The following is a 115,343-nucleotide window of genomic DNA, read 5'->3' as shown; positions in this document are numbered from 1 at the left end:
TTACAATGTGGATAGAGTAGCTGTAGTGGAGGGAAGAAGCGGATTTCCAGTCTACGCTTCGGCCTACGCCCTGCTGGGGCGGGTACTGTTCGCTCCGAAATAAATAGCGGGAGCGCTTCAAAAGTAGAGTTTCGAGGCTGTATTCGCATGAAAACTGATTCAACTGATTCAATCGAGTGTAATTGTCACGAAGTGCAAACACCTGTAAAACACTGGAGGAATTGTGCGAAGAGTGACGAACTAGATTACAGAAATGTTAAGCATTGTAAAGAAAAATCTTTCAAAAAAATATATTTTATTGTAAAATTAAGGAAAAAAGTAGGGGTTGATTCTTTATGGGGGGCTGCAAGGGACAATGCACTGGTCGCTGCGGTCAGAAATTGAAAGACACCGTAGAGAGTGCGGCTATACCTTGAGTAAATTAGGTGAATTAACAGGCATCAACCATGGGAGTTTAAGCGAAATCTTGAACGGAAATCCACCGCGGGCTATGACCATTGGTCAATTGGATGCGCTAGCGGCGGTGTTTGGTCGCGAGCCAGGTTGGTTGTACGAATTGTATACGGAAGAATGCATAACAGAGGGGCGAATATCGCGCCCTCGGTTGATACCTTATTTAGTTCGATGCGCGGAGGTTGGGCGGAAAGATTGCATAGAAGAGGTTGTTCCTAAATTGTTGGACAACCCTAAAAATATTTCGACTCTCTTTTTAGTGGCGGAACAGCTATATGAAAGTGGGAAACAAAAAGAGTCCGTACCTTTTTATCAGGCTGTCGTTGATAGCGAGAAGGATGGACATTCTGACCAATTCGTAATGAGTCAGTATCGATTGTTTCGGGCTGCACTCGGGACCAATTCTGAAGAAAATGGGGAGGCAGTTATTCGGTTTGCTCCCTATCGGAATAGGCTTCCTGAGAACTATCAGTTGGATGCTTTATTTCAATTAGCGCGGGTTTGTTTCGCTTTACAGAAATGGAAGAAATCAGAGCAGTATGCTGATGAGTTGCGGTTTCTTGCAGAAACGATTTATATACATGAGTTGGATAGGGTGAAAAGAAACAAAAAGAGTGAACTGCCTGAGACAGAAAGGCCTCTTGTGTATTACTACGCTATGGGTCATTTATACAAAGGCGGAACATTGGAAATGCAAGGAATGTATGAGCAAGCCAAGCCGTATGTACAAGTTTATGCTGATTTAGGATGGTTTGAACTACTGGATGAAGCGGGATACCAAGAGGTAGAGCGATTCCGGGTTTGGGCTAAGGCTAATTTATACACATTAGAGGTATTGGCTGGCAATTCCACCATCATTGAGGAGTATACCGACTATCTTGAAAGTCTTCCCTCAAATGAAATACTTCCTGGTTTAATTTCTATTATAAAGTCAGCTAATATTTATAATTTTTGTGTGGATGAGATATTAGAGCGCTTTTCAATGCACATCGCCAATTTTGATCAATTTACCGACGCAATTCGTTTGGACAGGCATCTCCGATTTCGATATCAGACAGCCATCTATGAATTCGGTAAAGGGCGACCACAGAAAGGGATTGAAGAAACGATATGCTGTCTTTCTTTAGCCAGTTTGATAAATCGCTTTGAAGATGCTCTTAAATGCGTAGCGTTATTTGAAGAGTACCGGCAACATGCTTCTCCAACACAAGTGGAGCGATATCAAAAGATTGTAACGGGCAGAAAAAAGGAGAACCTTCTTTCTAAAAAGAATTAGATAGTAATACCTGTAACCTTGTTATATGCTGTTTTTCGGCAGATTTATACAAAATCAAGGAGGTTACATCTATGAAAAGTTTCTTTCTAACACTGCTTATGTTTCTAGTTTTATTTACTGGTTCTCCATTCACGGAGAAGCCCAATCATATCAGTGTAATTATGTATGAGCATGGATCAGAAGGTTAAAGAATTGACACTGAAGGAATAGGTAATTAAATAGAATGTAGACCGAAAAACATCCCATCGGAGGGATGTTTTTTTCTATTCAATTTTTCTTAGTCGGTTAATTTCTGCACATCCCTGTATAGTAATTATATGTAATAAATTGTAAAAGAGAGGGGGCGTTGGATATTACTGCTATCGCAAATATTTTAGATAGGGATGTTTCATTTCACCCTGGAAACTCCCCCAAAAGAGGCGCAGCATCAGCCCCTAAAAGTAAGTGTACAATCCGGGGTATGGTAAAGGAAATCGGTTGCCACTTAGAGTTGGATAATAGAATCGAACAGCTACGACGGGAAATGATGGAGTTGGCGGGAAAGTACGGTCTCTCACATGATAAAGTTTTGGCTGTAAGCCAACAATTGGATAAATATATTGTCATTGCACAAAATAGACTAAAAACAGAAAAGTAAGTCCTTCGCACACCTCAAGGCCTCCAAAACCCTCCATTAAACTATTATCTATCTAGGTAATTGCCAACTGTTGACATATTTAAATCGTAGTTTCGAACTGGATTACGAATTGATAGGAAGGCCAAATGGTATATATTAAAAAAATAGTAAACTGGAGGACGGGTCCAAGGGATGATTCTTTATGGGGGGCTGCAAGGGACAATGCATCGGTCGCTGCGGTCAGAAATTGAAAAATGCCGGAGAAAGCACGGTTATACATTAAGCAAGCTAAGTGAATTAACGGGAATTAACCCTGGTAGCTTGAGTGAGATTCTTAATGGAAATCCGCCGCGGGCTATGACCATAGGGCAATTAGATGCGTTCACCAAGGTATTTGGATGCGAGCAGGGTTGGTTATATGAATTATACCCGGAAGAATGTTTGTCAGAGCAGAGAATTTCGCGCCCACGATTAATACCGTATTTGGTTCGATGCGTGGAGGTTGGGAGAAAGGATTGCATAGAGACTGTTGTTTCCATATTGTTAGAGAATCCGAAAAACATCTTGATTCTGTTTGCCCTTGCAGAACAGCTATATGAGAAAGGGCAACTGAAAGAGTCAGTGCCCTTTTATGAATATGTCATTGAGAATGAGAAAGATAGCTATTCTGACCACTTTGTAATGAGTCAGTATCGGTTATTTCGTTCTGTACTTGGGACAAATGCAGAAGAAAATTGGGAGAATGTGATTCGGTTTTCTCCGTATCGAAATAGGCTTCCAGAGAACTACCAACTCGATGCTTTATTCCAATTAGCACGGGTCTGTTTTGCTTTGCAAAAGTGGAACAAATCAGGAGAGTACGGTGACGAGTTACGGCTTCTTGCAGAAACTGTTCACATGCATGAATTGGACAGGTTGAAAAGAAACAAAAAAGGGGAACCCCTGAAACCGGAGCGCCCTCTTGTCTATTATTACGGAATGGGACATTTATATAAAGGTGCAGCACTGGAAATGCAAGGACTGTATGAAGAGGCGAAGCAATATGTGCGAGTTTACGCTGATTTAGGATGGTTTGAATTACTTGATGAAGACGGACGTAAAGAGGTAGAGAGATTCAAGGTATGGGCAAAGGCGAACTCCTATACATTGGAGGTATTATCTGGGAATACAGACGTCTTAGAAGAGTATGTAGACTATCTTGAAAGTCTGCCCACCAATGAATTACTTGCTGGTATGATTTCTATTATGAAATCAGCAAATACCTACCATTTTTGTGTAGATGAGATATTGGATCGCTTTTCTTCGCAAATTGCTAGTTTCGATCAATTTACAGAAGCAATAGGATTAGATCGACACCTCCAGTTTCGGTATCAGACAGCCATTTATGAGTTTGGTAAGGGGCGGATCGAGAGAGGGATTGAAGAAAGTATATATTACCTTTCTCTAGCGGATTTGATGAATCGACATGATGAGGCTCTTACATAAATAGCATTGTTTGGATGGTTAGGGAATTTGAATAGGCAAATAGGTAACCAAAACGAGTTAGGTGGCTAGCATCCTGTTAGGTCATTGTAAATATGCCGTAGATTGATGAAACATCCTCTGCCAGGATGTTTTTTTATTCTATTTTTTGCAGTTGGTAAAAACCTGCATATCAATTTATGGTTAATTATGTAATAAATCTCAAAATGAAGGAGGCGGGAGATGAAGATATTCCATGAATAATAGAAATCTAAGAACATCTCTAAAAAGAGAAGCCACAGGTGCCACTAAAACCAAGCGTATAATCCGGTGGTAAAGGAAGGAGGGTGAGTCTTATAGCAGCAATTGCATTTAAAAAGGGCGTTCCACCCCTTCGCCAGGTTAAAGGAACGCCCGCAGGAGGAGCAGTTACAGCTCCTATAAGTAAATGTATCATGCTACCTCTAGATCGAGAAGGAGTAACCTATCACGATATTGAGCATTTGAAAAAAATTGTGGAACAATTGCGAGAACAATTGGTGCAATTGTATTTAGAGAAGAATGATTTCTTGGATGATGAAGTCGTGGAATTAAGTCAGCAATTGGATCAGTACATTCTGGTCATTCAATCAAAAAATGATGAATCGATGAATGAGTGAATACACAGAGAAACACTGATCTACAATGATTTAACGATGCTCAGAATGGATTTAGCTTAGGTAAAAGGTTAATAAAACCGTGCAGAAATAGAAAAATGGTATATAAGAAAAATATTAAGAGGGGGTAGGTTATAAGCATATGGTATTGTTTACCTACTGTTTAATGGAAAAAGTAAGGATAAATGAATCGTTTTACTGGATTTATCTTTATATATTTGGAAAATAATTCTATTATACTGTCGTTTCTACCAAAAAATAGAAAAGTGAGATGGGTTTTTTGATTTTTACTAAAAAAATTAAAAACTATTTGTTAGCTACCTTGGTTCTGGGCGTATCTATCACATCATTGTCTACATTTAACACCGTATTGGCAAAAAAAGAGGTCACCAGTATCGAGGATTTGGAAAATTACGCCGTAGAGGAAAATGTAAACATTATGTTGTATGATGAAAACGGGAAAATTGAAAACGAGTTCCATGCTGATGGACTTGAAGTAACCTATGAGTATAAGAATGGCAAAATGAAATCTTCCAAGGACAACAAAGGCAAGAAACAGATATACATTGCTAACGACGATTTTGTTGAAGTTGTTGAGTACGAGGATGACAAAGAAGTTTACAGACGCGGTCTCTCATTTAAACAATATAAATTTCCCGATATTACACCAGAAGAAAGAAAGAAAGAAAGAAAGAAATTGGATCAAGAAAAAATTCAACAAACGAAAGAGTTGGATGGGTCCTTAAGCCCACTTAGCACGACTAGTTATGAAAATTATTACGTAAACGGTGTTTTAATGAATGATATTGCCGTTTCTAGACCGAATTCCTCCACCGATTATTTTACTTACGCTTACTCAATGAGTGAAAGTGAAATTCAACAATTTTTTGAGACTAAAAACTCTATTTTGAAATCTGCCGTACAAATCTGGAAAAAGGATTCGAGTGGTAATGTTTATAACACAGGTAGAACAATTGTCCCTTCGAAAGCAATTGCCACAGCAGCTACAACCCATTTTATGAATCCAAAAGTAATCATTGCCGCTTTGCAAAAAGAGTCTAGTTTGGTTAGTGCCGCACCCGGTACCGTGAGCCACTCATCCCGTCGCTTCTATTACGCTATGGGATATGGTGCAACAGACAGTGGTGATATCAACGGCACAAGCGGCTTTGATGTTCAAATCGACAAAGGTACAAAACTGTTCAAAGACCTTTGGGCGCAAGCACCTGTTACTCAACCCGCCCTGTTTAGTGGTATCAATTATAACAAAACTGTTACTTCAAACGGTGTAACCTACAAAAACTACATCTGGACAAAGAACTGGGGAACTTGGGCGTTGTACAAATATACACCTCATGCTTTGGACATTAATCTGCTCCCAACAATCGGTGGAGGTAACTATTTGTTCTATCAAATATTTAAGGGATATTGGGGAACAGATTGGACATAACAAGATTGGGAAGCAACCTTCATTAAAGAGTGAAGGTTGCTTCCGCACATAGAGGAGGGTAAGATATGATTCATGCTCGATATATAACCTTATTTTTTGGGGTGATCTCTTTTTTTGTGTTGATCATGGGGTGCTCCGAACGTACTGGTACCCCGGTGAGCGAAACAAATTTGAAATCTATTTTTCCAAAAGAACAACTAAAAGAAATATGGGTACAACTCTATCGTGAAGACTCGATAAAAGCTCAACCAGAACTAATTGCTGAGTACTTCGAAGATCCAGACTTAAACAAAATCCTGAATTGGATACATGAAGGGGTAATAAGCGACTTTGAAGGAACCATTGCTTCCCTGTCTATATTGCAGTTTGAATATGGAACGAAGGAAGGTGCGGCAGAGGCCAAATATATAATGTACGCCGCAACCAAAGAGGGGGGGTACTACATCAAACCATTCAACATAACTCCTCATTTTAATCTTGATTCCTACAAACAAGAAGATGGAGACAAATTAATATCCTTATTGGGCAAAACAGAGTGGTACAAAGTTGAAAGAGCGCCCTTTTGATTTATAAATCTTGAATAAAAGTATTTAAGGAAAGTGCTCATTAATTCGTGATCATGTTGGCTATAACAAATCAGTTTATACTACCAGTGTAATGGCAAAAGCAGAATAATAAGGCGATCAAGGTAATCAGACTGAAAGGTTTTTAGAATGATTTAAGAAAGAAATGTTTTTATGTTCCCCTTTTATTTTAAGCAAGAAATAGGGTGTCTTATTTGCCACCTAACGTTCTTTGGTGGAATTGTACGGTACTTCAACCATACCTTAGTCTTTAAACTCCGTTAAAATCTGAGACACGTGCATAGCATCCACCAATGTCGCAAGACGGCATCGAGCAAACAAGCTATATGGGCATGGATCTTGTCCATTGCTTCTGTGGTGAACACGGGATGCTCGCTGCCTACCAGGGCCAACTGGTGCTCAATATAGTCTCTTGTTTCCTGAACTTCTAATCCACTCAAGTGAAAACGGACGTTCATCCGTTGCGTTATGGTAACGATCTGCCGGACGCTGTTTGAAACTGTTATGCACTTTTTGATTGTAAGCGACTTCCAACCATGCAGTAAAAAAACCGGTTCAAATCCTACAAGGTCTGAATTTTTCCCTGTTCGATAAGGTCTTAGGCTTCTGGAACAAAACTCTGGTCAACAAAAGTACCAAGGCGAGCACAAATGCGTGCAAAATGGATGGAGGAATAGATTGCTCCATTGTCGACATAAATCATTTGAGGATCGCTTTCTTTAAGCAGTCTTCTAATCTTGGGACACGCTCTTCAAGGTAAAACTGCCCATGTACGATGTAGCGAGAATAGTCGTCGATTGACACGACGAAGTATGCCATCTTTTTCTTACCTGTTTTTTCGGACTTCGGCAAATAGAGCGTATGCTGGACATCGCCTTGCCAACAAGCTCCTAATGAATGCCGAACCAAAGACTGTTGGAATGACTGGAAAACCTGAGGAAATCAAAAAAACCTTAGGAGAACCCTCTAGAGAGTTTATGGATGACTCAGGTGATCATACGTTTATATTGGAATATGAAAACAATGGAAACCTACTAAGATTTACGTTTGATTCAAAAGAAAGTCCAGTAAAGTATGTTACCCTTCGAGTCCAATAAGCTAGACTATCTGGCTTATTGGGGCCTGAATTCTTAAAAATTAGCCCATAAAAAAGAGACGGTTCTCCCGCCTCTTCTTTTACTTGTGTAACCCAGTTAACTCTGTTTTTTTACCATTCCGTTTCCGTTTTGTGTTCAATGACTGGCAATACTTTTGGTTCAATAGCTTTCATCATTTCTTTCAGTGAATTCTCGGTGATCGCTATTCCATCATTTTGAAGTTGTCCTCTAGCCTGTGTTTCTGCGATCACATCGGTCACTTGTTGTTTTGAGACATTTTTAGATGCTGCAATTTCCACAACAGTTTTACCTTTTGCTAATTCTTGTTTTAATTCTGTCGGGCTGATTTTTAGTAAAGCAAACAGTTTTTCATCGTTTAAAAAGTTATCAGCTCTATAATCAGGCTTACCATTTATAGAGAATAGGCCCTCTACTTTAATGTTTGAAGGTGTATCAGAAGGTGTATCAGCTGTAGGAATACCTACGATCTTAGTAAGACTAATAGTATTGTCCTGAACAAAAACCTGGAAGACCGGTTGATCGAACATCTCATTGGTGTAATTCAACATCCATGTTTTTTGATTTGGATTCTCCATTTGCTCGATAGCAACCTGGTACGTTTCGACGTTGCCATACATTTTATCAATAAGATCATTTACCTTCGCCTTGATTTGCTGATCGGTTAACGTAATGAGTGACTCCTCCTTCGGCTCCCAATTCTCTTGAATCACGTGTTCAATCTCATCCGTACTACCGTTTGTATGGAGGGTAATCTTTTTGCCGGTTCCTCCTTTTTCCTGTAGTACGATGCTTGTTTGCTTCACGTTGATTACATTTTTCCCTTTGGATACATCACCTTGAACGTTGCTTGCATCGATAATCTCAAACGATTTTGTTTCAGGATATGCGAGATACAGCTTCTCAAGCGTTGATTTGCCAACCTCATCCACCTTGACTTGTTCAGCAGTCATGGGTGTTCTTGGAGGCGTGTCAATCGCGGCAGAAGCCGCAAATGCTGCAGCTGGAATCAAAATCGCAGTAGCAACCATTCCACCAATTAATCGTTTTTTCATAATTACTTCGCTCCTTTTTTGTTGTAAATATTGTGAATCGGATTGTTCTATTTGTTTTCAGAATAAGCAGCTTACACACTATATTGCCTCTTTACTGGAAAAAGGTTCGGTTCATATCTTATTTTTTTCTATCATGAGCAGGGCCCATCCAGCCAAACGCGGATTTACAATGATAAGCGGTGTAAACGGTTTTCGGTGTCAGTGGTTCTTTAGTATTATTTATTACACTGGTAAAATATGTAATCACATACAGATAAACAGTTTAATTGATTGGGAGGTAAGAGCATGAAAAAGTCTGCTAAAGCTGCAATTCTACTACTTGGGGCTATTGTGCTTACTGGCGGTATTTGGACTTCCAACACTTACGCTTCGGTTAATGAGGAAAATGAAGGAAAAGAAATGGTTCAAATCTATTTGGAAGCTCTTGAGAACGGTGACACTCCAACTATGGTTCAATACACAATTGATGAGCGTTTTGATAATGATAAAGACAAACAGAAAGTGTACGAAAGATTTGGTACTCAAAAGATGGATATAGATATGGATTCCGTATCGGTAGAAAAGATTGAAGATGAAAAAATGAGTGTTACGTTTCATTATTCGAACGAACATGTTTCGGAAAATATAACTCTTCCAGTTGTTAAAGAAAATAATCAATGGAAAGTAGTAATTGAAAATAGAAGATAGTACAACAGCAATCTCTGAACGAGTTTTCGAAGCCGATTGGCCTGAATAAAAACACGTGGGAGGTAACTGTATGAAAAAAAGAAATGTAATTCTTTCTGGTCTTTTTTTAGTCGGCGTTGTCTTCGTAGGTAGTAGTTTATACGCGAGTGAAGACATAGAATCGTATATAAAAGGTAATCACATGAAGGCAATTCATGCTATGGGAATCGAAGTGAAAGATCAAAAATTGGAAAATATGGCTACTATAACTGATGCGAACGGCAAGAAATGGGTGTTCAATGAATTTACAAAAAGTACGAACCTCATAGAAACAATGAGAGAAAAATATGAAGAGGATGTAGCTGGTCCGTTTATTAGCGTTCAGGACGAAATTATGCAAGAGTACGCTAAACCTGGCGATTCCATTCCGACTATTCTGTTGGATGAGACATTAAAAGAAGGCTATTTCGCGTTCATTAGAGAAGATGGGGAAGCCTTATCCTTCAAAATCAAGTATGACAATGGGTCATGGGAATACGAGTTGGAAAAATAATATCGAAGTTGTTTCTAGTTAGCCATGTAGCTCTACTACTGATTTATCATTATGGTTGAAAGGGGAGCACTAACGATTAACATTAAACATTTTAAATCTACGAAAAAAATAGCACTAGCTACTATTGGTTTTATAACAATTGCAGGACTTGCTGTTTACTATATAAATGACATAAAAAAACAGAGTTTTCTTTATTCCAGTGATACAGATTATAGAATAGTTTCTGGTGAAGCAATGTTTACTGAGACATTCACTGACGTGAAGGGTCTCGCTGAAAATGCAGATATCATTGCCGAAGCTGAAGTTATTTCTCAAAAAAATAACCCTAATTATGAAAGACTAGATGTATATACAGTCTCTGAATTAAGATTAACGAAAGTCTATAAAGGTGAAGTAGAGATAGATGATACAGTATCTGTACTGGAAACTGGAGGGGAATTCGATGAAAAAGAGGTGACCAAATATTTCTCAGGAAAGCCAGGATTTGAATTGAATGATGATCTTGGTGATCCTGGAATAATAACGGTAGGGCTTGCAGGAAGTATTCCTATGAAAGAAGGAAATACATATTTTGTTTTCTTAACAGAAGATGACGATGACGTCTATAACATAGTAGGGTCCGTTCAAGGAAAGATTAAAATTAATAGCGAGAACACTTTGGTTTCACAAGTTTCTCCAGAGACAATAGATCAGCATGGTGATCTTTATTTCCTCCAGGAAAGTTATCAAGGGCAGAATATTTCTGAACTTAGAAACGAAGTTGAACAACTCATTGCCTTCTCTCCCAATTAGCTCGCCATAGGTTCTCTCAACCGCAAGATCATTACGAAGTAGATAGAAAAAGGAGATCACGGATAATTACAAAGGAAACCGGGAGCCTTGTGCTCCCTATTTTTGTTGTAATGGCATAGAGGAGCATATTTTTTGTTCAGAGGACGGGTTTTTCCATGTTTCATATTTTTTCGCCTAAGTAACGTGAACCAAACTCCGCGTTCTCGTGAATATACAGTAGAGAAAAAAGAGGGGAGGGAACGCTGTGGATGAGTGGGAGTTGATTGCCAAATGCCAAGAGAACGAGCCTGAGGCCTTTGAACAATTGGTCAAGCCCTATCTGGCGATGGCATATCGGACAGCGTACTTGATCATTCATGACAAGCATCTGGCGCAGGACGCCGTTCAGGAAGGGCTCATCGAAGCGTATCAGCACATAGATCGACTCGATCAAAAACGGGGAATGGCCTTTCGCAATTGGCTGTACCGGATCATTACGTTTCGGGCTTTGAATCTGGTACGCAAGCAGAAGCCTGTGGTGGAATACGAAGAGATGATCCCGGAAGAAGCGATGACGCCGTTGGACAACGTGATCCAGCGAGAGGAGCAGCGGCAAATATGGCAGGCGATTCGCAGCATGAAGGCGGAGCATCGCGCGGTCATTATTCTTTACTATTACGAGGGCTTCAGCGTGTCGGAGATCGCCAAAATTACGGGTTCCTTTGAGGGGACGGTCAAATCACGGATGCACAAGGCCAGGAAGCTGATCGCACAACAATTGGACAAGGGTTGCATTTCATCTGATTTTTTGCGGGAAGGGGCAATGACTCATGACTAACGAGGAGAGGCAAATCCAAGAGACGCTTAGGAAAGTAGCGGGAACTGTCGAGATACCGAGTTTTCAAATGCCATGCCAGAATAACGCGGTGCAGGTGAGAAGGCGGCCATTTTACCGTAGCAAAAAATGGACATCCATCGGCATCGCTTCCGCTGTCGTACTCGGGCTGCTCGGAACCATGCAAGTGTCCCAAACGTTTGCGGCCTATGTCAAATCGATTTTTGCTCAAGAAGGGTTCGATGAAGGAGTGCAACAGGCGGCGAGACAAGGCTTCTCCGAAACATCGAATCTTTCTGTTACCGATCAGGGGATTACCTTGGAGGTAAAGGAAATCATTGCTGATCCGGCGCAGGTAGTAGTAGCTTTAATGATAAAACAGTCGGATGACAAGCCGTTGCTCCCTACATATCTGTCAGCGACAAACGCAGAATCCAATAGCGTTGAATTGGTGGATGCCAAAGGGGAGGTCATGACTGACAAGTGGGGAACTACCTTTGAAGAAAATGTGGGATTCGTCCGGTTTATCCTCGGGGAAAAAGCACAAGAGCCCCTTCCGAAAACGTTGTCGATACATTTTGATGAAATCGGTGATAGAAAAGGAAACTGGAAGCTGCAAGTTCCGATCACGATGGCAAAAACAACGGCCGCAACGACTGTGCTGCCTGTCAATCAAACGCAAGTGACGAAGCATGGATTGAAGATGACCCTGCACCAGATCGTCAACACGCCAACGGCAACCCGAATTGAGCTGGAGACACAATGGACAGACGCGGCCAAAAAACAATTGGAACAAGAAGCAAAACAGCTATCCGGAAAGACGACGAACCCCGATTATGCTCCATTTCTTCCGTATCAGCAATATAGGCTGGGATATTACTTCGAGGGAGCAGATGGCAGCAAGGGAAAGGAAAGAATCATATATAATTCGTATTCCATTGATCGCTATGGGCATTTTTGTTGGATCAATGACGACGATCCGTTGCCAAAAGGCAAAGCAGCGACACTGGTCATAAATAGCCTCCATAAGGCAATCCCGTATGATATGAGTGTCACCTTCCATCCGGAGGAATTGAACAAGAAGCCAGTGATCCAACAAGTGGGAGAAGATATCTTTGCGTTAAAAAGTATCAAATTAGTAAAAGATGAAGATTCGGGAAAACGGGAAATGGAAATGGAGATCGATGTACTTTCCAAAGATATTACGAGAATTTATTTGCCTTGGTGGGTACTTCAAGATGGGCAGGGGACAACCTACCGGGCTAAAATGGGTCATCAATCCAAGGGACCCGTTGATCAGTCAGGACGCGAGCGAGCAACGTACAAAATTCGGCTGGAGGACAGCGGTCATTGGGAAGGAGGGGAAATAACCAAGCTCCCGGAGAAGCTTACCCTACGACTAGATGCTGTTCAGAAAAAATATCCGCTAGAGTGGAGAATTCCAGTTACCAATCAATAAAGAAGAAAACCGCCCGGGTACAAGGGCGGTTTTTTCTACGTTATTTCGCGACCAACTGCGGCTCTTTCTGCCCAAGTCGGATCGTGGCTTCGCTCGGAATCCACATGCCTGTGTTCTCGTCACGTCCTTGCAGGACTACCGTCGGGTTTGCTTTGCCCATCTGTTCGGCACCTTTGGCAATTTGCTGCCCAATTTTGCCGCCCTTGACGCGGTTCACGACGAGCACGAGTTTTACGCTGTCGAGTTCAGTCATCATCTCGAAATCACCGTTGCTATCGCCCGCGATTAATATAGGGCCATGACCATACTTTTTCACCAATACATTCTGGATCACTTCCGTTTTGCCGTGGGCTACCGTGATCGGGTAGTCAGGCTGGTACACATTCGTGATCCGTCCGTTTTCTGTTTTCAGACGCATACCGATGATGTTCTCCGCTGGGAGATTGTAGCCATATTTCGGGAGAGTGGCGAAGACACGAACGACATCCTCCAAGGAGGCACTCACGACATATACGTCGATGCCATTGGCACGCAGCGTGTTCATCAGGTTTGCTACTTCGGAAGTGAGGCGCAGGCCTGTTGTATGAGAGGCTTTCACCACGCCTGCTTTGCCTGCCAACGATTTCGGGCTCGTCCAGGTTACTTTTTCAATCGCCATGCCCAGGCCCAGATCATTGGATGCTTCCGCCAACTGTTGAACTTCTTCCACTGTCATGTTCGTGAATAGGTAGAGGATCCACGGATAGCCAATCGAGGTGCTGTGTGTATCGTTGATCGCTTCGTACAAGAAAAACAGCTTGGCTTTGAAATCTGCGAATTGCTCTGTTGCTGTCACTTCCTCCAGCGACTTCGTTCCTTTAAGACCTTGATAATTTTGATATAAGTACGTGTAGTCTGCTACGAGATCAGTCGCGATGGCATCAAGTGTGACAGGCTTGCCGTCGACATTTTTATACGAATCGGAAAACGGTCCTTCTGGTACATTCGTGCGGATAACCTTCCCGAATTCTTCTGGTGTGAGCTTGTAAGCCAAATGGTTGATCTGATAGACAAGCAGCGCTTCCTCTGTGTCATGCATGATGCTCGTATTGTCCCAGTCAAAAACGGCATACGGTTTCTTTTTGGCATTGTAGGAGGCACTCTTGATGCCGTTTTTCTCAATCAATTCGTGGACGGCTTGATAAGTCGCAGGTGCCCATTTCCCCTTGTCGAGCATCTGCACGTTGGTGTCCTTGGCCAATGCTGGCATCTGCATCGCGAGTAGAGCGACGATCATCAGCATGGTCAGCCACCACGTTTTGGGTTGTGTTTTTCTGTGTGACATGTTGTCATCCCCTTCTTCTTTTTCTAGATCCCCCAAATGAAAACGTTATCATTTTTTCAAAAGAAAAAGGCCTTCCCCACGCCTATTGATAAAGCGCGGGTAGAAGACCTCATTGTCTTAAGCGTTTTCATTTGTATTCTAATCATACTAAATTTAACAGCAAAAGCAAGAAGATTCCGATAAACATAATAAGGGCAGGACTAACGAACCAATCTAGCGAAGACAGAAGAGTTGGCAAGAAAAAAGTGGATATAATCTAACCATAAGATAGATGAAAAGGAATGATTCTGACATGACGTTGATAGCATCCAGCAAAGCCATTTTGATGAATTGCCTTGCATTACAAGCGAATGAGACGTTTTTAGTGGTAGCCGACGAGCGGAAGCGGGACATCGGTGAGGCGATCTGGGAAGCCGGTAAACAGCTCGGGGCAGAAGCGATGCTGATGGTCATGAAGGAGCGGGAAAAGTCCGGTCAAGAGCCGCCTGCGGCTGTTGCAGCGGCGATGAAGAGCGCAGATGTGGTGGTATGTGTGACCCAGCACTCTTTGACGCATACAAAAGCACGCAAAGAAGCAGCAGCAAATGGTACGAGATTGGCTACCATGCCAGCTATTACGGAAGACATGTTCCTTGCGGGAGCGATTTCCGCTGACTATACACAAGTAAAGGCACTCACCGAGCGCGTGACCGAGATGCTGACGCGGGCAAGTACCGTGCGAATCGAAAAAGGTGGCAAGTCACTGACGTTTTCCATCGCAGATCGCAATGGGGTGCCGAGTACTGGCATGTACGTCAATCCTGGAGAATCGGGCAATTTGCCTTCTGGAGAAGCGTATATCGCTCCACTGGAAGGGACAGCGGAGGGACAAATCCTCGTCGATGGCTCTATCGCGGGTATCGGAAAAATTGATTCGCCCCTGCTACTGACTGTCCAAAATGGTCGGATCACAGAGGCAGAAGGAACATCGGCTGAACGCCTCCTGCAAATGCTTGGAGACCAGGATGGGCGAATGCTGGGTGAATTCGGAATCGGAACGAATGATAAGGCGCGTATTACGGGAGTTGTGCTGGAGGACGAGAAGGTGTACGGAACGATTCACGTAGCCTTTGGTAGCAACAATACGTTTGGCGGGACGATTGTCGCGGGGGTACATATTGATTTGGTTGTCAAAGAGCCGGATGTGTATTTGGACGACAAATGTATCATGAAGAACGGAAAACTATTGGCAACATAGGATAAACTAGATGGATAGGAAGGATGAATCCCGATAGCAAATGTTGTAATATGGGAGGAATCCTAGAGCTGGATGTGGTGTGATGGCGTTGTCCGAAAAGATAATTGCGATAGTAACAATAGGTAACCTGATTTTGGGTGCCGTTCTTATTTTCATGGAGAGGCGAAACATTGCGGCAACCTGGGCCTGGTTGATGGTTTTGCTGTTTTTGCCGGGTATTGGGTTTATTGTTTACCTGATTTTTGGACATAAGCTAAGCAAGAAAAAGCTGTATCGGCTCAAGGAAGGGGAGTTTTCCCATTTTCGAGCTGCGGTTGATAGACAAAAGCAGTTGCTTGCCCATGGTGAACTACAAGTGAACGACCCGGAAATGGAGAAACACCGCGACATGATTTTCATGAACGTGGTAAGTGATGGCGCGTATTATACGCAGGATAATACCATTCAGGTTTTTAAGGAAGGCCATAGTCTGTTCGAGCTCATGTTCAAACAGATGGAGGAAGCACGGGAGCATATACATTTGCTCTACTACATTTTGAATGACGATGATTTAGGGAAACAGCTCATTCAACTGTTGACGAAGAAGGCACAGGAGGGCGTCGAGGTTCGATTGCTCTACGACGCGGTAGGTTCCTCTGGTGTCTCATCCCGATTTTTGCGCCCATTGGTAGAAGCGGGGGGAGAAGTCGCCTCCTTTTTCCCGGCGAAGATTCCATTCCTAAACTTTCGGGTCAACTTCAGGAATCATCGCAAGCTGACGATTATTGATGGCAAGATCGGCTACATCGGAGGCTTCAACATCGGGGATGAATACTTGGGCAAGGATAAAAAGCTGGGGTATTGGCGTGACACCCATTTGCTGATTGAGGGAAGAGCGGTGTACATGCTGCAAGCACGCTTTTTCCTGGACTGGAATTTGTCTGCACCGAAAAGAATGCATGAGTCAATTGCGTATTTTCCGGAGCTTGATGAGGCTGTAGGAACGATTGGCGTTCAGATCGTATCGAGCGGGCCAAACTCGGAAAAAGAGCAAATCAAGCATGCCTTTTTGAAGATGATTTACAAGGCACGGAAGAAGATTTACTTGCAGACGCCTTATTTCGTTCCAGATGAAAGTATGCTGACCGCACTGAAAATGGCGGCAATGTCCGGGGTAGATGTGCGGGTAATGGTCCCGGGAAGGCCAGATCATTTGTTGGTATTCTGGGCGACTCACTCTTATCTCGGCGATTTGTTAAAGAGCGGTGTGCGCTGCTTCCTTTACGAAAAAGGCTTCATGCACGCCAAAGCCATCGTGGTCGATACCCAGTTGTCGTCTGTGGGAACGGCCAATGTCGATATTCGCAGCTTCAAGCTGAATTTCGAGACGAATGCATTTATGTACGATTCGAAGATGGCAAAGGAGCTGGAGGAACTGTTCGTCTCCGATCTGGCTGATTGCCGGGAAATGACATTGGGAGAGTATGTGAACCGACCACTGCGCTTGCGCTTGCTGGAATCGTTGGCGCGGCTGTTGTCTCCGCTTTTATAATAGCTGGACTGGAAAGCAAGAGAGGACCTGTTAGCCTATGTGAACAAACACGGGCTGGCAGGTCCTTTCTGTTTACCTTTTATGCGGTTCCGAATGTAACAATTTTAAAGGTATCGACGAACCAATAAAGCTGGTGAGAAGAAAAAGCACAGAGCTCGTAGACCTTGACAGCGCCCACCCAGTCGGAACTTCCAAAAGGGGAACCGCTTGTCGAACACTTCTTCCATGAGAAACTTCCGCCCGTAGGGTGGCTTTGGCTCGACGGTCCCCTTTTTGAAGTGGAGACGGACAGTCAACCCTCCCTTGCGGGCGTGTCAGAGTCGAAGAGAACTGTGCTTTTTCTTCTCCTCCCCTATGTTGACTCAAACCAGAATGCCCTATCTTATTATTTCTTGGCTCCAGTCAAATCCTGCACAGCCTCATCCAGCTGCTTTTCAATCAGAATGGGGTCGTAGCCAAGCCATCTATCCACATTGACTACATAAACCTGATTCTTTTTGACAGCGGGCAAGTTCTTCCACAGACTGCTTTGCTCGATTTCTTTCAAATACTGAGCGGCATCCTCTCCTGGGAACAACATCAGGAAAATATGGTCGGCTGCATATTCCGGTAGAAGCTCCATGGACACGTCTTTTGACCAGAACAGCGGGTCTTTATCGATCTCGCTCTTAATGAGTGACGGTGGAGTTAACTGAAGATCGTTGTATAAAACATGGCCCATGTTGCGAGCACCGTACATTTTGATCGTTTTCGCACGGACGTTTAATGCTGCAACGGTCTCGTCCTTCCCGACCTTGGCATGGACCAGCTTACGCGCTTCTTCCACCTTTGCTTTGTACTTCTGCTCCCAAGCCTTTCCTTCTTCCTCGCGACCTAGCGCTTCCGCTACCTTTTGTACATGCCCGTAGACATCATGTTGATCGAAGGCGATCGCCACGACAGGCGCAATTTTTGTCAGGTTTTCATATACCTGTTGCTCGACTTCGGTACCCGTGAGGATCAAGTCAGGCTGCAACTCGAGGATTTTCTCCAGATTATAGGCATCATAATCTCCCACGACTTCGATTCCACTAACCAGTGGCTCCATGTCTGGACCTTCCATATGTCCCTTCACTGCACCGATTGGCTTCACCCCAAGGGCAAGCATGGGGCCCAAATATTGCAAGGCTACGACGCGCTGAGCTTTCACAGGAATGGTGGCTTCGCCCTTTGCGTGCTTCAGGACACGAGTCTCGCTGCTTTTATTTTCTTGTACAGGTGCCGATGGATTGGGGCTGGCTGTCTGGCCGCATGCCGTGAGCAAGAACAAGGAAAGAATCATCAATCCGGGCAACCAAGCTCGTATGCGTAATCGTTTCATCGTATATCCTCCATGAATGAAAATGATTCTCATTAACAAGGTTCATCTTACCTTGAACGCACTCTTTTCATCCATGGAGAATGTTCCGTTTTTCTTTGGACAATGTGGTGGTGGTGTTTGGCATGGGTCAAAATTTGGACGGCCTCTTCCAGCTGGATGTCGAGGGAGAGGGGATCATACGAGAACCAAATCGGGTTGAGAATGACCACTTGTCCTTTTTGTACAGCAGGAATTCGTTGCCAGACATCCTGTTTCATCAACTCCAGGAAGTGTGCCCGTGAGCGATCATCATCAAAAATATGAACGAACAGCCAATCTGCTGCGTACTGGCTTAATTGATCCTCGTTGATGGGGGTCGCCCAGAAATTGGGGTTGCGTGTTAACTCTTCTTGAATCATTTTGGGTGGTGTCAGCTTCAAGGATTTGTACAGCACATGCCCGATATTTCTGGCGCCGTATGCCAATAGGCTCTGTGGACGCACATTGAGGATCAAGAATGTTTCTTTCTTCTGAATATGAGCATCGATGCATCGCTTCGCCTTCAAAACCTTCTGTTCATGCTGTTTGAGCCACATGTGTGCCTGGTCTTTCAGGCCAAGCACATCGGCTAGCATATTCAAATGACCAAATACATCATGATCCAGCCATGGAAGGGCAAGAGTAGGTGCAACCTTGGAGAAGGCAGCGCTATCTCCCGTCGATTCGGTCAAAATAAACGTCGGTTGCAATGATTTGACCAAGTCTGGTGTGTTTTCGGGCAGGCTGACAATCTCATCTGCCTCTTTCATCCGTAATTGCTCGCGTAAATAAGTGACCTGCTCTTCCGGAGCCCCAATCGGTCTGATTCCAAGTGCCAATAAATACTCGGCATAGTGGAAGGTGACGGGTGCCATTTGCTTCTGATTCATGCGGACAAAGACAGTCGGGGACACGCCGACCTGCTGCTTAAAGCGTCTGCTGAAGTAAAACTCATCGGCATACCCGACCAGACGTGCTACCTCGCGCAATCGCTTATTCGATTCTCGCAGAAGTGTCTTTGCATGCTCCATCCGACAGCTCGTCAAATATTCGATCGGGCTTTTTCCAACCTTTTTCTTGAAGACCTCGGTATAATACCGCGGGGTAAGGCCAGCTCGATTTGCTAAATCATCTAAGGTGATTGGCTCCGCGTAATTCGTATGCATGTAAGAAATCGTTTGATCGACAATGCTTGACGTTTCTACGGTAGCCTGCCGTTCTGCATGGCTCCAAATCAGATGCAGCAATTGTTGAAAGCGAATTTGATTTTGAAAAGCTTCCAACGGATCATTGGCTTGTCGATGGGCATACAGCGTGAGGGCAAGCTCCGTACTGTTATCTACCTGGTGAAATACACACGAGCTGTGGTCGAGATGCCAGGAAAGACTCGGGCTGTATGCGTTGGTGACCTGATCTTGCTGTTGCAGAGCATCAAAATAAAATACGAGGAAACGGAGTGGATCATCCGTATCAGCGCTTATTTGTCTCGCAGATTCTCGCGAAAGAACCAGCGCACTTCCATCAAGTAGAGTGGCTTGACCCGACTCGTTCAGCATCCGACCCGATCCTTTTGTCACGATGAGCACAGCATGGGTTGATTCGCCGGAAAACGTCCATGCTTCTGTCGGTGACAAGGTGACCTGCTGTATGTCTTGAAGTAGAAACAAAGGAGTGGGCGGTAGCACGTTTTTTCCTATCATGATACCAATTCGAAGGACTCGGTTACGACGATGCATCCCTTGACAGATTGGACCATCGGACAGTTTTTGCTCGCGGCTTCAATGGCTTTTTGTACTTTTTCTTCTTTCATATTTTCACCCGTAATGATGAAGTGGAGGTGAATTTTTTCAACGCGATTTGCCTCTGCCTCATTCCGCTGAACATCTGCTGTTACTTTCATATCCGTGCACGGCATTCTCATCTTGTCCAACACTTTTCGCAGAACACCGCCACTGCAAACAGCGATGGAAGAGACCAAGAGCTGGTAGGGGCGAAATCCATACTGTTCATCACCCGATACGTGCAGCTCACCGTAGGACAGTTGAGTGACAAAGCCATTTTCTTTCGCTTGAAATTCCATGGGTAACCCTCCCTTGAAATGGTTTTTCTTCATTATAAGGAAAAAGGCACCCGTGCGACAGTCATCTATCGGTACGGGAACCTTTTCTCTTTTGCTATTCCTTTACTGCTTTCCCATTTTGCAAGAGAGACTGGATGCAACGAGGGAGCATGTCTTTTAACGTATCGAATGCATAGTCGATATCCAGACGCTCTGTCCATTGATGGGCGTCACGTCCGACTGGACCGAGGTTCATGACAGGTACATCAAAAGCTTCGAGCTCTTGAAGCGGAATGGAGTAGCCGTTGTCCCACAAAGGCATGTTTGCTACCAATGGCTTCATGGATGCTGCCGGATATTGGAGTCCGACGTAGCTTAAGTCAGAGATTCCGCCAAAGTAATTTTGTTTCACCAAATTGACCTGGTGCTGATCTCTCGCGTATGCTTTCATCTCTTCCATCGTTTGTTGGATCAGAGGATGATTGCGCGAGCTGACTGCCGGGTAAAACGGTGGAGCGAAGAACAAAATCATCATCGGCGACAGTTCTTTGCACAGAATCGCTAATTGATCCACCAGCTCAATCGTGGTGTCGCGGTCGTCCTTGTCGCCACGGTTGGCGATCACATCTGCTTCCAGCTGGCGTAGCTTTTCTTCCCCGTACGTTTTCTTCGCGTAGGCATACAGTTCTTCGTAAGTCATGACGGAAATGGACAGATCACGCGGGCTAAACGGCGCAAAATTGGCAAACTGGCTCGCGTGCTTGAGGTAGTTTTGCTTCATGCGCTCTGCGACATTTCTTGCCGATTCCAGCAGCGGCTCTACGACATCCTCCATCTGCTTTTCCAGCAGGAACAGGTTGAACAGCGTCACGGCACGGTGCGGAATTTGCACAGAGTACTCTTTTTTCAGATCCTTTTGAATCAGGTTTGTCGGCGGAGGAGATGCTTCCCCCTCAACGACCTCGCAAAAGGATGTGTTCAGCTCGAGCTCACATGTCAGTTGAGAGGCCATGTAATTGCCGTTTAACCCAGCAAAAGGCTCGCCGACATGTGTTTCTTTGCCGTAGCAGAGGAAGCCAGGCAGCACTTTTCCGATGGAGCCTGTGTACAAGTACGTATTCGTATCCCCTGGATAGCGGGTAAACATCGGCTCGGAGTTGAGCACGGTGGTGTAGCTCAGGTCGAACTCTTCGGCGATTTTCAAAAGCGCGGGGACTGCTGCCCGCATCCCGACAGAATTCATTTCTTCGTCAGGGACTGTCAGAAGCAAAATGTTGCCGTCGAACTCCCCAGCAATCGCTTGCTCAATCATCGACATGTGTAGTGTCAGTCCGCACTTCATATCCATGGTGCCACGGCCAAACAGCCAGTTGCCGGTGCGAATATCCTGTTGAACGTCTGCTGGCATATCCGCTTGGTTTTGCTGGAACAGAGGAGTGAGGGTCTTCGGATCAAAAGCATGCTTCATCCAGGCACCGTAATCCTCGACGTCGACAACATCAAAATGGCTGACGAGAATGACGGTGTCCCGTACGCCCTCTTTTTTGACCAAAGCAGTGACAAAATGGCGCCCATCTTCAGTCGGATTCGCCCGTACATGATCAGGATTGGTTTGATAATAAGGCAGGGTACGAAGCTGATCGACGACGTAGCCAGGCAAGTCCTTCTCGGCAGATGATCCTGTAATGCTTGGGATGCTTACCAAATTGCACAAGAGATCAACGAGCTGCTCTTTTGTTTGCCATTTTTGCATAAAAAACGCCTCCGTTTTCCGTATAGTGAAAACTGTTTCCGGTTAGTGGGCAAAAAAATTAAGGTAAGGCACCGATCTTGTGGGAAATTTCTTTGGCGCTTTGTTGGGCTTGTTCAATGAGTGAGGACAAGAGCTGCTCGTTGATCCGGTAGCTCGGCACGCCAATACTCAAAGCGCCTACGACCTTTTGGTTGACACCGAAGATAGGAGCGGCAATGGATGCGGTGCCTTCGGTTTTCTCACCGTAGCTGACTGCGTAGCCGTTTTGTCTGATTTCAGGCAATCGTTCTAACAGCTCGCGACGTTTTTGTGCATCCGGGATTAACCCGGTCAAGATTTGCTCTGCTTCGGTCGGATTCATGCTGGCGAGAATCGTTTTGTTTGCCGCACCGATGTGTAGCGGAATACACTCGCCCAGATTATCCATGCTTCTGACAGACATAGGACCTTCCACTCGTTCGAGTACGATGGCATGAGAGCCCTGTGGAATGTTCAGATAGACTGTTTCTCGTACATCTGCTGCCAATCGCTTCATGACAGTTCGGGCGACAGCGCGCATATCCATTTTGTCCAGGATGCGCAGCCCGATTTCCATCCACGTATAGCCGACCTTGTACTGCTTACTCTCGGGAAGCTGGAGGATGAGGCCATGCTTGATGAGGCTGCTGATTAAACGGTGTACCGTGCTCAGCGGCAGGTCCGTTTGTTCAGCAATTTCCGAGATGGACCAATGCTGCTTGTTTGGATCTGATACCAGGACAGAGATGATGCTCATCGCCCGGTCTATCGATTGTACCAACGTGGGTTACCTCCTGGCTTTGTTGCATAGTGACCGCTCGTTGAAAGTCACGCCAGCTTAATATGACCTCAATCTATCAGAATTTTTCAACCGAATCAATATCATTTAAACTAGATAAAAATCCGTTGACAAAAAATTTGAAACTATTTTACATTAAGAATGTAATTTTGTATTGCAGAAGTGATTCCACAATGCGGAATATTTCTGGGTGATTGCTCAGAGGAGAATGAATACTGTTAGACAAAAGCAAGATTCGAAAACAGAAGGGAGATCTATCATTATGAAATTTTCACGTGCGATTGTAAGAAAACCGGGAAAGAGTTATGTAAATGGTTTGACGACTTCTGATTTGGGTACACCTGATTTTGAACTTGCTCTTAAACAGCATGCCGCTTATGTAGAAGCGCTGAAACAGACAGGTCTGGATGTAACCGTTCTGGAAGCGGACGAGCGTTTCCCGGATTCTACGTTTGTGGAAGATACAGCTGTTCTCACGGAAAAGTGCGCCGTCATCACCAATCCTGGTGCAGAAAGCCGCAATGGTGAAATTGAGGATATGAAATTGGTGCTTCCTCGTTTTTATGACACCATTGAGTATATTCAAGCCCCTGGCTTCCTCGATGGTGGAGACGTCATGCAGGTAGACAACCATTTCTATGTGGGTCTGTCTACACGCACCAATGAAGAAGGGGCCACCCAGTTCCGCGAGATTCTCTCCAAATACGGATATGAAGTCACTATTGTACCGTTGAAAGAGTTTTTCCACCTGAAAACAGGAATCGCTTACCTTGGCAATGACTTGCTGGTTCTGGCTGGGGAATTCATTGATTCTGAAGTATTTAGCAAGTACAAGCATCTGGTCGTGGAAAAAGAAGTCGAGTACTCTGCGAACTGCATCCATATCAACGACTATGTCATTATTCCAAAAGGCTTTGAGAGCACGAAAAAGCAAATCACTGACGCTGGCTACCATGTGATTGAGCTGGATATGTCTGAATTCCAGAAACAAGACGGAGGATTGAGCTGCCTGTCCCTGCGTTTCTAGCGCAGGCAGTTCTCTCTTCGTTTATAGACTCCTGATAGACCTCTTACAAAGCAGGTGAAAGAGAGGAATCATATGAACACTGGGAATGAAAGAGACACACAGCTACAACGATCCATGAAAAGTCGCCACTTGTTTATGCTGTCGTTAGGTGGTGTCATCGGGACAGGGCTCTTCCTCAACGCTGGCTTCACGATTAATCAGGCTGGACCTGGCGGAGCGCTCGTTGCCTATATCGTCGGCGGGATTTTGCTGTACCTGGTCATGACGTGTCTGGGAGAGCTTTCTGTAAAAATGCCAGTAACAGGCTCTTTCCAAGCCTACGCGAGTCAGTATATTGGTCCGGCGAGCGGGTTTACACTAGGATGGATGTATTGGCTAGGGTCAGCTACAACGGCCGGGGTAGAGTTCACTGCCGCGGGCATGGTCATGCAACGGTGGTTCCCGGATACACCGATCTGGATTTGGTGCGCGCTCTTTATCGTTCTGCTCTTTGCCTTCAATGCGCTGACGACAAAGGGGTTTGCGGAAACGGAGTACTGGTTTGCCGGAATTAAAGTATTGGCTGTACTTATGTTTATTATTGTCGGACTAGGTGCCATATTCGGTATTGTCAGTATGGAAGGAAGACCCGCTCCGTTTCTCTCCAACTTCTCGGCAGATGGGGGACTATTCCCGTTTGGCATCGCGATCGTCTTTGTGACGATGATGAACGTCGTATTCTCTTATCAAGGCTCTGAATTGATCGGAATTGCAGCCGGGGAAGCAGAAAACCCGCAAAAGACCATTCCGCGGGCGATCCGCAACATTGTGTTTCGCATTCTCGTGTTCTATGTGGCGTCGGTCACGATCTTGTCCGCCCTCTTTCCCTCAAGCGAGCTGGGGCTCTTGGAAAGTCCGTTTGTGACGGTATTTGATGCAGTGGGGATTCCTTTTGCAGCGGATATCATGAACTTCGTCATCTTGACGGCTCTGTTGTCTGTCGGCAACTCATGCTTGTACGCAGCCACTCGCTTGTTGTGGTCCCTTTCCCATAGCAATATGGCCCATCCTGTTTTTGGAAAGTTGACCAAGCGTAAAGTGCCTTTGAACGCACTCTTGGCGACGCTGGCGTTTTCACTTTTGTCCCTGTTAACCAGCGTGGTTGCAGCGGATACGGTATACGTGCTGCTCATGTCTGTATCTGGTATTGCGGTCACTTTCACGTGGATGGGGATTGCTCTCTCTCAATTTAATTTCCGCCGTCAATACTTGCGTGAGGGTGGAAAAATAGAAGATTTGCAGTTCGTAGCACCGTTTTACCCGGTGATGCCGCTCCTGTGTCTGGCTCTTTGTACATTCATTCTTATCTTCCCGGCGTTTGACCCGACACAGCGAATTGGACTCTTCTACGGAATTGGTGCGTTGGTGCTGTTCTATACCTTCTATTATGTGCGGTATGGACGCAAAAAGGCGCATAAACCGAATTTCCCAACGCAAGGATAAGTTGTCCTGCTCGATAGAAAAATGCCCCTGCCATGAATGATCTGGTCGGGGGCATTTTTGTGGCGTAAGGATGGTCTTCAGGAGATGCCGAACAACTCGGCTAAATACGAATTCACAAACAAGCCGTCAGGGTCGAACTCAGAGCGAATGGCGAGGAAATCGGGCAAGCGAGGATAGACCTGATGAAGCCTCTCGGTGGTCATACTGTGCATTTTCCCCCAGTGTGGACGTCCGCCATATCGGGCGAAAATCTCCTCCATCCGGGCAAAGTACGCTTCGTAAGGCATTCCCTTGTACATGTGGACGGCAATGAAGGCACTATCACGCTCATAGGCGGGACTGAGCCAGATGTCGTCCTTTTTGACATACCGGCATTCCAGCGGAAAATGAACGGCGAAGCGTTCCTGCTCAATCGCCTGACGCAGCTCCCGTATGGCTTCGCCCATATGCTCGGCAGGAAAGCAGTATTCCATTTCATAAAAACGAACAAGCCGAGGGGTGGCAAAAAGCTGATGGCTGTAGCCGCTCTCATGGACAGAGGGAACGCTTTGAGCGGACAGCCTGCTGACGCTTTTGGTGAGAGAAGGGCGTAATCGGCAGCTCTCCGACAAGAGCCAAAACAGCCCGTTTTCCACCACCATTTTTTTCAAATAGCTCCATCGTTGATTGCCGCTGGGGGGATCGTTGGTCTCGTTCATGAATTTCACTTGAACGGTGTCCGAATACGGAAAGATAAAAAATTCGAAATGTCGATGCTCGGTTTTAAACGTTTCCAGAGAAGACAAGCACTCCTCTACCTGCATGCGACGGCTTTGGTAGCGCAGGCGATAGGCTGGGAGGACACGCAGCTTGACACGTACGATGATGCCCAAAAGACCAAGCGAGACTTGCATGGCTTTGAACAGGTCCGGTTGGGCCTGCTCGGATACTTCCAAAACCTCCCCGGCTGCGGTCACGACTGTCAGTCCGACGACTTGCGTGGAGATGCTGCCAAAATGAACGCCAGTGCCATGCGTTCCGGTGCTGACAGCCCCTGCAATGGACTGGGCGTTAATGTCTCCGAGGTTTTCTTGAGAGTAGCCTGCTTGATGCAGAAGTTGTCCGAGTGTCTTGAGCTTGGTGCCTGCCCAGACTTCAACGGTATCAGAGGCAGGGTCTACACTGACGATTCCTTGGAGATGATCCAAGGATAGCAAGCAGTCTTCTGTCTGGACGAGACGAGTGAAGGAATGACCGGAGCCGACGACTCGAATCCGTGTACCTGCCTTCTTGCAAGCAAGGACAAGCTGCACGACCTCATCTACGGACTTTGGCATCGCGATTTGTTTCGGCTGGCTTTGTACATTTCCTGTCCAATTGGTCCAGTGATTCGCGTGCTTCTTTACAGTGAGCATAATCCATCCCCCCGATAGGTGGTCACTTCCTCGATGATTTTCCCGCCAGAGATGCAATACAGCCGGGTAAAACGTTCGCAGAGCTCTCCTGCTTTGGCATGGCGAAAAAAGATCGGGTCTCCCAGCTCTAGCGTTTCCATGCCTTGATAGTGGATGGGTGTCTGTACTTCACCTGCTCCTTCGTTGGGGAACAGCTTTGCTCCCACTGGCAAGTAAGGCTTGGGGAGTCTGTCACGCCCAGCAGAACCAGATGCGATGTAACCCCCACCGGCACATGTGTAGATCTGCGCTGTGGGCTTGCGGATAATCTCCAGGGCAAATCCTGCGGCAGGATGAAACCGAAAATCCTGAAAGTAGTCAAAGAGCCCTGGCGAAAAAAATCCGGAGCCTGCTGTAACCTCTGTAACGGCGTCTTCCTTCCCGGTCAAGTGCAAGCTGCCCGTTCCTCCACCGTTTACGAAGCGGAGAGAGATGCCTAGCTCGCGAATGGCATGCACCAGTGTGGCACGTCGAGCAGCCACTTCTTTCACGGAATATTGCTTGAGGAGACGAATGATGCTGTTTTTCAGGAATTGACGAGGGTATCGATCACCCACGCCAGCAATTTGAGCTTCGTACCCCATGACACCATCTAGGTAGAGATGATCGGAGGAAGCAACGCGCTTGACAAGGGAGAGGGACGCCTCGAGAGAGCGAAGTGGCGAGCGCCAGACGCCGAAATGCAGCCCCAACACATCAGACGACATGTCGATATCGAGACAGACAGGCAGCTTGGTTCCGGTTTCCTGGGCGATTTGTTCGAGCTGTTCGACATGAGGGAGAGAGTCGATCATTAAAGTAATGGAGCGTCCGTTCTTAATTTCAGAGGCGATTGACAAAAGCCAGCTTTTTTCCCAGAGCGGATAGCCAAGCAGCAGGTCATCGAAGCCTGCCTCGCACAGGTGAAGCACCTCAGGAGCGGAATAGCACATGAGACCACGAAAGCAATCGTTCACCTGCAATACACGTTTGAGAATGGCAACGCTTCGGATCGACTTGCTCGCGATTCGAACGGGTTTTCCATTGCTTTGCAAACTGATTTGCTCCGCATTTTCCTCTAGCAGATCTAGGTCGACGAAAGCGAACGGCTTGGGAACACCAGCAAAGGCAGACTGATAATAGCGATAATCCCGCATGTACAGGCCTCATCCTTTTTTGCACGCGATTTGAATGAAATAATAAATCGTAAATATTTCTTAAAATTCCATCTATTCTATTCGTTTATATTTGATTCCTTCCTGACAAATGAGGGGCATGAACAGAAATAACGATTGTTCGTTTTTAAATGTTCGTGTTTTGTTGTGTTTACGGATTGTAAAGGCATGTTTGTGATAAAATTAACTTTAAAAGACGAATAAATGGGCTGTTTTCGGTTGACTTGATTCACCTTATAAGCTACTATACATATTGTTGTGAAGAACAACACAGGCTTGACGAATGAAATAGTTATTTGTATTCGTATATCCTCAGAAATATGGTTTGAGGGTCTCTACAGGGAACCGTAAATTCCCGGCTACGAATAGGGCAGTTTTGGTATACCCTATTCGTCGGCCGGGAATTTTTTCATTTTTTCGGGGAGGGAACGACATGAATAAGTATGATGTGATCGTTGTAGGAGCAGGACCCGCAGGAATTTTTACGTGCTACGAGATCATGCGAAAAGCACCGAATGCCAAGGTGCTGTTGATTGATAAAGGGCACGACATTTATAGCAGACGCTGTCCGATCTTGGAAGAAAAGATCAAGCTCTGCCCGCCGCCAGCAGGAAAAAAAGATTTCGCAGGCTGTTTGCCGGCCTGTTCGATTACCAGTGGTTTTGGTGGAGCAGGCGCCTATAGCGATGGCAAATTTAACATCACCACCGAATTTGGCGGTTGGATGACAGACTATCTCAGCCCTTCCACTGTACTTGGGCTGATCAAATACGTAGATGAAATCAATTTGGAGCATGGGGCTACTCAATCGATTACGGACCCGACCACAGAGACGATCAAGAGCATCGAGCAGCGCGGCTATGCAGCAGGTCTCAAGCTGTTGCGAGCACAGGTGCGTCACTTGGGAACCGAGCAAAACCTGGAGATTCTCCAGTCGATCTTCGAGCATTTGAAGAAGCATATCGACATGATGTTCAAGACAGAGGTTGAGGACATCATCACGGTGAAAGAAGCAGACGGACATCAGGTAAAGGGTGTAATTTTGAAAAACGGACAAAAGTATGAAGCTGATTACGTGGTAATCGGACCAGGACGCGATGGCTCCGCGTGGTTGACGGATATCCTGAAAAAGCGCCGCCTGAAAATGTACAACAATCAAGTCGACGTAGGCGTACGTGTGGAGACATCCGATGTCGTTATGCGCGAAATCAATGAGCACTTGTACGAAGGGAAATTCATTTTCAACACATCTGTCGGAACGCGTGTACGGACGTTCTGCAGCAATCCTTCCGGTCACGTGGTCGTGGAAAACCACAGCGGCGTTATGGCGGCAAACGGGCACTCTTACAAAGACCCAGCGCTTGGCTCGATGAATACGAACTTTGCGCTCTTGGTATCTCATACGTTTACAGAGCCGTTTGACAAGCCGAATGAATATGCGAGAGAAATTTGCAAGCGGGCAAATGATCTGTCAAACGGTGGGGTCATCGTGCAAAAGTACGGCGATATTTTGCGCGGTCGCCGTTCTACAGAGTCGCGTATTAAGGAAGGCTTCCTGGAGCCTACTCTGAAGGAAGCGGTACCGGGTGACTTGGGACTCGTGTTGCCTTACAACACGATGAAAAGCTTGATCGAGATGGTGGAAGCACTGGACAAGGTAACACCGGGAATCGCTTCTGAACACACGTTGTTTTATGGAGTGGAAGCGAAATTTTACTCGGCTCGTCCGAAACTGACTGAGGAATTCGAAACAGAAATCAAGGGATTGTTCTGTGGCGGGGATGGTGCCGGAATTACGCGCGGTCTGGCACAGGCCGGAGCTGCTGGGGTTTGGATGGCTCGCAATATTACGAAACGCATGCAATAACGAATACGCTCATAACCAATAGGCTTCTTGCTGGGCACGCTTGTGCTTGGTGGGGAGCCTTTTTTTATGACAGAACAACATCAGGGAAGTGGTGGTCCAGATGTCACGAGGAATTAGGCAGAAGCGTATTGTATAGAAGGGCCAATAATCAAACCACGACCTTTATTGGCATGGAGGTATCTATGTTTTTTTGTGATGATGACGATACCGCTGTAATAGCACTTTGGATTATTTCGCTTGGCTTTGTCATCCTCGCCATTGATAAAACAACCAAACTAAGTCAAAAGCCTGCCTGCAACAACGACAAAATGATACAGCCCCTCATCCAATTAAACAAGCAAATCAATGGGAAAAACAAAAATGGCAATGACAGTGATGACGATATGCAGTTCAAACGAATTGAACAGCAAATTGCTCAATTGCGGGATAGTGTTCAAGATATAAAGAAGAATTTACAGGAGAATCAACCCACAAACGGAGGGAAAAAGGATGATCGAAAAAAATCTAGCGAATGAGTTGGTAGCGGTAGGGGGGTGGATCGCAGTGATTGGCACTTTCATAGCTGCCATAGGCTCGACTGGACAGGTGGAACCGGAGCAGCCTGCTTCTACAGACAACCAAGCAAATGACAAAGAAGCAAATGATTTGAAGAAACAAGTACTGCAACAGAAAAAACAATTGCAAAAGCAACAGATACAGCTTGATCTGATTCAATTGGAACAAGAGCTCAACACCCTCATCCATAGCACAAGGAAAAATGGCTAACAAAAAATGACTTCACCAAACTACTTTTGGGCGAAGTCATTTTTTATTTGTTACAACGGCTGTAAATTATCGTTCATTTTCTTCAAAACGCGGTTAAAGATAGCGAGCTCTGCTTCGTCAACGCCGCGGAGTGCCAGCTCTTCTTGCACTTTTGCAGCCTCCAGCCATTCCGGGAACCGTTCGATTGCTTGCGGAGACAAGGACACATAGCGCTCACGCTTGTCATCACCCTCTGAGCGAATGATCCAGCCCATCTCTTCCAAACGGGTGAGTGTCCGGGTAATCGTCGGCGCTTCAACATTCAGGTAGTTGCTCAATTGAACCTGAGTAAGCGATTCACGATAATGCAAGCAAAGAATAATACCCCATTGCGAGCTGTATAATCCCATGGGAGCCATAGTCCCATTTAGTGATTTGCTGAATATTCTTGCTGTTTGGCTAATTCGATGACCATAATATTGCATGAATATATACCTCCAGGAAAGCTGGTCCGATATATCGTACACTTATTGCTTAAGTAAATATGTACAATAACATACTAGCAGTTCTGGACATATAAGTAAACGTTTATTCGATGGCGAAATTATGGATTTTCTGACACAAATAGAATCAGGTGAGTGTCATGGAAGAAGACACTCACCTAGGTGAAAAATACGGTGATACAGTGCACTAATCTGCGGACAAAATGCTCAGTGGTCCTTTTTCATTGATAATTGGCTCCAGTTCATAGACCGAAATGGGGAACATGGGGAAACCGACGTAGTAGGGCGTAATTTCGTACAACTGGAAGTAGATGACCAGTGCTTTGTCGGCGACGTAATAATCTTGATCGGGCTTAATCGAAGTAAAGCCATTGAGTGTGGGGATGTTTCTTTCTTTGATTTGACGCTTGATGTTTTCGGAAATCACCTTGACGTAATCGCTTCCTGGCTTGAATAATTCACGCAGCGTATACAGCTTGCCTGTTTGGATATCTGCGGTGATCGACCCGAGGAAGGTCATGCCGTGAGCCATTTGGGGTGTGTAGGCGTAGTTGCTCAACACGACGCTGAAAATACCGCGTTCGTTTGTCTTGATTTCGTAGCTTCCTTGCATTTCTGTATTTCCCGGTACCTGGACCCGTTGTTGCTCATGAATTAAGCCTTGAACCGTTTGATAAATCGCCCGGTTGATATCTTTTTCCGCTTGCAGGTTGGCTAGGCCTGCCAATTGGGGATAGTAAATCGTGGTGTTCGGACGGCTAATCGTCCGTGTCAGCACAGTAGCTGGCAATTGATTGAGTTCCACTTTTTTCCGTTTGCCTCCTGTACGTGTGAGTTGTGTAATAGCCTATTCGAAATTGTTTTTGGCTGTTCTCACTTTTTTCACAAATTTGGCAAAGGTTTGGCTATATAATGGGGAAAGAATCCGATACATAAGTAATAAGGAAAAGGGGGGCAATTATGATTCAATTGATTCGCAATACCTTGACTGACAAAGAAGGTTTTATGATTTTCATCCTATGGAATCATTTGTGGATGGCGGGACTCATTGCCTACCAAGTGGATGTGAACTTCTGGAAAGTGACGTCCTTGGGATTGCTGGTCACTTTAATTGTTTCGCCGTATTATTTCATTCGCAAAGATAGTCTTGTGATTCGTTACCTGGTGGCAATTGGACTCATGTTTTATGCGATTTCATTCGATCACTTTACCGATTACCAGGAGATCACCTTCCTCGCTTTTATCGTCATGGGCTTTTTAGCAGCGTATTTGGATTGGAAGCTGGTCGTAACAGCGGGAATTACCCAAATCATTGTCACGGTTATCGGGTTCTACACAGGAACCTACCAGATCTTCGATGGTGATTTTTCGGAGATCAATTTGCTTATGCGTATTGTCACGATTCTCATGATGATGGGAGCCGTAACGTATCTGTGTCTCGCCGGACAAGCCTCCCTGCAAAAAGCGCACGATGCAAGGCAGGAAGCGGAAGAGAAAGAGCGCCGTCTGGGAGAAATGCTTTTGAACATCCAGCAAATGACGGAGCAGCTGGATCGTACCAGCGATCATGTACATGAGCATGCGGAAGGTACGAAGCGCAATACAGATGAAATGATGGTAGCCTTTAAGGAAGTCGCCGTCGGTATGGAATCGCAGGCGAATTCTACGGTGAAGATCGAAGAAGAGGTTCAATCCATCGATCAGGAAATCGAGGCAGTCACATCGCAGACCAACGCAATGAAAACAGAATCGCAACAAAACAACCGTCGTCTGACAGAAAGCGTTCAGATGATGAACGAGCTGTCCTCACAGATGGAGCAAATTGTGCAGGCAGTCAATGTAGCAGCCTCTACGATTCACCAGCTCAATCGACAGGCGAATCGCGTAGAGGAAATTGTCGGCGCTATTAATCAGATCGCGACACAAACGAATCTGTTGGCACTGAATGCGGCGATTGAATCGGCGCGTGCAGGTGAGCATGGACGGGGATTTGCTGTTGTTGCGGATGAGGTACGCAAGCTGGCAGAACAAAGCGCGACAGCCACACAGGAAATTACCGACATTCTCAAGTCACTCCACCAGGAAAGTGAGAATGCGGTGCAACATATGAGCAGTGGGGAAGTGTCTGTTGCAAAAGGCCAAGAGCTGGCCGTAAAAACAGTGGCCTCCATTGAAGCAGTGCGTGCCGGGATGATGGCCTTCCTAGAAGCAGCTGATCAGGTAAGCTCCAGCATGGACCGGGTAAAAGTGCGTTCCGGCGAAGTTGCCATCGAGATGTCGACCATTACGGCCGTAACCGAGGAATCGGTAGCCAACTTAGAAGAGCTGTTTGCGACAGCAGAAAACCAGCATCAAAAAGTGCGTGAGATTACGGAAGAGCTGGGTGAGCTGAATACGTTGTCGCATCGCCTCCAGCAAACCTTTCACGTAAATTAGTGGTTGCGCTTCTCGCCAATTTCTCGGTGCTGAAAAGACGACTTTTTAAACTTTTATTTACTTGTAGAAGTGTTTGGAATTGAGAAAAAAGAATTGCATTTTCGAACCGTTCTGCTAGAATGAATTCCATTGTAACTAAATATATTCACCTACCTTATCAAGAGCGGCGGAGGGACTGGCCCGATGATGCCCGGCAACCACTGATCATGTCTTATGCATGAACAGAAAGGTGCCAATTCCTGCAAAACCTGTACCATGGTTTTGACAGATGAGGAAGAGAACGGCTTCGTACGCAAACTCTTCCTCCGGGGAGAGTTTTTTTGTTGTATTTGTTAAAGATGAGGAGGAATATACGAACAATAAATAAATTTTATAAGGGAATATTCGTAAATAGTATTGAAAAAATGGGTAAAAAGCCGTACATTACCTAATAGGATAAAGAAAAACGTAAAGTTCGGATAGGGAGAGATACATCATGAAGAAGTTATTGCTGGCATTAACGACATTCGCAGTATTGGCAACAGGGTGCTCGACTGGCACAAGCGCACCGGCAGATCAGCCAGGAGGACAAGCAGCAGGACAAGAGGGCGCGGCCAAAAAGCGAATTGCCTTGATTTTGCCTGAGAAAATCGGTGTGAATCCATTCTTCCAACAAATGGACGAGGGTGCAAAGAAAGCCGCACAAGAGCTGGGCGCAGAAGTAAAAACGATCGAATCTACAGACCATGGAGCGATTGAAGAAAATCTGCGTGTGGCTGTTGCAGAAAATTATGATTTGATCATCACTTCTTCTTTTACATCAGAGGATGCATTGAAAAAAGTAGCTACCGAAAATCCTGACCGTAATTTTGCGATTATTGATACGGTAGTGGATTTGCCAAACGTTCGCAGTGTTACCTTCCGCGAGCAGGAAGCGGCTTACCTGGTGGGAGCAGCAGCAGGCTTGGCAACGAAAACGAACAAAGTGGGTATGGTTGTCGCACTTGATATTCCGCAGTTGAAAAAATGGACGGTTGGCTTCGGAGAGGGCTTGAAAGCGACAAATCCAAAAGCAGAGCTGATGGTCAACTATGTAGGAAGCTTCACTGACCCGGCAAAAGCGAAGGAATTGGCTTTGCTCCAAGCTTCCAAAGGCGCTGATTTCATTAACGGTGCAGCAGCAGTAGGCGATCTCGGCGTTTTCGAAGCAGCGAAGGAAAAAGGCTTCTTCACAGCAGGGCAGGACGTTGACCGTACCACGATTGACCCAGAGCATATTGTTCTGTCCCAATTGAAAGGAACTGACGCGGCAGCTTATGAAACCGTGAAGACCTTTGTAGAAGGAACGTTCAAACCAGGTGTTGTGGCATACGGCTTGAAGGAAAAAGGTGTTGGTGTAACCTATGTCACGCACGAAAGCAAGACGCCGCTGAACGCTTTTATTGGACAAGAAGTGGTGGATAAAGTGAAAGCGATCAGCGATGAGATTGTAGCGGGCACTCGCAAAGTACCAGACCAGTTTTAAAAAGGTTCTCGGTGCTGAATGTTTATTTATAGCTTGTGCACAGTGATGGATGTGACCGACTACGGCTGTGTAGTCGGTCTTCCATTTTCATAAAAGGACGTACAGAAATGAGGGAGTGGGAATGACCGATCGCTTGGAAATGAGGGGCATGACCAAGAAGTACGGAGATTTTACCGCCAACGACAAGGTGTCGTTCTCACTGGCAGCAGGAGAGGTCCATGCGATTGTCGGGGAAAATGGAGCGGGCAAAACGACACTGATGCGGATGCTGTACGGGATGGAGCAGCCGACGTCAGGAGAGATCGTGTTAAACGGCAAGCCAGTTGTTTTTCGCGGACCAGAGGACGCGATTCGAAATGGAATCGGGATGGTTCACCAGCACTTTATGCTCTTCGGAGAATTCAGTGTGACTGAAAATATCGTGATCGGATATGAGCCGAAGAAAGCAGGCTTTTTCAAAAGAAAGGACGCAGAGGACAAGGTGCGGGCGCTGAGTGAGCAGTATCGCATTCCAATTCATCCGCAGGCTATGGTAGCGAATTGCTCGATCGGGGAACAGCAACGGGTCGAAATTCTGAAGGTCCTGTATCAGGGAGCGGATATTATTGTGTTGGACGAGCCGACTGCTGTCCTTACTCCGCTGGAGGTACGCGACCTGCTGCAAACGATTCGAAACTTGGCAAAGAGCGGCAAGAGCGTCATTTTGATTACACATAAGTTGCAGGAAGTCATGGAGGTAGCCGATCGTATTACGGTACTGCGCGGGGGCAAAGTGACGGGAACGGTTTCGCGGAATGAGACAAATGCGGATGATTTGGCAAGATTGATGGTCGGACGAGAATTGCAGGAGCTAGCTGAACGAGTTCCTCTGGATAAAGGCCCCTTGTTGCAGGTGGAGAATCTTGCGGTTCGAGAAAAGCAGACCCTGCTCGATCAAGTCAGCTTTACCGTACACCACGGGGAAATCGTAGGAATCGCAGGTGTTTCCGGGAATGGACAATCCGAGCTGCTACAAGCGATCAGTGGTTTGCGAGCGGCACAGGAGGGTACGGTGCGGTTAGGTGGCAAGGACGTGACGAACAAATCAGTAGCCACCATTCGGGATGCCGGCTTGGCGCATATTCCGGAGGATCGCTACCTGTGGGGAACGGCCAAACTCTCAAGCGTCGAGGAAAATGCGTTGATGGGCTATCAGCGAAAGCCTGGTTACAACCGCCGTGGCGTCGTTTTGCGGGAGAAATTCCGCCAAGTCGTAAAAGGCTGGGTTGATCAGTTTGCTATCAAAACAGGCTCCCGACAATTGCAGGAGCTGGCAGGGAATCTGTCAGGTGGAAATTTGCAAAAGCTGATTGTAGCAAGGGAGCTGGGACATGAAACCCCGTTTTTGATTGCGGCTGAGCCTACGCGAGGGGTGGATATCGGTGCCATGGAGTACATCCATCAGGCGCTGATCGAAAAGCGCAATCAGGGAGACGGGATCCTGCTCGTCTCCTCCGAGTTGTCCGAAATTCTCGCCTTGTCTGACAGAATTTTGGTCATGTATAAAGGGCGAATCGCTGGAGAGCTGTCACGCCTAGAGGCAACCGAAGAAAAAATCAGCGTGATCATGGCGGGAGGAAGCATTCATGGCAGCAATCAAAGAGCTATCTAAGTCATTGGTTCAGCCGTTCTTGGCTGTCGTCATCGGTTTGTTGACCGGGGCACTGGTTATTGCTGCCGTTGGCGAATCGATCTTGGGAACCTACCAGGAAATGTGGAAAGGGGCCTTTGGCAGTTTTTATTTCTTAACGTCTACCTTAGCGAGAGCCACACCTATCATGCTGATTGCCTTGGGTCTTTCCCTCGCATTTCGGGCAGGGGTATTCAACCTGGGGGCGGAAGGGCAAATGGTGCTTGGTGCCGTCAGTGCTGCGTTAGTCACGATCTATTTGCCAGCGCCGGGAATGATCAAAATTGTGGCGGGTATTTTCGCAGGAATGGCGGTCGGCGGGTTCTGGGCGTTGTTGCCGGGCTTTATGGAAGCACGCTTCCGCATTCCGTTGCTCATCTCTACGTTGCTCTTCAACTATATTGCCGTATTGTTTGCGAGCTATCTCGTGACAGAGCCATTCCGGGATCGCTCGGGTTCTGCGGCACTGGCACAGACCGTCATGCTGGAGAAAAGCGCTTGGCTTCCGAAGCTGTTTGCGGGAATGAGCGTGCATGCAGGGGTTTTGTTTGCGATTGTTGCAGCGCTCTTGTTATTCTGGGTCCTTCGTTTTACGCCTTTTGGCTATGAAGTGAAGATGCTGGGTCAAAACTCGCTGTTTGCTCAATACGGAGGAATTAATCGGATTCGGGTGATGCTGACCGGGATGTTTGCCAGTGGTGGATTGGCTGGCTTGGCGGGAACCGTCGAGGTAATGGGGGCGCACTATCGCTTTGTGGACGGGGCGCTGACTGTACCGGGCTTCGCCTGGACGGGCCTGATGGCAGCTCTGCTTGCGAACTCGCACCCGCTTGGCATCATTGTGACTTCGATCCTGCTTGCTGCTTTTCAGACAGGAGCCATGGGTGTAGAGCGCAATACGGATGTGCCGCTGGAGCTGGCAAGTGTTATACAAGCCGTATTGATATTGTTCATCTCCGCCAAGTTCAGCTATGACTGGTGGAAAAAGCGGAAGGCAAAAGGAGGGGAATCGCATGGAGCTCTTTGATTGGTCCCTCCTCAGTTCTACCATTCGGATGGTCACGCCGATCTTGTTGGCAGCTTTGGGTGGAGCGCTCTGCGCACGTGTTGGAATTTTTAATGTGGGCTTGGAGGGATTGGTACTGGTAGGTGCCTTTTCCGCGATTGTCGGCAATCATTTTACCGGGAACCTCTTTCTGGCCGTTTTGATAGCAGCGCTGGTCAGCATCGTCTTTTCACTCTTATTCGCGTACATGACGATCAAGCTTAGGGCGAATGAAATCGTCGTCGGTGTGGCGATTAATTTTCTCGCGCTAGGGTTGACGACATTTGCATTGCGGGCGATCTTCGGTGTCAAAGGGGCGTTTTACGATAAGGATATGGCTGGCTTGCCAACCGTCGAGATTCCTTTTATTCACGATATTCCAGTCATTGAAGGCATTGTCTCTGGCCATTCGCCACTCGTGTATTTTGCCTTTTTGGCTGCCATTCTGCTGTATGTGTTCTTTTATCGGACGGTTACGGGCTTCCGCGTCCTCGCAGTTGGTCTGAACCCCGTTGCGGCACGTAGTCTCGGTCTGAAAGTGACGGGGCTTCAGGTGCTGGCGATTGTGATGAGTGGCGCTTTGTGCGGAATTGCAGGGGCGCAGCTTTCACTGGGGCAAGTCACGATGTTTACAGAAGGCATGACGGCTGGACGGGGCTTTATCGCATTGGTAGCGATGATGATGGGGCAGTCGCATCCACTCGGTATTTTGGCTTCGAGCCTTTTGTTCGGGTTGATGGATGCCCTTAGTATTCGTTTGCAGGGCTTTTCGCTTCCGACGCAATTTACGGCCATGCTGCCATACGTGCTGACGATTGCGGCGATGTTCTTTTTGAAGAACAAGAGTCAGATCGGCAGCGACAATCAGCAGAGCACCCGTTAAAAACAGACCATATAGACAGCGGAGACAGGGGGAAATGCGATATGAACAAGGCAGATCGGATCAAAAGGATGAAAGTACCCGACCCAGTGGAACCGGGACTCGCCAGACGCCTTCCGCCGGGACAAATCCTGACAGAGCGTTTTCCCATTTTGCATGAGGGAGACGTGCCAGTGTATGACATGAACGAATGGACGCTGCGTGTTTTTGGTGAGGTAGACCGGGAAGTGACGCTCTCCTACGACGAGATCATGGCGATGCCGCAGGTGACAGTGACGAGCGACATTCACTGCGTGACGCGCTGGTCCCGTTTTGACAATGCGTTTACAGGCGTGCGTTTTCGTGATTTTCTACAGGCGATTGGCGTGACTCCGCAGGCGAGCTTCGTCATGCTGCACGGTGATCACGACTATACCGCCAATGTGCCGCTCGTTGATCTGGAGCGTGATGATGTGCTGCTGGCTCACTCCTTTGACGGAGAACGACTGACGGACAAGCACGGTTGGCCGCTTCGCCTGGTTGTTCCTCATCTGTATTTCTGGAAAAGTGTGAAGTGGATCAGGGGAATTGAATTTATGACGGAAAACAAGCCCGGCTTCTGGGAGCAAAATGGTTTTCACTTGATCGCAAACCCGTTCCGCGAAGAGCGGTTCTCCGGTGAAGCGTTGCCGATACCAGAGGATGAGTGGGAGAAAAAGGAGTTCGATTAAGATGTTGACGAATCTAAAGGTAGATCCAGAACAACTGCCCAAACGCGTCATCGTGTGCGGTGATCCAAAACGTGCGGCCTTGATTGCATCGAAACTCGACGATCAGCGTCAAATCGGGGAAAACCGCGAGTATCACAGCTATGCGGGTACGTGGAAAGGCGTAGAGGTAGCGGTAGTGAGCCATGGGGTAGGCGCACCAGGAGCAGCCGTATGCTTCGAGGAGCTGGCGAAGGGCGGCGTTCAGGTCATCATTCGTGTAGGAACTGCCGGGTCATACCAAAAGGAAATTGAGACAGGCAGCCTCGTCATCAGCTCCGCAGCGGTTCGCCAAGACGGCTTGACCAGTCAGTTGGTTCCGGCGGGCTTCCCGGCTGTTGCCAATCGCCATGTCGTGGACGCGCTCGTAAAAGCAGCGGGAGCAAATGCAGCAGAATTGAAGGTATTCGAAGGAATCACGCTGACACTCGATGTCTTTTACAGTGGGGTGTTGGAATTCCCGCACAAGCTATACCAAAAAGCTGGCGTTTTGGCAGTCGAAATGGAAAACACCGCCCTGTTCGTGATTGCGGCACTTCGCGGAATGAAGGCAGGCTCTATTTTGGCGATCGACGGGTATGCCGATGCAGACCTGCTCGAATCGTATAATCCGCACACCGATGTAATGGCAAAAGCCATTGAAGCAGAAGCGTTGATCGCATTGGATGCAGTCATTGCCGTTTCCCAGTAACAATAGGTAAGCCCAGGACGATTACGGGTCCTGGGCTTTTTTGTATTTTTAAAAGGCATTGATGAACCAACAAAGCTGGCGAGAAGAAAAAGCACAGAGCTCGTAGACTGAACTACTACCCGTTAGATGGACACTTTGAAAAAAGTGACCGTCTAACGGTTTTTTGTGTTTTAATCATCATTAACGAGAAATGAGTGGGGATATGTTAGATGAGTAAAAACAGAATAAGTTTTACGGAACATGAGATACATATGTTAGAAAAAAATCAAAATGTACTTCGAGTAACAGGGAAAAACATCACGTATTCTCCTATGTTCAAATTTACCGCTGTACAGGCATATCGAGAGGGACAAACGCCGATTGAGATATTTCTTCAGGCAGGTTTCCCCTTAGAAATAATGGGTCGTCATACACCAAAAAAATGCTTACATCGATGGAGAAAAGTATGTACGACTTTTGGTGAAGCTGGATTAATTGAGGAGCGCAGAGGCAAGGGGAGCACCGGTAGAAAGTCAGAGGGAGAATTATCAGCAAAAGAAAAACTGAGACGTGCTGAAGCACGAATTAGGCTTCTGGAAGCAGAGAACGAACTTTTAAAAAAGCTAGAAGCGCTCGAAAGACAAACCAATAAGACGTTATCGTCTCCCGAGCGCTTTCAGCTTATTAGCATAGTTCTTCGTAAACATGGCTTGAAGCGTGTAACCCGTTATCTATGCCAGATTGCTGAAGTGAGCTCAAGTGGCTATTATCGCTGGTGTAGTGCTGAGGAACAGCGACAAATTCGAGAAGAAGCCGACGAACGAGACTTCCTGCTCATCAAGGAGCATTTCGAAACTCGAAAAGGGAGAGCAGGAGTGCTGGTCATTAAAATGAGATTGGAGCGAATGAACGGTGTCGTGATGAATCATAAAAAGATTCGTCGTCTTATGCAAAAGTTTAAGCTAGTCACTCTTATTCGGAAAGCGAATCCGTATCGAAAAATGGCCAAGGCTACTCAGGAACACCGCACATGCCCAAACCTACTTAAACGTCAGTTTGATCAAGGTATACCCGAGAAGGTTCTACTTACTGACATTACTTATTTGCGCTATGGTACTGGTCAATGGGCATATTTGTCTTGCGTAAAAGATGGGGCGACCAAACAGATTTTGGCACACTATCTGTCTTCGACATTGGAGTTATCACTAGTGAAACGGACACTAGACTTATTAATCAAACGATTGGACGGTAACGTCCATCCTGATGCTATTTTTCATTCGGATCAAGGAATGCACTACACTCATCTTACAACGAGGCGCCTTATTGCTGAGGCTGGTTTTAAACAGTCGATGTCTCGCAAAGGTAACTGCTGGGACAACGCTTCAATGGAATCGTTCTTCGGTCATATGAAAGACGAACTCGAATATAAGGACTGTGTTTCACTTCAAGAGTTGCGTCAACGCGTCAACGAATATGTAACCTATTACAATTCAGAGCGTTATCAGTGGACATTAAAAAAGATGACTCCTGATGAAACCAGAAATCATCTCATTGCTGCTTAATTTGCAACAGGCTCTTTTTAAATACTGTCTATTTCTAGGGGAGTAGTTCAGACCTTGACATCGCCAACCCAGTCGGAACTTCAAAAAGGGGACCACGCTTGTCGAACACTTCTTCCTTGAAAAGCTTCCGCCCGTAGGGTGGCTTTGGCTCGACGGTCCCCTTTTTGAAGTGTAGACGGCCAGTGAATCCCCCTTGCGGGCGTGTCAGAGTCGAAGAGAACTGTGCTTTTTCTTCTCCTCCCCTATGTTGACTCAAACCAAAGTGATCATTCCTCATTAAAACGATCCAGCATCGAGATCGTATCAATCAGATGATTGTTAAAAATTTGTCTGGCCACGCTCAACAGCTCAATAATCATCGGATCACGCAGCGAGTAGGTGACTTTGTTTCCGTCCTTCGTTCCGTACACGATATTGTTGTTCCGCAAAATGGCCAGCTGTTGGGAAACAGCGGAGCCTTCACTCCCGATGAGAGTCTGAAGCTCGTTTACATTCTTATCTCCTTCCGCCAGCAGCTCCAAAATCCGAATCCGCAGGGGATGACCCAACGCCTTGAAAAAATTCGCTTTAAATTGCTGTAGTTCCAAATTCAATGATAGGTTCCTCCGATCGTAACATCATGTGGAAGTTTCAGTAGGGGCGGACAGGCGCGCGCATTCGCGGAAGGCAAAATGCTTGCATCCGAGGCACTTCCCCGTGTCTAGTAAACTGAGAGCATACGCTATCGCGTCTCCAGTATGAGTAAAAAAGTGAGCTTCGCTTACGAGGTCATATAGCCCCGTACGCTGCAAGATTTTCTTAGGGCCAGATTGGATTCCGGAAATAAGGACTGTTGTGCCTTGGTCCATACATTGTTTCACAATCCGGGACAAATTCGCTTCCCCAGTCATGTCCATCAGGGGGACTTTCCCCATCCGTAGCAGTAATACCTTTGGTTGTCGCTGAAGGGTTTGCGTGAGGGAGCTTTCAAACAAGTCGGCATCCCCGAAAAAAAGTGGGCCCTCAATTGTGTAGATGCTGATTTGCGGGCAATCATGCTCCTCGGTAACCATGTGCGGCATGACTTTGTCGTGGTTGGACGAGGGATCAGGCAGTACCTGAGCTACCCGCAAGCTATCGCGCGTTCGTTTGACAAACAACAGGATAGATAGTACCAATCCCACTTCAATAGCAACGGTTAAATTGGTGAAAACGGTCAAAAGGAAGGTGAGCACCAGTACAAGAGAATCGCTCGTCTTCACTTTGACGATGTGGGCAAATTCCTTGCGCTCACTCATATTCCAGGCAACCAGCATCAAGATCGGCGCCATACTCGCCAACGGAATATGCGAGGCGTAAGGGGCGAACAGCACGAGGATGAGCAATACGACCAGACCATGAATGATGCCAGACATGGGGGAGGTTGCCCCAGTTCGAATGTTGGTGGCTGTTCTCGCAATCGCGCCAGTAGCAGGAATTCCCCCAAATAACGGGGTCACGATATTGGCAATTCCTTGGCCGATTAATTCCCGGTTGCTGTTGTGGCGACTGCGTGTCATCCCATCGGCGACGACGGCAGATAATAAAGACTCTATCGCTCCTAGTATAGCAATGATCAGGGCTGGACTCAGTAACTTTTGGACACGTTCCCAAGTGATTTCAGGAAAATGAAAGCCGGGTAATGTACTCGGTATCTCTCCAAAGGTGGAGCCAATTGTCGCTACCTTTCCTTCCAAAAAGAGGACAGAAACGACACTGGAGACTACGAGTCCAACAAGAGAGGCTGGTATACTTCGGAAGAATCGGGGAGTCACCAAAATAAGGGCGAGACTCAAAATAGCGATGGCTACGCTGTATAGATTAATCGTGTTCAGATGAAGAATGATTTCCCCCATGTTGGACAGAAAATCTTCATGTCTTTGCAACTGCTCCAGGCCGAGAAAGTTGGCAATTTGACCGGAGAAGATGATAACGGCAATCCCCGAAGTAAATCCGATGATGACGGGGCGCGGAATGAATTTGATCAGTCCTCCCAGCCGTAGACCCCCCATGAGAACAAGGAGAATCCCTGCCATGAATCCAGCGAGGAGCAAGTCTGCATAACCGTATTGCATGACGATTGCAAATAATATCGGGATAAAAGCACCAGTAGGTCCACCGATTTGATAGCGGGAACCGCCAAATAGAGAAATCAAAATCCCGGCGATAATGGTCGTGTAAATTCCGTACTCAGGCTTTACTCCGGAGGCGATAGCAAATGCCATCCCCAATGGTATCGCGATAATACCGACGATTACCCCTGATACACAGTCTTTTCGAAAGGAAACGAGATTGTAGCCTTCGAATCTTGGTGCCCACTTCATGATTGCAACCCTTCTTTTCGTATTTTCGAATATTTGATTATTTGAATATAGATGGATCATACATCCGCTCTTCCATTCCGTCAATTCCATCCTTACATGAACTTTTCCGTTTATTAACATTCCCTTCAAGATTCCTTAACGCTCGTACAGTACCATTCAAAGTAACAAGTGAACACATCCCTTCGGTTGGAGCCATGGAGAAACCCCCGACAGCCTTTCCAAGCACTTTCATCGAGAGTTCTTTGGCATTGTCATGTCGCAGGGTTTTTTGTCTTGGGCATAAGGAGGCGTAACGAGTGAACCGGGAACAGTTTCGTGCAAGACTGGCAAAGTACAAGCTAATCGCTTCTGTAAAAGAAGCGAAGCACCTGGAAAAAGCGGCAGAGGCAAATTTGAGTGCTGCGGTACTCTCGATTGGCAACATTGGTGTGATTAAAGGCTACGTGGATTATTTTAAGGCGAAAAATATCCCAGTATTTCTTCATTTGGAGCGGATTGGCGGAATCAGTCATGACCGGGAAGGCATTGCATTTCTGGGGCATTACGTCAAGCCAGACGGGATCGTCACTACGCGCAACACCCTGGTCAAGCTGGCGAAAAAGCAAGGCCTGCTGACGATTCAGCGCTTGTTTTTGGTCGATAGCGACTCGATTAAATCAGGCCTAACCTCCCTGCAAGATACACAGCCTGACGCTGTTGAGCTGATGCCTGGTTTGCTGCCGGAGTTTATCGAAGAATTTCGAAGTGTGATCGATACCCCGATCATTTCTGGCGGGCTAATTCGCAAGCGGGAACAGATGGAGGAAGTATTAAAGCATGGGGCGACAGCTGTTTCAGTCGGAAGTCCCCTGCTGTGGAAGGAGTGTAAGAACCTTGATTCAAGCGTTGTTATTTGATTTGGACGGGACTTTGCTGGACAGTCGGGATGCGGTCGTGGATGCCGTTGCTTTTACGGCTGAGCAGTACGCACCGGGACATTTTAGCAGGGATGAGCTTATCGCCCGTTTTGGAGAATCATTTGATGATTTTTTGGCGGCAGTTGCTACAGCAGCAGGCGTTCCTGACAAAAAGGAAGTGCTGCAGAGATACTTCGCCTATGTACGGGAGCATCATGAAGAACACGTCAAACTGTTTCCGTTTGTTCGCGAAGGGTTGGAAAAGCTAAAGGCGGCGGGCTTTGCGATGGCGATCGTCACGAACAAGCAACGGGAGTTTACATTGGCTGGTCTGGAGATGGCGGGGATTGAGCATCTGTTTGAGGCAATCGTCACCGTCGATGATGTATCACGAGGCAAGCCGTCGGCTGAGCCTGTACAAAAAGCGCTGGGAGCGCTAAGCAAACGTCCCGAGCAAGCCATGATGATCGGTGATAGTCGCTATGATGTACTGGCTGCGGTAGGAGCGGGTGTGCAATCTGTCGTGCTGGAGTGGTACGGACAAGAGAAATGGCCCTACGCTTCTCCGGATTACCGCTACGCCGATTTTGAGACATTTGTTATGGAAATGCTGGCCGCAAAAGCACAAGGAGGGAAATGAAAACAGATGGCACGTGTGGTGTTGGAGCAGGTAACGAAAGCCTTTCAGAATCAAAGCGTGGTCAAAGGATTGGATTTGGTCATTCCAGACGGCTCCTTTACGGTTCTGGTAGGTCCGTCCGGCTGTGGGAAATCAACCACACTCAGGATGATCGCTGGCTTGGAAACAGTGACGGACGGCAAAATCATAATCGGTGATCAAACGGTGAACCAATTGCCACCTGGCAAGCGTGATATTGCGATGGTTTTTCAAAATTACGCCCTCTACCCCACGATGAATGTGTACGACAATATCGCCTATGGATTGAGAAACCGAGGAACGTCGAAAAAGGAATGTCAGGTGCTGGTAGAGGAGATCGCGGAAATCGTCGGGCTATCCGATTATCTCAAGCGCAAGCCATCTCAGCTCTCCGGAGGTCAAAGGCAACGTGTCGCACTCGCGCGGGCCATGGTGAAAAAGCCAAAGGTCTTCCTGATGGACGAACCCCTCTCCAATCTCGATGCGAAGCTGCGAAATCAGATGCGTGTGGAGTTGACGAGCCTGCACAAGCAGCTCGGCAGCACCTTCATCTACGTGACACATGATCAGGTAGAGGCGATGACTATGGGCGATCAGATCGTCGTCATGAATGACGGACACATTATGCAAGTAGCGAGCCCGATGGATTTGTATCAGGAGCCGGAAAATCTGTTTGTTGCCCAATTTATCGGTTCTCCGCCGATGAACATTGTTTCTGCGGAGGGCAAGAGTGAACACGTATGGGGATTCCGCCCGGAAAAAGCAGTGCTGTTGCCTGCTGCTGTCCCAGCCATCACGAGCGAAGAGATGTGGAACACACGCGGTCAGGTCGTATCCAGGGAAATTCTCGGCTCAGACACGCTCCTTCACGTGGAGACGGAAAAAGGCAGGGTCATCGTCAAAGCGGACTCGGAGGTAGCGATGCAGGTCGGCTCCTCGGTCACGGTTACTGTACCGTGGGAATACATCTATGTGTTTGAAAAAGGGAGCGGAAAACGAGTGGGTCGCATGAGTGGACGAGTGCCTGTATCGACACGCGCAGGAGGGGATAGCTGATGCGAAAAGCGGCAACTGTACAGGAGTTGCCGGGTGTAAGCCAGTCGAAAAAAGAAGTGCGTTCACAGGCATTTGCATGGTCTGACCTCGCATCCCGGCTGCGTCCGTACTTGTATCTGGCACCCGCATTGATTTGCTTTGCCCTGTTCTTCTTTTACCCGATTGGCTCGATCATTTATTTGAGCTTTCAGGACTGGTCATTGATCAATCTGGAGCAAATGGAATGGGTAGGCTTGCAAAACTATCAGGACTTGATGAAGGACGGAGATTTTCATCAAGTATTGGGAAATACCGCGGTCTTTACCATTGCGACAGTGGGGGTCGGCTTGACGCTATCTTTCTTGCTTGCCCTATGGCTGAACAAAAAGGCAAAGGTGTACGGCATTATTCAGGCGACTGTTTTCAGTCCTCACATCATTTCGCTGGTATCCGTCTCGATGCTGTGGATGTGGCTGATGGACCCGCAGTTTGGCCTCTTGAACGCAGGACTGGAAGCGGTCGGACTGCCTGCGTATACATGGCTGACTGATCCGAAAAGCTCCTTGCTGTCACTGATTATCGTCAGCATTTGGAAAGGTGTCGGCTATAACACGCTCATTTTCATTGCAGGCTTGCAAAGCATTCCGGGCGATATATACGAGGCAGCAGCGCTCGATCAATCGCCGTGGTGGCGGACGCTGAGACGGATTACGATACCGATGCTGTCACCGACGATTTTCTTTTTGCTCATTATCAATACGATCTCATCCTTCCAAGCGTTCGACACGATTGCCATTATGACACAGGGTGGTCCAATCAATAGTACGAACATGCTTGTCTACTACATTTACGAGCAAGGAATGGACTTCTACAATGGCGGGATTGCTTCGGCCGCCTCTGTCATTTTGCTGATACTGGTAGGGATTTTAACAGCTTTGCATTTCCTGGTGATGTCCAAGCGCGTGCATTATCGCTGATGAACTCATGAGAAAGGAGGAGGAGCATGTATCGAGTGGTTTTGGCTTCACGCAAGACCGTGGAATGGATTGGGCTTTTGGTTGTGGCTTTCCTGTTTGTGTTCCCGTTTCTGTGGATGGCATCGACGGCTTTCAAAACGATGCCGGAGGTCCGGCAATTTCCCCCGACGCTTTTGCCTGAGACGTGGGAGTGGAGCAACTTCGCTCAAGCGTGGGAATCAGGTCCGTTCCTTATGTTTACGTGGAACAGCATTCTGGTTGCAGTAGGGATTTTGATCCTGCAATTTTTGACGGCGGTGCCTGCGGCTTACGCTTTTGCACGCTACAAGTTTCCCGGTCGCAATCTGTTGTTTGGTCTTGTCTTGATTGTTTTGATGATTCCGGGACAAGTCATCTTTTTGCCGATCTACGTGCAATTGAGCGGCTGGGGACTCGTCAACACGCTGTGGTCGCTGATCCTGCCGTACGCAGCCAGTGCTTTCGGAATCTTCCTGCTCAGGCAAGCATTCATGCAGGTGCCCGATGAAGTGATCGAGGCAGCACGTCTGGATAACGCGTCCGAATGGAAAATCATGTGGACGATCATGGTGCCGATGGCGAAGCCAGTGCTGGTCACTTTCGGACTATTCAGCTTTATTTACCACTGGAACGACTATTTCTGGCCGCTGATTATGACCAACAGCGACGAGGTGCGCACCTTGCCGATCGGAATATCCAGCTTGCACATGTCCGACGGCGGAACCTTGTGGAACGTCATGATGGCGGGCAACATGATTCTCATTCTACCGATTCTCGTGATTTTCTTCGTGGCACAACGGCATATTATCAAAGCGTTCATCTATCAATCCAAATAATAAAAGAGAGCTCTTAGGGAGGAAATCAAAACATGTTTTCATTGAAAAAGACTGGAACGATTCTATGTGCATTGACTATCGGTTTGTCAGGAGTATTGGCTGGATGCGGATCATCTAGTAAAGAACAGTCTGCTAGTACAGGTAGCACTTCTCAGCCTGCAGCGTCTACAGCATCCAGTGGCCCTGTCCAAATTGATTTCTGGTATGCGTTGGGTGGCGTTCGTGGGAAAACCATCGAGGATATGGTCAAAAAATTCAATGAAACACATAAAGATATTATCGTCAAGCCAGCCTACCAAGGGGCGTATCAAGAGAACCACTCCAAAGTACTGGCATCTGTAGCAGCGGGCAACAATCCGGATGTCACGATGGTCGAGATCGCTTCGATCGCGGCATTTGCGGATGCAAAGGTTTTGGAAGATTTGACACCTTACTCCCAAGGGGATGAAAAGAAGTACATTCCAGGTCTCATGAAAAACTCTTATTGGAATGACAAACTGTACGCAGTACCATTTAACCGCTCCACTCCACTGCTGTACATCAACCGCGATATGTTAAAAGAAGCAGGACTTGATTCGAACGGTCCGAAAACATGGGATGAGTTGGTCAGCTTCTCGCAAAAGCTGAGCAAAAAAGAAGGAGACAAAATTACCCGGTACGGCTTCTCGACACCTGTTGATATCTGGTTCTACGAAGCGCTTGTTTTCCAAGGCGGGGGCAACATTCTGAGTGAGAACGGCAAAGAGCTGACGATCAACAACGAAGCAGGAAAAGCACCACTTGAGCTCTGGTCCAAAATGGTGAAGGAAGGCATCATGAAAAACCCTCCAGGAGAAAATTACAATGCGTGGGATGTAGCGGAGCAAGACTTCTTGAATCAAAAAGTAGGCATGATTTTTACATCGACAGGCTCCTTGACGGAATTGAAGAAAAATGCCAAATTTGACATGGGTGCAGCCTTCCTTCCGGCCAATAAAAACTTTGGTACGCCAACGGGCGGTGCGAATCTTGTGATGCTGGCGAAGTCGACCGATGCAGAGAAAAAAGCAGCGTGGGAGTTCATGAAGTGGATGACCGATACTGAGCAGACAGTTCCGTGGTCAATTGCTTCCGGTTATATGCCTGTCACGACAGAAGCAATTGATTCGGCTGAAATGAAGGCATTCTATGAAAAAGATCCAAACTTCAAGGTCGCGGTAGATCAGCTCCAATACGGCTATCCTCGTCCAATGGCTCCAGGCTACAAAGAATTGCAGGATGTGATTCAAAAAGAACTGCAGCGTGCGATGCTTGGTCAAGCGACTGTAGATGAAGCGATGCAGACGGCGACGGAAAAAGGCAGCAAGCTTTTGAAAAAATAATAGAAACAAAATGATAGAGGAGCTGGCGAAATGAACATTTGTATGGCACATCGCGGGTGGTCAGGCAAAGCCCCGGAGAATACAATGACAGCGATTCGACTGGCTTTGGCAGAGCCAGCTATCAAAGCAATGGAAATTGATGTTCAATTGACGCGTGACGGTGTTCCGGTGCTGATTCATGACTTTACGCTGGAGCGCACGACCAATGGCCGCGGTCTGGTCATGGATCATACCTTGGCAGAGCTGCGTGAGCTGGATGCAGGGAGCTGGTTTGGCGACAAGTTTGCGGGCGAGCGAATCCCTACACTAGAGGAAGTGCTGATTGCAGTAAAAGGTCGCTGCATGTTAAATATCGAGTTGAAAGCAACAAGTGACATGTACCCGGGTATCGCGGAAAAGGTGCTCGCGCTTGTAGAAAAGCATGGAATGAAGCAAGAGGTGTGCCTGACTTCATTTGACCACGATTTGATTCGTCACGTTCGCACGCTCGATCAAGAAGTGCAGACAGGCCTGATTGTATATGGTCGCCCTGTACTCATGCTGGAACAGATGGAGGCAGCAGGTGCTACGATCCTCTCCATGGGTTATCCGTTCCTGAATAGAGAGCTAGCAGTAGCTGCTATTGAAAAAGGTTTCAAAGTCATCGCGTGGACGCTGGATGATCCGAAGCATATCCGCGAAGTTATTTCGTGGCATCCTCAGGTTCAAATTTGCACGAACCATCCTGACCGGATGTGGGAGTTTGTGTAAGCACAAGCAGGAAAGAGCCGCCGAGCAATTTGCAAGGCGGCATTCTTTTTTGTTGTTGGACTAAATTTTGAATTTGCTTACATGAGATTGCAGTTCTTCGGCTATTCTTGCCAAAGAAGTAGATGATGAACTGACTTCTTCCATAGCTGCCAGCTGTTCTTCTGTGGCGGCCGATACGCTTTGTGTTCCGTCAGCAGAATTCTCCGCTACTTCTTCAATGACACTAACCAACTCTACCACCTGTTTGGTGCCAAAAGACATTTGCTCAGAATAAGCCTTTACTTCTTGAATTTGGCTTGCCACCTGCGTGACAGCATCTTGGATCTGTTCGAAGGACTTGCCTGCATTGTTAACGACCGTAAGTCCAGTGGCGACCTCTTTGGTGCCTTGTTCCATCGAAAGGACAGCCTGGTTTGATTCGAGCTGAATCGTCGTAATCAACAGTTTAATCTGTTGAGCGGATTCCGCGGACTGCTCAGCCAATTTACGCACTTCGTCTGCTACAACGGCGAAACCGCGCCCCTGTTCACCAGCTCTCGCCGCTTCAATCGCTGCGTTTAGCGCTAACAGATTTGTTTGTTCAGCTATGGCGGTGATGACTTGAACGATTTGTCCGATTTCCTGCGAGCTGTTTCCTAATCGTTTGACGATATCGGCAATGTTGCCAACAGTGTTCTCGATCGATTGCATCTGGCTGATAACGACTTGAAGGGCCTGATTGCCTTCCACTGCAATTTGGGAAGCGCCCAAAGCTGATTCGGCAGCTTGCTGTGCATTCGTGGCAACCTGCTGAGCTCCTGTCGATACGCCTTGAATTGCGGTGACACTTTCCTCTACACTCTTCACTTGTTTTTCCGCACCGTAAGCTACTTCCTGAATCGTTATGGCGATTTGCTCGGTAGCCTTGCTCGTATGGTCAGCGTTGACCGACAATTCCTCTGCGGAAGAAGCAAGATCTGAAGCTGTATCATTCACTTGTTGAATAATCGTTCGCAGGTTGAGCACCATTGTGTTTACTGATTGGGATAACTGTCCAACCTCATCCTTGGTTCGAATTTGCAAGGGTTGTACAGTCAGTTCACCCTCGGAAATGCGGTTAGCCACGGAGGCAACTGCCGCAATAGGGCGTGAGATTTGCCGGGAAACAGCGTAGGCGATTGCGGTCACGACAGCAACTACAACGATGACAATGATCCTGACCATGGTGGTAACGGATGAAACCGCAGACGTTATAGATTCAACAGGGATATGCAGATATAAACCAAAGTTGGTCTTGGGAATGGGGGAGTAGGTGACAACGTATTCCTTGCCATTGTCCGAGTAGCTGTATGAGCCCTTTTCTGTTTTTCCTGATTGAAGGATTTCCATTAATGGCTGCGGCAGAGCGGATTCCGCAAGCGGTTTTCCGATCAGATCCTGGGTAGGGTGGTACTGAATTTGGTTCTTGTTATCAACGAGAATTGGATAACCATCGTTGCCTACTTTCAAATCTTTGAGAAAGGTAGCTGTGAAGTCATCTACATTGACGAGCCCGGTCAAGACACCAAGCTTCTCGTTGTTTTTCCCTTTTACAGGGGAAGCGACGATGATAGAGCGATTGCCGGTTGTCTTCGCAATAAGAACATCGGAGAAGCTGGGCTTGTCCTGCATACCGTCTTTGAAGAATTGGCGCTCGCCAAGATTGATTCCAACGCTTTTGGGGAACGTATCAGCCGTTACTTTTCCATCGCTTGCGATAAACGTATTTCCGTCATACAGCTTCATTTCCTCGGTAAACTTGCGAATAAATTCATTTTTTGCTGCTGCATCATCGGATTGAATATCCGAGGTGCGGGCTAAAATTTGAATTTCTGTCATACGCCGGTCCAGATATTGATCCATCGCTATGGCTGTACTGGAAGTAAGGTCAACATAGGATGATTTTTGTTTATCAATCAGAATGGATGAAAAGCTGTTCGTGATAAACAAAGAAACGGCAGTAAGTGGAATGACAGCCACGATGAGAAACCAAAAAATCATTTTGTTCCTGAGTTTGTTGAACAAAAACATAGGTTTGTCCACTCCTAATCCGTGAATGCGAAATAGAAACAGTCAGACTGCTGAGTCATCTCAGCAGTCTGACAAAATATTAATAGCCCATTGCTGCGCCTTCACCGCGAGGGTCAGCACCGCCAAATTTTACATTGGTTTGCGGATCAATCAGGATTGCGCCAGACTGTCCCATCGCATCGGTATAGGCTGCTTCCAGCTTTTCGACTGGATGCCCACGTTTAATGAGCTCGTCCAGGACTTCTTGAGGGATGCGGCTTTCCACCTTGAGATTGTTGGAAGCAGATCCCCAGTTGCGTCCATGCAGCCATCTTGGCGCTTCGATTGCGTCTTGCACGCTGAAGCCAAAGTCGACGATGCGTGTGACGAGAGCGGCTTGCGTTTGTGGCTGTCCTTCTCCCCCTTGTGTTCCGTAAAGAAGATAAGGCTTGTCCCCTTTAAAGAGCATAGCTGGGTTAATGGTGTGGAAGGTGCGTTTTCCTGGTTCCAAGTGATTGATGTGTTTGGAATCCAGAGAGAAATAGCTTCCGCGGTTTTGCAAAAGGACACCCGTATCTTTCGCTACGATGCCGGAACCCCAGTCAAAGTAGTGACTCTGAATGATGGACACGGCATTTCCATCTTTGTCGACGATCCCGAACCAGGTTGTATCGCCTTTTGGATCAAGCGGTTCTACAGATTTGGCTGCTTGCTTCATATCAATGCGCGCTGCTAAATCTTTCCCGTGCTGCTTGGACAACAGCTCATCCACAGGGATATCCGCAAAGGCAGGGTCAGTCAGCCATTTGTCGCGGTCAGCAAAAGCCTGTTTGGTAGCTTCCACAATCGTGTGGTAGTAATCGGGTGTTCCTTCACCCATGCTTTTGAGGTCAAAGTTGTTCAAAACATTAAGAATAGAGAGTGATGCCATGCCTTGGGAGTTAGGCGGAACGTTATACGCTTTGTAACCGCGGTAGTCTACCGTAATGGGATCTGCCCAAGTGGAGGTATGCTTCTCAAAATCTTTCAACGTGAGCAATCCGCCGTTGGCTTTCATGTCTGCTACGATTTTTTTAGCAACTTCTCCTTTATAAAAACCGTCAGCGCCTTTTTTCGCAATGATTCGCAAAGTATTGGCAAGATCCTTTTGTTTGAGAATTTCGCCTGCTGCATAAGGATCGCCGTTGGGCTTCAGGAATGTTTTGCGGAAGCCATCAAAACGTTGAAGATTCTTCAAGTCATTGTCAGTTGGATCTGTCGCATATTTTGTCCAATATACTTGATTGGGGGAGACGGGATATCCGTTCTCGGCGTAGCCAATGGCAGGCTCCAGCAGTCTGTTCCATTGAAGCTTATTATTGCCCATGCTTTTATGGGCGTAGTTGTACGCTTCCCACCAGCCGGAGACGACACCAGGGACAGTGTTTGCTGATTCATAACCGCGGGACGGGATTTTTTCGTAGCCTTTACCTTTGTAATAGTCGATGGTTGCCTTTTCGCCTGCGCGACCACTGCCGTTCAGCGCCTTCAGCTCTTTTGTTTTGGCATTGTAGATAAGCCAGAAGTTATCTCCGCCAATGGTTGTGTAATGAGGATAGACAACAGCTAAGGTGGAAGCGGCTGTAATAGCAGCATCTACTGCATTTCCACCGTCTTCCAATGTTTTCAGGGCCGCAGCCGTAGCCAGATAGTGAGGAGTCGTCACCATTGCGTTCGGTGACATCGATGTTGGACGGTTAGCAGCTTGTGCTCCAGAGAATGTTGTTACCCCGATGACAGCAGTCAGCGCGACGGTCGAGAGTTTCTTCCAGAATGACATTCCTATGAAACCTCCTTCATGATGAAAAGAATAATGATTCATTAAACCGGCTATCCGCTGTTGCCTCACCTCCTTTAAAAGTTAAAAATACACAAACATACAAAAGTAGACAAAAATAGACATTATGAGCGCAAAAAAAAGACCAATGATATAGGATCATTGGTCGCGTCCTACATCAATACTTCGGTAGCTGGCAAGCGTGTCCGCTGTTGCGGAGGTAGCCCCTGTAGCTTTGCGTCGCCGGATTTCCCCGGGTATGCCGTTTCGATATCAATGGGTGAAGCATAAATTGACACATATACTGATTCGATCGTTGTGGGAAAATGTTCCTAAAACTCCGTTTGCCAATAATATAGACTATTTACCATTTGTGGTAAATAAGAAAAATATTTTAATCCGGAAAAATAGTTAGGAATGCTATGTATTTTTCGAAAGATATTCACACACCTCCTGGGGCAAAGCTGCTTATGATGATAAAAAGGCACATTTGCCAAGGAGTGAAACAAAGACCATGATGCATCCCGATACGGAATTGCGCTATATCAACGATGAGATCGGGTACGGTGTGTTTGCGACAAGGTTTATCCCAAAAGGAACGATTGTATGGGCACAGGATGATTTGGACCAAGTATTGGACCCTGCATTTGTGGAAAGACTTGACTCATTACGAAAACAGGACGTACAAAAATATTCGTTTAAGAACCAGTTCGGAAAGTACATTCTTTGTTGGGATAAGGCAAGGTACGTAAACCACAGCTTTCATGCGAATTGTGTGCCGACCATGTATGATATGGAATTGGCTGCACGGGATGTTTTTCCGGGCGAAGAGCTGACTGATGATTATGGAACGTTAAATTTGGATGAACCTTTTGAGTGTTTGCCCGAGTCCGACACGGACCGCTCCCGTGTAATGCCCGATGATTTGCTTCGGTATTACCCGCAGTGGGATCGGATTGCAGCGGAAGCATTCCAACGGTTCAATCATGTTGAACAGCCTTTGCTGCATCTGATTCCCCCGAAGCATCTCGAAACGATTCGTGGGATCACGGAGCAGCGCTTAGCCATTGATTCTGTCATTCACCTGTATTGCAGGTCACAATGGCAAACGGGGCAGCAATGGGAGACGTGAGCGGGTCGGTCAACGACCCGATTTTGTTGAACTCTGGGTAGAGAATCAGTATTATGGAATGTAAAGGTGAAGTGAAAGGTTGATTTCATTGGAAAACAAGGTAGCGGCATCCAATTTTATCCGCAATATCATGATTGATGACTTGCAAGAGGGCAAAGTAAAGGAAATCATTACCCGCTTTCCCCCAGAACCGAACGGGTATCTCCATATTGGACATGCAAAAGCGATCTGCCTCAACTTTGAGTTGGCACGAGAATTCTCCGGCAAGGCCAACCTTCGTTTTGACGATACCAACCCGGTGAAGGAAGACATCGAATACGTAGAGGCTATCAAAAGGGACGTTCAATGGCTTGGCTTCGAGTGGGACGGGCTGTTTTTTGCATCTGATTACTTTGAAGAGATGTATAACCGTGCGGTGCTGTTGATTAAAAAAGGTCTGGCTTACGTAGACGATCTGTCTCCAGAAGACATGCGTAAAATGCGTGGAACATGGACAGAGCCAGGCACAGATAGTCCGTTCCGCAGCCGGTCTGTGGAGGAAAACCTGGACCTGTTTGCACGTATGCGCCAAGGGGAATTCAAGGACGGGGAAAAGGTGCTGCGTGCGAAAATCGATATGGCTTCGCAGAACTTCAACATGCGTGATCCGGTTCTGTATCGAATCTCCCATGCAACGCATCACAACACGGGCGACAAATGGTGTATTTATCCGATGTACGACTTCGCTCATCCGTTGGAGGATGCCATTGAGGGCGTGACACACTCCTTGTGCTCGCTGGAATTCGAAGATCATCGCCCGTTGTACGACTGGGTAGTCCGCGAGTGCGAAATGGAGAAGGTACCACACCAGTACGAATTTGCTCGCTTGAACCTGACGAACACTGTGATGAGTAAACGCAAGCTGAAACAGCTAGTCGATGAGAATGTGGTAGACGGCTGGGATGACCCGCGCATGCCAACCATCGCAGGTTTCCGTCGTCGCGGCTATACACCGGAAGCGATTCGTACATTCGCTCGTGAAGTAGGGGTAGCGCGCGCGAACAGCACCGTTGACGAGAAAATGCTGGAGTATTTCATCCGTGAGGACCTGAAGCTGAAGGCACCACGTACGATGGCTGTATTGAATCCGTTGAAGGTCGTCATCACGAACTATCCGGAAGGACAAGTCGAGATGCTTGAAGCGGAGATCAATCCAGAGAACCCAGAGATGGGCAATCGTCAAATTCCGTTCTCCCGCGAAATCTACATTGAGCAGGACGACTTCATGGAAAACCCGCCGAGCAAGTATTTCCGCCTGTTCCCGGGAAATGAAGTACGTCTCAAGCACGCGTACTTCATTAAATGCAATGACTTCGTGAAGGATGCAGATGGCAACGTGATCGAGATCCATTGCACGTATGACGCTGAGACGAAGAGCGGCAGCGGTTTTACAGGTCGCAAGGTAAAAGGTACGATTCACTGGGTGGATGCGACCAATGCGGTTCCTGCTGAATTCCGTTTGTACGAACCATTGATTATGGATGATGAAGACGCAGAGGGTACTTTCCTCGACAACGTTAACCCGAATTCGTTGGAAGTGCTGCAAGGCTATGTGGAGCCAAATATGAAAGAAACCAAGCCTCAAGACAAGTATCAATTTTTCCGCCATGGCTATTTCAATGTCGATCCAAAGCATACGACAGATGATAAGCTCGTATTCAACCGGATTGTATCGTTGAAGAGTTCCTTTGAACTGCCAAAAGCATAGGAAATACTCATGTAAATCAAGCGCTGCTGTGCATGGAGAACCCGTGTGCAGCGGCGCTTTTTTCTTTCGTGATTATAAATTGGCGTGTATAATTATTCTGTTACAAAAAGGGGGACAGGCAGTGAACGGGAGAGCAGAACTAACACGTAGTTTGAAGTTGCGGCATATTGTCGTAATTGGACTGGGCTACATGGCCCCGATGGCCGTTTTTGACACCTTTGGCATTGTTTCTGGAGAAACGGGGGGGCACGTTCCTGCTGCTTATGCAGTCACACTTCTTGCAATCCTGTTTACGGCGGCAAGCTACGGAAAGATGGTACGGCTATTCCCATCAGCAGGGACCGCGTATACGTATACGCAGCAAACGATCCATCCGTATGCCGGATTTCTAGTAGGTTGGGCGTCCTTGCTGGATTATTTGTTTTTACCGATGATTAACGCTTTGTTGACAGGGGTTTACCTGTCATCCGTGTTTCCTGATGTATCGACTGTATGGTGGATTATAGGATTCATTGTACTGGTGACGGGGTTAAACGTATTTCGCGTAACAGTAACCGCATCCGTCAACTCGATTTTGGTGCTGTTTCAAGTCGTGGTCGTCGTGCTGTTTGCGGGATTGGCAATCCGTGGTCTTATGCAAGGTGACGGGCTTGGGCAAGTATTCAACCTGCGACCATTTTTGTCACCGGATATGTCTGTCATTGCACTGCTTTCCGGTGCATCGATTCTTTGTTTTTCCTTCCTTGGCTTTGATGCAGTGACAACACTCACGGAGGAAACCGTCGATGCGAAAAAGACGATTCCACGCGGGATTATGCTCGTAGCACTCGCGGGAGGAGCACTATTTATTACGGCCTCTTATTTCATGCAATCATTATTTCCTGATGTTTCGGTATTATCTGATCCAGAAGCTGCTTCAGCGGAGATTGCGTTGTTCATCGGCGGAACCATTTTTCAATTGGTGTTTTTGGCCGCCGCCTTGTCCTCAACGCTCGCTTCCGGGCTTGTATCCGTCACGAGTGTCACTCGTTTGCTGTACGCAATGGGCAGGGACGGATTTTTGCCGAAGCGCTGGTTCGGTTATGTACATCCGAAGCTGAGAACGCCCGTGCTTAACGTTTTGTTGGTAGGAGCGTTGATGCTGTTTGCTTTGTACATGGATTTGCTAACCGCCACGTCCTTCATTAACTTTGGCGCACTGATCGCCTTTAGCTTTGTAAACATCAGCGTAATGGCGTACTATTTCCGCAAACAAAAGAACAAACATATCAAGGATTGGTGGGGCTTCGTGTTGTCACCGCTCATCGGGACAACGTTCATCGCCTTTTTGTGGGTCAACCTGGAAGCAACGTCCATGATGCTGGGCTTGCTATGGAGCTCTGTCGGCCTGATCTATTTGTTATATTTGGTGAAGGTCAAGAAAACCAATTTGGAAATGATGAAGTTTGAGGAGTAGAGGGGCTGTAGTGGGGAAGAAGTGGATTTCCAGTCTACGCTTCGGCCTCCGCCCCGCGAGGGGATTGACTGTCCGCTCCGAAATAAATGGCGGGAGCGCTTCAAAAGTAGAGTTCCGAGGATGTATTCGCAGAGGTTGAAGCTGAAAACCCCCGCCATTTATTCCTACACTAGGCCGGGCTCCAGAGGCGCTAAGACTGGAAATCCACTTCTTCTCACGTGGCTTTGGTTATCATTTTTGAAAGTGAATTCAGGAGGGAGAACAACGATCCTCTCTCTTTTTTATTCATCCAGATTCACCCCAATTAAAGTATGAGGACAACAAGCAGCTCGCAGAGGAAACAGGAGAAAACAGCGAAGATCTTAGGGACACCGACCGAGACGCAATGCAAAAAGCGAAACACGCCCTTAAGCGTCCACCTCTGAAACACATCCTGAACCGACCACTTTGGACGCGGTTTCGCTTTTTGCATGGAGTCGGGCAGTCAATCCCCCAGGGGGTGGCCCTAGAAGCTGAGCGTTTTCTCCTGTTTCCTCCCCACCACTACAGCCAGAACAAAGAGCAGTAAGGAGGCAAGCAAAATGAACGTAGCATTGTTCGCGCAAGTCAATCGTTTGGAGGTAGAAGGAGGCACGCTAGAGTACGGCGTAACAGGAAAACCACAAGCACCTGCCCTGCTGCTTTTGCATGGCATTCGCAACACCAAGCTACTGTTTGCGCCCATCTTGCCAGCATTGGCAGAGCGATATCGGGTGATTGCGGTAGATATCCGAGGTCACGGGAATTCCGTGAGCCATGGCTCCTTTTCATTTGAGCGGATCGTAACGGATTTGATTCAACTTTTGGAGAAAGAACGGCTCGAACAAGTAACGATTGTCGCAGCGTCCTTTTCAGCTGTACCTGCCCAGATGCTTGCGATTCGCGAGCCCAAGCGCGTAGCTTCGCTCGTTTTATTGGATGGAGGCTATTATTCCTTGGGAGAAGTTCCTGGATTCGATCGGGAGAAGGTTGTCGAACGGCTAGCTACCACGCGTTTTTCTTCCGTAGAGGAGGCAGAAAGGCAGTTCTCTGAGCGGTATGGTTCGAGCGTGATGCCAGAGGGGTGGATGCGAGAGGAGCTTGTGAAAAAGGAAGACGGAAGCTACGGATACCGTTTGCCGAGGGAGGCGTTTTCCGCTTACTTCCAAGAGTACAGCATTCATAGCCAACCGGAATTGTTCCAACAGCTAACATGCCCCGTGCTATTACTCCTGGCTGACGACAGCTTATTTTCAAAAGAAGAGCAGCAGTTTCATCGACAGGCAGTTGCCACCTATCAAGGAATGGTGAAGCAGGCCAAGGTGAAAATGATACCGAAGGCACAGCATTTGCTAATGGTGACGCATCCTCAAGAGACCGTGAACGAAATCCATCATTTTTTATCGAAATAAGGAAGGGACAAGCGATTGCTTGTCCCTTTATCTTTGTTTACCGCTTCGCTTCACGAATGAGCACGTTCAACTGTTCAGCCATGGCCTGCTGATTCTTCTGATCCTTCATTTGTTTTTTTACCGTTTCTAGCGCTTTGATGCCTTTTTTTGAGTTCACGACCTTCACGGGTGTATCTGTCCCATAGATACGTTCGATTTGGGAGCGTGCTTGTGCGAAAGTGCTCTGATGATCGCTTGTACCCAATGTCCCTGGGGTTCCGCTCCCTGATTTTGTACGGGTAGCATCATGCCCGCGACTGGAGCTTCCGGAGTAATTGCTGATGAGATGGGACTGCATCGGATCCATTTGATTGATCGATTGTGTATTGGCAGTAGAAGGAGCCAAGTAGACGGCATCGTTCACAATCAACGCCTGGATACCGTGTACGCCTGCTGCCTTCAGTTGGGCTTCCAGCTTTGTGGAAGGACCACCTGTGTGAAGGTGTGAGCTGCCCATAGAGCTGTAGAGAGCATTACCCATTCCGCTATACGTATGGCCGTGCGCGTTTGTCGTGAATTTTTTATCGCGATCCACGCTTGGAATAACCGTTGCGCCTTTTGGGGCTTGCGTTGTGGACTGTGTGCGTGCTGGTGTATGTGGCTTCGTAGGTGGAGCGGCTTGATTCATACAAGCTGTCAGTAAAAGTACAGTCCCTAAACCTGCGGTACCAACCCATTTGTGGAAGTGCTTCATCAAGATCCCTCCAAGTCATCCTACCTATGTAAAGCTATCTTTTGTTCGCTGCATGAAGTTATGAGTGGAGCTTGTTGGAAAAATTTCTGTGGTCACGATTATCTTGGGGAAAAAATGCACAAACCAAAGGAAGGAAATCACTGGAGGTGGTAGATTTGGCAGATTCAAACAACGTGAAGGAGCAGCCAGTATCCCGAAGGAACTTCTTGAAAAACTCTGGCTTGGTGCTCGGTAGCTTGGTCGTGGGTGGCGTGGCAGGGAGCTTGCTCCGCAAACCGGAACCTCAAGCACAGCCAGCAGCACCGCCCCCTGCGGCCGATTACAATCAGGCGCTCATGTTTTTTACACCTGAGCAATTCAAGGTGGCGGATGCCGCTTGCGAGCGCATATTTCCTGAAGATGAGCTAGGTCCGGGGGCGAAGGCACTTGGTGCAGCTTATTTCATTGACCACCAGCTAGCGGGTGATTGGGGCTTTAATGCTCGGGATTACATGCAAGCGCCCTTTTATCCGGGTGAAATTACACAGGGCTATCAAGGTAGGTTAAAACGCAGGGAAATATTCGATATCGGCCTTCAAGAGATGAACAACTATAGCAACAGTACCCACGGAAAGCGGTTTTACGAACTCCCACCAGAACAGCAGGACGCTGTTTTAAAGGCTTTTGAATCCGATGAAGTAAAATTGACGACCATTTCGGCGAGCACTTTTTTCAATATGCTGCGGGCCAGTACGATCGAAGGTGTTTATGCAGACCCTCTATACGGAGGCAATAAAAATATGGACGGCTGGAAAATGAAGAATTTCCCAGGTAATCAGATGGCGTATACACAGCTGATCGATAAGCCTGAGTTTGTGAAGATGGCTCCCTTAAGCTTGCGGGATCATCAACATTAGGGAGGACTGTACATATGGCCAAAAAGTTACCTAAGGTTGACGTCGTGATCGTGGGGGTGGGCTGGGGTGGAGGCATTATTGCTTCTGAGCTAACCAAGCAAGGTCTGACAGTAGTGGGGCTAGAGCGAGGCAAGGAGCGCAAAACCGAGGACTACTTCATGGTACACGATGAATTGCGTTATGCCCTTCGTTATGAGCTGATGCAAGATTTGTCCAAAGAAACGATCACGTTCCGCAGTAAAATGAACGTTCGTGCGCTTCCCATGCGGTCATACGGTTCCTTTTTGCTCGGGACAGGACTAGGGGGATCTGGTGTCCACTGGAACGGACAGACCTTCCGCTTCCTACCGTATGATTTCCAAATCCGCTCCAAGACGATTGAACGGTATGGCGCAAAGAAAATTCCAGAGGGAATGACGATCCAGGATTGGGGCATTACCTACGATCAACTGGAGCCATACTTCGATAAGTTTGAAAAGATGGCGGGAATCGCTGGCGAGGAGAATCCGTTGGGGGGGAAACGCTCGAGTCCTTATCCGACACCTCCGATGCGTACTACACCGAGTATGAAAATGTTTGCGGATGCGGCGAAAAAGAAAAACCTGCATCCATACATCCTTCCATCAGCCAATCTCTCGCAAGCGTATACCAATCCAGACGGGGTGGCCCGGGCTGCGTGTCAGTACTGCGGCTTCTGTGAAAGGTTTGGCTGTGAATACGGAGCAAAAGCCGATCCAGTGGTGACCGTGATCCCGGTAGCCAAGAAGACAGGGAAGTTTGAAATTCGCACGCATTCCCATGTCCGCAGAATTTTACATACAGGGAACAAGGCGACAGGTGTTTTGTATACGGACGTCACGACAGGGGAGGAATTCGAACAGCCCGCTGATATTGTGGTGATGACCAGCTATGTATTCAACAACACGCGCATCCTGCTCATGTCCAAGCTGGGAAAACCGTATGATCCAACAACCGGAAAAGGCGTGATCGGTAAAAACTACGCCTATCAAGTCTTAAGAGGAGGCGCGGTGGGCTTCTTCGACGACAAGGAGTTTAACAATTATGCAGGCGCAGGATCGCTGGGAATGTGTTTGGATGACTACAACGGTGATAACTTCGATCACTCCAATTTGAAATTTATCCATGGCGCGAATATCTCTGTCACACAAACCGGCTTTCGACCAATTGGCACGAACAAGGTACCGCCGGGAACGCCTAGCTGGGGCAAGGATTTCAAGGCTGCCTCGATCAAATACACAAATCGATTCATATCCGTAGGTGCCCAAGGAGCTTCCATGCCATTTCAACAGCATTTCCTTGATCTGGACCCGACGTACAAGGACGCTTTTGGAGATCCGTTAATCCGCATTACGTATGATTTCGTCGACCAGGACAGGGAGCTAGCGGCATTTTGTGCAGATAAATGCGCGGAAATTGTCAAAGAAATGGGAGCGAACGAGAAGCTCGAAATTAACCGCAAGCTCGGACCCTACGATATCACGCCATACCAATCGACGCATAATACAGGTGGCGTCATCATGGGTGCTTCACCAGACAATTCGGCAGTCAATAACTATTTGCAGATGTGGGATGCGGAAAACGTATTTGTCGTCGGGGCTTCCTCCTTTGCGCATAATAGCGGCTACAACCCGACAGGAACGATGGGTGCTCTCTCCTATCGAGCAGCAGAGGGCATTTTGAAGTACAGGAAAAGCGGGGGCGGCATGCTCGTATAAGCTGGTTTTTTAATCATGCAAAACGTAATTGCAACTATGCGAAAAGTCGTTGGGCCAACTAACGGCTTTTTCGCGTGCATCTGAGAAAATTGATTTGCATATTTGCGAATATCGATGGCAGAAAAAAGCGCAAAGCCCTGGAATGATGCGGTTTCTCACCTTGGCATGCTCCTTGCTATACCCTTTGGTAACAGCACAAACCAAAGGGAGAGACAATCAATGACGACAAATAAGTGGAAGATGGACACCTCCATTATTCATACCGCACAAACGCCTTGCCAAAAAACAGGAGCAGTGGTATCCGCGGTGGTGCCTGCTGTGGCCTATGCGTTTCCAGATGCAGATTCCGCAGCGGCGTGCGTGGCTGGCGAGCGAGAAGGAACGTACTACGGAAGATATGGCAACCCTACCATCGCCACTTTAGAGCAAAAAATCGCTGCATTGGAAAATGGCGAAGCTGCCTTGGGTGTAAGCAGTGGGATGGCCGCCATTTCAGGGGCTTTGCTCGCCTTTTTGAAGCAGGGTGATCATGTCGTGTGTACGCGGGATGTGTACGGAGGCAGCTACAAGTTTCTTACGACTATGGCCCCGCGTTATGGCATTGTGACGGACTTCGTCGATTGCACCGATTTGCAGGCAGTCGAGAGTGCTTTTTTGCCGAACACAAAAGTCCTGTACATCGAAACACCCTCGAACCCGTGCCTGACTGTTTTAGATATCTCGGCGCTGTCCCGCTTGGCGCACGCTCATGGCATTGTGGTAATCGTCGACAACACCTTCTTAACGCCGTATTTGCAGCGACCGCTTGAGCTAGGGGCGGATGTCGTCGTGCATAGCGCCACCAAATATTTGAACGGACATGGCGATGTGATCGCGGGCTTCATCGTTGGGAAGCAGGAGCATATCCAATTCATGCGCAAAAACGTCATGGGTGACTTGGGACAAAATTTGAATGCCTGGGATGCTTTCTTAATCCTGCGTGGGCTGAAGACACTCGGTTTGCGCGTCAGACAGCATGGACAAAACGCTCAGGCAGTCGCGGAGTTTTTGGCGAAGCACCCTGCAATCTCGCACGTTTACTACCCTGGTCTACCTTCGCATCCACAGCATGAGCTGGCTAAACGGCAAATGGCCGGAATGGGCGGGATCGTTTCTTTTGAAGTAAAGGGCGGTTACGAGGCAGCGAAATCTTTCATTAACGCTCTGCACTTGGCTATGATATCGTTTAGTTTAGGAGATCCCGAGACACTGGTACAGCATCCTGCCTCGATGACGCATTCCTCGATCCCTGCTTCCGAGCGGATCAAGTTCAACATTACGGACGGTTTGATTCGCTTATCGACTGGTTTGGAGGACGTGGAGGATATCATCGCAGATTTGAAGCAGGCGCTAGCTAGTCTGCCATTAGCGGCAGCGTCCAGGGGATAAAGGAACGTGAAACTGGAGGATGGGGCATGACAGAGTTTTCCCGGATCGAGGGATTCATTCAATCGTACGCCGACAATATTTCCAAGGTACTGGGACTCGATGTCACCATCCTGGATGAACAAGGGATACGTGTAAGCGGAACCGGCTACTATCAGGAGCTGATTGGATTGCCTGCGCCGGAAGGATCGTTTTTCCGTATGATCCTGCAAACCGGACAGCCGGGAATGATTTTTGACATGAAAAAGAACGAGTCGCAGTGTGGCAATTGCAAGTTTTTGCAGCAATGCCGGGAGCTGGCGACGATTGGATTTCCGGTGCACAAACGGGAGAAGACGGTAGGAGTCATCGGAATTATCGGCTTTTCCCCTGAACAAAAGGAAAAAATGCTGCACCACTCGGAAAAATGGATGCCGTTTTTGCAGCATACGAGTTCTTTGATAGCGCACAAGCTGCTTGAGCTGGATGCGGAGCGGGAGAAGAGCTGCAACATTCAAGAGGAAATGCAACAGGCCACGGTTCATCCGGTGTATTTCGCCCAGCTGATTGGGGCAGAAACAGGCTTGCGAGATGTAATTGCCAAAGCGAAAAAAGTGACGAACAGCATTTCCACGGTTCTGATCCGGGGCGAGAGCGGAACGGGCAAGGAGCTGTTGGCTAAAGCCATTCATTGCGAGAGTGGGCGCAATAGACAGCCATTTGTAGCAGTGAACTGCGCGGCGATTCCCGAGACCTTGCTGGAAAGCGAATTGTTCGGGTACGAAGGCGGCGCATTCACAGGCTCCAGACGCGAAGGGAAGCCGGGGAAATTTGAATTGGCCCACAAAGGCACGATTTTTCTGGATGAAGTAGGCGATATTCCGTTGTCCCTCCAGCCCAAGCTGTTGCGCGTCCTTCAGGAGAAAACAGTAGATCGGGTGGGCGGCGTAAAAACGTTGGGTGTCGATGTGCGTGTTATTGCTGCTACACACCGGGATTTGGAGAGCATGGTCAGGGAAGGAACGTTTCGCGAGGATTTGTATTACCGACTCAACGTCATCCCTCTGCGGTTAAAGCCGTTGCGTGAACGTACGGAGGATATCGCGCTTTACTTGCAGCACTTCCTGTATCGGTACGGGACGTTGCTGCAAAAAGGCAGACTGGAGCTCGAAGCCCAACTCGTCCAACGACTACAAGCATACGAATGGCCGGGGAATATTCGTCAGCTGGAAAATGCCGTCGAGTATATGGTCAACATGGCGGAGGGGCATGTCATCGGCAACGAAGAGCTTCCTGAGTATCTGCTGTTTGAGGATGAGCCGACGGCAGTAGGCAGTGATTTGGGGCTGGAAAAGCTGGTGGCAGAATATGAACGCTCCATTCTCCAGCGCTATTTGAACGCAGGCAAGTATGGACAGGATAAAGCCGCGATTGCCAATGAGCTACGGATCAGCTTGTCGACCTTGTACAGGAAGATGGAGAAGTACCGATTGGTTAAATAAATATGATACCGATAGCTAGTCAAAGCTTAAACGGTGAGTTTTCGTCTGACAAAAACGCTATCGCTATGGTGTATGTATTAGCGGGAAAGATCGACTTCACATAGCTAGCGGCGAAGAGCTCCCTTATTTCTAAAGGCTGTTTAGGCTACCAAATCTCTAAAATATCAGTCTCTTTTTCTTTTTTTCTTATCTTTTATACTAAATACGATTGCTGTAACGACAATCACAAAAACGATCAGAACTATGAGACCTGGATAACCTACATTACCCATAAATACCACTCGCTTTCTAAAACTTACTCGGTGTACAACAACTGGCAAGTCATAAAAAAGTGGCCGAGCAGATAGCCTGCTTGAGCCACTTTTTTCTATAATTACGAAGGGTTCGGTTCTTTTTTCGCTTTCAGCTCGTAATGGCCAGTTTTGCCGCTAATGTACCACTCAGGAGTTTCTTCTTCACGCGCTTCGCGGTGACCTGCCAGATGAACATCACTCAGCTCCCACTGCTTCCACGCTTCTTTTGATTCCCAACGGATCATGACGACCACTTCTTCTTCACCTTTGTGTGGCTTCTGTACCAGCACGCTCAAATCTACAAAGCCAGGAGCCTTCTCAACAGCACCAGGCTCGCTAAAGCCTTGTACGATTTTGTCAGAATGACCTTCCTGGACGACGTATGTTTTTATCTCCATCATCATGAAGTGCGACACTCCTTATATACCATTTCCCTACTTTTCCATATTAGTGAGAAATATTATCAATGTCAACCAGATATTAGGAAATGGTTTTCCAAATTGTGATAATATTGTGTTCGATTTGTATTTTGACCTCTTTATTTATTAGAGTGTAGTAACATAAAGTAATAAAATCGTAGGGGGGTTTTTGAATGCCTGATCTCTTGCTTGTGTTATTCTTGATAAACTTATCTTTATTTCTCTTGCACGAAATGGATGCGATAAGACGTTCGGAGTGGAGATTGTTTATCGTGCTTAAGGATATGGAAGATTCTAAGGCTTATAAAGTATTCACATTTATCCACCTTCCTCTTTACACAATCATACTCTATTTACTTTTTAGTAAATATCAGACAGTTACTTTTTGGGTCCTAGATGTATTTTTTATCATACATACAATTCTGCACCTATTTTTTGAAAAGCACCCCCGTAATGGATTTAAAAATACATTTTCAAGAACAATTATTTATCCAATGGGAATCCTTGCGGCTATTCATTTAGTATTACTATTTAATAACTGAGTACCAATAATATCAAAGGCAACGATATTTGATTCGATAGCAATAGTAAAACAAGGCTGCCGATTGTATTTTAAACTAGTCAGTCTAAACCTTCATTTTCTTTGAACACGAGAGCTTCGTTTTCAAGGGGGACTTCTTCTTTTTTGGGAGCAGTGAAAATATCAATACCACGTTCGAGCAGGATTTCTACCGCCTCGCGAACAGGGAGAAGTGGCAGTTGCATTTCATCGGCGACAGCAGCTTCTATATCAGCGATAGTGTGGAGAGGTGTTATCTGGTTTGTGCCATCTGAATAACCGATGTGGAGAGCGTTGTTTTTGAGGAGTACGAAGCGATCTTGCTCCAGCTGGAAACGATGGATGTGAAGTCGATTCAAAAAGAAGGCGTCCGGTAAAAAAGAGGAGCGGATGGCTTCCGACAAGTCAGGCAGTTCTTTTCGTTCATTCGGATGAAAATCCCACGGAGGAATTGCCACTTTTCCGTTTTCATACCGCGTAAAGCGATAGTGTTCAGGATGATCGGGACTTTTGGTCAAATCCATCGAGGCAGTACCAAAAGGCCTTACATGGTTCCCCTCTTCGAGAAAATGAATCGGCTCAAAGATAGGAGCGGTAGCCCCCGCATCCACATAGACGGGTGTCTCTCCTGTATTCGGACCATCGATCAGGATGGCAGCATGCCCGCCGCCTGGCAAGACGAGCTGACCGTAGAATCCGAGAGCTCGAAGCAGAGAGAGAAAGCTGTGATTGTTGGTATAGCATGTGCCGCCAAAATGATGGTGGATCGCATTGTGCACATATTCCTCAGGGGTCGGTATCTCATGTTTCCCGTCACGGAAGAAGAGCAGCTTGCTTACATTTTCATAAGGGAAGGTCTGCAGATGCGCGCGACAGAGCTCACTGAGATAAGAGAGGCTAGGCGGCTTGCGGTCTAGCTGTAGACGTTGAAGGTATAAACTCGCCCAGTTCGGGAAGGTAGACATAAACAAGTTCACTCCTTGTATAAAATAAATAATAAATAAAAATGTATGTTAAGTGTTGGTGGAGAGATCGTATCACATGGGACAAGCGGCAATCAATCTAAATTTTTCCAGGAAACAAAAAAGGCACCGGAAGGATAGCCTCCGGTGCTAGCGGGTCCCTAGTCCGCTGTCTTTTTCGTACGAATAGATAAGTGCAGAAGAAATTATAATAACGACTTAATTTCCCCAGTGTTCGGGTTCACTACGAACCAGCCATACGTACTGGTGTAGCTGTCGCCAGATTGGAAGTTGTTTACAACCGTTTGGTACACTTGAATGACATAGTGACCTTTTTCGTCGTCGTGAGCGTACTCGACTACATGTGTCGGCGAGAGTTTGCCAGCGAATTTCTTTTTCACCAGCTCGATCGCTTCCATTTTGGAGTACATTTTTGCTGATGGAATTTTACCGATGAAAATCGATTTGGTTCTCGCGTCGTAAATGACCGGCTTGTTCAGGTTCTCAGCTACGAAGCGGATTGGCACATAGACGGAGTTTTTGTACATGATGCCTTGTACGTCGCTGTTTGGTGATTTCGGCAACCCGTCAAAGTAGTAGGTGAACGGTGTTTTCATTCCTTCTTCCGCGTCTGGAAAAGCGGGTGCTGCAATGGCAATTCCGGAAAAGAGCACCGAACCTACAACAATGCCCCCCAAAAATGACTTGATGTCCCATTTCATGATGTGAAACCCTCTCCCTTTCTCTTTTCTCTAAATCTTCCCAGCCATCATTATGTCAAAGATCATAGGAGAAAAGCTATCAAACGAGGGTACTAGGAAACAAAGACTAGGAATCATCGGAAAGATAGGACTAAATCAGAATAGTCCTAGTTCTTGAATCAGTGGTTCAGTGATGGGGATGTTTGTGGTAAGGTAGAAAAAAACAGCGGACAAGGTGAGGAACATGACTACCATATTGCAAAATGACTGGGCCCCCGTATTGGCCGATGAATTCGAGAAGCCCTATTATGTAAAGCTTCGTCAGACGTTGAAGGAAGAGTATCAGACGCAGACAATCTATCCAGATATGTATCATATATTCACAGCGCTGCACCTGACTGACTATCAGAATGCAAAGGTTGTGATTTTGGGGCAGGACCCGTATCACGGACCGGGACAAGCACATGGGTTGAGCTTTTCGGTCAAGCCGGGAATCAAGCCGCCACCGTCTCTGGTCAACATCTATAAAGAGCTGAAAAGCGATGTCGGGTTTGAAATCCCTCAGCATGGTTACCTGAACCATTGGGCGAAGCAAGGCGTCATGATGCTGAACACCGTTCTGACGGTTCGTCGCGGCACTCCGAATTCGCACAAGGACATTGGGTGGGAGACGTTTACAGATCGAATTATTCATTTGTTGAACGACCGGGAGACCCCTCTCGTTTTCATCCTGTGGGGTAAGCATGCGCAGGAGAAGGCGGCATTCATTGATCGCAACAAGCATTTCGTCATCGCCTCCCCGCATCCGAGCCCATTTTCGGCGAATCGCGGCTTTTTTGGCAGCCGTCCTTTTTCGCGGACGAATGAGTTTTTGCGTTCACGCGGGCTTCAAGAGATTGATTGGCAGTTGCCGATGCAGGTTGAGGAAGAGTAGCCTGTATTGGTGCAGGGAAAAGAAAAAGGATCTCCATTGTTTTGCACCATGCAAAGGAGATCCTTTCTTTTTCTAGTAATTAGTCTTTGCTTTTGACAACGAGCAGCTTGCCCGTTTGAATCGTGATTGTTCCAGTCTGTTCCGTTAGCAGATTGCTAATGCCAAGCGTGTCGCCGATCCGCAGGGTGGCATCCTTCAACGGATAGAGGAATCCGGTTAAGGTAATCCCTGTGACTTCTGGTGTAAAGGGCAGCAGGGAGATATGATCGAAATGATCCTGCTCTATCGTACTCTGGCGGTCAATCAGTCGGATTTCATTGGTCTCATCGAGGATGCGGCAGTTGGAGCCCGTCTGCAACGCTTTGTTCAGCAAGTGTACGTTTGCCAGCATATGATCAAAACGAGAGCCGAGCACACCGAGCAACACAATTTCCTCGGGCTGTTGCTCGATTGCCCAAGTAAGGGCCATCTCTGTATCGGTCAAATCTTTCATAACGGGATCGCAGGAGGAGACGTGCATACTGTGGCGTTCAATTTCTGCCATTTCCTCGGAGCTGACAGAATCAAAGTCACCGATCGACAATTTTGGTACGAGACCGTTGCGAACGAGGAACAAGGCACCTCTGTCAACACCGACGAGCCAATCATTTTCGCGTATCTCTTGGATCGCCCAGGTGCCCAGATTGCCACCAGCGAATAGTAGGATGCGTGTAGGATTCATGCTACGGCCACCTTTTTTCTATTAAAAATATCCTCTATGTAGGAATCGAAGAGCGAAATGTACTTTGACAAGCGAGGCGATAGCCAGTAGCGAGCTTTTCTCCCAGCTTTGTTTTTTCCTGTCCGGTTGGGGTGTCGAGTAAGGATGCACCAGCTACGATCTGTACACTGCACTTGCCGCAATGCCCTTGTTGGCATTTGTAAGCGATGGGTTGAGCTTGCGTGAGCGCAGCTTGTAATAATGTCTGAGAGGGAGTGTACCGGACTGGCATCGTTTGAGAGCGTTGCTTCACCTGTACGAGCTTCTGCTTTGATTGGGGGCGAACCGGGCTCCTATCTGTTTTTTTCACCGACGTTTGCGGATGCACGGGAACGGGAGCTGGACTCGACATCTGTACGTCAGATCGTCCAGGGATGAGCGAGCCAACCGTAAGCTGTTTGCGCATAGGAACCTCCCGAGTAAGTGATTTTTCTCATATTACCATGTCAGGCATGTGGGTGACAAAGCTGGAGGAAGTGTCTGTAGATGATTGAATTTTTAGATTTTATCAATTAAAATAATTTTATTAAAACCCAGGAAGGTGATACCATGATTACCATCAAACGGATGAGCGACTGTACCTTTGCAGAAGTGACCAAAGCGTGGAACAGAGGATTCGAAGGCTATTTTATCGAGTTTACGATGACAGAAGAAACGCTTGTCCAGCGACTGGGGGGCGAGGGATACGTGCTGTCCCTGTCTGTAGTTGCTTTTGACGGCACAGAGCCGATTGGCTTAGTGGCCAGTGGGATGAGGACTGTTGCAGGGAAAAAAGTCGCCTGGAATGGTGGTACGGGTGTCGCCACGGAATATCGTCGACAAGGAGTAGGGAAGCAACTGATTGAAGCGACATTGGATTTATACAGAGAAGCTGGGGTGGAAGTAGCTACCTTGGAGGCATTGAGTCAAAATACCAAAGCAATTGCTTTGTATGAGCAAAAAGGCTATGACGTCGTGGATCGTCTGTTGTTTTTGCAGCAGAGTGGACCGCTGGCAGAGAAGGCCTTTCAGACAAATGAACTGGCTGATTATCGGGTTCGGCGCATTTTGGCCCAGGAAGCCGCCATGCTGCCGTTTTACGTGACCGATGTCCCTTGGCCAAATTATTGGCTGAACTTGCGAGATTCGCAGGCCGTGCTCGTAGAAGACAGAGAGGGTCAGGCGGTTGGCTATGCGATGTACAAGTGTGTGGTAAACGAAGAAGGCAAAGTCAGCGGGCTCGTGCTTCGTCAATGTGTAGCACAGCCAGAGCATCCTGATGCACCAGACATTTTGAAAACCGCACTCGGGCATGTGTATGGGCCGCTTGCACACGAATGCCGCCGGTCTACGTTTAATTTGCGTGCGGCTGATACCTTGCTTGTTGAAATACTGCAAGCGGCAGGATTCAGTCCTTCCGAAACAGAGCAGGTGTTTATGATCAAGCAGATGGAAGCTGCACAGACCCCTGTCGTCTAGGGAGTGAAACAGCTAGTCAATGCTGGCAGTTCGTGCAGGCAAATACTTTGCGGGAGGAGAGCTCACTCTTTTCGATAGGCTGTCCACAGCGCGGGCAAGGCTCACCACCGCGATCGTACACCTGGCAGCGCTCATCGAAGCCACCTGTCAGGGAATCGCCTTGAAAAAGTGGCTGCATGTAACCGCCGAATCGAATCGCTTCTGTAAGCACGGTTTGCATGGAATGATATAGTCGTTTTTGTTCCTCGAGAGAAAGTGTCGGGATCGTCCGGGTAGGCAGGATGGCGGCATGAAAGCAGATCTCGTCCGCATAGCAGTTGCCGATGCCCGCGAGCCAATGCTGATTGACTAGCGCTGTTTTGAGGACACTGCGTTTGTCAGCGAGTAGCTCCGTAAATCGGGTAAAGGTAAACAGCGGGTCCAATGGCTCGGGCCCAAGTGGAGCCAGTCTTTCGTCGATCTGAACGTTGGTGAGTAAATGCAGGTAGCCTAACCGGAGGCCGTGAAAATATAAAAGGCGTTCTCCAAAGGCAAGAGTCACTTGGGAGGTTCTCTTTAGCTTGTCTTCCGCAGAGCCCAGATATAGAAAGCCGCCGAGCATCAAGTGAAGCAGCAGGACATGACCACTTTCCAGATGGAAGAGAAGATGCTTGCCACGGCGGTCGACGAGCGTCAGGCGATTGTCTTGCAAAAGACGAGCAAATTCCGCAGGAGGCAAATTAATCGTTTTTTCCCGCTGAACGTGTGTGGCCGTAATCGTTCCGCCACCGATTTTCTCCTGTAGCAGTCGGCGATAGTTCTCCATCTCAGGTAATTCTGGCACGCTGACTCCCTCCCGTTACAACAAGTTTTTCGTAGGATTTCCCATATGAATGATCGACATGCCGTACCCGTCACTGTTTTTTCAGTGATGGGTCTTTTGAATTTAGACAAGTTTACCAACGCTATTCGGAAATGGGGTAATATAATATGTAAGGTAGTAGGATGAGGGCATGGCCCGAAGGATTATTGGACGGACAGGAGATTACATATGCAAAAAGTAGAATTGATCGCTACGGCGACTTTTGGTTTGGAATCAGTAGTAGCAGAAGAGGTGAAGGCGCTCGGATACGGACCCGTACAGGTGGAGAACGGCAAGGTAACGTTCACCGCAGATATTTCTGCGATTCCCCGCACAAATTTGTGGTTACGAACTGCCGACCGCGTGCGTCTAAAGATAGGGGAGTTCAAAGCAACTACGTTTGACGAGCTGTTTGAAAAGACAAAAGCACTGCCGTGGGCCGATTGGATCACAGAGGATGGAACATTTCCTGTGGAAGGGAAATCGGTCAAATCTACCTTGTTCAGTGTGCCGGATTGCCAAGCCATCGTGAAAAAAGCAGTCGTAGAAAGTCTGAAAAAGACCTACAAGCGCGAGTGGTTCGATGAGCAAGGGCCGCTGTACAAGATCGAGGTGGCACTTCTCAAGGATGTGGCGACGCTCACGATTGATACATCAGGACCGGGCCTGCACAAGCGCGGCTACCGGGAATTGATCGGACAAGCGCCACTAAAAGAAACTATGGCTGCTGCGATGATTATGCTGTCTCGCTGGAAGCCTGATCGGGTATTCATGGACCCATTCTGTGGATCGGGTACAATTCCGATTGAGGCGGCGTTAATCGGACAAAACATCGCTCCGGGGATGAACCGGGAATTCGTTTCCGAGACGTGGCCGATCATTCCGAAAACAGCTTGGCGTGAAGCTCGCGCAGAAACGCATGATTTAGCGCGCTATGATCAAAAGCTGGAGATTATCGGGACAGATATGGATGACGAGATCCTGAAAATTGCCCGTCGCAACGCGATGGAGGCTGGTGTAGATGACCTGATTCATTTTCAGCGCATGGATGTACGGGATATTCGAACCAAGCGCAAGTACGGCTACTTGATTTGCAATCCACCTTATGGAGAGCGCTTGGGAGAATGGAAGCAGGTTGCCAAGATGTATGGCGAAATGGGGAAAACCTTTGCTGCCATGGATACGTGGTCATTCTACGTTATTACGTCAGACGAGCAGTTTGAGGAGCATTTTGGTCGTACAGCAAGCAAGAAGCGCAAGCTCTACAACGGAAATATCAAGGTAGATTACTATCAGTTTTTCGGACCTAGACCGCCGCGCGGACCAATGGTTATCCCAACCGAGTAGACATAAGGGGTGTGTTCAAAGGATGGCTTTTTGAACCACCTCAACAGAAGGGGCATATTGGAGGAGAAAATGTAATGAGCAAGGAACGATTCGGGAGCAGAATGTTGTTTGCTTTATTGGCAGCGACTACATTACTGGTCCAAAGTACGCCGTTGACTCTTGCTGCCACAGAGCCAAAGAAACCGGCAGTAGACACCAAGAAACTGGAAGATCAGTTCAAAAAACCAGAAGAAGCACACACGGAGTTTACGGATTTGGGCAACAGTTACGCTAGAAAAGCCGTAAACAGACTCGCAGCCCTTCATATGATCAGTGGTCAGGGAGAAAACCGTTTCAACCCGCAAAATACGATTTCTCGACAAGACATTGCGGTACTTTTGACAAAAGTAATCGGTCTTCAACCAACAGAAATTGAGAAAGCCGCTTTTGAAGATGTTCCTTTGGAAAATCCTTATGCACCGTACGTTTATGGACTCTCCGAGTTGGGAGTGATGAACGGCAGAAGTGAGCATACCATGGGTGCTCTAGACCCGCTTACAAGACAAGAGCTGGCAGTCATGCTGTCTCGCTTGATGAAAGAGGGATCTGTGAACAAAGTGGCAGGTCAGACTCCTGTTACATACAACGATGAAGAAGAAATCGCCGACTACGCCAAAACGGCTGTGGAAGAAGTGACGAATCAGCGCTGGATGCAAGGTGCTGGCGGCAAGTTTAATCCGTCAGGAACTGTCACGCGTGCAGAGGCGGCTGTGATTGCTGAGCGCGTCTTGGATGCACGCTACCAGCAAGCAGAACAGGTGAAATACAAAGTAGATGTAGAGCGGTTGAGTTTGGCTGCTGGCACGAGCCAACGCTTGAAGGTAAGCAGCATCGGGGGAGATGAGCTGCCTTTTACACCTATTTTCGCTTTTGATCGTCCTGAGCTGGGAACCATCTCGGCTGACGGAACCTTTGTTTCTGGTCCTACAGCAGGAAAAGGAAATCTCACGGTGACAGTCGGCTACAAAACGACGATAATTCCGGTTGAGATCAAGACCGCAAGTGATCCAGCTGTCGAAAAGGTAGAGGACACGCCAAATACTGCTCCGGTGACTTCCTCCAATGACTCGGCAACGAAAGTCGATGAAAGCAAGAAGGTAGTAGAAGAAGAGGCGGAGGAGCCAGCGGAGAAGGACGAACTGGTCAATATCGCACCGGGCAGTTATACATCGGTTACTACTTTTGGAACGCCAGACTCGTATTTCCAAGAGCTGGAGAAACAGTATCCGGGTCCTGTAGGTGGACTTGTAACGCCTACAGAAGATTGGACGGGATATCACCGTCAGTTTGGGCGCAAGGTGACTGTTGAGCTCGACGAGGCGAAGCCGTTGGAGAGAGTTGCGCTGACGTTTAAGCAGCAGAAGACTTCGGGTATTACGATGCCAGAATACATGGAAGTCGAGGTATCTCGCGACGGGAAAGTTTGGTCGTATGCGGGAAGAGCTGTTCACGATGTTTCCGCCAAAGAGGACAAGCTGGTTACACGCACATTGAGCGTGACCTTGCCTGACGTCAACACCCGGTATGTTCGGGTATCCTTCCCTGTGAAAGTATTTACGTTCGCTCGCCAACTGGAGGTATGGGCAAAAGCGGATAGCGAGTGGAACAATGGCGCTGTCTTGCTGCCGCCACCAAACCCGGCGAAGCTGGAAGAAGCCAAACAAGCTGGTCGTCGTGTTGAAAATATGCTGCTCGCTTATACCGGGGAGCATGACGAACTCGGGACATGGACAAAAGAGGATTTCATCCCGATGGTTGGCTACCGCACCGTAGATGGTTATATGCGTGACCAGATGTTTGACACGATTCTGTTCCTGCCGTATCAGACCATCCCTGCGACGAAAGAAAGCTGGACAAAGTACATGAATGATTTGTTCGGCTCAAACAAGCAGCTTGACGCTCTCAACCAGGCTATGCGGGAGTACAACCGCCTGCGCGGAACGCTGTATTCGACACCGACACAGGAAAATGTCGTGCTGGCACTGCCGTATCCGAATGCCAATCAGACCAATTTTGGTCAGTTGGATGAAAAGAAACCATCCCTCAACTTCAACCCTGCGGGAATTGGAGAAGAGCAAGCGTATTTGAATCGCAAAGCTGCGCTGGAGTGGTATTTCCAGGAGCTCATGAAGCGCTGGAACAAGGAAGGGTACGCCTATTTGAAACTGGAAGGAATCTATTGGTTCCATGAGCTGGTGGAGGATAGCGCACCGAAAGAGCGTCAGTTGATTCGTGACATGGGTAGCATGGTGCATGACGAGGCGTTGCGCTACTATTGGATTCCGTATTTCGGTTCACCGGGAGTGTCCGAATGGAAATCTCTTTATTTCGATAAGGCATTCCTGCAGCCGAGCTATTACAGCGACAAGCCGGTAGGAATTGACCGTATTCAAGGGGTACTGGATGTCGTCAACAAGTACAACATGGACATCGAGATCGAAGGTGACTGGAAGATGTACAATGATCCGAAGTTCTATCAGACCTACTATAATCAGCTAGTTGCCACCCACAAGCTGGGGATGGATAAAAACAACGTGCACGCTTACTACTTTGGCTCCAAGACATTGCTAGAGTCTGTCAAGAGTACGGACCCTGTCAAGCGCGCCATCTATGATGATACGTACAAATGGATGCGCGGCCGTTTTGACAGAACAGAATTTTTCGAAGGTAGCGAGATGCCGTAGTGAATGGAAAAGAGTCTGTTTCCCGTTTGGAGGGAAGACAGACTCTTTTTTTTCTAAAGCGGATGGGCAGACTTTCACCCAATCGTTTTCCGATAGATCTCCACCAGTTCCTCGACGATCTTTTCCTTCGTCGCATGTAGAGGGGGACTCGGATGGTAGTAATCTATTCCTTTCGGGCAGGGCTTGCCAAAAGTCGGTATCCCTGCTGCTGCGACCCGTTGTTTCCACTGTTTCTTGAGGGAAGAAAAATGCTGCCACGAATGGTGATGGGAAAGCCCCCAACCGAGCAGGAGCCACGGATGCTTTTGCAGTTCTTGCGTAGATACGAGCTGAGCCTCGAGCGTCGTTTCTTTCTCATCAATGAGTTTTTCAAAATGAGAGATAGCACTCACGGCAGCAGCATTTTGCACGGAGAACAGGTTGTAAATATGGAATCTGCCTATCAATGCCCGTTTTCCGTAAATCGCCTCCACCAGCCGGATCAATTGTCGCATGGTGGGATCGAGTGTGGTTTGACCCATGATACTATGACCGGATGCAGGTCTTTCACGAAAAAGCTGGGCACTACCAGGATTCAGTAAGAGACAGCTCCCAAGAGAATGATGACCCTCTGAATTCGCTCCCCATTGAAGATAGGTAGAAGTTCGGTAGACGACTCCTCGGTGTTCTTTAAAGGTAGCATAGGCATTCGGCTGGTTCATGACGATCCCCTCCTGGTCAAGCTATCTATGCTCCATTTATATGAGAGGAGGGGATTTGGTAGAACGGACATGCTCTACTCTAGCTACTCTAGCTGACTTCCTTGGCACCAATCATGCGGAACAGAATGATATACAGATAAGCACTGACTAAGGTGAAGCCCAGGATGACACCGAATACACCGACAGGAGCGAGCCATTGGGATAGACCGATCGTCAGGGGAGCGATGAAGCGACCAATCGAGAACTGGAGCGAAGAAGCTCCCATGTACTGACCGCGTGCATCCTCAGGCGAGTATTTACTGATAAAGCTCTGGGCGACTGGTGTACGCATCAGCTCGCCGAATGTCAAAATCGCCATACAGCCGAACAGAAGCCAGATATTCGTCGTAAAGGCCATCAAGAACAGACCGACACCGAATAAGATGGAGGAGATGGCGAGGCTGTTGCGATCACTCCAGTTTTCGAACCAGCGTGTGACTGGCAGTGTAAACAGAACCACCAAAAAACCATTTAAGGCCATGAGCCAGCCGAATGCGCTGGTTCCCCCGACAGAATAAGTCCAATTGCCCCAAGAAAATAATGCTTGTTGCATGACATGCTCTTTCACATACAACGCCATGTAAATATCCAATTGCATGAATCCAATGGCGATCAAAATCCCTGCGCCAATGTACAGGGCAAAAGCTTTGTCTCGGAAAATAATGGCGTAACTCTGGAATTGCTGAATCAGGGAAAAACGCTCCTTTGCCTTCTCCTGACGGACGTGTTCAGGCAGCGTTTCTTTGATCAGGAAAAAGACGGTGATCGCAAAAAGCAGTTCAACGAAGGTACAGAACATCAACAGCTGCGGGCGATAATGGACAAAAAAGACAGAACCCAATACGGGACCTGCGACCACCCCGATGTTCATCGCTGTGTAAAAGGTGGCAAATACAATTCTGCGATCGTCTTCTGTGGTCAAATCAGCCACCATGGCGGAGCTGGCAGGCCAGTAGAGAGCCCCAGCGATCCCGATCCCGATGAAGGCAATGTAGTCGATCCAGGGAGACGGAGAGAACGCAAACAGCGCGAACATCACCGTCGATGTACAGAGCGAGAGCAACATGGTGAATCGGCGCCCTACCCGGTCAGCCAAATATCCGCCAAACAGGTTAGACAGCATCCCGAGCAGCGGTGGTACCATTAAGAGAAGACCCGCTATATCCTTTCCAAACGTATCACTAAAATAAATCGCCATAAACGGAAAGTACATCCAAAAGAAGGTGTGCGTAATCAATTCACCAAAGAGACGTACTTTCAAGTTAAGATCCCACGAACGCCAAATCATGACACGAATTCCTCCATTCATTTCGGCAGGTGCCTTGACCTCGATTCTCTTCTTGGAAAAATTCCACGTAAAAAAGCGCAAACGGGGTAGAGACAATGCTCTTCCGCTTGCGCTTTATCAAACGATACAAGGGTGGCGGGAAATAACCAGTTCAAAGGGGGACAAAAGAAAGACGGTTATATACCTTTAATTTTAGGTACAGTAAACCGACTGTTCACCCAAGAACATGGCCCGCAATTCATATCGGGAAAAAGACGGAAGCGGTTCAGGCATCCTGCAGCTTCTAGCTTTTGATAGGGTTGTAAGAGGCAGTGCCGCCCCTTAAGAGAGGCCCCACCTAAGCGAAGATAACTACAGAACACACCATGAACTCAGCACTCCCGTCTTTCAAATTTTTTACATAGGTAAACTCTTGATGATTAGAATACTCGAAAGAGTCGAATTTATGCAAGATAATTTTTTGGTTTTTTTCGAATAGTACCAAGAACATCGATAATTGAAAAAGGGGCTTCCATTCGGTAAAATATTTTTTAACAATAATCAAATCATGCTAGAAATGTGGGGGATATCGCATGCTGGATACACGCATCGTCAAGTTGGCTACAAATTTGCTGAGCCACTCTGTACGCCTGAAGGAAAAAGAAAGCTTGTTGATTGAAGTTCGTGGCGAGGGTCACGCCTTGGCGAAAGAATTGGTTAGGCAGGCATACGACTTGGGAGCCTATCCGTTCGTACGGATTATTGACCCGTCTATCCAACGTGAGCTGATGCTCGGTGCAAGTGCAGAGCGTGCGACTCATTTGGCGAAATGGGAAGAAGCAATGTACAAAGATTTGGATACATATATCGTCATCAATGGTCCGTCCAACGACAGTGAGATGGCCGATGTTCCCGTAGAGCGTCGTCGTGCGCATCAGAGTGTGATGCAAGAATTGCATGACTACCTGACCAATAATGTACGCTGGACACTGCTCAACTACCCGACTACGAGCTTGGCGCAAAATGCCAACATGTCTACCGTTGCTTTTGAGGACTTCTATTTTGACGTATGCTCTGTTGACTATAAAAAGATGCACGAAGCCTTTTTGCCTTTGCAGCAATTGATGGATCGTACAGACAAAGTGCGTCTCGTGGGACCAGGGACGGATCTTCAATTCTCGATCAAGGACATTCCGAGTGTCATCTGCTCCGGGCTGCGCAATATTCCAGACGGTGAGATTTTTACAGCTCCTGTGCGTGATTCCGTGAATGGAACCATTACGTACAACACAGCAACAAGCTACATGGGCACGAAATTTGAAAACGTGTGTTTGAAGTTTGTAGACGGAAAAATTGTCGAGGCGACCTCTAACAATACCAAGAGACTCAACGAAATTTTCGATACAGACGAAGGAGCGCGCTTCATTGGGGAATTCGCGATTGGCGTACATCCGTACATCCTGCATCCAATGAATGATATCTTGTTCGATGAGAAAATTGCCGGCAGCTTCCACTTCACACCAGGCCGTGCATACGACAACGCAGATAACGGAAACCGCAGCCAAATCCACTGGGATATGGTAAATATCCAGCGTCCTGAGTACGGCGGCGGAGAAATCTGGTTTGATGATGTGCTGATTCGCAAAGACGGTTTGTTCGTATTGCCAGAGCTGCAAGGACTCAATCCGGAAAACTTAAAAGGGTAATTAATACAACAGAGCCATCATGCTGAGCATGGTGGCTTTTTTTGTTTGTTACGTAGCTATTGGTGAGGGAAGAAGCGCATTTCCAGTCTACGCTTCGGCCTACGCCCCGCAAGGGGGGATTGACTGTTCGCTCCGGAATAAATAGCGGGAGCGCTTCAAACGTAGAAGTTTCGGGGAAGGGTTTCATAAATGAAGCTGAAATTCCCCGCCATTTATTCCTACGCTGAGTTGGGCTCCAGAGGCGCTTGAACTGGAAATGCGCTTCTTCCTACGGGGCTTTTGCCTACTTCTCGAAAGTTCTGTTTTTTATCATTTAAACCTCGTCGAATAACAACCAAACCGTTCTAAAAACACGAAGTAATCACAAGCAGTCCGCAAGCTCTGTCACATGTCTGGAAGGAGACAGCCCGAACGAAGAGAGGATACAGGCGACTGGAAGACATGTGGCAGGGCTTCCCCCGACCACAAAGGTTTGAGGACAACCGTCTTTGAGTAGTAGAAACGAGCATCTCTGGCATCCTTTTGCTACAATAAGAAAAAAGCATGGAACAGAGGGATTAGACGTGAGCCGCAAAGATTGGATCGAATACATCGTCAGTGAACAAGACACGGGAATGAACGTGGAACAAATCGTCCGGCAAAAGCTCAACGTGTCGGGTCGTATGATGCAGCGGCTGACGAGAAGCAAGGGAATTTTGCTCAATCGCAAGCAGCCCTTCCTGCAAAGACAAGTAAAAGCAGGGGATACAATCGCTGTTCGTGTCATTGAGAGACAAGAGCAAGTGCCTAGGCAGCCCCAGCATGATACGAAGCCCGAGGGACCGATCACACCAATGCCGTCCATCGACATTTTGTACGAAGACGATCATCTCTTGATTGCAAACAAACCGGCAGGCATGATGGTGCACCCGATTAAACAGGAGACCGACACATTGGTACATGCTCTTGCTACCGTACTGACGGCACGTGGTGAGCAGACGAGTGTACATCCTGTGCATCGGCTAGATAAAGATACATCAGGAGCTATTCTCGTAGCCAAAAGCAGCTATGGTCATCAATTGGCTGACAGGCTGCTGCGCGAAGGAGGCATTCATCGCGAGTATCTTGCGGTTGCCAGTGGCGTGTTGTCAGAGGGAGCGGGAACGATTGATGCGCCAATCGGCCGAGATGCGCGTCATCCGACGAAACGCCGTGTCGTGGAGAGTGGTGATCCTGCCATCACGCATTACGAGGTACAACAGACCTCTGAGGGAATGACGCTCGCTCGCGTCTGGCTGGAAACGGGTCGTACCCATCAAATTCGCGTTCACTTTGCCCACATTGGACACCCGCTTGCTGGCGATACGATGTACGGGGGAGCGAGAGGTTTGTTACGCCGACAGGCTCTGCATGCTTCGAAGCTGTCCTTTTTACATCCGCTTCTCGAAAAAGAGATTGTAGTCGAGGCACCGATACCATCGGATATGAAACGCTTGATGCAAGTAGAGTTTAGATAAGAACGGACAGAAGGACTTCGATGACGGGGCTGTTGACAAATTGCCGTAGAGATAGGAGTTTCTGGGAATCGTGTAGAAATCATTTCTATACGGTTCTTTTTATTTTGGAGGGCTATCTCATGATGGGAATCGATGGAGACAAACAGCACCAGTTTATGTTCTTAAATTTGGATGATCTTGTACCCGAGAATCATTTTTTACGTGTTGTTCGTAATAAGATTGATTTTTCTTTTATCTATGAGAAAGTGCAACACTTATACTCGCCTGTAGGTCGTCGCTCAGTTGATCCAGTTTTGTTAATGAAAATGATCCTTATCGGGTATCTTTATGGCATCCCTTCCGAAAGGAAGTTGGAACAAGAAATCCAAGTGAATTTGGCCTATCGATGGTTTTTAGGATTGGACTTAACTGACACTGTTCCCGATCATTCCACACTGAGCCAGAACCGCCGTCGTAGATTTAAAGAAAGTCATATTTTTCAGGAGATCTTCGATCACATCGTCTCGGAATGTATTCGAACTGGTTTAGTTACTGGGGAAATAATTGTTGTTGATTCTACTCACATCAAAGCGAATGCATCGATTAATAGGTCAGAAAAAGTTTTAGTGGAGAAAAAGCCTACTGAGTACCTTGAAGAGCTAGAAAAGGAAGCACGGAGAATTAAAAAAGACAGAGATAACGATCCCACTAGGAAAAAACGAGGAAGAAAACCTAAAACCTCTCCTCCTGAGAAGGAAGTAAAACAGAGCACAACAGACCCGGAGTCAGGTTTATTGAACCGTCCTAATAAACCCAAGGGATTTCACTATTTAGCGCATACCAGTGTGGACGTTAAGCATGGAATCATAACTGATATACACGTTACGGCTGCTAATGTGAATGACCACGAACCATTTATAAAGCGATTACAGATACAAAAAGAGAAATTTGGTTTACATATTGGCAAAGTAGGCGCAGATAAAGGGTATGATCGCTCTGGAGTACACCATGAATTAGAAAATTTAAAGATAACCGGTTATATCTCTCCGATAAAAGGTGTTATTGATCAGACCGAAAGGTCAGTACAATTTACATTTGATGAAATGAACGATGCCTATTATTGCTCGAATGGCAAGGCACTTCAATTTACTCATGTTAAGTGGCACAGTTGGAAACAAAGTTATAGCAAAATTTATGCTGCCCAAACAAAGGACTGTAAGTCCTGTGAGTTACGCCAACAATGTTTTGGACAAACCGCATCTCGCAAAACAATAGAAAGACCATTATTCCAAGAGGCTAAAGAACGCAACCAAGCAAGGAAGCAAAGCCAAGAGTACAGTGTTATCCAAAGGCAAAGAAGAATATGGTGCGAGGGTACCTTCGGTACAATGAAAAGGCAGCATAACTTAAAAGAAACATACAAAAGAGGCATTCGAAATGTATCCGAACACTGCCTCTTTTCTGCAATGGCAATTAACATTAAACGAATGATAAAAGCAAACTAATCACAGGTTACGAAACAAAACAATCCGACGACGTATAAGTGAAAAAACGGCAAAAGGGTTAGGGCATTGGGTCCCTAACCCTTTTTGTCAACAGCCCCATGACAGAAGTCCTTTTTTATGTGCGAAAGTCCTCCGAGTGTCAAACAATCTGTAGTTGAATAACGTAACAGTGTTATGTTACATTGTTTTTGGAGGTGCTTCACTTGGACACAAATGTAATTTCGAAGAAGGACCTGCTTGAGCTTACCGGCATTTCGTACGGACAATTGTACCGTTGGAAACGAAAGAACTTGATTCCAGAGGAGTGGTTCATTCGTCGAGCAACTTTTACAGGGCAAGAAACCTTTTTCCCGCGGGAGCAGATTTTGGCTCGAATCGACAAGATCCTGAACATGAAAGACGACCTGTCGCTGGATGAATTGGCGGACATGTTTTCACCAAGTATGAGTGGAACCTCGTTGACAACAGAGGAATTATTGGCACGAAACATTGTTTCGACTACTTCTTTAGAAGTTTTTAACGTGTTTCTCGGGAGCTTACGGACCTTTACCTTCCAGCAGGCTTTATACGCCTATGTGTTAGAAAAGCTTTTGGCTGCAGGAGACTTGAGTGTAGATGAAGGCGGCGGATTGTTGCAGGTACTGGCTAGCCACTATCCCAAATTCGAAGGGAAGCCTTGTGAGCTGATCTTTATGCGCAAGATGGGAATTTCCACGTTCGTGTTGGTGTCTAGCTCTACCGAAATGTATTTTGATAGCGGTGTAAAGGTAGTGAAGCGGCTCGACCTAGCCAATTGCATCGAGGAATTAAAAGGAAAATATTTATAGGGGGAGACCATACCATGCAAAACGAGAATAAGAACAAGCTAGATTTGATCTTTCATGGGGCAGTGAATGCTACGGGTGGCGTATACAACAAAGTAGATGTGCAGGGTTACGGCAAGATCAATGGCGACGTAGAGTGCGAGTCGCTTCATTGTGCGGGACATGTCAGTATCACGGGAAATCTCATTGGCTCTTCGGCAAGAGTAGAGGGCAACGCGTCGATTAAAGGCAAAGTGAAAATGGATACATTGTCTGTATACGGTCAGCTTGATGTTGCGGACGATTTGAATTTTACGAGTCTAAAAGTCGGTGGCAATGTCAAGGTACAGGGCAATATGGCAGGAGAGGATGTAAAGGTGCACGGATCATTGAAAACCGCTGGGGATTGCGAAGCGGAAGTGTTCCGGGCAAACGGTGCGTTTAATATCGGAGGACTGCTGAATGCGGGGCGAATCGAGGTCATTCTGCATGGCAGCTGTGAGGCAAAAGAAATGGGCGGAGAGCACATCGAGGTGCGCCGAACAGGCAATAGCACTTTGGGCAAATTGTTAAAGCATTTTCTAAACAATACCTTGTCCGTAGAGACGATTGAAGGTGACGAAATCTATTTGGAAAACACAAAGGCCAAGGTCGTTCGCGGCAACAAGATCGAGATAGGTCCCGACTGTGAAATTGATCTGGTCGAATACAGCACAGAATGCAAGCAAGACCCGAGCTCACAGATTAAGACGCTGACACAACGGTAAGACTGACAAGGAAAAATTAACATTCCAAACTGCATGCAAGTATTTACATGCATGCAGTCTCTTTATATAATGAGCTTGGAAAAAAATAAAAGTGCAAGTAATTGCTTGCTTGGTACGGAGGTGCGTCATGGATCACCCAGATATAGAACAGAAGCTGGGGGGGAGAGGCGAAGAGGAACAGGAAACCCGTGAGCGAATTTTATCGGCCGCACGTCAGCTAATGGCACAAAAGGGATACAAGGGAGCGACTACACGCAAGATTTCTGAGCTTGCTGGGGTGAATGAGGTAACGGTATTTCGTCACTTCAAGAACAAGGTAGGCATCTTGACAGAGCTCCTGAAAGAAATCATGGATGTCCGAGAGCAGCTGGAGCAAGGGTTGCAAGGCGAGTTTTCTGATATCAAGGAAATGCTGGTCAGCTACGCACGTACGTATTACGGCTTATTGGTCGAGCGCAAAGAAATTTTCATGATCTGCATGATTGAAGCGGATAACCACCCCGAAGTCGTGCGGATGTTCAGCAGTCTGCCGATGACCGCAGTCGAGGTATTGTCCAACAAGCTCCTAGCGTTTCAGGAGCAAGGGCATTTGCCAAAGGCAGATCCGTTCACGGCAGCTCTTATGTTCGTCTCCACTTTTTTCTACGCCTTCATGGCGAAGTATCGGGTCAATCTCGATATCCAAATGGTAGAAGAAGAGCTTTTTGAAAATGCTTCTGAAATCTTGCTACAAGGCATCAGAGGACTCAAATAAACAGCATAGCTACATAGGGGCGGGGGAAGTCATGAAGAGAAGATGGCTTGTATCTGTAATGATGATCGGACTACTGGCAACGACGGCTTGCAGCGAGCAACAGCCTGCTTCGGCACCTCAGAAGGAGTTGAAGCACGTCGTCATTGCACCAGTAAAGAAGGAGCAGGCTGTTACCGTCACGGAGTTGTCTGGTACGCTGGCTCCTTTGGAGGAAGCACTCGTTTCTTTTGAAGTAGGCGGTCGTATTGTGGAGATGAACCGAAAAGAAGGAGACACGGTCAAAGCGGGCGATGTGCTTGCCCAAGTGAATGCCACAGATTACTCGCTCCAGGTTGCTTCGTCCAGCGCTGCCGTGCAGCAGAGTGAAGCAAATCTTAGCAAGGTAAACAATGGCGCGAGAGAGCAAGAAGTAACGCAGGCGCGTTTACTTGTGGAGAAGGCAACAGTAGGACTGCAAAAAATGCAGGATGATTTCAATCGGATTGAAAAGCTCTACCAGCAAAACGCCATTTCCAAAAGCGAGTATGAAAGTGCACAAAATGGACTGACGATTGCGCAAAAGGATTTGCAAAACGCAGAGCAGTCTTATTCCCTGATTACTCAAGGGGCTCGTGCGGAAGACAAACAGTTGACGCAGGCTGTATACAATCAGACGGTTATCGCCAAAGAAGTGGCAGCCAATACACTTGCCAAAACGCAGCTTCGTTCGCCGATTAACGGGACGATCATCGCCAAGCTCTCGTCTGCGGGCAACTTGGTCGGTTCAGGTACCCCTGTTTATCAAGTCGGCAACATCGATACTTTAAAAGTCGTATTGCCCGTTCCTGACCGTGAGATTTCTGCATGGAAAGTAGGCGAGGCGATCTCCTTAGACCTGTATGGTCAAAAACGGGATGGCAAAGTGACAAAAATATTTCCCGCCACGAACCAAAATACCGGAACGATTGGCGTAGAGGTTCAAATAGCCAACCAAGCTCGTGACTGGTTTGCTGGTCAGGTGGTGAAAGCGACGAAAACGGTAACGGGGCAGGAAGGTGTCTACATACCGGTAGAAGCAGTCATCAGCAGAGGAAAAGATGACGCGCATGTCTTCGTCAATGCAGGCGGTAAGGCTATCAAAACCAGCGTAGCCATCGGGCAGATTGTAAGTGACAAGCTCGAGATCAAGAGCGGATTAAAAGAAGGAGACCAACTGATCGTCAAAGGGGTGGACCGTTTGTTTGACGGTGACCCAATCGAGGCGGCAGGAGGTACACAGCCGTGATTAAGTACATCGTTCAAAAGCGCAAAATCACGCTCCTGTTTTTCAGCATGATTGTACTTGTAGGCTCCCTCAGCTTTTTTCAACTGCCCAAGCAAGAGATGCCGGATATTATCGTAAACATGGCGACGATCACGACAGTTTATCCGGGAGCTTCGCCGGAAAAGGTCGAGCAGGCTGTTACGAAAAAGCTGGAAGAAAAAATCAACGAATTGCAAGGACTTAACTATATATCATCCTCATCTTCCCTCGGCGTCTCTTTTATCATGGTGGAAGCAAAGAATGACGTAGACCCGAAGCAAAAATGGGATGAATTGCGGAAGAAGGTAAAGGACGCAGAGGCTGATTTGCCAGCAGATGCGAAACAACCGATCATCAATGATGATTTGAACCGTACGTTTGTCCAATCGTTTGCGGTCACCGCTGACTCGCGTGAGGAATTGTATAGCATGCGTACCATGCTGAAATCGTGGAAGGAACAGCTGCGCACTATTCCAAACGTAGCGGATGTACTGGTGGAAGGTCTACCGGAGCAGGAAGTCCACATCGAGGTTGATACGCAAAAGTTGAGCCAGTACGGGATCACGTGGAGTCAGGTGATGATGGCTGTCAAAAAGGAGAATGAAAAAATCCCGCTTGGCGACCTGACCACAGAAAAACGAACCTACCAGCTCAAGCTGGCGGAAAGTACAGATGTCGAAGAACTGAACAAAGTCATTATCTCTCGTTCAAAAGAGGGTTTCCCGATCTATCTAAAGGACATCGGATCGGTCAAAATGTCGACGGAAACGGTGAAAACAACTTCGTATTTCAATGGGAAGCCTTCGATCACGATCAGTGTTAATGCAGAGACGGGAAGCGATGTACCGTCCTTGCAGAAGCGTGTAGACGAGATGATGGTGACTCTGGATAAAACACTTCCGGCAGGGGCCGAGAGACACTCGATTTATAGTCAGAATGAACGCGTCGATGAGCTTTTTAGCGACCTGACTCGGGAAATGATGATTGCCATTGTCGCAGTTTTGGTGGTGTGTGCGCTCGGATTAAACCTGATCACATCGTTGGTAGTAGCGATGGCGATTCCGATTTCCTTGGCTGTGGGGCTTATGTTCCTGCCATCTATGGGTATTTCACTCAACATGATCTCGATCGTTTCCTTGATCATTGTGCTCGGGATATTGGTCGATGACGCCGTGGTGGTCAATGACAATATCGAGCGGCGACTGTCTGTCCTGGGTGAAAAACCGATGGCAGCGGCGGTAAATGGCGCTAAGGAAGTATCGATTTCGATCACGACCGCTACGCTGGCTACGATTGCGTCATTTGCTCCTTTGATGTTTCTTAGTGGAAACGTCGGGCAGTTCATTCGTCCGGTTCCCGTCATTATTTCGATGACGATGCTGGCGTCAATGGTCATGTCACTGACGATCATCCCGATCTTTCGCCAATGGTATGAGCAACGTAGAAAGGCTGGCGTAGAAGGGTATCGCAAGCCCGCTGGACTTTTGGGAAAACAATTGTTGCAGTTGACCAAGTGGTATGCGAGCAAGGTCATGCCGAAAATTTTGAAGCGACCGCTTTTGGCAGGAATGATTGGCGTATTGATCGGAACGGCAGCATATGGATTGATTCCGCTCACTCCGGTGGAGTTGTTCCCGAACGATGATCGCCCGCAGTTTCTCATCGATATCCGTCTCCCCGTGGGCAACAGTCTGGAAGAAACAGACCGGGTGGTGCGTGGGACGGCAGATTGGGTGTTGAAGCAGCCTGGCATCGAGGCGGTATCTGCATACGCGGGAGGCAGTGCACCGAAAATGTTCGGTGGAGATACAGCTGCTGGAAGCGGCATTACCGTCGGACAGTTAGTGGTTCGTTATAATGAAAAAGAGACCCATCTCGAGAACATGCTGGAGCCGTGGGCGGAGGAATTCAAAAAGCTGTATCCGGAAGCGAGTATCTTGATGAAGCAGCTGGAGGCAGGTCCTCCGGTTGGAAAACCAGTCGTGATTCGTCTTTACGGAGAAGATATTGAGACGCTGCGCTCTCTTTCTGCACAAGCAAAAGAAAGGGTTGCCGGATTAGAGGGCACGTATAATGTGCAAGACGATTTCGGGGTAGAACGCTACACCTTGGAATTTGTCGTGAACAAAGAGCTGATGGAGCAAAAGCTCGTCAACTATACGGATTTGTCCACGACATTGCGTCTGGTGAGCGAAGGCATCACCGTCAGCGAGTTTGATACAGGCTCAGACCTGATCGATATGAAGCTATTCTTGCAAAAAGGCGAGGAAGACCCTGCATTGCTGTTCCAGCGGCTCAGCATCGCCAATGCACGTGGAGAGCTGATCCCGTTATCACAGCTGGCGGAGGTAAAACCTACTTTCAGTACACAGACGATCCCGCATCGCGATTTGTCGCGGAGCGTGACAGTTACCAGTGATCTGAAAGGGAGAACGGCGACAGAAGTAATGGCTGAGATTAAGCCGATGCTCGATAGTATGTCCTTGCCTGAAGGATACCGCTATGAGATTGGCGGCGAGACTTCCGAGCAGACTGATATTTTTATCGACATGGGCAAACTCTCGATTCTTGTTGTTTTCCTGATCTTGATTTTGATCGCGATGCAATTCTATTCCTTGACGATCCCGGTTCTTGTTACAAGTACGATTTACCTCGCTGTATCGGGGAGCTTGATCGGCTTGTTCGTGACCCAGACACCACTTGGCTTTATGACAATGATGGGGATTATTGCCTTGGCGGGTATTGTGGTGCGTAACGGGATCGTGTTGATCGAGTTCATCGAGGAAGCACGTCATACAGGCATGGAGCTGAAGCAGGCGGTTATTTCTGCATGTGAGGCACGACTACGGCCTATTCTTTTGACCTCGCTTACAGCGATAGCTGGTATGACGCCGTTAGCTATTTCAGGTGACGTTTTGTTCAAACCACTTGCGGTCACCATTATTTTTGGCTTGGCATTCTCGACACTTTTGACCTTGATCGTTGTGCCGTCCTTCTATACCGTTCTAACGCAGCACAAGATCAAAAGGCTGGCGAAAAAAGCGGATTTGTATGGACCTGAGGCAGAGACTCTATAATGCATGCAACAGCGGCAAACTCTCCGATTCATTTCTTTCGGGAGTTTGTCGCTGTTTTTTAGTAAGCTTTTCTTGCTTTTCGCCAGCCGATTATCAAAAGAGCAAGAACCAGTATGAGAAAACCAAGTACACATAAAGCCCAGATTGACTGTAGCAGCATGCTTTGGTTGACCAGCCAGGGAATCTCCTCCAGAGGCATGTTTTTCATTTTGGGGAGAGAAGGGATGATCATCACGTCCGCATAAATGTGCAGGATGATCGGAGCTAGCAATCCCCAGCGAAGTGCTGCCCATGCCCACAAAACACCAATGAGAAACGATTCAAAAAGAGTTCCTAGACCATGCCCAGGTACGTGATAGTAGGCGAAAATCATCGAAGGAATGAGTAGATACATCCACCTCGCACCAGTGGGCAGGTCTGTGCTCCTTCGATAGATGAGTGTTAGCAAGAGAAACGGGATGCCGCGAAAGACAAGCTCCTCCCACAATGGATTATGCCAGGTGGCAAACACAAGCAGATTTGCTTTGCCAGCGAGTGACTGAGCACCAATTGGCTGCGTGGTAGACCATCCGCTAATCGCCTGAAAGGCAGCTCCACCCGCTTTTGCCAATAAGAGCCCGACAAGGATGAACAGAAATGCTTGCCCCAACTTTTTCCCCCGTACAAGCCATAAGATGCCGCCAGCGTAAATCAGCGAGATCACACCAAAAATAAGCCAGCCAGGAAGCGGGACAGCGACCTTCCAATCGGTTTTCGGCCAGAAGAGTAGAGATACGGAAACAGTTTGTCCCAAAAAACCTGAGGAGAGAAATTGTCCCCAGGAGGCGAGCAGAGGCAGAGAGAGCATCATCATCAAGAGAAGGAGTAAAAGTGGGTTTTTGGTCATGTATCGAAATGTATTTGTCCACACCTGCGAAAACCTCTCATTCCAACCATTTTTTTCTATATAATCCTACATGCCTTTTACTCGGTCTAGATTGAAATGGCATTCTTCAGATTTTTGTAAGAGTTTGTTTAAGCAAGAAATGGTATCAGACGTATGATATGATAGAATCAAAATTCACTGTCAGTAATAGATAGAAAGCAGTACAGGAAGGGAGTGTCCAGGATGCAACAGCCCCAGCTTCTTCATGAAGAAAAGGTATTCAAAGACCCTGTTCACCGCTACGTCCACGTGCGGGACAAATTCATTTGGGATTTGATCAACTCGGCAGAATTCCAACGTTTGCGCAGAGTTAGGCAACTGGGCACCAGCTTTTTTACGTTTCACGGTGGAGAGCATAGCCGCTTTAACCACTCGCTTGGCGTGTATGAACTGATGCGCAGAATTTTGGAGACGTTCGAAGGCCGTATTCAGTTGACGTACGAGGAAAAGCTGCTGTGTCTATGTGCGGCTTTGCTCCACGATGTGGGCCACGGTCCGTTTTCCCATTCCTTTGAAAAGGTGTTCAAGTATCACCACGAGGATTGGACGCGCGCCATTTTGCTTGGAGATACGCAAATCAACCGAATTCTTCGTCGGTTTGATGATAGCTTCCCGAAGAAATTGGCAGAAGTGATTAATAAGACATATGACAATAAACTGATCGTAAGTCTTATCTCTAGCCAGCTCGATGCCGATCGGATGGATTACTTGCTGCGTGATGCCTACTATACGGGCGTCAATTACGGCAATTTCGAGATTGAGCGTATCTTGCGTGTCATGCGGCCGCAGGAGGATGGCATTGTCTTTAAATTCAGCGGGATGCATGCTGTCGAAGACTACATCATGTCTCGCTATCAAATGTACTGGCAGGTCTATTTCCATCCCGTGACACGAAGTGCCGAAGTAATCTTGTGCAAAATTTTTCAACGGGCGAAGCTCTTGTTCTCTCAAGGCTATCCGTTCATGCAGGAGCCTGTTATGCTGCTGCCTTTCTTGCAGGAAAAAGTAGAACTGGCTGACTATTTGGCGCTTGATGAGTCGATCATTCTTTTCTATATGCAGCTCTGGCGCAGAGAGCAGGACCCTGTGTTGAAAGATTTGTGCGCCCGTTTTTTGGACAGGAATCTCTTTAAATACGTCGAATATAATCCGAGGGATTTTCGCTTGTTGTCTGAGTTGAAAGAACTATTTCAATCTGCCGGAATTGATCCGATGTATTATTTGGAGGTAGACACAACCTCCGATCTTCCGTATGATTTTTACCGTGCCGGAGAAGAAGAGGAGCGCATTCCGATTATGCTCCAAATGCCTTCAGGCGAACTTGTCGAGCTGTCACAGAAGTCAGAAATTGTACAGGCCATTAGCGGAAAGCGGCGTTTTGATTACAAGCTGTACTTTCCATTGGATAAAGTCATGGCTTTGCCGGGGGATCTCTCCCGTAAGATTCGAGAACGTCTGGGAGTGATGGAGGATGCTTAATCGTCACGCCAAGATCATACGCCTGATTGAGATAGTCGGCGAAGTGAGCGGGCGAAAAAAATTACAAAAGATGGTGTACATAGGAAAACATCTGGAGATGGATTTCGATGAGCGCTACGAGTTTCACATGTACGGTCCATATTCGGAAGAGCTGACGCTCAGAGTAGATGAGCTGTGCAACATGGGGCTTCTGGATGAGCAAATGGAGAGTAAAGGTGCCATTCATATGTATCGTTACTCTTTGAACGAAACCGGTCATGATTTTCTCAAGTTTCATGAGGTTGACTTCGGTAGTGGAGAACGTGCGATTTTGCGTATGAACGAGGAGAATTCCCGTTTTCTCGAGCTGGTTTCTACGATTCTGTATTTCAACCACCTGCCCTATGAGGAAATGAAGGGCAAAATCTTTACGTTTAAGAGCAAGCAGCGCTACACCGAGGAAGAGATTCAAAAAGGGCGGGCGTTTATTGAAGAACTGCGTGCGTTGATGAAGGAAGACGGCGGCAGTTCACTTATGCAATAGGAAACATCATACGAGGAAAAGCACGGCGTACGAACTTGCAAGAGTTGTGGTACGTCTTTTTTTTCTAAATGTCAGCCAGTCCAATGGGGCTGGCTTTTTTTGTCTCAGCTCGGAGCTGCATAATACGGGCATCGTTCTTTGACAAGTGCATAGGTTATGAAACATTTTGATTCGCGAAAGGGAGATGGACGTGAGTAGAAGCAAACAATGGTGGCTGTGGATCGTGCTCGGTGTTGTTATGCTTGCCCTCGCTATAAGTGCGTGGTGGGGTGCAGCCAGTGCACGTGAAGAAGTAAGAGTGGTGTACGTCTATAGTGATAGCTGTGGATATTGTACGGAGTTCGGCCCGACATTTGAGAAAGTCGTACAGGAGTATCCACCTGAAATGATCCAACGACTGGATATCCATAAGCAGAAAGAGCTGGATGAAGCGTCGCGCCTCGGGGCAGAGGCAACCCCCACTATTTTTGTCGTCGAACAAGGTAAGGTGATCGACAAGCTGGAAGGGGCGGTGCCCGAGAATACGTTGCGAAGCTTTTTGCAAAGGAACCTAAATCAGACTCTTTCTAAAAATGGATAATATAGGTAAAATATCCGATGAAGAGGGGGTCATTCCATGAACAAACGTGCAATCATGTCATACCTACTAGGAGCTGTTTTCGCAGTGGCAGGGCTTACTGGAGTAGCTGATAGTCAAACCGTACAGGCTGCTGCGTCAGCGAAGGATTACGCTTCACATACAGCAAGGACAGCCATTGATTTCGGTGTACAGAAGAAATACTTATGGCTGGATAGCAAGGGGAACTTTTATCCGAATAGCCAAATCACGCAAGGGCAGTTTATCGCGAGTTTAGTAGCGATTCGCGGATTGAAGGAGGTAGCCCCCGTTCCGGAGCTCCCGGCAGGCCATTGGGCGAAGATGAGCTATGAGCAGGCGCAGAAGGCGGGGATTTTGGCGGGGGTGAAGGTAGAGCCGAACAGGCTGTTGACGAAGGAAGAAACGGCAGCGCTGGTATATGCTGCGTGGAAGCCAATTCGGGGTGAAAAGAATCCGAATTTAACCAATACCGGGGCGCTTATCACGTGGGGATGGATGAAGCCAGCACCTAGTGGTCAGCCCAAATTTCGTGAGGATTTGCCTGTGACGCGAGGGGAAGCGGCGGAAATTTTGCGTTATTTGTGGAAGGATAAATGGCAGCTTGAGCAAGGGGCTAAATTTGCGGATGAGTTTCATAAGAGCTTGAACGTTGTGAATGGGAAGATTAGTGGGAAGGTGCCTAAGGGTGATAGTGATTTTATGATAAAAGCAATGTTCATTACGAAAAAAAACGGAAGGGAAGGATTCTTAAATAACCAATCTTTTAACATATCGTTAAGCAATGTAAGTTCTTTATCTTTTAGTGTAATAAATACAAATGACTCAACTGATGCGGGTATTTACTTGTATACAAAATTACCTAGTTTAGAACAAAAGAATAACACCCGAAGATTTTATATAGAAAAGGGTGGAGAGTAATTGAGAAAACAATTAACTAAGTACAGAAAATTATCTTTTTCTGTGCTTTCCTTTGTGCTTTTGTGTGGGTTAATTACACTACAGCCCAATTTTGTTGATGCCTCTCCTAACTATCACGGTATTGTGGTTGCGACCGTAGATTCAAATAAAGAGCTTTCTCCAAAGGGGAGTTTCGATATCATTGCAATTGAAGATATTGATGCACAGCTTGGTGCAACAGTTTCACAAATTGAAATAGACAGAGTTATTGATAGTAATAGAGTGTTAGGTTTTGCTGATACACATAAAAAGGCAGACAGGGGATGGTACTATGTGGACGGAGATGAGGCTACCTATTGGATTAGCAAGTTTGGAGGGAATCCAAACTACATACTTGGCGGACCTGCCAATGTTTATAGGAAATGGGTAACAGCTAATGAAGTACCAGACTTCAAACCCTACCAAGCCTACAACCTCGCAGAACTAGCCTCCGCCTCAGGCGGCGCAGGCTACACCAAAGGAGACAACCTCGTCCCAGACGGAAAAGGAGGGTACATCTCAGTAGGCCACTTCCGAACAACCCCACAACCCAGCGGCAGCATAACCACCACCAAAACAAAATACAACCTCAACGAAACAGTTGAGATCCATGCAAATGCCACGGACTTTTCTTACTATGACCGCGGCATTTTTGTATGGTCTTTAAGCGTGATCAACAAGACAACAGGACGTGGATACAAGAGCATCTTATCGAATCAAAAATTCAACGATCCAAGCACGACCGTTCCCAAGGTAAACGAGACAAGCAGTCCCCCAGGCTACAAGTGGGCCTTTAAAAATACCGACTATAAGCCTACCGAGCCAGGCCTGTATGAAATATCGCTAACCATCACTGACCTACATCAAAGAAGCCGCCAAGGATCAAGCAGCATAAGCGTTTCGACACCTTATACAGCACAATTCACAGTGGGTGATGTTACTCCACCGGAAAAGCCTGATCCCGAAAAGCCTGACCCAGGTCCAGCATGTACAATCGGATCAACAAAAACCAAACTGAACATTCAAGTCGTTGGCGACAAGGATATTAAAGACCACAATGCTGTTGCCAGCGGCGGCTCAGATATTGCTGTCGAAAAAAATGCCGATATCACTCTCTCTGCCAATAAACCAGGAAAATACACGATGAATGGTTATGACATGAAGCCTGGGGCGAATGGCAACAGGAAAGTCGGGACAGGAAGCATCGGTAGCTCTGGACGGGTAAAAGTCGTCTACACCAGTGATGATGGAACAGAGTGCTGGGAGAAATATTTTAGAGTGGAGTCGCCAGATGGTGAAGACTCATGCCCCATCGTTACGCTGTCGGCATCTGCAGTAAGAAACGGTCAAACCATTGAGATTATGCCGTTCGATACGCTTACGTTCCGGGCCAAATACACAACCAAATACGGAGATAGCTCGGAGGCATCGCTCAAGTGGGATGTATCCCTTCCAAACGGAAAAACCTATACCTTGCCAGTCAAGGAAAATGACAATGGCAGATGGGGACCCTATGATTCCTCCAGTTTAAAGCTTCCGTTCGGAAATATATATAACCCGTACTATTTTCCATTCGAGCGAGGAAAAACGTATAAACTAAAGCTAAACCTCGATGGGACAAAGTGGGGGGAGCGACCTGAATGCAATTGGGAAATAACGATTGTGGTAAAAGATGCTTCCTGCTCGATCGCTGATCAAAAAAAGGTTTCATTTTTAGTACATAGCGAGCCACCTCTGCCATTTTCTCCTGAGGGTGAAGGCATGAATGGATCGGTCAGCTCAGGATTTACATTGAAAGACCCCGTATACATCAAGTACTTTACGAAGGCTGGAGATCAATACGATACCAATCTATCGTTTTCCTCAAAGGTATCTGGTACTTGGTATTGGAAGAGCCCTGAAGGAAAAACAGCGTTAACCGACAAGCTTGCAGCGGACGAGCCATTCAGGCTCATGTTGCCGGCAAGCGTAGATGTTGGCGATGAAATCGTACTGCTGTTCGAGTCCGAGACGGGCTGTACGGGTGAGGTGCGATTCACCATTGAATCCGACCAAAAATGCTGGGATATTCTCGCGTCAGTAGAAATCGATCGAAACAACCAAAAGTGGAGCAAGGATATTCAACGTGGTGAAACCATTGAAATGGCGGCAGATGAGATTCCAGACAAGTATCGGTTTCGGATGTTTTTGTCGGATGATAGTCACTTTTCGATGAGATGGTTTGATCCTACGTCTGGCTCCTGGGAAAGAAAGCGAAACGGAAAGGCACTCGATAGCTCAAACACCTCCACAAATAGCCACTGGGTGTATTTCCCGAGAGACGAAAATGGTCTTCTTTTAGAAGGACTGTACAAGGTGCAATTTTATTCAACCCAGAGTGACGGTTGCGACGGTCATTTTTTTGTGCAAATCGGCAAAGGCGTTCCAAAACCGGATGGAGAGAATTTACTGATTGTGAAATCGAGCTTTCAAATTGATCCGAAGAGCCCTCAAGTGGCAGGAACCGATGCGACGATTACATTCAACGTGAAGAATGCCGGGAAATTAACACATGATACGAAATTGGCTGTTCGCTGGGCGAGCTCAGAAAAGGAAACTCGCTTGGACGTGAATGAATTCAAGCCGGGTGAGGTGCGTAAGATCACGGTTCCGACGAAGTATCCGCAAAAATCGGAGGATTTTATCGCCCATATCAACCCTGGGAAATCTCTGCCGGAAAACGAGACGATCTGGACAGACAATCGTGCGGCTTGGCCAGTGAAGATTGTCGGTGGAGAATTACCGGAGCCGCCTGGTGGTGGAGGCGATTTTGATGGCGGTGAAATTGGGTTAGAGATTTATGACAGTGATCGTCGACAGCTACAAAAACTGCCGCTACATGCAGATGGCGTGTGGGAACGTGAGCCTGCCACGATTCGCGTGGTCATTGATCAGTCGAAAATAAACGAAGGCTTCCAAAAAACAGAACAGGAGATCAATCAGAAAATCACGCAATTTAAAGCGCAATTGGAGAGTTCAATCAGCGGGGACACGATCAAAAACGTAACTGTCACTGCGAATCCGGGGTGGATTTCAGATGCCAAGAGCATGGCGGTTTATACGCCACCACAGCTTGATCTGAAGCTGACAGGCCCCGGAGCCCCGATGCAATGGCAGGTAAGCAGTGCATCTACAGGCACAGAGGTCGTATACACGGGAACCACGGTCCCAACACAGACGACTTGGCGCCAAGTACTCCAATCGCAAAAGTACAAGGCTGAAATCAACGGCTTTGTCATTGTGATGGATTATCAGGTCGATTTTGAACTATCCTACGAGAGCTGCGCTATGAACGACGAAGATGAAGAGGTGTGTGAGCCTCGGAACCTCTCCAAAACGATGGCAGGACGCTATACCATTACGGTAAAAGGGGGAGAGCGCTCCTTTGAGGTCTTTGAACCGAATGCAACAGGCTCGATTCGCCATACAGCCGAATGGGCAGCGTATCATGCCAGAGACCGGTATCCAAACAGCCAGCCAAATGATTACTATGCGGGTGAGCGCATCTTGACACAAATGGAGCTACAGGATCGACACCGCCATCCCGTGAGTAATCAGTTTCCTGTCGTGACAGCTGCGCGGGCATGGATTTCAGAAACAGGCTTACGCCAAACGCCGTTACAGTCGTTGTTAGCCCTGCAACAAGCGACTCCACAGCACTGGAGAGGCCCTTCCTATTCTGCTTCCAAGCTAGGAGCTCGTGAAGTGGGTGTAGATACGCCTTTGATGGGGGATAAACAGCATGGCTTCCAAAAGGATGCGAGCTACGCAGTCTATTACTCTGTTTCCTTTCGTTTTGACGTGAACAAGGGCTTCCCCTATCAAAATAAAGCTTCTGGGCAAGGGCACGAAATAAAAGATTATGCGCTACCCTTCCGTATCATTGCAAATGCATGGGAACGACAAGGAATCCGCAACCATACGACGCAGTAAAAATATTTGCACCCCCTCTCTGTCTTTTTCTACTGTAAAGCTAGAAAAAGGATGAGGGGGATTTTTGTGGGAATAATCACGCGGCGCTTGCTATGTGTGCTTCTCCTATTCGCTTTATGCTTGGGAAATACAGTGGAACAGGGCTGGGCAAAAGAACGGGAGATATTCGTAGAGGAGGCGTGGGCCTGGATCGACGAGGGAGAGGTGCGTTTTCAGGCACAATTATCAGGTACTCCGGATAAAGTCGAGCTTTCTGTCAGTCAGGACAGCGTCAGTAAAATCCGTTCTTTTCACGAGGAGTCTCAGATTTCCCTCGCTATATTGCCTATGGATGATAGCCCTATCCAGATAACGATGTTCATAGATGATGCAGAGGGGGCGTTGGGTAGCTGGGAGCTATCATTACCTGAACACATAGAGCCGACCGTAGAAAAAATAAAAATCAAAAAGGCGCCTTGGGATGAAATGGCTGCCGATCAGGAAGAGCCGTTAACGTTGGTCGAACGAGAGGGCGAAGACAAAAACGAGGCCCCGCCGGAAGAGGCAGAACACAAACAGGAGCAGGATGCCTCCGATAAAGAGCTTTCGCGGCTAGCAGAGGAATTTTATGCGCATTTTTCAAGCGAGAATAAGCCAGGAGAAGCGGAACTGCGAAATAGAGAAGTTCGCTTTGAGGTAGAACCGAATGATACCTTGGGCAGCAAATCAGATTGGCTATTTGATGGAAAGGACAGCCATGGAAAGATTAGCAGCAAAGATGATGTGGATTTTTGGAAAATCAGAGGAACAACAAATGGACAGATGAATATTTCCCTCACAGATATTCCGGCAAACGAAGACTACGATTTGTATGTGTATGATGAGGGGGAAAGGGAGCTTGCCCGTTCAGAGCAGCATGGAAATGAGCCTGAGCTAATCGAGGGACAGGCACTGGAAAAAGACAAATGGTACTACATCAAGGTAGTTGGAAAGCAGGGCTCGTTTTCGAAAGATTACTACTACCGCTTGCGAGCTGATTTTTCCGCGGATCATGGAGGGGGCAAGGCAGATGGATACGAGCCGAATGACACAATGGAAGCGGCATACAAGTTGGATGCATATAACCGAAATATCGTAGGAAATCTTCATTCAAAGACGGATGTAGATCTTTACAGCTTATCCTTTCCGCTCTCCTCTACTGTGGAGATCTCTCTCAAGGATATCCCTACTGGAATGGATATGGACGTATTTCTGCTCGACGAGGCTGGAAAAGTCGTCGCTAGTTCCGAGAAAGCGAAGAATTCGGATGAACATATTATCTTCAATGCCTATCCTGGCACCTACATAGTCAAGGTCATGGCCAGCAAACGCTCGGGTTTTACCGCTAACTCGTACAGTCTTTATATAGGAGACAGGACGATTCCGGTTATCTTAATCCCGGGAGTGGGTGGGTCGCGACTCGAAGTAGAGCAGAACGGAAAGAGATCGGAAATATGGTTGGGACTTGGAGATAGTCTCATTGGTATTAATGATCCTAAACACCGCCGGCTACTCTCCTTGGAGCCGATCAAGCCAAATAGTATAGATGTACAGCCAGTCGCCAGTGATGCGAAGATCCGCCCGGAAAAAGATGATTTTTACGCCATCGAATATCTTTCCTATGCACCATTTTTAAAAGAACTTACTGAACAGTATTACAGCATGGTAAAGGAACTGGAGAAGGCAGGATACAAAAAGCACCGCACCTTATTTGCACTACCGTACGATTGGCGGTACAGCAGCACCAAAAATGCCAAGCTTCTAAAAGAGAAAATCGATGCTGCACTGAAGGCAAGTGGGGCAAACCAGGTGCATTTGGTGGCACATAGCATGGGTGGGCTCTTGGTAAAAGAAACACTTCTATCCAATGTGTCCTACCAGCGCAAAGTGAATCGTGTCGTGTACATGGGCACACCCTTCCTTGGCTCTCCACGGGCATATCAGGCTCTTAAGCACGGATACAATTTTTCGATCCCTTGGCTGGATGAGGAAACGGGGAAAGTGATTTCCTCCTATGCACCTGCCGTTTACGAGCTGCTACCCTCTAAAAAGTACTTTGAAACGGTTGGCTTCCTGAAAAGGAGTAACATTCAGTACTACACCTATGATGATTTTTTAAAGGACAAAAATATTCGCCTCGATTATGCGCCGCTCGTCAGACATGGCGGCCAGATGCATGAAAAGTGGGATAATAAAACAATCAATGTTCCACAGTATTCCATCGTGGGTACCGGCCAAGTAACATTGCTCGGTTACTTTTATGATTCTTTTTATAACGAATGGTCCCCGATTCTCGATCCTGGCGTTGGGGACGGTACCGTTCCGTACATGAGTGCCAATTACGCCCAGAAGGATATGAAAAAACGATACTACGTGAAAGGCGAACACGCCAAGCTGCCGACCATCCCAGAGGTCATCGACCAAGTAACGCGATTGCTACAGGGAGATGATGAATTACAACCAGGGTTACGCAATGCTCCGGATCAAAATGCGGACTATCTGTATTACATCATTGCACAAGATGACAAAAGCTTTCCTGAAGTTACGATACACAAGTCCGGCCAGACCTTTACGCTCGACGCCAATAAAAAAGAAGTACGGGAAGACCTGTCTATTGAATATCACGATCGCATCGTTGTTATCCATGTTCGAGATGGTGAAGACTTGGAGTTTCAGCCGCCTGTAGTTGTAGAGGGAGCGGAGCCAGCGCGCTTTCTGATCAAACGCTTCTCATCAGATGATTCGGAGCGTTACAAAGAAACAGGCAGACGTTACGTGCTTGATGAGCGTGGACTGGCTGAGGTAGAAGAAACTACGGATTCCACTGATGTGTAGTCACCAAAAGCAAAGGGTGTAAGACAATGGATGATAATTGGATTGTCTGGTTCATACTCGGTCCTTTCGTATTCTCATTGATGTTTGCGGGGCCTTTGATTGGTTTGCTCATCGCTGCTTCCATTCGCTTCACGCTAGGCTTTCGAGGCTGGTTGATCTTTCTAAGTGTTCTTTGTATCAGCTTTGTGTACTACCTGTTTATTGTTCCTTCTGACACGATGCTAGGCCAACTGTTAGTCATGAAGGTTGCCATGGCCGTCCATACAGCGATCGTAACGATCCTGATCATGTGGGGCATCGAAAAAATTATCCAGCTTGTAAACAAAAAACGAAACACCCAAAAGCCCATGGATAAATAACTGGGCACATAGGCAAATTGCGTCACCGTACGTTTTTCGAGTAGAATAAAAGGAAGGAGAATGATTGTCTGGAGGTTATTCAAATGGATATTTTTGATAATAAAAAAGGCGGCTTTACTATCATGAGTGGAAAAACCGATGTACACGGCGGTTTTGGTCAAGGTGTACTCGACCTGAATGCTGTGTCCTCGGTTATTATCGATGGGGACGAAGCGTACATTGACATGGGTGCCTTGCATGCCAAAAGTTCTGTAGAAAAAGGCATCAAATGGACGACAAATAAAGAAGAAGTACCAAATGGAAAGCCTTATTGGCTCGTTTGGGTAACAGTCGATCGCAATGAAGCCGGTCCTTACTATGCAGGGGCGACTGCGTGCTATATGGAAATCGATCGGGAAGCGCGTAGGGGCTACAAAATTTTGGCGGATCACGTGAATCGCATGGATTACTCCATGAAGAGACGTATTATGCTGACCGATCTATCCGAGAAGGAAAAAGCCGCTCTGAAAAAGCTTTTGATTGAAAATAACGAGGCGATGTATGAGAATTCTACCGAGGAATTAAAGCAAAATTTGTCCTAAAGTTGGAAATCGTGAACGGTCTGTGAACAAATCGTGAAATCAATTGTTCACACAATTGAAGTCAGGTAAACTTATTTCCATATTGTGTTACATGTACACTTGGTCAACAAACAGGGAGAGAGCCGTCACTCTTTCCCTGTTTGTCTTATATAATTGTCAGCGTTCATCATAGTTTTTGGGAAATCGCGGAACACTAATGGGGATTGAACCAAACTGTTTGACGGAAGGGGCGGTACCCATTGGAAGAAGATCTCCGTGGTAATGAACAATCGCATGATCATTTTGTGAGGCACGGTGGCGTCCATTTCCGCACACATGTGACTCCGACCGAGATAAACAATTTTGTACGCAAGCTCCCTGCTGGAAAAAGGGACAGCTTGTTTGAAGTACTGGAACAGCTTGATCATGCCGGTCTGATTACGATCGTCAACGACCATGTTTTTGCCGATGGAGATGGAGTCGTAGGCGGCGGAGACAATCAGAACACGCTAGGTTAATAGGCATACAAAAAGGACGTACTCGATTAAGAGAAACGTCCTTTTTTCTTTAGTGATCCGGTTTCCACCAACTGCCCATGCGCTGCCAAAAGGTCGAAGAATCCGGCGGCTTTAAAGGTGTTGGTGTCTCATTTTTGGGGATGTGATTCATGCAATAATCTTGAGGCTCTGTTCCGCTGGCGAAATAAAAGAGCTGTGGATTCGGACAATGCTCGGTCGCCAGTTTTCCAGAAGCGGGATCGATATAGACAGAAACAACACCAGCTGGCATGTCAAAGAGGGCAGGGGGCTGACCTTTGAGCGCACTTTCCATGAACTGGGCCCAGATTTTTTTGGACAGATAGCCTTCCTTTACATCATCGACTTTTTGATTTTTGTCGTAACCTACCCATACGGTCGAAACCAGTTGCGGAGTGAATCCGCTCAGCCAAGCGTCATAATCCGTAGATCCTGTTTTCCCTGCTACTGGTCGGTTCATTTCACCAGCTACGCGATATCCCGTACCGCCTTGTTCAAATACACTTTGCATCATATTGACTAAGAGAGCAGATGCGACAGGATCGGCTACCTGCGTTTTCTCTGGTTTTTCTTCAACCAAAATGTTGCCCTCGCTGTCCTCGATGGAAGTGATCGCAATGGGCTTCACTGCTTGTCCCTTGTTGACGATTGCTGCATAAGCTGCGTTTAACTCTAAGGGAGAGACAGGTGAAGTCCCTAGTGCGAGAGAGGGAACTGCTTGCATCGAGCTGGTGATACCTAACTGCTTTGCCTGATCAACCACTTTTTGCGGCCCGAGAAAATCAATGGTCTTGACGGCATAAATATTGTCGGAGGTTTTGATTGCTTCACGCATGTTGATCAGTGCGTTTGGATATTTTCCACCAAAATTGCCGGGAATGTACTGCTTATTGTTATCGTAAGTAAAAACGGTCGGTTCGCTTTTCATCAACGTGAGCGGTGTATAGCCGTTTTGCAAGGCTGACAAATACATGATCGGCTTGAAGGAGGAACCGGGCTGGCGCTTGCCAAGCACGCGATTGAACTGACTCACCTTGTAATCACGTCCACCTACCATCGCTTTGATATAGCCGGTAGCAGGGTCCATGGCGACGAGGGCAACCTGCAAATTCGGATTATTCTTCGGTAAGACGGAGGCGACGATATCCTCGGCCTTTTTTTGTACAACTGGATCAAGGGTCGTGCGGATTTTTAGACCACCATGAATAAATTTTTCTTCGTCAATGCCATATTTGTTTTTTACCAAAGTAGCGATGTAATCACGGAAATAAGGAGCTGGCTCGGTTACCTTATCGTTTGCTCGCTGTTTCAGCTTGATTGGTTCCGCGTAGGCTTGCTCTGCTTCCTTCGATGTCAGTAGATTGTCGCGCTCCATCGCATCCAAAATGAGCTTTTGTCTGGCTTTGGCGCGTTCCAAATCGACAAATGGTGAATAATAAGTAGGACCCTTAGGGATGCCTGCGAGCATGGCGCTCTCTGCTACCGTCAAATCTTTGGCGTCCTTGCCGAAATAGGTTTGGGCAGCAGCTTGTACGCCATAGGCTGAATGTCCGTAATAAATCTGATTCACGTACATTTCTAATATATCATCCTTGCTGTAATTCAGTTCAAGCTGAATCGCAAGCAGGGCTTCCTTGATTTTTCGCTCCCATGTCTTGTCCAAGCTGAGGTACAGATTTCTCGCCAATTGTTGGGTGATGGTACTGGCACCTTGACGCATGTCCATGTTAACGACATCGACATAAGCAGCCATGGCTAATCGTTTCCAATCAAAACCGAAGTGCTCGCGGAACGAACGATCCTCGATAGCAATGGTCGCATCAAGCAATGCTGGTGAAATCTCTGCAAGTGGCACAGAAATCCGGTTCTCGCCACGATGCATCGTATCCAAAATCTCTCCATTGGAAGCGTAAATCGTCGTGGTTTGTTTCACAAATGTTTCCGGGAGTGGTTGTGAGCGTAAGTACAAAATGAGCAGCAAGATGGCAAAAGAGAAACATAATAGGCTGAGAATGGTAAATTTTACAAATTTCTTAGCCCAACGCAAATAGCGCAGCAATGGGGCTTCGCGAATGACTTCCATGTGTGCCTCTCCTCCTTTCTGCGGTTGAATAAATAAAATAGGACATACTACGTTACTAGTAGTATGTGTCGCTTGCAAGCTGGTTAAACTTTCCTTGCTAGAAAAATATCTTGCAATTTGGAAGACAGCTACTATAATTTTCTTGTTATATTGTATTTTCATGCGGTTAATTGAAGGAGGTTACATAGCCATGAACATGGAATTGTGGTACACCGAAAAACAGACGGAAAATCACGGGATAACAACGAAAATTACAGAGACCCTATACAGTGAGAAATCCGAGTTTCAACAAATCGACGTAATTCATACGAAGCAGTTTGGTCGCATGTTAGTGCTCGACGGCATGGTTATGACTACCGATGTCGATGAGTTTGTCTACCATGAAATGATTTCTCATATCGCGTTGAATACGCATCCAAACCCGAAAAAGGTTCTGGTTGTAGGCGGCGGCGATGGCGGTGCTATTCGTGAAATCGTAAAGCACGCGTCTGTAGAAAAAGCAGTTCTGGCTGAAATCGACGGTGGCGTCATTGAGTCTTGCAAAAAATATTTCCCTGAGATTGCGAGTGCATTGACAGGTAATCCGCGTGTAGATGTACAAGTCATCGATGGTATTAAACATATTCATGACCACAAAGGTGAGTACGATGTGATCATGGTCGATTCTACAGAGCCAGTTGGCCCGGCTGTAGGTCTGTTCGAAAAAGGTTTCTACCAAGGCATCCACGATGCTTTGAAACCAGACGGTATCATGGTTGCTCAAACGGAATCTCCCTGGTTCAACCGTGAACTGATCAAGCGTGTGTTCAAAGACCTGAAATCGATCTTCCCGGTTACTCGCCTCTACACTTGCAGCATCCCTACTTATCCATCCGGACTGTGGAGCTTCACCATCGCTTCCAAGCAACATGATCCGTTGGAAGTAGACCCAGCGAAAATCAAAGATCTGGGCACCAAATACTACAATGCGGAAGTTCACCACGCTGCTTTCAAACTGCCTAACTTTGTGGCTGAGCTGACCCGCGACTAATCGGGGGAGAACTACACCTATGCGTTTTGACGAAGCATACTCTGGAAATGTCTTTATCCGTAGTCACGGGAATTACGAAGAAAGCCAAGCGGTTATTTACGGGATGCCGATGGACTGGACAGTGAGCTTCCGTCCGGGCTCTCGTTTTGGCCCTGCCCGTATTCGTGAGGTTTCTATCGGACTGGAAGAGTACAGCCCGTACTTGGACAGGCTGTTGGAAGACATCAAATACTTTGATGCAGGCGATATTCCACTTCCTTTTGGAAACGTGGAAGGTAGTCTGGACGCGATCCGTACATTCGTGGCAAAAGTATTGGCAGATGGCAAATTCCCATTGGGTCTTGGCGGAGAGCACTTGGTTTCCTGGCCAGTATTCCAAGCGGTTTATGAAAAGTACAAAGACATGGTCGTATTCCACTTTGACGCGCATACAGACCTGCGTGACAACTACGAGGGATACGAATACTCCCACTCCACCCCGATCAAAAAGGTATGCAACCTAATCGGCGGTAAAAATGTATACTCTTTCGGAATCCGCAGCGGGATGAAGGACGAGTTTGAGTGGGCAAAAGAAAACATGCACCTGTACAAATACGATGTACTGGAGCCAGTGAAGCAAGTGCTGCCTACCATCGGCAACCGTCCGATCTACCTGTCGATCGACATCGATGTATTGGACCCTGCGCACGCTCCAGGAACAGGTACTACAGAAGCAGGCGGCATCACGTCTCGTGAGCTGCTCGATACCATTCACTTCATGGCAAACAACGGTGCGAATGTCATTGGTTGTGACCTGGTGGAGGTTGCTCCTGTGTATGACCACAGTGAAATGACGCAAATCGCGGCGTCCAAAATCGTTCGCGAGCTGCTCTTGAGCTTTGTAAAATAAGATATCTGTGTAAAAAAGCCTCCGGTTTTGAAAAAGAACCGGGGGCTTTTCCTATTGGTGAGAGAAATTGAACTGAATTAATAAACATTTTAGTTTACAAAGTATAAAATAGTCAGTACAATCATAATAGTGAGATGATTGAAAAGTCGACGGAGGTTTTCTTACAAAGGAGTTGTCTGTATGAGAGAGGTATTTGCCTACGCACCATTTCGAAAGCTGTTCTTTTCCAATTTGTTCTCCGGTTTTGGGCAAGGCATGACGATGATTGGGATTGCCTGGTTCCTCGTGGAAACGACAGGCTCTGCTCAACTTTTGGGCTCCACTATGTTTACTTCTGCGGTACTGATGTTTTTTATTGGGCCGTATATCGGGACGCTCATCGATCGTTACTCCCGCAAAAAAATGCTGCTGATAGAAAACTTGATCGGATTTAGCGTACTTGGCCTGCTCGCGATCTGGGGCTTTTTCGGAGAGTACACCGAGTGGATGCTGATTGTTATCTATTTGACGACGACCTTTATGTACCAGATTCATTACCCGACCCAGTCCGCGTTGGTTCAGGAGACGTTTGAGCCCAAGCACTACAATAGCATCAACAGTCTGCTCGAGATCGAAGGACAGACGGCATCCGTTCTTGCTGGCGCGTTTGCGGGGATTTTGCTGAGCTCCTACGGGCTGCATGTGGTGATTATTTTCAATGCGATTACCTACTTGTTCGCCTTTACCCTGCTGTCTACCATGACGTATACCTTCACACTGGAAAAAGAAGCGAAGCAAAACCAGGGTGTCGCATGGACGGTGCAGCTGATGGAAAGCTGGCGGTACATTCAGCAAAAGAAAGGATTCCTTCTGTTTGGTATATCCGCACTGATGCCCTTCGTTGCTGTTATGGCGACGAACTTATTGAAGCCGGTTTACATAAGCCAAACGTTGCAGGCGGGTGTCTCGGTTTATTCGCTAGGAGAGGTTACGTATGCACTAGGTGCTGTGGCGGCAGGTTTACTCGTTGCGATCGTTGTACGCAAGATGGGGCAGCTGGCAGCCATGATCGGCAATACGTTGCTATTCGCGATTGCCATTGTCGTCATGATTGCTTTGCCGTATGGCTGGGCGCTGATTGCGGCGTACACGTTTTACGGGTGGAGTAACGCTTCTGTTCGCTTGATTCGGCAATCGCTCTATATGATAGTTGTGCCGAAGCAGCAGATGGGGCGGGTTATGAGCTTTTTCAACTCCATCGGCATGATGATGCGTCTGGTCCTGATCGGTTTGTTTACGGCGATGATCGATTACACGGGGGCAGGAGTCGGATACCTGGTGTTGGCGGGTCTGCTGTTGCTTGCGGCGATCGGGATTGCTGCTACCATGAGATTCCTGCTGGCGGATGCCAAAGCGGAGGCGGCGGATGCCAAAGCGGAGGCGGCGGTTGCCACAGAAGAGCGATGAAGGGTAGAATGTAGGGATATAAGGGAAGCGAAAGAAAGTGGAGTGTGGAAGCAGCATGCAAGACATACAAGTGAAATTGACGGCACGGCATCATGTCGAAGGCAACTGGGAAGAAACGACCCACAGCTATGAAGGCAAGCGCGTACAAAAAGCATCTGCGTGGTACCTGACCTACAAAGAGCAGATGGAGGACGTTGGCGAAGTAAGCACGACACTGAAGCTGACAGATACGTCTATTACGCTGGTCCGTCAGGGTGGTGTTTCAACCAGGCAGCAATTCGAAAAAGGAGCCAGCACCCATTCTACCTATCAAAGTCCCTATGGCCCGTTCGCAATGGAGACGCATACGAACAAGCTGCGAATTCGCTACGAGGCAGAGGTTCCTGTACAGGTAGAAATCGCATACCAGCTATGGATGAATGAGCAGTACGCTGGTGAGCATGAGCTGAAAATAGAGCTAGGAAAATAAGCCGCCCTTTGCAAGGGCGGCAGCCTGAAGAGAAACCCCCTTTTGGGGGATTTCTTTTTAGTATTGTTCAGCACGAAGTGCTGAAAAAAAGGATAGCCTGCACCTAACTTGCTTTCGCTAGGTGTAGCGCTATCCTTTTAATGTTTTGTACTGTTGCTGTCATCAATACCTGCTCTTGGACATTTTCACGTCCGCGTAACCTACAATAGCGAAGCCCATGCAGTTCTTTAGCATCTGCAAAGCTTCGCTCTATGGTTTGGTATCTTAATCTATATAAATATTTCCCCGATTTACTTAAACGGTTCTGTCGAACCCATTCCTTACTCTCTTCCCAAACGTGCCTGCTTATCACCTTTTGGTGATTTTTAGATCGGGTACACTCAGAAAGCCTTGGACAAGTTTTACATATTTCTTTATTGGACTTATACATCCTGTATCCGTTTCGATCGGTAGTCGAATAAGTAAGCGTATGTTTTTGAGGACATGTGTACACATCGCACTCCAGATCATATTTAAAGCGCCATTTAGCAAAAAGACCTTTAACAGGTGTAAAGGCACGATGACCGATGACAGCAAATACATTTATATCGTGAAGTGCCTTGCAGATTGGAGTAGTTAAATAACCAGCATCTAATGCAATAGCTTCAATTGTATCCTGAAACCCAAACTTCTCGATTTGGAGATTCAGCCTATCTATGTAAGGAACGGAATCATGGACATTGCCAGCAGTGACATGGACATCGGTAATAATATTGTACTTATGATCGACAGTCCGGTGATCGAGATAGAAAAAGCCTTCGGGCTTGCTGTCTCGAACCATGTAGCCACTTTCCGGATCAGTGGTACTCATCTTGATTTCCTTTTCTTCCTTCACACCCTCTCTAGGCTTCAATCCTTTTTTCCATGTACCTCACGGTCTTCATTAATTGCTACCTCTAAATCTTTGAGATAGGCACGACTCGTTTTCTCGATGACATGCTTCTTAAATTTTCGTTTATTCGCATTTGCTTTAAGATGCGTAGAATCACTTATCAATACACGTCCAGCGACCATTCGATGCTGAATCGCCAAGCGAACAATTTCATCAAAAATCTCCTGAAAAACATTTGTATTTTTAAAACGGGTTCGACGATTCCAACTGATTGTTGTGTGATCTGGAACTCGATCTGTTAAAGAAAGGCCAAGAAACCAACGATAGGCGATATTAGTCTGGATTTCTTTTTCGAGTTGCCTCTCTGAGCGGATACCGTAAAGGTATCCAATGAAAATCATTTTAAATAAAACAATAGGATCAATCGACGGTCTACCGTTATCCTCGCAATAATATTGACGTACTTTTTCTCGGATGAAGGAGAAATCTATATGTTTCTGGATGACCCTTAATAAATGGTCCTCTGGGACCAATTCATCAAGACACACAAATTCGTAATGCATTTGTGGATTTTTATCATTGGAGGTAAGCACAATAATCACCTACTATAAAATGTAATTATAAGAATTATAACAAATTAACGCGGTGTCGCTTTAAAATTAAGTGAAATAAAAATGGCTGTCGACTTTCTCGACAGCCTGCCGCCCTTTGCAAGGGCGGTTTTTTGCACGTACAATAGGAGTACTTGCGGCTGAAGTGAGAGGGGGATACAGCATGTTTGTACTCACAAATGGACTAATAGCCGGTTTGGGTCTTGCTGCTTTTTTGGCGCTCGGGGATGGTTTGTTTGATACCAATACCTTTCCCGTTTTAATTGATGTCAGCTATGTACCGGGCATGGAAAACCTGCCCTCTATTGTAGAACTATTGATTCATCTGCTGATTAGTGTGATCGTCGCCTTTTTTCTCATGCACTTTTACCCGTGGGAACGAAAAGCCCGATCGGTACGATACTTGCTGTACTGGATGCTCGGTTTTTCTGTCGCGTTTTTCCCATTTAGTGTGTTAAGTAAATCCCCGATCAGTATGACAGCGTTCCTCATTTGGATATTGGGACATTTACTGTATACCGCTATGCTTGCTATTCAGGTAGGGCGTAATCGATAATAGCGTAAAAGTGCCGAATATTCGGCGAAGTGATGATTTTTTGGCAGCATGAATGGAAGGAAGGAGTGAAAGCCAGGATGCCGTTGTCAGATACGGTAGAAATGTTGCAGGCGATCTTGGGTGCTATCGATGAAGGGATTCACGTTGTGGACGCAAATGGCATTACGATTTTCTACAATCATGTCGCAGCCAAGCTCGATGGGTTGACCTCAGAAGAGGTGTTGGGGAAGCCATTGTTGGAGGTTTTTCCTTCACTTGATCGACAGTCGAGTACACTGCTTCGTGTTATCGATAGTGGCGAATCAATCTACAACCAGACACAGACATATAAGAATTGGAAGGGAATGCGTGTAGAGACAATCAACACGACACTTCCGGTGAGAGTAGGCAAACGGTTAGTTGGTGCAGTCGAGGTGGCGAAGGATATCGGCAAGCTAAAAGAACTGTCGGAGCGCTTGGTTGATCTTCAGGCCAAAATTAGCAAGCCGAAACGGACAAAACGCGCGGTAGATGAAACGACTTTCCATTTCGAAGATATTTTGACGATGAGTGAAAAAATGAAACGGCTCAAAGAACGCGCTCGAAAAGCTGCCCGGACAAGTTCTCCTGTGTTGATATACGGCGAAACCGGGACGGGAAAAGAACTGTTTGTCCAATCTATTCACCACGCATCTGTGCGCAGTAGTAAGCCATTCATCGCGCAAAACTGTGCCGCGCTTCCGGCCGCGCTGCTCGAAAGCCTGCTGTTTGGCACGACAAAAGGAAGCTTCACGGGAGCCGATGATCGTCCAGGGTTATTCGAGCTGGCTGACGGTGGTACGCTATTTCTGGATGAACTAAACAGTATGCCGCTCGATTTGCAAGCAAAGCTGCTACGAGTCCTCCAGGACGGTCAGATCAGACGGATCGGTGGGAGCCATTCGACCAAAGTGGACGTACGGGTAATCGCAGCAGTCAACGAAGCACCGCAGTCACTCGTGGAACGAGGTGTCATGCGAACCGACCTATACTATCGGATCAACGTCGTCTCTTTTGAACTGCCTCCATTGCGAGAGCGCAGAGAAGATGTGGATATGCTGATCGATCATTTCTTGGAAAAGTTCAACCAGATCTTCGGTATGAATGTGCGTGGAATCAGCAGTGAAGTGGCTAGTTTGTTTGCTGCGTATGAGTGGCCGGGGAATGTCCGTGAACTGGAGCATGTCATAGAAGCAGCCATGAATATGGTAGAGTCGGACATGATTTTGTTGGATCATCTTCCGGCTCATTTGCTGGAACGCTCGCAGTCTGAGAAAAAGGAAGCACCAATCTCGGCTCAACTCCTACCCAAGGAAGGCTGTACGCTGCCCGAAATTTTGCGTGAGGTAGAGGAAAAGGTGATCAAAGAGGCGATGCAGCAAACGGACGGCAATGTACTTCGCGCCGCCAAGCTCCTGGGCATCCCAAGACAGACGCTGCAATACAAGCTCTCACAGCGGATGATCCCTCCCTGTTGAGTGCCGAAAATTCGGCAGACTCGCGAAGGATCAAATGGATAAGAAGCGCTCACAAAACGCTCTATTCCTTATTTTCTAAATCTTTTGATTTGTTGGCATGGCACTTGCATCTCTTGTTGATTGAGTGAAGCGAAGAGGTTCACCATAAGACGAGAGGAGACGGGATGCACATGACAGTAGCGACAAAACGCGATTGGCGTTCGATAGAACTTTGGAAGGATGTCACGGACGAGCAATGGAATGACTGGATGTGGCAGCTTACGCACACCATCAAGACGGTCGATGATTTGAAGCAGGTAATCAACCTGACACCGGAAGAGGAAGAGGGCGTACGTATTTCTACGCAAACGATTCCACTCAACATCACACCGTACTATGCTCATCTGATGGATCCAGACGATCCAAGCGATCCGGTTCGCATGCAGTCTGTACCTTTGTCCTCTGAGATGGTTCGTACCAAATACGACATGGAGGACCCACTCCACGAGGATACCGATTCTCCTGTACCTGGTCTGACGCATCGTTATCCAGATCGCGTGCTTTTCCTGGTGACGAACCAATGCTCCATGTATTGCCGTTACTGTACGCGTCGTCGCTTTTCCGGTCAGATCGGCATGGGCGTGCCAAAGAAACAGCTGGATGCCTGTATCGATTATATTCGCTCTAGACCAGAAGTCCGCGATGTACTGCTCTCCGGTGGAGACGGTCTGTTGATCAATGACCGCGTACTGGAGTACATCATCAGCAGCCTTCGCGATATCCCGCATGTTGAAATTATTCGGATCGGAACGCGTGCACCTGTTGTATTCCCGCAACGCATTACCGAAAACCTGTGCAATATCCTGAAGAAATACCATCCAGTTTGGCTTAATACACACTTCAACCATCCAAAAGAAATTACACCGGAAGCAAAGCTGGCTTGCGAGATGCTCGCCAATGCTGGTGTTCCGCTCGGCAACCAGGCAGTTATTTTGGCCGGTATCAACGATTGCGCGAATACGATGAAAAAGCTGGTGCAGGACCTGGTGAAAATCCGCGTTCGCCCTTATTACATCTATCAATGCGACCTGTCAGAGGGAATCGGACACTTCCGCGCACCTGTCAGCAAAGGTATCGAAATCATCGAGCACCTGCGCGGCCATACTTCCGGCTATGCAGTTCCGACCTTTGTAGTAGACGCTCCACACGGCGGCGGTAAAATTCCTGTCAGCCCAAATTACATCATTTCGCAAGCGTCCGATAAAGTCGTCCTGCGTAATTTTGAAGGCGTTATCACGTCTTATCCAGAGCCGAAGCAATACCACGAGCATGATGAAGAAAACTGCGAATACTGTATCGCTGCAAAAGGCAAAGCAGTTGGTATCGCAGCACTCATGCAAGACGAGGTAGACAATCTGGAGCCGACTGATCTGCCGCGCAACAAGCGCATCAAGGCAACCAAGGTCAAATCACTCGCGGATGTACGCTCGGAGCAAAAGGCCAAGAAAGAACCGACCACTGCCGAGACGAAGGAAGCTTCAGGAAAATAAGCAGGATCAACAGCTACCCGTATAAAGGTAGCTGTTTTTTTCGTAAGAATATTTCCAACTCTTCGAAGAGGATGGATGATTCGCAACTTGTGTGTTAAGATCGAGTTGTACCCATTATGAGCGGTCGCTCAGTATCGTTTCATTTTTCGAAAAAAATAAACAGACTGACTGAATACTCATTCATTTATTTCCATGATTCTGATAAGATAGAAAAAACGATTTCCACGTCCAAAGACAAACTCGCAATAGAGGGGAGTAGAAAACATGCTGGCACTCATTAATTTGATCGCCTTTTTCCTGGTTCTCGCTTACGGGCTGTATTTAGCCGGACATGTCGTGTACAGCAGATACTTGTTTATCAATCTGGGGAAAAAGCCGGATGTGAAAAATGACTTTGGGGCACGTATCAATCTGATGCTGGACAACGTCATTTTCCACAAGAAGCTGCTGAAGGACAAGAAGAGCGGCGTGATGCACGTCGTGATGTTTTACGGTTTTATCACTCTGCAATTCGGAGCCATCGAGCTGATTATCAAAGGGCTTTCGAAAGGCTACGAGCTTCCTTTTGGCAGCGCTCACAAATACTTCTCTGTCATGCAGGAGATCACCACGTTTCTCATTTTGGCTGCGGTCGGCTACGCTTTTTACCGCCGCTATATTGAAAAGCTCAAGCGTCTGAAGCGCGGCTTCAAGTCAGGGATTGTTCTCTTGCTGATTTCCTCTCT

Annotated in this window: 98 protein-coding genes and 3 riboswitches (1 of these 101 cut by a window edge); of the genes, 71 read left to right on the top strand and 27 right to left on the bottom strand. The window is 47.2% G+C overall.

Going from position 1 to position 115,343, the window contains the following annotated elements; genetic code table 11:
* Nucleotides 1–355: 355 nt before the first annotated feature.
* The 6 genes from ACUUHJ_RS29915 (at nucleotide 356) to ACUUHJ_RS29890 (ending at nucleotide 6,478) form a co-directional block, all read left to right on the top strand.
* A complete protein-coding gene (locus ACUUHJ_RS29915) occupies nucleotides 356–1,729 on the top strand; it encodes a helix-turn-helix domain-containing protein (RefSeq protein ID WP_472300838.1) in 1,374 nt (457 codons plus the stop codon).
* Between the two features lie 346 nt (nucleotides 1,730–2,075).
* Nucleotides 2,076–2,366, top strand: a complete 291-nt coding sequence (locus ACUUHJ_RS29910; RefSeq protein WP_007720084.1) for an aspartyl-phosphate phosphatase Spo0E family protein — start codon at nucleotides 2,076–2,078, stop codon at nucleotides 2,364–2,366.
* A 171-nt stretch (nucleotides 2,367–2,537) separates the two neighbouring features.
* Entirely contained in the window at nucleotides 2,538–3,830 is a 1,293-nt protein-coding gene (locus tag ACUUHJ_RS29905) for a helix-turn-helix domain-containing protein (protein ID WP_472300837.1), read from the top strand.
* 323 nt (nucleotides 3,831–4,153) lie between these two features.
* Nucleotides 4,154–4,465 (top strand): aspartyl-phosphate phosphatase Spo0E family protein, encoded by a 312-nt coding sequence (locus ACUUHJ_RS29900; RefSeq protein WP_289675055.1) that lies wholly within the window; start codon nucleotides 4,154–4,156, stop codon nucleotides 4,463–4,465.
* 277 nt (nucleotides 4,466–4,742) lie between these two features.
* Complete coding sequence (locus ACUUHJ_RS29895) at nucleotides 4,743–5,912, top strand: CCDC174 family protein (protein ID WP_472300836.1); 1,170 nt, start codon at nucleotides 4,743–4,745, stop codon at nucleotides 5,910–5,912.
* Between the two features lie 65 nt (nucleotides 5,913–5,977).
* Nucleotides 5,978–6,478, top strand: a complete 501-nt coding sequence (locus ACUUHJ_RS29890; RefSeq protein ID WP_472300835.1) for a hypothetical protein — start codon at nucleotides 5,978–5,980, stop codon at nucleotides 6,476–6,478.
* Nucleotides 6,479–7,703: 1,225 nt separating this feature from the next.
* On the opposite strand, the gene ACUUHJ_RS29885 is transcribed toward ACUUHJ_RS29890, so the two are convergent.
* A complete protein-coding gene (locus ACUUHJ_RS29885; RefSeq protein WP_472300834.1) occupies nucleotides 7,704–8,666 on the bottom strand; it encodes a hypothetical protein in 963 nt (320 codons plus the stop codon).
* 285 nt (nucleotides 8,667–8,951) lie between these two features.
* Here ACUUHJ_RS29885 and ACUUHJ_RS29880 point away from each other — a divergent pair, with 285 nt between their 5' ends.
* From ACUUHJ_RS29880 to ACUUHJ_RS29860, 5 genes are all read left to right on the top strand, one after another.
* Nucleotides 8,952–9,353, top strand: a complete 402-nt coding sequence (locus ACUUHJ_RS29880; RefSeq protein ID WP_472300833.1) for an Rv0361 family membrane protein — start codon at nucleotides 8,952–8,954, stop codon at nucleotides 9,351–9,353.
* 70 nt (nucleotides 9,354–9,423) lie between these two features.
* A complete protein-coding gene (locus tag ACUUHJ_RS29875) occupies nucleotides 9,424–9,885 on the top strand; it encodes a hypothetical protein (RefSeq protein WP_289675047.1) in 462 nt (153 codons plus the stop codon).
* A gap of 51 nt (nucleotides 9,886–9,936) precedes the next feature.
* Nucleotides 9,937–10,677, top strand: coding sequence for a hypothetical protein (locus tag ACUUHJ_RS29870; protein ID WP_472300831.1), 741 nt, complete (start codon nucleotides 9,937–9,939; stop codon nucleotides 10,675–10,677).
* A gap of 244 nt (nucleotides 10,678–10,921) precedes the next feature.
* On the top strand, nucleotides 10,922–11,494 hold the full coding sequence (locus ACUUHJ_RS29865) for an RNA polymerase sigma factor (protein ID WP_289675044.1): 573 nt from the start codon (nucleotides 10,922–10,924) through the stop codon (nucleotides 11,492–11,494).
* Nucleotides 11,487–12,950: a DUF4179 domain-containing protein gene (locus ACUUHJ_RS29860; protein WP_472300829.1), complete on the top strand. Its 1,464-nt coding sequence runs from the start codon at nucleotides 11,487–11,489 to the stop codon at nucleotides 12,948–12,950. The genes ACUUHJ_RS29865 and ACUUHJ_RS29860 overlap by 8 nt, the downstream gene beginning before the upstream one ends.
* 40 nt (nucleotides 12,951–12,990) lie before the next feature.
* On the opposite strand, the gene ACUUHJ_RS29855 is transcribed toward ACUUHJ_RS29860, so the two are convergent.
* Complete coding sequence (locus tag ACUUHJ_RS29855; RefSeq protein WP_472300828.1) at nucleotides 12,991–14,274, bottom strand: haloacid dehalogenase-like hydrolase; 1,284 nt, start codon at nucleotides 14,272–14,274, stop codon at nucleotides 12,991–12,993.
* Nucleotides 14,275–14,566: 292 nt separating this feature from the next.
* Between ACUUHJ_RS29855 and ACUUHJ_RS29850 the strand changes: the two genes are divergently transcribed.
* Both ACUUHJ_RS29850 and cls read left to right on the top strand, forming a co-directional pair.
* Entirely contained in the window at nucleotides 14,567–15,511 is a 945-nt protein-coding gene (locus ACUUHJ_RS29850; protein ID WP_289675041.1) for an aminopeptidase, read from the top strand.
* Between the two features lie 82 nt (nucleotides 15,512–15,593).
* Nucleotides 15,594–17,042 (top strand): cardiolipin synthase, encoded by a 1,449-nt coding sequence (cls, locus tag ACUUHJ_RS29845; RefSeq protein ID WP_472300827.1) that lies wholly within the window; start codon nucleotides 15,594–15,596, stop codon nucleotides 17,040–17,042.
* Nucleotides 17,043–17,427: 385 nt separating this feature from the next.
* On the opposite strand, the gene ACUUHJ_RS29840 is transcribed toward cls, so the two are convergent.
* The 5 genes from ACUUHJ_RS29840 to ACUUHJ_RS29820 all read right to left on the bottom strand — a co-directional run bounded on the left by ACUUHJ_RS29840 (nucleotide 17,428) and on the right by ACUUHJ_RS29820 (nucleotide 23,031).
* On the bottom strand, nucleotides 17,428–18,402 hold the full coding sequence (locus tag ACUUHJ_RS29840; RefSeq protein ID WP_472300825.1) for an ABC transporter substrate-binding protein: 975 nt from the start codon (nucleotides 18,400–18,402) through the stop codon (nucleotides 17,428–17,430).
* Nucleotides 18,403–18,449: 47 nt separating this feature from the next.
* On the bottom strand, nucleotides 18,450–20,054 hold the full coding sequence (locus ACUUHJ_RS29835; RefSeq protein WP_472300824.1) for a helix-turn-helix domain-containing protein: 1,605 nt from the start codon (nucleotides 20,052–20,054) through the stop codon (nucleotides 18,450–18,452).
* Between the two features lie 62 nt (nucleotides 20,055–20,116).
* On the bottom strand, nucleotides 20,117–20,500 hold the full coding sequence (locus ACUUHJ_RS29830) for an OsmC family protein (RefSeq protein ID WP_472300823.1): 384 nt from the start codon (nucleotides 20,498–20,500) through the stop codon (nucleotides 20,117–20,119).
* 94 nt (nucleotides 20,501–20,594) lie between these two features.
* Nucleotides 20,595–22,232, bottom strand: a complete 1,638-nt coding sequence (locus ACUUHJ_RS29825) for a M20/M25/M40 family metallo-hydrolase (protein ID WP_472300821.1) — start codon at nucleotides 22,230–22,232, stop codon at nucleotides 20,595–20,597.
* Nucleotides 22,233–22,290: 58 nt separating this feature from the next.
* Entirely contained in the window at nucleotides 22,291–23,031 is a 741-nt protein-coding gene (locus ACUUHJ_RS29820) for an IclR family transcriptional regulator (RefSeq protein ID WP_396475307.1), read from the bottom strand.
* Between the two features lie 280 nt (nucleotides 23,032–23,311).
* Between ACUUHJ_RS29820 and ACUUHJ_RS29815 the strand changes: the two genes are divergently transcribed.
* Together ACUUHJ_RS29815 and ACUUHJ_RS29810 are read left to right on the top strand one after the other, a co-directional pair.
* On the top strand, nucleotides 23,312–24,076 hold the full coding sequence (locus ACUUHJ_RS29815) for a dimethylarginine dimethylaminohydrolase family protein (RefSeq protein WP_472300819.1): 765 nt from the start codon (nucleotides 23,312–23,314) through the stop codon (nucleotides 24,074–24,076).
* A 72-nt stretch (nucleotides 24,077–24,148) separates the two neighbouring features.
* Nucleotides 24,149–25,558, top strand: a complete 1,410-nt coding sequence (locus tag ACUUHJ_RS29810; RefSeq protein WP_472300818.1) for an amino acid permease — start codon at nucleotides 24,149–24,151, stop codon at nucleotides 25,556–25,558.
* Between the two features lie 77 nt (nucleotides 25,559–25,635).
* Here ACUUHJ_RS29810 and ACUUHJ_RS29805 read toward each other — a convergent pair whose 3' ends face one another.
* Together ACUUHJ_RS29805 and ACUUHJ_RS29800 are read right to left on the bottom strand one after the other, a co-directional pair.
* Entirely contained in the window at nucleotides 25,636–26,952 is a 1,317-nt protein-coding gene (locus tag ACUUHJ_RS29805) for a D-arabinono-1,4-lactone oxidase (RefSeq protein WP_472300817.1), read from the bottom strand.
* Nucleotides 26,940–28,127 (bottom strand): amino acid deaminase/aldolase, encoded by a 1,188-nt coding sequence (locus ACUUHJ_RS29800; RefSeq protein ID WP_472300816.1) that lies wholly within the window; start codon nucleotides 28,125–28,127, stop codon nucleotides 26,940–26,942. Before ACUUHJ_RS29800 ends, ACUUHJ_RS29805 begins: the two co-directional genes overlap by 13 nt.
* Nucleotides 28,128–28,427: 300 nt before the next feature.
* Nucleotides 28,428–28,527, top strand: a riboswitch (purine riboswitch).
* 51 nt (nucleotides 28,528–28,578) lie between these two features.
* On the opposite strand from ACUUHJ_RS29800, the gene ACUUHJ_RS29795 reads away from it, so the two are divergent.
* From ACUUHJ_RS29795 to ACUUHJ_RS29785, 3 genes are all read left to right on the top strand, one after another.
* Entirely contained in the window at nucleotides 28,579–30,012 is a 1,434-nt protein-coding gene (locus ACUUHJ_RS29795) for an NAD(P)/FAD-dependent oxidoreductase (protein WP_472300815.1), read from the top strand.
* Between the two features lie 182 nt (nucleotides 30,013–30,194).
* Nucleotides 30,195–30,527 carry a hypothetical protein gene (locus tag ACUUHJ_RS29790; RefSeq protein ID WP_472300814.1) on the top strand — a complete coding sequence of 111 codons (333 nt, stop codon included), beginning with the start codon at nucleotides 30,195–30,197 and terminating at the stop codon, nucleotides 30,525–30,527.
* The gene (locus ACUUHJ_RS29785) at nucleotides 30,502–30,777 is read left to right on the top strand and encodes a hypothetical protein (protein WP_472300812.1); all 276 of its coding nucleotides are present in this window, start codon (nucleotides 30,502–30,504) and stop codon (nucleotides 30,775–30,777) included. Before ACUUHJ_RS29790 ends, ACUUHJ_RS29785 begins: the two co-directional genes overlap by 26 nt.
* A gap of 50 nt (nucleotides 30,778–30,827) precedes the next feature.
* On the opposite strand, the gene ACUUHJ_RS29780 is transcribed toward ACUUHJ_RS29785, so the two are convergent.
* Together ACUUHJ_RS29780 and ACUUHJ_RS29775 are read right to left on the bottom strand one after the other, a co-directional pair.
* Nucleotides 30,828–31,241 (bottom strand): MarR family winged helix-turn-helix transcriptional regulator, encoded by a 414-nt coding sequence (locus ACUUHJ_RS29780; protein ID WP_015893743.1) that lies wholly within the window; start codon nucleotides 31,239–31,241, stop codon nucleotides 30,828–30,830.
* A 205-nt stretch (nucleotides 31,242–31,446) separates the two neighbouring features.
* Nucleotides 31,447–32,064 (bottom strand): DUF3298 and DUF4163 domain-containing protein, encoded by a 618-nt coding sequence (locus tag ACUUHJ_RS29775; protein WP_472300810.1) that lies wholly within the window; start codon nucleotides 32,062–32,064, stop codon nucleotides 31,447–31,449.
* 155 nt (nucleotides 32,065–32,219) lie between these two features.
* Here ACUUHJ_RS29775 and ACUUHJ_RS29770 point away from each other — a divergent pair, with 155 nt between their 5' ends.
* The 8 genes from ACUUHJ_RS29770 (at nucleotide 32,220) to ACUUHJ_RS29735 (ending at nucleotide 41,771) form a co-directional block, all read left to right on the top strand.
* Nucleotides 32,220–33,695: a methyl-accepting chemotaxis protein gene (locus ACUUHJ_RS29770; protein WP_289675025.1), complete on the top strand. Its 1,476-nt coding sequence runs from the start codon at nucleotides 32,220–32,222 to the stop codon at nucleotides 33,693–33,695.
* A gap of 151 nt (nucleotides 33,696–33,846) precedes the next feature.
* Nucleotides 33,847–33,970, top strand: a riboswitch (SAM riboswitch).
* 200 nt (nucleotides 33,971–34,170) lie between these two features.
* The gene (locus tag ACUUHJ_RS29765) at nucleotides 34,171–35,199 is read left to right on the top strand and encodes a BMP family lipoprotein (protein ID WP_142497510.1); all 1,029 of its coding nucleotides are present in this window, start codon (nucleotides 34,171–34,173) and stop codon (nucleotides 35,197–35,199) included.
* Nucleotides 35,200–35,320: 121 nt separating this feature from the next.
* A complete protein-coding gene (locus ACUUHJ_RS29760) occupies nucleotides 35,321–36,850 on the top strand; it encodes an ABC transporter ATP-binding protein (RefSeq protein ID WP_472300808.1) in 1,530 nt (509 codons plus the stop codon).
* On the top strand, nucleotides 36,825–37,895 hold the full coding sequence (locus ACUUHJ_RS29755; RefSeq protein WP_472300806.1) for an ABC transporter permease: 1,071 nt from the start codon (nucleotides 36,825–36,827) through the stop codon (nucleotides 37,893–37,895). The genes ACUUHJ_RS29760 and ACUUHJ_RS29755 overlap by 26 nt, the downstream gene beginning before the upstream one ends.
* On the top strand, nucleotides 37,882–38,796 hold the full coding sequence (locus tag ACUUHJ_RS29750) for an ABC transporter permease (protein WP_472300805.1): 915 nt from the start codon (nucleotides 37,882–37,884) through the stop codon (nucleotides 38,794–38,796). Before ACUUHJ_RS29755 ends, ACUUHJ_RS29750 begins: the two co-directional genes overlap by 14 nt.
* A 41-nt stretch (nucleotides 38,797–38,837) precedes the next feature.
* Nucleotides 38,838–39,503 (top strand): sulfite oxidase-like oxidoreductase, encoded by a 666-nt coding sequence (locus ACUUHJ_RS29745; protein WP_289675021.1) that lies wholly within the window; start codon nucleotides 38,838–38,840, stop codon nucleotides 39,501–39,503.
* Nucleotide 39,504: 1 nt separating this feature from the next.
* Nucleotides 39,505–40,230, top strand: a complete 726-nt coding sequence (locus tag ACUUHJ_RS29740; RefSeq protein WP_289675020.1) for a nucleoside phosphorylase — start codon at nucleotides 39,505–39,507, stop codon at nucleotides 40,228–40,230.
* 251 nt (nucleotides 40,231–40,481) lie between these two features.
* Complete coding sequence (locus ACUUHJ_RS29735; protein WP_289673973.1) at nucleotides 40,482–41,771, top strand: IS3 family transposase; 1,290 nt, start codon at nucleotides 40,482–40,484, stop codon at nucleotides 41,769–41,771.
* Nucleotides 41,772–42,037: 266 nt separating this feature from the next.
* Here ACUUHJ_RS29735 and ACUUHJ_RS29730 read toward each other — a convergent pair whose 3' ends face one another.
* A complete protein-coding gene (locus ACUUHJ_RS29730) occupies nucleotides 42,038–42,364 on the bottom strand; it encodes an ArsR/SmtB family transcription factor (RefSeq protein ID WP_005827573.1) in 327 nt (108 codons plus the stop codon).
* 24 nt (nucleotides 42,365–42,388) lie between these two features.
* Nucleotides 42,389–44,113 carry a SulP family inorganic anion transporter gene (locus ACUUHJ_RS29725; RefSeq protein ID WP_472300803.1) on the bottom strand — a complete coding sequence of 575 codons (1,725 nt, stop codon included), beginning with the start codon at nucleotides 44,111–44,113 and terminating at the stop codon, nucleotides 42,389–42,391.
* A gap of 296 nt (nucleotides 44,114–44,409) precedes the next feature.
* On the opposite strand from ACUUHJ_RS29725, the gene ACUUHJ_RS29720 reads away from it, so the two are divergent.
* Genes ACUUHJ_RS29720 through ACUUHJ_RS29690 form a run of 7 tightly spaced genes read left to right on the top strand, consistent with a single transcriptional unit; the run spans nucleotide 44,410 to nucleotide 50,644 of the window.
* The gene (locus ACUUHJ_RS29720; protein ID WP_016741937.1) at nucleotides 44,410–45,009 is read left to right on the top strand and encodes a glycerol-3-phosphate responsive antiterminator; all 600 of its coding nucleotides are present in this window, start codon (nucleotides 44,410–44,412) and stop codon (nucleotides 45,007–45,009) included.
* Entirely contained in the window at nucleotides 44,987–45,649 is a 663-nt protein-coding gene (locus ACUUHJ_RS29715) for an HAD family hydrolase (protein ID WP_472300801.1), read from the top strand. Before ACUUHJ_RS29720 ends, ACUUHJ_RS29715 begins: the two co-directional genes overlap by 23 nt.
* A 6-nt stretch (nucleotides 45,650–45,655) precedes the next feature.
* Nucleotides 45,656–46,723: an ABC transporter ATP-binding protein gene (locus ACUUHJ_RS29710; protein WP_173610381.1), complete on the top strand. Its 1,068-nt coding sequence runs from the start codon at nucleotides 45,656–45,658 to the stop codon at nucleotides 46,721–46,723.
* Nucleotides 46,723–47,679, top strand: coding sequence for a carbohydrate ABC transporter permease (locus tag ACUUHJ_RS29705; protein WP_173610382.1), 957 nt, complete (start codon nucleotides 46,723–46,725; stop codon nucleotides 47,677–47,679). The genes ACUUHJ_RS29710 and ACUUHJ_RS29705 overlap by 1 nt, the downstream gene beginning before the upstream one ends.
* Nucleotides 47,680–47,705: 26 nt before the next feature.
* Nucleotides 47,706–48,533 (top strand): carbohydrate ABC transporter permease, encoded by an 828-nt coding sequence (locus tag ACUUHJ_RS29700; RefSeq protein ID WP_173610383.1) that lies wholly within the window; start codon nucleotides 47,706–47,708, stop codon nucleotides 48,531–48,533.
* Between the two features lie 32 nt (nucleotides 48,534–48,565).
* Entirely contained in the window at nucleotides 48,566–49,894 is a 1,329-nt protein-coding gene (locus ACUUHJ_RS29695) for an ABC transporter substrate-binding protein (RefSeq protein ID WP_472300799.1), read from the top strand.
* 30 nt (nucleotides 49,895–49,924) lie between these two features.
* Nucleotides 49,925–50,644, top strand: coding sequence for a glycerophosphodiester phosphodiesterase (locus ACUUHJ_RS29690; protein WP_173610385.1), 720 nt, complete (start codon nucleotides 49,925–49,927; stop codon nucleotides 50,642–50,644).
* A gap of 60 nt (nucleotides 50,645–50,704) precedes the next feature.
* Here the strand turns inward: ACUUHJ_RS29690 and ACUUHJ_RS29685 are convergent, their stop codons facing one another.
* Nucleotides 50,705–52,693 (bottom strand): methyl-accepting chemotaxis protein, encoded by a 1,989-nt coding sequence (locus tag ACUUHJ_RS29685; RefSeq protein WP_472300798.1) that lies wholly within the window; start codon nucleotides 52,691–52,693, stop codon nucleotides 50,705–50,707.
* 79 nt (nucleotides 52,694–52,772) lie between these two features.
* Nucleotides 52,773–54,491: a gamma-glutamyltransferase gene (gene ggt / locus ACUUHJ_RS29680; protein WP_472300797.1), complete on the bottom strand. Its 1,719-nt coding sequence runs from the start codon at nucleotides 54,489–54,491 to the stop codon at nucleotides 52,773–52,775.
* Nucleotides 54,492–54,673: 182 nt separating this feature from the next.
* A riboswitch (cyclic di-GMP riboswitch) is annotated at nucleotides 54,674–54,762 on the bottom strand.
* 240 nt (nucleotides 54,763–55,002) lie between these two features.
* Here ggt and ACUUHJ_RS29675 point away from each other — a divergent pair.
* The 4 genes from ACUUHJ_RS29675 to ACUUHJ_RS29660 all read left to right on the top strand — a co-directional run bounded on the left by ACUUHJ_RS29675 (nucleotide 55,003) and on the right by ACUUHJ_RS29660 (nucleotide 60,253).
* A complete protein-coding gene (locus ACUUHJ_RS29675; protein ID WP_172139289.1) occupies nucleotides 55,003–55,620 on the top strand; it encodes an SET domain-containing protein in 618 nt (205 codons plus the stop codon).
* Between the two features lie 79 nt (nucleotides 55,621–55,699).
* Nucleotides 55,700–57,367 carry a glutamine--tRNA ligase/YqeY domain fusion protein gene (locus tag ACUUHJ_RS29670; protein WP_289675007.1) on the top strand — a complete coding sequence of 556 codons (1,668 nt, stop codon included), beginning with the start codon at nucleotides 55,700–55,702 and terminating at the stop codon, nucleotides 57,365–57,367.
* Nucleotides 57,368–57,488: 121 nt separating this feature from the next.
* Nucleotides 57,489–58,823, top strand: a complete 1,335-nt coding sequence (locus ACUUHJ_RS29665; protein ID WP_016740112.1) for an APC family permease — start codon at nucleotides 57,489–57,491, stop codon at nucleotides 58,821–58,823.
* 581 nt (nucleotides 58,824–59,404) lie between these two features.
* Entirely contained in the window at nucleotides 59,405–60,253 is an 849-nt protein-coding gene (locus tag ACUUHJ_RS29660) for an alpha/beta fold hydrolase (RefSeq protein WP_472300796.1), read from the top strand.
* Nucleotides 60,254–60,290: 37 nt separating this feature from the next.
* Here the strand turns inward: ACUUHJ_RS29660 and ACUUHJ_RS29655 are convergent, their stop codons facing one another.
* On the bottom strand, nucleotides 60,291–60,986 hold the full coding sequence (locus ACUUHJ_RS29655; RefSeq protein ID WP_472300795.1) for a hypothetical protein: 696 nt from the start codon (nucleotides 60,984–60,986) through the stop codon (nucleotides 60,291–60,293).
* 155 nt (nucleotides 60,987–61,141) lie between these two features.
* Between ACUUHJ_RS29655 and ACUUHJ_RS29650 the strand changes: the two genes are divergently transcribed.
* The 4 genes from ACUUHJ_RS29650 to ACUUHJ_RS29635 all read left to right on the top strand — a co-directional run bounded on the left by ACUUHJ_RS29650 (nucleotide 61,142) and on the right by ACUUHJ_RS29635 (nucleotide 66,524).
* On the top strand, nucleotides 61,142–61,882 hold the full coding sequence (locus ACUUHJ_RS29650; RefSeq protein ID WP_436406341.1) for a gluconate 2-dehydrogenase subunit 3 family protein: 741 nt from the start codon (nucleotides 61,142–61,144) through the stop codon (nucleotides 61,880–61,882).
* Between the two features lie 14 nt (nucleotides 61,883–61,896).
* The gene (locus ACUUHJ_RS29645) at nucleotides 61,897–63,618 is read left to right on the top strand and encodes a GMC family oxidoreductase (protein ID WP_472300793.1); all 1,722 of its coding nucleotides are present in this window, start codon (nucleotides 61,897–61,899) and stop codon (nucleotides 63,616–63,618) included.
* A gap of 219 nt (nucleotides 63,619–63,837) precedes the next feature.
* Nucleotides 63,838–65,046 (top strand): trans-sulfuration enzyme family protein, encoded by a 1,209-nt coding sequence (locus tag ACUUHJ_RS29640; protein ID WP_289675000.1) that lies wholly within the window; start codon nucleotides 63,838–63,840, stop codon nucleotides 65,044–65,046.
* A gap of 26 nt (nucleotides 65,047–65,072) precedes the next feature.
* Nucleotides 65,073–66,524, top strand: coding sequence for a sigma-54 interaction domain-containing protein (locus ACUUHJ_RS29635; protein ID WP_472300791.1), 1,452 nt, complete (start codon nucleotides 65,073–65,075; stop codon nucleotides 66,522–66,524).
* Nucleotides 66,525–66,897: 373 nt separating this feature from the next.
* On the opposite strand, the gene ACUUHJ_RS29630 is transcribed toward ACUUHJ_RS29635, so the two are convergent.
* Nucleotides 66,898–67,221, bottom strand: a complete 324-nt coding sequence (locus ACUUHJ_RS29630; protein WP_289674997.1) for an antibiotic biosynthesis monooxygenase family protein — start codon at nucleotides 67,219–67,221, stop codon at nucleotides 66,898–66,900.
* A 188-nt stretch (nucleotides 67,222–67,409) separates the two neighbouring features.
* On the opposite strand from ACUUHJ_RS29630, the gene ACUUHJ_RS29625 reads away from it, so the two are divergent.
* Nucleotides 67,410–67,778: a DUF6713 family protein gene (locus ACUUHJ_RS29625; protein WP_354142410.1), complete on the top strand. Its 369-nt coding sequence runs from the start codon at nucleotides 67,410–67,412 to the stop codon at nucleotides 67,776–67,778.
* Between the two features lie 79 nt (nucleotides 67,779–67,857).
* On the opposite strand, the gene ACUUHJ_RS29620 is transcribed toward ACUUHJ_RS29625, so the two are convergent.
* On the bottom strand, nucleotides 67,858–68,760 hold the full coding sequence (locus tag ACUUHJ_RS29620) for an arylamine N-acetyltransferase (protein ID WP_289674995.1): 903 nt from the start codon (nucleotides 68,758–68,760) through the stop codon (nucleotides 67,858–67,860).
* Between the two features lie 203 nt (nucleotides 68,761–68,963).
* On the bottom strand, nucleotides 68,964–69,479 hold the full coding sequence (locus tag ACUUHJ_RS29615; RefSeq protein ID WP_015893706.1) for a stalk domain-containing protein: 516 nt from the start codon (nucleotides 69,477–69,479) through the stop codon (nucleotides 68,964–68,966).
* A 223-nt stretch (nucleotides 69,480–69,702) separates the two neighbouring features.
* Between ACUUHJ_RS29615 and ACUUHJ_RS29610 the strand changes: the two genes are divergently transcribed.
* On the top strand, nucleotides 69,703–70,392 hold the full coding sequence (locus ACUUHJ_RS29610; RefSeq protein WP_188066335.1) for a uracil-DNA glycosylase: 690 nt from the start codon (nucleotides 69,703–69,705) through the stop codon (nucleotides 70,390–70,392).
* A gap of 79 nt (nucleotides 70,393–70,471) precedes the next feature.
* On the opposite strand, the gene ACUUHJ_RS29605 is transcribed toward ACUUHJ_RS29610, so the two are convergent.
* Together ACUUHJ_RS29605 and ACUUHJ_RS29600 are read right to left on the bottom strand one after the other, a co-directional pair.
* On the bottom strand, nucleotides 70,472–71,113 hold the full coding sequence (locus tag ACUUHJ_RS29605) for a thiamine diphosphokinase (RefSeq protein WP_289674994.1): 642 nt from the start codon (nucleotides 71,111–71,113) through the stop codon (nucleotides 70,472–70,474).
* A 34-nt stretch (nucleotides 71,114–71,147) separates the two neighbouring features.
* Complete coding sequence (locus ACUUHJ_RS29600; RefSeq protein ID WP_472300790.1) at nucleotides 71,148–71,558, bottom strand: 2Fe-2S iron-sulfur cluster-binding protein; 411 nt, start codon at nucleotides 71,556–71,558, stop codon at nucleotides 71,148–71,150.
* A 143-nt stretch (nucleotides 71,559–71,701) separates the two neighbouring features.
* Between ACUUHJ_RS29600 and ACUUHJ_RS29595 the strand changes: the two genes are divergently transcribed.
* Nucleotides 71,702–72,610: a GNAT family N-acetyltransferase gene (locus tag ACUUHJ_RS29595; protein ID WP_472300789.1), complete on the top strand. Its 909-nt coding sequence runs from the start codon at nucleotides 71,702–71,704 to the stop codon at nucleotides 72,608–72,610.
* Between the two features lie 16 nt (nucleotides 72,611–72,626).
* On the opposite strand, the gene ACUUHJ_RS29590 is transcribed toward ACUUHJ_RS29595, so the two are convergent.
* Nucleotides 72,627–73,433 (bottom strand): Fpg/Nei family DNA glycosylase, encoded by an 807-nt coding sequence (locus ACUUHJ_RS29590; RefSeq protein WP_472300788.1) that lies wholly within the window; start codon nucleotides 73,431–73,433, stop codon nucleotides 72,627–72,629.
* A gap of 207 nt (nucleotides 73,434–73,640) precedes the next feature.
* On the opposite strand from ACUUHJ_RS29590, the gene ACUUHJ_RS29585 reads away from it, so the two are divergent.
* Together ACUUHJ_RS29585 and ACUUHJ_RS29580 are read left to right on the top strand one after the other, a co-directional pair.
* A complete protein-coding gene (locus tag ACUUHJ_RS29585; protein ID WP_472300787.1) occupies nucleotides 73,641–74,798 on the top strand; it encodes a THUMP domain-containing class I SAM-dependent RNA methyltransferase in 1,158 nt (385 codons plus the stop codon).
* 74 nt (nucleotides 74,799–74,872) lie between these two features.
* Nucleotides 74,873–77,521, top strand: a complete 2,649-nt coding sequence (locus ACUUHJ_RS29580) for a DUF4855 domain-containing protein (RefSeq protein ID WP_472300786.1) — start codon at nucleotides 74,873–74,875, stop codon at nucleotides 77,519–77,521.
* A 74-nt stretch (nucleotides 77,522–77,595) separates the two neighbouring features.
* Here ACUUHJ_RS29580 and ACUUHJ_RS29575 read toward each other — a convergent pair whose 3' ends face one another.
* Together ACUUHJ_RS29575 and ACUUHJ_RS29570 are read right to left on the bottom strand one after the other, a co-directional pair.
* A complete protein-coding gene (locus ACUUHJ_RS29575; RefSeq protein WP_472300785.1) occupies nucleotides 77,596–78,222 on the bottom strand; it encodes a hypothetical protein in 627 nt (208 codons plus the stop codon).
* An 88-nt stretch (nucleotides 78,223–78,310) separates the two neighbouring features.
* Nucleotides 78,311–79,549, bottom strand: a complete 1,239-nt coding sequence (locus ACUUHJ_RS29570; RefSeq protein ID WP_289674987.1) for an MDR family MFS transporter — start codon at nucleotides 79,547–79,549, stop codon at nucleotides 78,311–78,313.
* Between the two features lie 572 nt (nucleotides 79,550–80,121).
* Between ACUUHJ_RS29570 and ACUUHJ_RS29565 the strand changes: the two genes are divergently transcribed.
* From ACUUHJ_RS29565 to ACUUHJ_RS29530, 8 genes are all read left to right on the top strand, one after another.
* Complete coding sequence (locus tag ACUUHJ_RS29565; RefSeq protein WP_289674985.1) at nucleotides 80,122–81,234, top strand: aminopeptidase; 1,113 nt, start codon at nucleotides 80,122–80,124, stop codon at nucleotides 81,232–81,234.
* A gap of 563 nt (nucleotides 81,235–81,797) precedes the next feature.
* Nucleotides 81,798–82,730: an RluA family pseudouridine synthase gene (locus tag ACUUHJ_RS29560; RefSeq protein ID WP_472300783.1), complete on the top strand. Its 933-nt coding sequence runs from the start codon at nucleotides 81,798–81,800 to the stop codon at nucleotides 82,728–82,730.
* 119 nt (nucleotides 82,731–82,849) lie between these two features.
* Nucleotides 82,850–84,214: an IS1182 family transposase gene (locus tag ACUUHJ_RS29555; RefSeq protein ID WP_472298067.1), complete on the top strand. Its 1,365-nt coding sequence runs from the start codon at nucleotides 82,850–82,852 to the stop codon at nucleotides 84,212–84,214.
* Nucleotides 84,215–84,417: 203 nt separating this feature from the next.
* Nucleotides 84,418–85,041, top strand: coding sequence for a YhbD family protein (locus ACUUHJ_RS29550; RefSeq protein ID WP_472300782.1), 624 nt, complete (start codon nucleotides 84,418–84,420; stop codon nucleotides 85,039–85,041).
* A gap of 14 nt (nucleotides 85,042–85,055) precedes the next feature.
* Nucleotides 85,056–85,784 (top strand): cell shape determination protein CcmA, encoded by a 729-nt coding sequence (locus ACUUHJ_RS29545; RefSeq protein WP_396476294.1) that lies wholly within the window; start codon nucleotides 85,056–85,058, stop codon nucleotides 85,782–85,784.
* 127 nt (nucleotides 85,785–85,911) lie between these two features.
* A complete protein-coding gene (locus tag ACUUHJ_RS29540) occupies nucleotides 85,912–86,538 on the top strand; it encodes a TetR/AcrR family transcriptional regulator (RefSeq protein WP_289674981.1) in 627 nt (208 codons plus the stop codon).
* A 31-nt stretch (nucleotides 86,539–86,569) separates the two neighbouring features.
* Nucleotides 86,570–87,802 (top strand): efflux RND transporter periplasmic adaptor subunit, encoded by a 1,233-nt coding sequence (locus ACUUHJ_RS29535; protein ID WP_289674980.1) that lies wholly within the window; start codon nucleotides 86,570–86,572, stop codon nucleotides 87,800–87,802.
* Nucleotides 87,799–90,897, top strand: a complete 3,099-nt coding sequence (locus tag ACUUHJ_RS29530; RefSeq protein ID WP_472300781.1) for an efflux RND transporter permease subunit — start codon at nucleotides 87,799–87,801, stop codon at nucleotides 90,895–90,897. The genes ACUUHJ_RS29535 and ACUUHJ_RS29530 overlap by 4 nt, the downstream gene beginning before the upstream one ends.
* Before the next feature lie 58 nt (nucleotides 90,898–90,955).
* Here ACUUHJ_RS29530 and ACUUHJ_RS29525 read toward each other — a convergent pair whose 3' ends face one another.
* Nucleotides 90,956–91,807, bottom strand: a complete 852-nt coding sequence (locus ACUUHJ_RS29525; protein ID WP_472300780.1) for a CPBP family intramembrane glutamic endopeptidase — start codon at nucleotides 91,805–91,807, stop codon at nucleotides 90,956–90,958.
* A gap of 198 nt (nucleotides 91,808–92,005) precedes the next feature.
* Between ACUUHJ_RS29525 and ACUUHJ_RS29520 the strand changes: the two genes are divergently transcribed.
* The 9 genes from ACUUHJ_RS29520 to ACUUHJ_RS29480 all read left to right on the top strand — a co-directional run bounded on the left by ACUUHJ_RS29520 (nucleotide 92,006) and on the right by ACUUHJ_RS29480 (nucleotide 103,620).
* A complete protein-coding gene (locus tag ACUUHJ_RS29520; RefSeq protein ID WP_015893687.1) occupies nucleotides 92,006–93,301 on the top strand; it encodes an HD domain-containing protein in 1,296 nt (431 codons plus the stop codon).
* On the top strand, nucleotides 93,294–93,824 hold the full coding sequence (locus tag ACUUHJ_RS29515) for a YwgA family protein (protein WP_472300779.1): 531 nt from the start codon (nucleotides 93,294–93,296) through the stop codon (nucleotides 93,822–93,824). Before ACUUHJ_RS29520 ends, ACUUHJ_RS29515 begins: the two co-directional genes overlap by 8 nt.
* Nucleotides 93,825–94,008: 184 nt before the next feature.
* Nucleotides 94,009–94,404: a thioredoxin family protein gene (locus tag ACUUHJ_RS29510; RefSeq protein ID WP_289678167.1), complete on the top strand. Its 396-nt coding sequence runs from the start codon at nucleotides 94,009–94,011 to the stop codon at nucleotides 94,402–94,404.
* A 36-nt stretch (nucleotides 94,405–94,440) separates the two neighbouring features.
* Nucleotides 94,441–95,340: an S-layer homology domain-containing protein gene (locus ACUUHJ_RS29505; RefSeq protein ID WP_472300778.1), complete on the top strand. Its 900-nt coding sequence runs from the start codon at nucleotides 94,441–94,443 to the stop codon at nucleotides 95,338–95,340.
* Nucleotides 95,341–99,330, top strand: a complete 3,990-nt coding sequence (locus tag ACUUHJ_RS29500; RefSeq protein ID WP_472300776.1) for an ABC transporter permease — start codon at nucleotides 95,341–95,343, stop codon at nucleotides 99,328–99,330.
* Nucleotides 99,331–99,396: 66 nt separating this feature from the next.
* On the top strand, nucleotides 99,397–102,183 hold the full coding sequence (locus tag ACUUHJ_RS29495; RefSeq protein ID WP_472300775.1) for a lipase/acyltransferase domain-containing protein: 2,787 nt from the start codon (nucleotides 99,397–99,399) through the stop codon (nucleotides 102,181–102,183).
* Nucleotides 102,184–102,209: 26 nt separating this feature from the next.
* A complete protein-coding gene (locus tag ACUUHJ_RS29490; RefSeq protein WP_289674972.1) occupies nucleotides 102,210–102,542 on the top strand; it encodes a hypothetical protein in 333 nt (110 codons plus the stop codon).
* An 83-nt stretch (nucleotides 102,543–102,625) separates the two neighbouring features.
* A complete protein-coding gene (locus ACUUHJ_RS29485; protein ID WP_015893679.1) occupies nucleotides 102,626–103,123 on the top strand; it encodes a YwhD family protein in 498 nt (165 codons plus the stop codon).
* A gap of 239 nt (nucleotides 103,124–103,362) precedes the next feature.
* Entirely contained in the window at nucleotides 103,363–103,620 is a 258-nt protein-coding gene (locus tag ACUUHJ_RS29480; RefSeq protein WP_064200364.1) for a hypothetical protein, read from the top strand.
* Nucleotides 103,621–103,669: 49 nt separating this feature from the next.
* Here ACUUHJ_RS29480 and ACUUHJ_RS29475 read toward each other — a convergent pair whose 3' ends face one another.
* The gene (locus ACUUHJ_RS29475) at nucleotides 103,670–105,721 is read right to left on the bottom strand and encodes a transglycosylase domain-containing protein (protein WP_472300774.1); all 2,052 of its coding nucleotides are present in this window, start codon (nucleotides 105,719–105,721) and stop codon (nucleotides 103,670–103,672) included.
* 196 nt (nucleotides 105,722–105,917) lie between these two features.
* Here ACUUHJ_RS29475 and speE point away from each other — a divergent pair, with 196 nt between their 5' ends.
* The 4 genes from speE to ACUUHJ_RS29455 all read left to right on the top strand — a co-directional run bounded on the left by speE (nucleotide 105,918) and on the right by ACUUHJ_RS29455 (nucleotide 109,555).
* A complete protein-coding gene (speE, locus tag ACUUHJ_RS29470) occupies nucleotides 105,918–106,751 on the top strand; it encodes a polyamine aminopropyltransferase (RefSeq protein ID WP_026134007.1) in 834 nt (277 codons plus the stop codon).
* Between the two features lie 19 nt (nucleotides 106,752–106,770).
* Nucleotides 106,771–107,640 carry an agmatinase gene (gene speB / locus ACUUHJ_RS29465; RefSeq protein ID WP_017252411.1) on the top strand — a complete coding sequence of 290 codons (870 nt, stop codon included), beginning with the start codon at nucleotides 106,771–106,773 and terminating at the stop codon, nucleotides 107,638–107,640.
* A 180-nt stretch (nucleotides 107,641–107,820) separates the two neighbouring features.
* Nucleotides 107,821–109,086, top strand: coding sequence for an MFS transporter (locus ACUUHJ_RS29460; protein WP_472300772.1), 1,266 nt, complete (start codon nucleotides 107,821–107,823; stop codon nucleotides 109,084–109,086).
* A gap of 55 nt (nucleotides 109,087–109,141) precedes the next feature.
* On the top strand, nucleotides 109,142–109,555 hold the full coding sequence (locus tag ACUUHJ_RS29455; RefSeq protein ID WP_064200368.1) for a YwiB family protein: 414 nt from the start codon (nucleotides 109,142–109,144) through the stop codon (nucleotides 109,553–109,555).
* Between the two features lie 103 nt (nucleotides 109,556–109,658).
* Here the strand turns inward: ACUUHJ_RS29455 and ACUUHJ_RS29450 are convergent.
* Nucleotides 109,659–110,989, bottom strand: a protein-coding gene (locus ACUUHJ_RS29450; protein WP_472301122.1) for an IS1182 family transposase whose coding sequence is annotated in 2 segments (ribosomal slippage) — nucleotides 109,659–110,449 and nucleotides 110,449–110,989 — 1,332 coding nt in all. Because the reading frame shifts where the segments join, the coding sequence is not laid out codon by codon here.
* A gap of 211 nt (nucleotides 110,990–111,200) precedes the next feature.
* Here ACUUHJ_RS29450 and ACUUHJ_RS29445 point away from each other — a divergent pair.
* The 4 genes from ACUUHJ_RS29445 to ACUUHJ_RS29430 form a co-directional block, all read left to right on the top strand.
* Entirely contained in the window at nucleotides 111,201–111,593 is a 393-nt protein-coding gene (locus ACUUHJ_RS29445; protein WP_015893672.1) for a hypothetical protein, read from the top strand.
* A 77-nt stretch (nucleotides 111,594–111,670) separates the two neighbouring features.
* Nucleotides 111,671–113,089 (top strand): sigma-54 interaction domain-containing protein, encoded by a 1,419-nt coding sequence (locus tag ACUUHJ_RS29440; RefSeq protein WP_472300771.1) that lies wholly within the window; start codon nucleotides 111,671–111,673, stop codon nucleotides 113,087–113,089.
* A 164-nt stretch (nucleotides 113,090–113,253) separates the two neighbouring features.
* Nucleotides 113,254–114,618, top strand: a complete 1,365-nt coding sequence (kamA, locus tag ACUUHJ_RS29435) for a lysine 2,3-aminomutase (protein ID WP_289674968.1) — start codon at nucleotides 113,254–113,256, stop codon at nucleotides 114,616–114,618.
* A gap of 264 nt (nucleotides 114,619–114,882) precedes the next feature.
* Nucleotides 114,883–115,343: the 5' portion of a heterodisulfide reductase-related iron-sulfur binding cluster gene (locus ACUUHJ_RS29430; RefSeq protein WP_472300770.1), read on the top strand. The gene runs 1,615 nt beyond the window's last position; only the first 461 of its 2,076 coding nucleotides appear in the window; it begins with the start codon at nucleotides 114,883–114,885; the stop codon falls past the right edge of the window.

Source organism: Brevibacillus schisleri (assembly GCF_055685845.1).
This window is presented reverse-complemented; position numbering and strand designations above follow the sequence as displayed.

What these genes read in the sequence shown, in the direction of transcription:
- ACUUHJ_RS29915 (WP_472300838.1), top strand. Translation starts at nt 356, where the DNA reads ATGCACTGGTCGCTGCGGTCAGAAATTGAAAGACACCGTAGAGAGTGC.
- ACUUHJ_RS29905 (WP_472300837.1), top strand. Translation starts at nt 2,538, where the DNA reads ATGATTCTTTATGGGGGGCTGCAAGGGACAATGCATCGGTCGCTGCGG.
- ACUUHJ_RS29890 (WP_472300835.1), top strand. Translation starts at nt 5,978, where the DNA reads ATGATTCATGCTCGATATATAACCTTATTTTTTGGGGTGATCTCTTTT.
- ACUUHJ_RS29885 (WP_472300834.1), bottom strand. Translation starts at nt 8,666, where the DNA reads ATGAAAAAACGATTAATTGGTGGAATGGTTGCTACTGCGATTTTGATT.
- ACUUHJ_RS29880 (WP_472300833.1), top strand. Translation starts at nt 8,952, where the DNA reads ATGAAAAAGTCTGCTAAAGCTGCAATTCTACTACTTGGGGCTATTGTG.
- ACUUHJ_RS29875 (WP_289675047.1), top strand. Translation starts at nt 9,424, where the DNA reads ATGAAAAAAAGAAATGTAATTCTTTCTGGTCTTTTTTTAGTCGGCGTT.
- ACUUHJ_RS29870 (WP_472300831.1), top strand. Translation starts at nt 9,937, where the DNA reads ATGGTTGAAAGGGGAGCACTAACGATTAACATTAAACATTTTAAATCT.
- ACUUHJ_RS29860 (WP_472300829.1), top strand. Translation starts at nt 11,487, where the DNA reads ATGACTAACGAGGAGAGGCAAATCCAAGAGACGCTTAGGAAAGTAGCG.
- ACUUHJ_RS29855 (WP_472300828.1), bottom strand. Translation starts at nt 14,274, where the DNA reads ATGTCACACAGAAAAACACAACCCAAAACGTGGTGGCTGACCATGCTG.
- ACUUHJ_RS29850 (WP_289675041.1), top strand. Translation starts at nt 14,567, where the DNA reads ATGACGTTGATAGCATCCAGCAAAGCCATTTTGATGAATTGCCTTGCA.
- cls (WP_472300827.1), top strand. Translation starts at nt 15,594, where the DNA reads ATGGCGTTGTCCGAAAAGATAATTGCGATAGTAACAATAGGTAACCTG.
- ACUUHJ_RS29840 (WP_472300825.1), bottom strand. Translation starts at nt 18,402, where the DNA reads ATGAAACGATTACGCATACGAGCTTGGTTGCCCGGATTGATGATTCTT.
- ACUUHJ_RS29830 (WP_472300823.1), bottom strand. Translation starts at nt 20,500, where the DNA reads ATGGAATTTCAAGCGAAAGAAAATGGCTTTGTCACTCAACTGTCCTAC.
- ACUUHJ_RS29825 (WP_472300821.1), bottom strand. Translation starts at nt 22,232, where the DNA reads ATGCAAAAATGGCAAACAAAAGAGCAGCTCGTTGATCTCTTGTGCAAT.
- ACUUHJ_RS29815 (WP_472300819.1), top strand. Translation starts at nt 23,312, where the DNA reads ATGAAATTTTCACGTGCGATTGTAAGAAAACCGGGAAAGAGTTATGTA.
- ACUUHJ_RS29810 (WP_472300818.1), top strand. Translation starts at nt 24,149, where the DNA reads ATGAACACTGGGAATGAAAGAGACACACAGCTACAACGATCCATGAAA.
- ACUUHJ_RS29805 (WP_472300817.1), bottom strand. Translation starts at nt 26,952, where the DNA reads ATGCTCACTGTAAAGAAGCACGCGAATCACTGGACCAATTGGACAGGA.
- ACUUHJ_RS29800 (WP_472300816.1), bottom strand. Translation starts at nt 28,127, where the DNA reads ATGCGGGATTATCGCTATTATCAGTCTGCCTTTGCTGGTGTTCCCAAG.
- ACUUHJ_RS29795 (WP_472300815.1), top strand. Translation starts at nt 28,579, where the DNA reads ATGAATAAGTATGATGTGATCGTTGTAGGAGCAGGACCCGCAGGAATT.
- ACUUHJ_RS29790 (WP_472300814.1), top strand. Translation starts at nt 30,195, where the DNA reads ATGTTTTTTTGTGATGATGACGATACCGCTGTAATAGCACTTTGGATT.
- ACUUHJ_RS29785 (WP_472300812.1), top strand. Translation starts at nt 30,502, where the DNA reads ATGATCGAAAAAAATCTAGCGAATGAGTTGGTAGCGGTAGGGGGGTGG.
- ACUUHJ_RS29780 (WP_015893743.1), bottom strand. Translation starts at nt 31,241, where the DNA reads ATGCAATATTATGGTCATCGAATTAGCCAAACAGCAAGAATATTCAGC.
- ACUUHJ_RS29770 (WP_289675025.1), top strand. Translation starts at nt 32,220, where the DNA reads ATGATTCAATTGATTCGCAATACCTTGACTGACAAAGAAGGTTTTATG.
- ACUUHJ_RS29765 (WP_142497510.1), top strand. Translation starts at nt 34,171, where the DNA reads ATGAAGAAGTTATTGCTGGCATTAACGACATTCGCAGTATTGGCAACA.
- ACUUHJ_RS29760 (WP_472300808.1), top strand. Translation starts at nt 35,321, where the DNA reads ATGACCGATCGCTTGGAAATGAGGGGCATGACCAAGAAGTACGGAGAT.
- ACUUHJ_RS29755 (WP_472300806.1), top strand. Translation starts at nt 36,825, where the DNA reads ATGGCAGCAATCAAAGAGCTATCTAAGTCATTGGTTCAGCCGTTCTTG.
- ACUUHJ_RS29750 (WP_472300805.1), top strand. Translation starts at nt 37,882, where the DNA reads ATGGAGCTCTTTGATTGGTCCCTCCTCAGTTCTACCATTCGGATGGTC.
- ACUUHJ_RS29745 (WP_289675021.1), top strand. Translation starts at nt 38,838, where the DNA reads ATGAACAAGGCAGATCGGATCAAAAGGATGAAAGTACCCGACCCAGTG.
- ACUUHJ_RS29740 (WP_289675020.1), top strand. Translation starts at nt 39,505, where the DNA reads ATGTTGACGAATCTAAAGGTAGATCCAGAACAACTGCCCAAACGCGTC.
- ACUUHJ_RS29735 (WP_289673973.1), top strand. Translation starts at nt 40,482, where the DNA reads ATGTTAGAAAAAAATCAAAATGTACTTCGAGTAACAGGGAAAAACATC.
- ACUUHJ_RS29725 (WP_472300803.1), bottom strand. Translation starts at nt 44,113, where the DNA reads ATGAAGTGGGCACCAAGATTCGAAGGCTACAATCTCGTTTCCTTTCGA.
- ACUUHJ_RS29710 (WP_173610381.1), top strand. Translation starts at nt 45,656, where the DNA reads ATGGCACGTGTGGTGTTGGAGCAGGTAACGAAAGCCTTTCAGAATCAA.
- ACUUHJ_RS29705 (WP_173610382.1), top strand. Translation starts at nt 46,723, where the DNA reads ATGCGAAAAGCGGCAACTGTACAGGAGTTGCCGGGTGTAAGCCAGTCG.
- ACUUHJ_RS29700 (WP_173610383.1), top strand. Translation starts at nt 47,706, where the DNA reads ATGTATCGAGTGGTTTTGGCTTCACGCAAGACCGTGGAATGGATTGGG.
- ACUUHJ_RS29695 (WP_472300799.1), top strand. Translation starts at nt 48,566, where the DNA reads ATGTTTTCATTGAAAAAGACTGGAACGATTCTATGTGCATTGACTATC.
- ACUUHJ_RS29690 (WP_173610385.1), top strand. Translation starts at nt 49,925, where the DNA reads ATGAACATTTGTATGGCACATCGCGGGTGGTCAGGCAAAGCCCCGGAG.
- ACUUHJ_RS29685 (WP_472300798.1), bottom strand. Translation starts at nt 52,693, where the DNA reads ATGTTTTTGTTCAACAAACTCAGGAACAAAATGATTTTTTGGTTTCTC.
- ggt (WP_472300797.1), bottom strand. Translation starts at nt 54,491, where the DNA reads ATGTCATTCTGGAAGAAACTCTCGACCGTCGCGCTGACTGCTGTCATC.
- ACUUHJ_RS29675 (WP_172139289.1), top strand. Translation starts at nt 55,003, where the DNA reads ATGATGCATCCCGATACGGAATTGCGCTATATCAACGATGAGATCGGG.
- ACUUHJ_RS29660 (WP_472300796.1), top strand. Translation starts at nt 59,405, where the DNA reads ATGAACGTAGCATTGTTCGCGCAAGTCAATCGTTTGGAGGTAGAAGGA.
- ACUUHJ_RS29655 (WP_472300795.1), bottom strand. Translation starts at nt 60,986, where the DNA reads ATGAAGCACTTCCACAAATGGGTTGGTACCGCAGGTTTAGGGACTGTA.
- ACUUHJ_RS29645 (WP_472300793.1), top strand. Translation starts at nt 61,897, where the DNA reads ATGGCCAAAAAGTTACCTAAGGTTGACGTCGTGATCGTGGGGGTGGGC.
- ACUUHJ_RS29640 (WP_289675000.1), top strand. Translation starts at nt 63,838, where the DNA reads ATGACGACAAATAAGTGGAAGATGGACACCTCCATTATTCATACCGCA.
- ACUUHJ_RS29635 (WP_472300791.1), top strand. Translation starts at nt 65,073, where the DNA reads ATGACAGAGTTTTCCCGGATCGAGGGATTCATTCAATCGTACGCCGAC.
- ACUUHJ_RS29630 (WP_289674997.1), bottom strand. Translation starts at nt 67,221, where the DNA reads ATGATGATGGAGATAAAAACATACGTCGTCCAGGAAGGTCATTCTGAC.
- ACUUHJ_RS29625 (WP_354142410.1), top strand. Translation starts at nt 67,410, where the DNA reads ATGCCTGATCTCTTGCTTGTGTTATTCTTGATAAACTTATCTTTATTT.
- ACUUHJ_RS29620 (WP_289674995.1), bottom strand. Translation starts at nt 68,760, where the DNA reads ATGTCTACCTTCCCGAACTGGGCGAGTTTATACCTTCAACGTCTACAG.
- ACUUHJ_RS29615 (WP_015893706.1), bottom strand. Translation starts at nt 69,479, where the DNA reads ATGAAATGGGACATCAAGTCATTTTTGGGGGGCATTGTTGTAGGTTCG.
- ACUUHJ_RS29610 (WP_188066335.1), top strand. Translation starts at nt 69,703, where the DNA reads ATGACTACCATATTGCAAAATGACTGGGCCCCCGTATTGGCCGATGAA.
- ACUUHJ_RS29605 (WP_289674994.1), bottom strand. Translation starts at nt 71,113, where the DNA reads ATGAATCCTACACGCATCCTACTATTCGCTGGTGGCAATCTGGGCACC.
- ACUUHJ_RS29600 (WP_472300790.1), bottom strand. Translation starts at nt 71,558, where the DNA reads ATGCGCAAACAGCTTACGGTTGGCTCGCTCATCCCTGGACGATCTGAC.
- ACUUHJ_RS29595 (WP_472300789.1), top strand. Translation starts at nt 71,702, where the DNA reads ATGATTACCATCAAACGGATGAGCGACTGTACCTTTGCAGAAGTGACC.
- ACUUHJ_RS29585 (WP_472300787.1), top strand. Translation starts at nt 73,641, where the DNA reads ATGCAAAAAGTAGAATTGATCGCTACGGCGACTTTTGGTTTGGAATCA.
- ACUUHJ_RS29580 (WP_472300786.1), top strand. Translation starts at nt 74,873, where the DNA reads ATGAGCAAGGAACGATTCGGGAGCAGAATGTTGTTTGCTTTATTGGCA.
- ACUUHJ_RS29575 (WP_472300785.1), bottom strand. Translation starts at nt 78,222, where the DNA reads ATGAACCAGCCGAATGCCTATGCTACCTTTAAAGAACACCGAGGAGTC.
- ACUUHJ_RS29570 (WP_289674987.1), bottom strand. Translation starts at nt 79,549, where the DNA reads ATGATTTGGCGTTCGTGGGATCTTAACTTGAAAGTACGTCTCTTTGGT.
- ACUUHJ_RS29565 (WP_289674985.1), top strand. Translation starts at nt 80,122, where the DNA reads ATGCTGGATACACGCATCGTCAAGTTGGCTACAAATTTGCTGAGCCAC.
- ACUUHJ_RS29555 (WP_472298067.1), top strand. Translation starts at nt 82,850, where the DNA reads ATGATGGGAATCGATGGAGACAAACAGCACCAGTTTATGTTCTTAAAT.
- ACUUHJ_RS29545 (WP_396476294.1), top strand. Translation starts at nt 85,056, where the DNA reads ATGCAAAACGAGAATAAGAACAAGCTAGATTTGATCTTTCATGGGGCA.
- ACUUHJ_RS29540 (WP_289674981.1), top strand. Translation starts at nt 85,912, where the DNA reads ATGGATCACCCAGATATAGAACAGAAGCTGGGGGGGAGAGGCGAAGAG.
- ACUUHJ_RS29535 (WP_289674980.1), top strand. Translation starts at nt 86,570, where the DNA reads ATGAAGAGAAGATGGCTTGTATCTGTAATGATGATCGGACTACTGGCA.
- ACUUHJ_RS29520 (WP_015893687.1), top strand. Translation starts at nt 92,006, where the DNA reads ATGCAACAGCCCCAGCTTCTTCATGAAGAAAAGGTATTCAAAGACCCT.
- ACUUHJ_RS29515 (WP_472300779.1), top strand. Translation starts at nt 93,294, where the DNA reads ATGCTTAATCGTCACGCCAAGATCATACGCCTGATTGAGATAGTCGGC.
- ACUUHJ_RS29510 (WP_289678167.1), top strand. Translation starts at nt 94,009, where the DNA reads ATGGACGTGAGTAGAAGCAAACAATGGTGGCTGTGGATCGTGCTCGGT.
- ACUUHJ_RS29505 (WP_472300778.1), top strand. Translation starts at nt 94,441, where the DNA reads ATGAACAAACGTGCAATCATGTCATACCTACTAGGAGCTGTTTTCGCA.
- ACUUHJ_RS29490 (WP_289674972.1), top strand. Translation starts at nt 102,210, where the DNA reads ATGGATGATAATTGGATTGTCTGGTTCATACTCGGTCCTTTCGTATTC.
- ACUUHJ_RS29485 (WP_015893679.1), top strand. Translation starts at nt 102,626, where the DNA reads ATGGATATTTTTGATAATAAAAAAGGCGGCTTTACTATCATGAGTGGA.
- ACUUHJ_RS29475 (WP_472300774.1), bottom strand. Translation starts at nt 105,721, where the DNA reads ATGGAAGTCATTCGCGAAGCCCCATTGCTGCGCTATTTGCGTTGGGCT.
- speE (WP_026134007.1), top strand. Translation starts at nt 105,918, where the DNA reads ATGGAATTGTGGTACACCGAAAAACAGACGGAAAATCACGGGATAACA.
- speB (WP_017252411.1), top strand. Translation starts at nt 106,771, where the DNA reads ATGCGTTTTGACGAAGCATACTCTGGAAATGTCTTTATCCGTAGTCAC.
- ACUUHJ_RS29460 (WP_472300772.1), top strand. Translation starts at nt 107,821, where the DNA reads ATGAGAGAGGTATTTGCCTACGCACCATTTCGAAAGCTGTTCTTTTCC.
- ACUUHJ_RS29455 (WP_064200368.1), top strand. Translation starts at nt 109,142, where the DNA reads ATGCAAGACATACAAGTGAAATTGACGGCACGGCATCATGTCGAAGGC.
- ACUUHJ_RS29445 (WP_015893672.1), top strand. Translation starts at nt 111,201, where the DNA reads ATGTTTGTACTCACAAATGGACTAATAGCCGGTTTGGGTCTTGCTGCT.
- ACUUHJ_RS29440 (WP_472300771.1), top strand. Translation starts at nt 111,671, where the DNA reads ATGCCGTTGTCAGATACGGTAGAAATGTTGCAGGCGATCTTGGGTGCT.
- kamA (WP_289674968.1), top strand. Translation starts at nt 113,254, where the DNA reads ATGCACATGACAGTAGCGACAAAACGCGATTGGCGTTCGATAGAACTT.